108 protein-coding genes, 1 tRNA gene and 1 riboswitch (1 of these 110 running past the window's edge) are annotated in these 110,441 nt (G+C 70.7%); of the genes, 60 read left to right on the forward strand and 49 right to left on the reverse strand.

What is annotated here, in order from left to right; all coding sequences use genetic code 11:
- The 6 genes from AC1HIL_RS00005 to AC1HIL_RS00030 form a co-directional block, all read right to left on the reverse strand.
- The coding region (locus tag AC1HIL_RS00005) for an Hpt domain-containing protein (protein ID WP_479672740.1) at positions 1-5,383 on the reverse strand (5,383 nt) is incomplete at its 3' end.
- Between the two features lie 25 nt (positions 5,384-5,408).
- The gene (locus AC1HIL_RS00010) at positions 5,409-7,670 is read right to left on the reverse strand and encodes a methyl-accepting chemotaxis protein (protein ID WP_479672741.1); all 2,262 of its coding nucleotides are present in this window, start codon (positions 7,668-7,670) and stop codon (positions 5,409-5,411) included.
- Between the two features lie 113 nt (positions 7,671-7,783).
- A complete protein-coding gene (locus AC1HIL_RS00015; protein ID WP_057598084.1) occupies positions 7,784-8,317 on the reverse strand; it encodes a chemotaxis protein CheW in 534 nt (177 codons plus the stop codon).
- Between the two features lie 19 nt (positions 8,318-8,336).
- Positions 8,337-8,702 (reverse strand): response regulator, encoded by a 366-nt coding sequence (locus AC1HIL_RS00020; protein ID WP_057590818.1) that lies wholly within the window; start codon positions 8,700-8,702, stop codon positions 8,337-8,339.
- A complete protein-coding gene (locus AC1HIL_RS00025) occupies positions 8,703-9,101 on the reverse strand; it encodes a response regulator (protein WP_057590817.1) in 399 nt (132 codons plus the stop codon).
- 81 nt (positions 9,102-9,182) lie between these two features.
- Positions 9,183-9,353 (reverse strand): rubredoxin, encoded by a 171-nt coding sequence (locus AC1HIL_RS00030; RefSeq protein WP_007838397.1) that lies wholly within the window; start codon positions 9,351-9,353, stop codon positions 9,183-9,185.
- 111 nt (positions 9,354-9,464) lie between these two features.
- Between AC1HIL_RS00030 and thiD the strand changes: the two genes are divergently transcribed.
- Positions 9,465-10,430 carry a bifunctional hydroxymethylpyrimidine kinase/phosphomethylpyrimidine kinase gene (gene thiD / locus AC1HIL_RS00035; protein ID WP_057590816.1) on the forward strand — a complete coding sequence of 322 codons (966 nt, stop codon included), beginning with the start codon at positions 9,465-9,467 and terminating at the stop codon, positions 10,428-10,430.
- A 20-nt stretch (positions 10,431-10,450) separates the two neighbouring features.
- Positions 10,451-11,737 carry a glutamate-1-semialdehyde 2,1-aminomutase gene (gene hemL, locus AC1HIL_RS00040; protein WP_479670864.1) on the forward strand — a complete coding sequence of 429 codons (1,287 nt, stop codon included), beginning with the start codon at positions 10,451-10,453 and terminating at the stop codon, positions 11,735-11,737.
- Between the two features lie 9 nt (positions 11,738-11,746).
- On the opposite strand, the gene AC1HIL_RS00045 is transcribed toward hemL, so the two are convergent.
- Both AC1HIL_RS00045 and AC1HIL_RS00050 read right to left on the reverse strand, forming a co-directional pair.
- Entirely contained in the window at positions 11,747-13,147 is a 1,401-nt protein-coding gene (locus AC1HIL_RS00045) for an amidase family protein (protein ID WP_479670865.1), read from the reverse strand.
- A 29-nt stretch (positions 13,148-13,176) separates the two neighbouring features.
- Positions 13,177-14,163, reverse strand: coding sequence for a Bug family tripartite tricarboxylate transporter substrate binding protein (locus AC1HIL_RS00050; protein ID WP_261211518.1), 987 nt, complete (start codon positions 14,161-14,163; stop codon positions 13,177-13,179).
- Positions 14,164-14,323: 160 nt separating this feature from the next.
- Between AC1HIL_RS00050 and AC1HIL_RS00055 the strand changes: the two genes are divergently transcribed.
- A complete protein-coding gene (locus AC1HIL_RS00055; protein ID WP_093347924.1) occupies positions 14,324-15,220 on the forward strand; it encodes a LysR substrate-binding domain-containing protein in 897 nt (298 codons plus the stop codon).
- A 151-nt stretch (positions 15,221-15,371) separates the two neighbouring features.
- A complete protein-coding gene (locus tag AC1HIL_RS00060; protein ID WP_057590812.1) occupies positions 15,372-15,875 on the forward strand; it encodes a hypothetical protein in 504 nt (167 codons plus the stop codon).
- A gap of 67 nt (positions 15,876-15,942) precedes the next feature.
- Here AC1HIL_RS00060 and purH read toward each other — a convergent pair whose 3' ends face one another.
- Genes purH through dusB form a run of 3 tightly spaced genes read right to left on the reverse strand, consistent with a single transcriptional unit; the run spans position 15,943 to position 18,889 of the window.
- Complete coding sequence (gene purH / locus AC1HIL_RS00065; protein WP_261211521.1) at positions 15,943-17,550, reverse strand: bifunctional phosphoribosylaminoimidazolecarboxamide formyltransferase/IMP cyclohydrolase; 1,608 nt, start codon at positions 17,548-17,550, stop codon at positions 15,943-15,945.
- Between the two features lie 26 nt (positions 17,551-17,576).
- Positions 17,577-17,813 carry a Fis family transcriptional regulator gene (locus AC1HIL_RS00070; RefSeq protein WP_057590811.1) on the reverse strand — a complete coding sequence of 79 codons (237 nt, stop codon included), beginning with the start codon at positions 17,811-17,813 and terminating at the stop codon, positions 17,577-17,579.
- A 17-nt stretch (positions 17,814-17,830) separates the two neighbouring features.
- The gene (dusB, locus tag AC1HIL_RS00075; protein ID WP_093347929.1) at positions 17,831-18,889 is read right to left on the reverse strand and encodes a tRNA dihydrouridine synthase DusB; all 1,059 of its coding nucleotides are present in this window, start codon (positions 18,887-18,889) and stop codon (positions 17,831-17,833) included.
- Between the two features lie 194 nt (positions 18,890-19,083).
- Between dusB and AC1HIL_RS00080 the strand changes: the two genes are divergently transcribed.
- Positions 19,084-19,554, forward strand: a complete 471-nt coding sequence (locus AC1HIL_RS00080) for a YqaA family protein (RefSeq protein ID WP_057590809.1) — start codon at positions 19,084-19,086, stop codon at positions 19,552-19,554.
- Between the two features lie 9 nt (positions 19,555-19,563).
- Here the strand turns inward: AC1HIL_RS00080 and AC1HIL_RS00085 are convergent, their stop codons facing one another.
- Positions 19,564-20,238, reverse strand: a complete 675-nt coding sequence (locus AC1HIL_RS00085) for a glutathione S-transferase family protein (protein ID WP_057590808.1) — start codon at positions 20,236-20,238, stop codon at positions 19,564-19,566.
- 124 nt (positions 20,239-20,362) lie between these two features.
- Here AC1HIL_RS00085 and AC1HIL_RS00090 point away from each other — a divergent pair, with 124 nt between their 5' ends.
- Entirely contained in the window at positions 20,363-21,385 is a 1,023-nt protein-coding gene (locus tag AC1HIL_RS00090) for a trypsin-like peptidase domain-containing protein (protein WP_479670866.1), read from the forward strand.
- A gap of 2 nt (positions 21,386-21,387) precedes the next feature.
- On the opposite strand, the gene AC1HIL_RS00095 is transcribed toward AC1HIL_RS00090, so the two are convergent.
- From AC1HIL_RS00095 to ychF, 3 genes are all read right to left on the reverse strand, one after another.
- Complete coding sequence (locus AC1HIL_RS00095) at positions 21,388-21,816, reverse strand: hypothetical protein (protein ID WP_413762297.1); 429 nt, start codon at positions 21,814-21,816, stop codon at positions 21,388-21,390.
- Positions 21,817-21,833: 17 nt separating this feature from the next.
- On the reverse strand, positions 21,834-22,724 hold the full coding sequence (locus tag AC1HIL_RS00100; RefSeq protein ID WP_413762296.1) for a DUF4019 domain-containing protein: 891 nt from the start codon (positions 22,722-22,724) through the stop codon (positions 21,834-21,836).
- 448 nt (positions 22,725-23,172) lie between these two features.
- Positions 23,173-24,264, reverse strand: a complete 1,092-nt coding sequence (gene ychF / locus AC1HIL_RS00105; protein WP_479670867.1) for a redox-regulated ATPase YchF — start codon at positions 24,262-24,264, stop codon at positions 23,173-23,175.
- Positions 24,265-24,473: 209 nt separating this feature from the next.
- On the opposite strand from ychF, the gene AC1HIL_RS00110 reads away from it, so the two are divergent.
- The 6 genes from AC1HIL_RS00110 to rbsD are packed head-to-tail and all read left to right on the forward strand — an operon-like array spanning position 24,474 to position 30,547.
- On the forward strand, positions 24,474-25,430 hold the full coding sequence (locus AC1HIL_RS00110) for a sugar ABC transporter substrate-binding protein (RefSeq protein WP_057590804.1): 957 nt from the start codon (positions 24,474-24,476) through the stop codon (positions 25,428-25,430).
- A 57-nt stretch (positions 25,431-25,487) separates the two neighbouring features.
- A complete protein-coding gene (locus AC1HIL_RS00115) occupies positions 25,488-27,056 on the forward strand; it encodes a sugar ABC transporter ATP-binding protein (protein WP_413762295.1) in 1,569 nt (522 codons plus the stop codon).
- A 20-nt stretch (positions 27,057-27,076) separates the two neighbouring features.
- Positions 27,077-28,069, forward strand: coding sequence for an ABC transporter permease (locus AC1HIL_RS00120; protein WP_057590803.1), 993 nt, complete (start codon positions 27,077-27,079; stop codon positions 28,067-28,069).
- 47 nt (positions 28,070-28,116) lie between these two features.
- The gene (locus AC1HIL_RS00125) at positions 28,117-29,196 is read left to right on the forward strand and encodes a LacI family DNA-binding transcriptional regulator (RefSeq protein WP_057590802.1); all 1,080 of its coding nucleotides are present in this window, start codon (positions 28,117-28,119) and stop codon (positions 29,194-29,196) included.
- The gene (gene rbsK / locus AC1HIL_RS00130; RefSeq protein WP_261211528.1) at positions 29,193-30,152 is read left to right on the forward strand and encodes a ribokinase; all 960 of its coding nucleotides are present in this window, start codon (positions 29,193-29,195) and stop codon (positions 30,150-30,152) included. The genes AC1HIL_RS00125 and rbsK overlap by 4 nt, the downstream gene beginning before the upstream one ends.
- On the forward strand, positions 30,149-30,547 hold the full coding sequence (rbsD, locus tag AC1HIL_RS00135) for a D-ribose pyranase (RefSeq protein WP_209543692.1): 399 nt from the start codon (positions 30,149-30,151) through the stop codon (positions 30,545-30,547). Before rbsK ends, rbsD begins: the two co-directional genes overlap by 4 nt.
- Positions 30,548-30,551: 4 nt before the next feature.
- Here the strand turns inward: rbsD and AC1HIL_RS00140 are convergent, their stop codons facing one another.
- Complete coding sequence (locus AC1HIL_RS00140; protein ID WP_479670868.1) at positions 30,552-31,439, reverse strand: MOSC domain-containing protein; 888 nt, start codon at positions 31,437-31,439, stop codon at positions 30,552-30,554.
- A gap of 105 nt (positions 31,440-31,544) precedes the next feature.
- Between AC1HIL_RS00140 and AC1HIL_RS00145 the strand changes: the two genes are divergently transcribed.
- Genes AC1HIL_RS00145 through AC1HIL_RS00155 form a run of 3 tightly spaced genes read left to right on the forward strand, consistent with a single transcriptional unit; the run spans position 31,545 to position 35,346 of the window.
- Positions 31,545-32,702: an FAD-dependent monooxygenase gene (locus AC1HIL_RS00145; RefSeq protein WP_479670869.1), complete on the forward strand. Its 1,158-nt coding sequence runs from the start codon at positions 31,545-31,547 to the stop codon at positions 32,700-32,702.
- Positions 32,703-32,737: 35 nt separating this feature from the next.
- Entirely contained in the window at positions 32,738-33,472 is a 735-nt protein-coding gene (locus tag AC1HIL_RS00150) for a DsbC family protein (protein WP_261211534.1), read from the forward strand.
- Positions 33,472-35,346, forward strand: coding sequence for a M61 family metallopeptidase (locus AC1HIL_RS00155; protein WP_479670870.1), 1,875 nt, complete (start codon positions 33,472-33,474; stop codon positions 35,344-35,346). The genes AC1HIL_RS00150 and AC1HIL_RS00155 overlap by 1 nt, the downstream gene beginning before the upstream one ends.
- Here the strand turns inward: AC1HIL_RS00155 and AC1HIL_RS00160 are convergent.
- Positions 35,343-35,954: a DUF2325 domain-containing protein gene (locus AC1HIL_RS00160; RefSeq protein ID WP_479670871.1), complete on the reverse strand. Its 612-nt coding sequence runs from the start codon at positions 35,952-35,954 to the stop codon at positions 35,343-35,345. The two genes, AC1HIL_RS00155 and AC1HIL_RS00160, sit on opposite strands and share 4 nt — an antisense overlap.
- A 157-nt stretch (positions 35,955-36,111) precedes the next feature.
- Here AC1HIL_RS00160 and AC1HIL_RS00165 point away from each other — a divergent pair, with 157 nt between their 5' ends.
- Positions 36,112-36,891, forward strand: coding sequence for an enoyl-CoA hydratase (locus tag AC1HIL_RS00165; protein ID WP_019656299.1), 780 nt, complete (start codon positions 36,112-36,114; stop codon positions 36,889-36,891).
- A gap of 51 nt (positions 36,892-36,942) precedes the next feature.
- On the opposite strand, the gene AC1HIL_RS00170 is transcribed toward AC1HIL_RS00165, so the two are convergent.
- Positions 36,943-38,055, reverse strand: a complete 1,113-nt coding sequence (locus AC1HIL_RS00170; RefSeq protein WP_479670872.1) for a hypothetical protein — start codon at positions 38,053-38,055, stop codon at positions 36,943-36,945.
- On the reverse strand, positions 38,052-38,738 hold the full coding sequence (locus tag AC1HIL_RS00175) for a sigma-70 family RNA polymerase sigma factor (RefSeq protein WP_296735276.1): 687 nt from the start codon (positions 38,736-38,738) through the stop codon (positions 38,052-38,054). Before AC1HIL_RS00175 ends, AC1HIL_RS00170 begins: the two co-directional genes overlap by 4 nt.
- A 140-nt stretch (positions 38,739-38,878) precedes the next feature.
- Here AC1HIL_RS00175 and AC1HIL_RS00180 point away from each other — a divergent pair, with 140 nt between their 5' ends.
- Both AC1HIL_RS00180 and AC1HIL_RS00185 read left to right on the forward strand, forming a co-directional pair.
- The gene (locus tag AC1HIL_RS00180; protein ID WP_479670873.1) at positions 38,879-40,390 is read left to right on the forward strand and encodes a vWA domain-containing protein; all 1,512 of its coding nucleotides are present in this window, start codon (positions 38,879-38,881) and stop codon (positions 40,388-40,390) included.
- Between the two features lie 35 nt (positions 40,391-40,425).
- A tRNA-Met gene (locus tag AC1HIL_RS00185) sits at positions 40,426-40,502 on the forward strand.
- A gap of 89 nt (positions 40,503-40,591) precedes the next feature.
- On the opposite strand, the gene AC1HIL_RS00190 is transcribed toward AC1HIL_RS00185, so the two are convergent.
- A complete protein-coding gene (locus AC1HIL_RS00190) occupies positions 40,592-40,990 on the reverse strand; it encodes a hypothetical protein (RefSeq protein WP_261211542.1) in 399 nt (132 codons plus the stop codon).
- Positions 40,991-41,008: 18 nt separating this feature from the next.
- On the opposite strand from AC1HIL_RS00190, the gene AC1HIL_RS00195 reads away from it, so the two are divergent.
- Positions 41,009-41,224, forward strand: a complete 216-nt coding sequence (locus AC1HIL_RS00195; RefSeq protein ID WP_057596915.1) for a hypothetical protein — start codon at positions 41,009-41,011, stop codon at positions 41,222-41,224.
- 15 nt (positions 41,225-41,239) lie between these two features.
- On the opposite strand, the gene AC1HIL_RS00200 is transcribed toward AC1HIL_RS00195, so the two are convergent.
- A complete protein-coding gene (locus AC1HIL_RS00200; RefSeq protein WP_479670875.1) occupies positions 41,240-41,941 on the reverse strand; it encodes an SDR family NAD(P)-dependent oxidoreductase in 702 nt (233 codons plus the stop codon).
- 131 nt (positions 41,942-42,072) lie between these two features.
- Here AC1HIL_RS00200 and AC1HIL_RS00205 point away from each other — a divergent pair, with 131 nt between their 5' ends.
- Positions 42,073-42,996: a LysR family transcriptional regulator gene (locus AC1HIL_RS00205; RefSeq protein ID WP_479670876.1), complete on the forward strand. Its 924-nt coding sequence runs from the start codon at positions 42,073-42,075 to the stop codon at positions 42,994-42,996.
- A 12-nt stretch (positions 42,997-43,008) separates the two neighbouring features.
- On the opposite strand, the gene AC1HIL_RS00210 is transcribed toward AC1HIL_RS00205, so the two are convergent.
- Positions 43,009-43,878, reverse strand: a complete 870-nt coding sequence (locus tag AC1HIL_RS00210; RefSeq protein WP_057596912.1) for a UDP-2,3-diacylglucosamine diphosphatase — start codon at positions 43,876-43,878, stop codon at positions 43,009-43,011.
- A gap of 94 nt (positions 43,879-43,972) precedes the next feature.
- On the opposite strand from AC1HIL_RS00210, the gene AC1HIL_RS00215 reads away from it, so the two are divergent.
- On the forward strand, positions 43,973-45,703 hold the full coding sequence (locus AC1HIL_RS00215; RefSeq protein ID WP_479670877.1) for a lysoplasmalogenase family protein: 1,731 nt from the start codon (positions 43,973-43,975) through the stop codon (positions 45,701-45,703).
- Between the two features lie 21 nt (positions 45,704-45,724).
- Here AC1HIL_RS00215 and dmeF read toward each other — a convergent pair whose 3' ends face one another.
- The gene (gene dmeF / locus AC1HIL_RS00220) at positions 45,725-46,687 is read right to left on the reverse strand and encodes a CDF family Co(II)/Ni(II) efflux transporter DmeF (protein ID WP_057590786.1); all 963 of its coding nucleotides are present in this window, start codon (positions 46,685-46,687) and stop codon (positions 45,725-45,727) included.
- Between the two features lie 13 nt (positions 46,688-46,700).
- On the reverse strand, positions 46,701-47,765 hold the full coding sequence (gene ruvB, locus AC1HIL_RS00225) for a Holliday junction branch migration DNA helicase RuvB (RefSeq protein WP_479670878.1): 1,065 nt from the start codon (positions 47,763-47,765) through the stop codon (positions 46,701-46,703).
- A gap of 180 nt (positions 47,766-47,945) precedes the next feature.
- Between ruvB and AC1HIL_RS00230 the strand changes: the two genes are divergently transcribed.
- The 7 genes from AC1HIL_RS00230 to AC1HIL_RS00260 are packed head-to-tail and all read left to right on the forward strand — an operon-like array spanning position 47,946 to position 54,466.
- Positions 47,946-48,590 (forward strand): CDP-alcohol phosphatidyltransferase family protein, encoded by a 645-nt coding sequence (locus tag AC1HIL_RS00230; protein ID WP_479670879.1) that lies wholly within the window; start codon positions 47,946-47,948, stop codon positions 48,588-48,590.
- Positions 48,587-50,392 (forward strand): bifunctional alpha/beta hydrolase/class I SAM-dependent methyltransferase, encoded by a 1,806-nt coding sequence (locus tag AC1HIL_RS00235; RefSeq protein ID WP_261211549.1) that lies wholly within the window; start codon positions 48,587-48,589, stop codon positions 50,390-50,392. The genes AC1HIL_RS00230 and AC1HIL_RS00235 overlap by 4 nt, the downstream gene beginning before the upstream one ends.
- Positions 50,393-50,400: 8 nt before the next feature.
- Positions 50,401-51,747, forward strand: coding sequence for a phosphatase PAP2/dual specificity phosphatase family protein (locus AC1HIL_RS00240; protein WP_479670880.1), 1,347 nt, complete (start codon positions 50,401-50,403; stop codon positions 51,745-51,747).
- Positions 51,740-52,180 carry a hypothetical protein gene (locus tag AC1HIL_RS00245; RefSeq protein WP_413762284.1) on the forward strand — a complete coding sequence of 147 codons (441 nt, stop codon included), beginning with the start codon at positions 51,740-51,742 and terminating at the stop codon, positions 52,178-52,180. Before AC1HIL_RS00240 ends, AC1HIL_RS00245 begins: the two co-directional genes overlap by 8 nt.
- Positions 52,177-52,890, forward strand: a complete 714-nt coding sequence (locus AC1HIL_RS00250) for a lysophospholipid acyltransferase family protein (protein ID WP_413762283.1) — start codon at positions 52,177-52,179, stop codon at positions 52,888-52,890. Before AC1HIL_RS00245 ends, AC1HIL_RS00250 begins: the two co-directional genes overlap by 4 nt.
- On the forward strand, positions 52,887-53,843 hold the full coding sequence (locus AC1HIL_RS00255; RefSeq protein WP_057590780.1) for a phosphatidate cytidylyltransferase: 957 nt from the start codon (positions 52,887-52,889) through the stop codon (positions 53,841-53,843). The genes AC1HIL_RS00250 and AC1HIL_RS00255 overlap by 4 nt, the downstream gene beginning before the upstream one ends.
- Positions 53,840-54,466: a YdeI/OmpD-associated family protein gene (locus AC1HIL_RS00260; protein WP_479670881.1), complete on the forward strand. Its 627-nt coding sequence runs from the start codon at positions 53,840-53,842 to the stop codon at positions 54,464-54,466. Before AC1HIL_RS00255 ends, AC1HIL_RS00260 begins: the two co-directional genes overlap by 4 nt.
- A gap of 1 nt (position 54,467) precedes the next feature.
- Here AC1HIL_RS00260 and AC1HIL_RS00265 read toward each other — a convergent pair whose 3' ends face one another.
- Positions 54,468-55,082: a Crp/Fnr family transcriptional regulator gene (locus AC1HIL_RS00265; RefSeq protein WP_479670882.1), complete on the reverse strand. Its 615-nt coding sequence runs from the start codon at positions 55,080-55,082 to the stop codon at positions 54,468-54,470.
- Between the two features lie 269 nt (positions 55,083-55,351).
- On the opposite strand from AC1HIL_RS00265, the gene AC1HIL_RS00270 reads away from it, so the two are divergent.
- The 10 genes from AC1HIL_RS00270 to AC1HIL_RS00315 all read left to right on the forward strand — a co-directional run bounded on the left by AC1HIL_RS00270 (position 55,352) and on the right by AC1HIL_RS00315 (position 69,230).
- On the forward strand, positions 55,352-56,416 hold the full coding sequence (locus tag AC1HIL_RS00270; RefSeq protein ID WP_479670883.1) for a porin: 1,065 nt from the start codon (positions 55,352-55,354) through the stop codon (positions 56,414-56,416).
- A gap of 20 nt (positions 56,417-56,436) precedes the next feature.
- Positions 56,437-58,572 (forward strand): acetate--CoA ligase family protein, encoded by a 2,136-nt coding sequence (locus tag AC1HIL_RS00275; protein ID WP_479670884.1) that lies wholly within the window; start codon positions 56,437-56,439, stop codon positions 58,570-58,572.
- Positions 58,569-59,543, forward strand: coding sequence for a Bug family tripartite tricarboxylate transporter substrate binding protein (locus AC1HIL_RS00280; protein WP_261211557.1), 975 nt, complete (start codon positions 58,569-58,571; stop codon positions 59,541-59,543). Before AC1HIL_RS00275 ends, AC1HIL_RS00280 begins: the two co-directional genes overlap by 4 nt.
- Positions 59,544-59,590: 47 nt before the next feature.
- On the forward strand, positions 59,591-60,979 hold the full coding sequence (locus tag AC1HIL_RS00285; protein WP_479670885.1) for a DUF1254 domain-containing protein: 1,389 nt from the start codon (positions 59,591-59,593) through the stop codon (positions 60,977-60,979).
- Between the two features lie 4 nt (positions 60,980-60,983).
- Complete coding sequence (locus tag AC1HIL_RS00290) at positions 60,984-62,327, forward strand: DUF1254 domain-containing protein (protein WP_479670886.1); 1,344 nt, start codon at positions 60,984-60,986, stop codon at positions 62,325-62,327.
- Positions 62,324-63,580 carry an alkyl sulfatase dimerization domain-containing protein gene (locus AC1HIL_RS00295; RefSeq protein WP_479670887.1) on the forward strand — a complete coding sequence of 419 codons (1,257 nt, stop codon included), beginning with the start codon at positions 62,324-62,326 and terminating at the stop codon, positions 63,578-63,580. The genes AC1HIL_RS00290 and AC1HIL_RS00295 overlap by 4 nt, the downstream gene beginning before the upstream one ends.
- A 22-nt stretch (positions 63,581-63,602) precedes the next feature.
- Positions 63,603-64,586, forward strand: coding sequence for a Bug family tripartite tricarboxylate transporter substrate binding protein (locus AC1HIL_RS00300; RefSeq protein WP_057590772.1), 984 nt, complete (start codon positions 63,603-63,605; stop codon positions 64,584-64,586).
- A gap of 127 nt (positions 64,587-64,713) precedes the next feature.
- Positions 64,714-65,676 carry a helix-turn-helix domain-containing protein gene (locus AC1HIL_RS00305; RefSeq protein WP_479670888.1) on the forward strand — a complete coding sequence of 321 codons (963 nt, stop codon included), beginning with the start codon at positions 64,714-64,716 and terminating at the stop codon, positions 65,674-65,676.
- A gap of 72 nt (positions 65,677-65,748) precedes the next feature.
- Positions 65,749-68,052, forward strand: coding sequence for a primary-amine oxidase (gene tynA, locus AC1HIL_RS00310; protein ID WP_479670889.1), 2,304 nt, complete (start codon positions 65,749-65,751; stop codon positions 68,050-68,052).
- 11 nt (positions 68,053-68,063) lie between these two features.
- Positions 68,064-69,230 (forward strand): serine hydrolase domain-containing protein, encoded by a 1,167-nt coding sequence (locus AC1HIL_RS00315; RefSeq protein WP_479670890.1) that lies wholly within the window; start codon positions 68,064-68,066, stop codon positions 69,228-69,230.
- Positions 69,231-69,233: 3 nt separating this feature from the next.
- Here AC1HIL_RS00315 and ruvA read toward each other — a convergent pair whose 3' ends face one another.
- Positions 69,234-69,806 (reverse strand): Holliday junction branch migration protein RuvA, encoded by a 573-nt coding sequence (ruvA, locus tag AC1HIL_RS00320; protein WP_057590769.1) that lies wholly within the window; start codon positions 69,804-69,806, stop codon positions 69,234-69,236.
- Between the two features lie 103 nt (positions 69,807-69,909).
- On the opposite strand from ruvA, the gene AC1HIL_RS00325 reads away from it, so the two are divergent.
- The 3 genes from AC1HIL_RS00325 to AC1HIL_RS00335 are packed head-to-tail and all read left to right on the forward strand — an operon-like array spanning position 69,910 to position 71,937.
- Positions 69,910-70,869, forward strand: a complete 960-nt coding sequence (locus AC1HIL_RS00325) for a PhoH family protein (RefSeq protein ID WP_479670891.1) — start codon at positions 69,910-69,912, stop codon at positions 70,867-70,869.
- Between the two features lies 1 nt (position 70,870).
- Entirely contained in the window at positions 70,871-71,329 is a 459-nt protein-coding gene (gene ybeY, locus AC1HIL_RS00330) for an rRNA maturation RNase YbeY (RefSeq protein WP_479670892.1), read from the forward strand.
- Between the two features lie 14 nt (positions 71,330-71,343).
- The gene (locus tag AC1HIL_RS00335; protein ID WP_057590766.1) at positions 71,344-71,937 is read left to right on the forward strand and encodes a class I SAM-dependent methyltransferase; all 594 of its coding nucleotides are present in this window, start codon (positions 71,344-71,346) and stop codon (positions 71,935-71,937) included.
- A gap of 18 nt (positions 71,938-71,955) precedes the next feature.
- Here the strand turns inward: AC1HIL_RS00335 and dtd are convergent, their stop codons facing one another.
- On the reverse strand, positions 71,956-72,396 hold the full coding sequence (gene dtd, locus AC1HIL_RS00340; RefSeq protein WP_479670893.1) for a D-aminoacyl-tRNA deacylase: 441 nt from the start codon (positions 72,394-72,396) through the stop codon (positions 71,956-71,958).
- Positions 72,393-73,322 (reverse strand): cation diffusion facilitator family transporter, encoded by a 930-nt coding sequence (locus tag AC1HIL_RS00345; protein ID WP_296727648.1) that lies wholly within the window; start codon positions 73,320-73,322, stop codon positions 72,393-72,395. The genes dtd and AC1HIL_RS00345 overlap by 4 nt, the downstream gene beginning before the upstream one ends.
- A 147-nt stretch (positions 73,323-73,469) precedes the next feature.
- Between AC1HIL_RS00345 and AC1HIL_RS00350 the strand changes: the two genes are divergently transcribed.
- Both AC1HIL_RS00350 and AC1HIL_RS00355 read left to right on the forward strand, forming a co-directional pair.
- Positions 73,470-73,985, forward strand: coding sequence for a FecR family protein (locus AC1HIL_RS00350; protein ID WP_261211573.1), 516 nt, complete (start codon positions 73,470-73,472; stop codon positions 73,983-73,985).
- A complete protein-coding gene (locus AC1HIL_RS00355) occupies positions 73,982-74,614 on the forward strand; it encodes an OmpA family protein (RefSeq protein ID WP_479670894.1) in 633 nt (210 codons plus the stop codon). The genes AC1HIL_RS00350 and AC1HIL_RS00355 overlap by 4 nt, the downstream gene beginning before the upstream one ends.
- 63 nt (positions 74,615-74,677) lie before the next feature.
- On the opposite strand, the gene tyrS is transcribed toward AC1HIL_RS00355, so the two are convergent.
- A complete protein-coding gene (tyrS, locus tag AC1HIL_RS00360; RefSeq protein WP_057590763.1) occupies positions 74,678-75,910 on the reverse strand; it encodes a tyrosine--tRNA ligase in 1,233 nt (410 codons plus the stop codon).
- Positions 75,911-76,068: 158 nt separating this feature from the next.
- On the opposite strand from tyrS, the gene AC1HIL_RS00365 reads away from it, so the two are divergent.
- Together AC1HIL_RS00365 and AC1HIL_RS00370 are read left to right on the forward strand one after the other, a co-directional pair.
- Positions 76,069-77,418, forward strand: coding sequence for a M23 family metallopeptidase (locus AC1HIL_RS00365; protein ID WP_057590762.1), 1,350 nt, complete (start codon positions 76,069-76,071; stop codon positions 77,416-77,418).
- Between the two features lie 62 nt (positions 77,419-77,480).
- Positions 77,481-78,611 carry an anhydro-N-acetylmuramic acid kinase gene (locus tag AC1HIL_RS00370; RefSeq protein WP_261211576.1) on the forward strand — a complete coding sequence of 377 codons (1,131 nt, stop codon included), beginning with the start codon at positions 77,481-77,483 and terminating at the stop codon, positions 78,609-78,611.
- 1 nt (position 78,612) lies between these two features.
- Here AC1HIL_RS00370 and mdtD read toward each other — a convergent pair whose 3' ends face one another.
- From mdtD to AC1HIL_RS00400, 6 genes are all read right to left on the reverse strand, one after another.
- A complete protein-coding gene (mdtD, locus tag AC1HIL_RS00375; protein WP_296727629.1) occupies positions 78,613-80,055 on the reverse strand; it encodes a multidrug transporter subunit MdtD in 1,443 nt (480 codons plus the stop codon).
- Between the two features lie 87 nt (positions 80,056-80,142).
- On the reverse strand, positions 80,143-80,508 hold the full coding sequence (gene erpA, locus AC1HIL_RS00380; RefSeq protein ID WP_007827949.1) for an iron-sulfur cluster insertion protein ErpA: 366 nt from the start codon (positions 80,506-80,508) through the stop codon (positions 80,143-80,145).
- Between the two features lie 203 nt (positions 80,509-80,711).
- Positions 80,712-81,104 (reverse strand): 30S ribosomal protein S9, encoded by a 393-nt coding sequence (gene rpsI / locus AC1HIL_RS00385; RefSeq protein ID WP_057590759.1) that lies wholly within the window; start codon positions 81,102-81,104, stop codon positions 80,712-80,714.
- A 12-nt stretch (positions 81,105-81,116) separates the two neighbouring features.
- Positions 81,117-81,545 (reverse strand): 50S ribosomal protein L13, encoded by a 429-nt coding sequence (rplM, locus tag AC1HIL_RS00390; RefSeq protein ID WP_057590758.1) that lies wholly within the window; start codon positions 81,543-81,545, stop codon positions 81,117-81,119.
- A gap of 203 nt (positions 81,546-81,748) precedes the next feature.
- Positions 81,749-82,972 carry a S1C family serine protease gene (locus tag AC1HIL_RS00395; protein WP_261211584.1) on the reverse strand — a complete coding sequence of 408 codons (1,224 nt, stop codon included), beginning with the start codon at positions 82,970-82,972 and terminating at the stop codon, positions 81,749-81,751.
- Positions 82,969-83,559 carry a hypothetical protein gene (locus tag AC1HIL_RS00400; protein ID WP_261211585.1) on the reverse strand — a complete coding sequence of 197 codons (591 nt, stop codon included), beginning with the start codon at positions 83,557-83,559 and terminating at the stop codon, positions 82,969-82,971. Before AC1HIL_RS00400 ends, AC1HIL_RS00395 begins: the two co-directional genes overlap by 4 nt.
- A gap of 167 nt (positions 83,560-83,726) precedes the next feature.
- Between AC1HIL_RS00400 and AC1HIL_RS00405 the strand changes: the two genes are divergently transcribed.
- Positions 83,727-84,677, forward strand: coding sequence for a 23S rRNA (adenine(2030)-N(6))-methyltransferase RlmJ (locus AC1HIL_RS00405; RefSeq protein ID WP_479670895.1), 951 nt, complete (start codon positions 83,727-83,729; stop codon positions 84,675-84,677).
- A gap of 5 nt (positions 84,678-84,682) precedes the next feature.
- Here the strand turns inward: AC1HIL_RS00405 and AC1HIL_RS00410 are convergent, their stop codons facing one another.
- The 4 genes from AC1HIL_RS00410 to ahcY all read right to left on the reverse strand — a co-directional run bounded on the left by AC1HIL_RS00410 (position 84,683) and on the right by ahcY (position 88,477).
- Positions 84,683-85,318 carry a septal ring lytic transglycosylase RlpA family protein gene (locus AC1HIL_RS00410; protein WP_261211588.1) on the reverse strand — a complete coding sequence of 212 codons (636 nt, stop codon included), beginning with the start codon at positions 85,316-85,318 and terminating at the stop codon, positions 84,683-84,685.
- Positions 85,319-85,404: 86 nt separating this feature from the next.
- The gene (metF, locus tag AC1HIL_RS00415; protein WP_479670896.1) at positions 85,405-86,229 is read right to left on the reverse strand and encodes a methylenetetrahydrofolate reductase [NAD(P)H]; all 825 of its coding nucleotides are present in this window, start codon (positions 86,227-86,229) and stop codon (positions 85,405-85,407) included.
- A gap of 10 nt (positions 86,230-86,239) precedes the next feature.
- A complete protein-coding gene (locus tag AC1HIL_RS00420; protein WP_479670897.1) occupies positions 86,240-87,028 on the reverse strand; it encodes a TlyA family RNA methyltransferase in 789 nt (262 codons plus the stop codon).
- A gap of 9 nt (positions 87,029-87,037) precedes the next feature.
- Positions 87,038-88,477, reverse strand: a complete 1,440-nt coding sequence (ahcY, locus tag AC1HIL_RS00425) for an adenosylhomocysteinase (protein WP_057590754.1) — start codon at positions 88,475-88,477, stop codon at positions 87,038-87,040.
- 70 nt (positions 88,478-88,547) lie between these two features.
- A riboswitch (S-adenosyl-L-homocysteine riboswitch) is annotated at positions 88,548-88,615 on the reverse strand.
- Between the two features lie 155 nt (positions 88,616-88,770).
- Here ahcY and AC1HIL_RS00430 point away from each other — a divergent pair.
- The 5 genes from AC1HIL_RS00430 to AC1HIL_RS00450 all read left to right on the forward strand — a co-directional run bounded on the left by AC1HIL_RS00430 (position 88,771) and on the right by AC1HIL_RS00450 (position 92,304).
- Entirely contained in the window at positions 88,771-89,439 is a 669-nt protein-coding gene (locus AC1HIL_RS00430; RefSeq protein ID WP_261211591.1) for a hypothetical protein, read from the forward strand.
- 198 nt (positions 89,440-89,637) lie between these two features.
- On the forward strand, positions 89,638-90,132 hold the full coding sequence (gene phaP, locus AC1HIL_RS00435; RefSeq protein ID WP_057590752.1) for a TIGR01841 family phasin: 495 nt from the start codon (positions 89,638-89,640) through the stop codon (positions 90,130-90,132).
- Positions 90,133-90,197: 65 nt separating this feature from the next.
- Positions 90,198-90,617 (forward strand): hypothetical protein, encoded by a 420-nt coding sequence (locus AC1HIL_RS00440; RefSeq protein WP_057590751.1) that lies wholly within the window; start codon positions 90,198-90,200, stop codon positions 90,615-90,617.
- A complete protein-coding gene (locus tag AC1HIL_RS00445) occupies positions 90,614-91,690 on the forward strand; it encodes an alpha/beta fold hydrolase (protein ID WP_261211595.1) in 1,077 nt (358 codons plus the stop codon). Before AC1HIL_RS00440 ends, AC1HIL_RS00445 begins: the two co-directional genes overlap by 4 nt.
- Positions 91,687-92,304, forward strand: a complete 618-nt coding sequence (locus AC1HIL_RS00450; RefSeq protein WP_261211597.1) for a GNAT family N-acetyltransferase — start codon at positions 91,687-91,689, stop codon at positions 92,302-92,304. The genes AC1HIL_RS00445 and AC1HIL_RS00450 overlap by 4 nt, the downstream gene beginning before the upstream one ends.
- On the opposite strand, the gene AC1HIL_RS00455 is transcribed toward AC1HIL_RS00450, so the two are convergent.
- Positions 92,280-93,215, reverse strand: a complete 936-nt coding sequence (locus AC1HIL_RS00455; RefSeq protein ID WP_479670898.1) for an alpha/beta fold hydrolase — start codon at positions 93,213-93,215, stop codon at positions 92,280-92,282. The two genes, AC1HIL_RS00450 and AC1HIL_RS00455, sit on opposite strands and share 25 nt — an antisense overlap.
- On the opposite strand from AC1HIL_RS00455, the gene pqqA reads away from it, so the two are divergent.
- The 7 genes from pqqA (at position 93,201) to AC1HIL_RS00490 (ending at position 99,150) form a co-directional block, all read left to right on the forward strand.
- Complete coding sequence (pqqA, locus tag AC1HIL_RS00460; RefSeq protein ID WP_479670899.1) at positions 93,201-93,503, forward strand: pyrroloquinoline quinone precursor peptide PqqA; 303 nt, start codon at positions 93,201-93,203, stop codon at positions 93,501-93,503. The two genes, AC1HIL_RS00455 and pqqA, sit on opposite strands and share 15 nt — an antisense overlap.
- Positions 93,504-93,600: 97 nt before the next feature.
- Entirely contained in the window at positions 93,601-94,521 is a 921-nt protein-coding gene (pqqB, locus tag AC1HIL_RS00465; protein ID WP_261211601.1) for a pyrroloquinoline quinone biosynthesis protein PqqB, read from the forward strand.
- Positions 94,442-95,320: a pyrroloquinoline-quinone synthase PqqC gene (pqqC, locus tag AC1HIL_RS00470; protein WP_479670900.1), complete on the forward strand. Its 879-nt coding sequence runs from the start codon at positions 94,442-94,444 to the stop codon at positions 95,318-95,320. Before pqqB ends, pqqC begins: the two co-directional genes overlap by 80 nt.
- Positions 95,317-95,592, forward strand: coding sequence for a pyrroloquinoline quinone biosynthesis peptide chaperone PqqD (pqqD, locus tag AC1HIL_RS00475; RefSeq protein ID WP_057590745.1), 276 nt, complete (start codon positions 95,317-95,319; stop codon positions 95,590-95,592). The genes pqqC and pqqD overlap by 4 nt, the downstream gene beginning before the upstream one ends.
- A 5-nt stretch (positions 95,593-95,597) precedes the next feature.
- Positions 95,598-96,746, forward strand: coding sequence for a pyrroloquinoline quinone biosynthesis protein PqqE (gene pqqE / locus AC1HIL_RS00480; RefSeq protein WP_479670901.1), 1,149 nt, complete (start codon positions 95,598-95,600; stop codon positions 96,744-96,746).
- A gap of 78 nt (positions 96,747-96,824) precedes the next feature.
- The gene (locus AC1HIL_RS00485; protein ID WP_261211605.1) at positions 96,825-98,453 is read left to right on the forward strand and encodes a peptide chain release factor 3; all 1,629 of its coding nucleotides are present in this window, start codon (positions 96,825-96,827) and stop codon (positions 98,451-98,453) included.
- A 43-nt stretch (positions 98,454-98,496) separates the two neighbouring features.
- On the forward strand, positions 98,497-99,150 hold the full coding sequence (locus AC1HIL_RS00490; protein ID WP_479670902.1) for an SIMPL domain-containing protein: 654 nt from the start codon (positions 98,497-98,499) through the stop codon (positions 99,148-99,150).
- Here AC1HIL_RS00490 and AC1HIL_RS00495 read toward each other — a convergent pair.
- Genes AC1HIL_RS00495 through AC1HIL_RS00505 form a run of 3 tightly spaced genes read right to left on the reverse strand, consistent with a single transcriptional unit; the run spans position 99,147 to position 101,819 of the window.
- Positions 99,147-99,962 carry an ABC transporter permease gene (locus AC1HIL_RS00495; RefSeq protein ID WP_479670903.1) on the reverse strand — a complete coding sequence of 272 codons (816 nt, stop codon included), beginning with the start codon at positions 99,960-99,962 and terminating at the stop codon, positions 99,147-99,149. The two genes, AC1HIL_RS00490 and AC1HIL_RS00495, sit on opposite strands and share 4 nt — an antisense overlap.
- A 7-nt stretch (positions 99,963-99,969) precedes the next feature.
- Positions 99,970-100,815 carry an ABC transporter permease gene (locus AC1HIL_RS00500; protein WP_479670904.1) on the reverse strand — a complete coding sequence of 282 codons (846 nt, stop codon included), beginning with the start codon at positions 100,813-100,815 and terminating at the stop codon, positions 99,970-99,972.
- Positions 100,812-101,819 (reverse strand): ABC transporter ATP-binding protein, encoded by a 1,008-nt coding sequence (locus tag AC1HIL_RS00505; RefSeq protein ID WP_479670905.1) that lies wholly within the window; start codon positions 101,817-101,819, stop codon positions 100,812-100,814. Before AC1HIL_RS00505 ends, AC1HIL_RS00500 begins: the two co-directional genes overlap by 4 nt.
- Before the next feature lie 116 nt (positions 101,820-101,935).
- Between AC1HIL_RS00505 and AC1HIL_RS00510 the strand changes: the two genes are divergently transcribed.
- Entirely contained in the window at positions 101,936-102,778 is an 843-nt protein-coding gene (locus AC1HIL_RS00510; RefSeq protein ID WP_479670906.1) for an HAD-IIB family hydrolase, read from the forward strand.
- Here the strand turns inward: AC1HIL_RS00510 and AC1HIL_RS00515 are convergent.
- Entirely contained in the window at positions 102,775-104,028 is a 1,254-nt protein-coding gene (locus AC1HIL_RS00515) for an MFS transporter (RefSeq protein ID WP_057590737.1), read from the reverse strand. The two genes, AC1HIL_RS00510 and AC1HIL_RS00515, sit on opposite strands and share 4 nt — an antisense overlap.
- 109 nt (positions 104,029-104,137) lie before the next feature.
- Here AC1HIL_RS00515 and AC1HIL_RS00520 point away from each other — a divergent pair, with 109 nt between their 5' ends.
- Positions 104,138-104,731: a TetR/AcrR family transcriptional regulator gene (locus AC1HIL_RS00520; protein WP_479670907.1), complete on the forward strand. Its 594-nt coding sequence runs from the start codon at positions 104,138-104,140 to the stop codon at positions 104,729-104,731.
- Positions 104,732-104,738: 7 nt separating this feature from the next.
- On the opposite strand, the gene AC1HIL_RS00525 is transcribed toward AC1HIL_RS00520, so the two are convergent.
- From AC1HIL_RS00525 to uvrA, 5 genes are all read right to left on the reverse strand, one after another.
- Positions 104,739-105,818, reverse strand: a complete 1,080-nt coding sequence (locus tag AC1HIL_RS00525; protein WP_296727544.1) for a Fic family protein — start codon at positions 105,816-105,818, stop codon at positions 104,739-104,741.
- Between the two features lie 147 nt (positions 105,819-105,965).
- Positions 105,966-106,940 (reverse strand): tripartite tricarboxylate transporter substrate binding protein, encoded by a 975-nt coding sequence (locus tag AC1HIL_RS00530; RefSeq protein ID WP_057590734.1) that lies wholly within the window; start codon positions 106,938-106,940, stop codon positions 105,966-105,968.
- Between the two features lie 103 nt (positions 106,941-107,043).
- Positions 107,044-108,084, reverse strand: a complete 1,041-nt coding sequence (locus AC1HIL_RS00535) for a histone deacetylase family protein (RefSeq protein ID WP_479670908.1) — start codon at positions 108,082-108,084, stop codon at positions 107,044-107,046.
- 43 nt (positions 108,085-108,127) lie between these two features.
- Positions 108,128-109,177 (reverse strand): ornithine cyclodeaminase, encoded by a 1,050-nt coding sequence (locus tag AC1HIL_RS00540; RefSeq protein WP_479670909.1) that lies wholly within the window; start codon positions 109,175-109,177, stop codon positions 108,128-108,130.
- A gap of 218 nt (positions 109,178-109,395) precedes the next feature.
- Positions 109,396-110,441, reverse strand: the end of a protein-coding gene (gene uvrA / locus AC1HIL_RS00545) for an excinuclease ABC subunit UvrA (RefSeq protein ID WP_479670910.1). The gene runs 4,750 nt beyond the window's last position; the window shows 1,046 of its 5,796 coding nt (coding positions 4,751-5,796); its start codon lies beyond the right edge, outside the window; the stop codon is at positions 109,396-109,398.

Genomic DNA, 110,441 nt, shown 5'->3' on the forward strand with positions numbered 1-110,441 from the left:
GCAGCAGCGCGCCGCCCCAGTAGAACGGCACCTGTTCGCTGCCGAACGGATGGGTGTCGTGCAGGTAGGCCGACTCGAGGTCGGTGGCGTTCACGCGCTGCACCAGCTCGACCAGGTTCGACGGCACGCCGATCGACACCTCGCCGAAGCGCAGCATGACCACGTGCGTCACCGCGGTGGTCAGCGGCAGCACCAGCTTGAAGGTGGTGCCCTGGCCCGGCTGGCTGCGCGTCTCGATGCGGCCGCCGAGCGCGGCGACCTGCGCGCGCACCACGTCCATGCCGATGCCGCGGCCCGCGAGTTCCGACACCTGGCCGGCCGTCGAGAAGCCGGGCCGGAAGATCAGCTCGGTGGCTTCCTCGGGCGTGAGCGGCTGGTCGGCCGCGAGCAGGCCCAGCGAGCGGGCCCGCTCGGCGATGCGCTCGTGGTCGAGGCCGGCGCCGTCGTCGCGGAAGCTCACCGACACGTCGTTGCCCTCGTGCGCGAGGTCGATCACGATCAGGCCGCTGGCGTCCTTGCCCGCGGCCTCGCGCCGCGCGGCGTCCTCGATGCCGTGGGCCACGCAGTTGCGCAGCAGGTGCTCGAAGGCCGGCGTCATCCGGTCGAGCACGCCGCGGTCCATTTCGATCGAGCCGCCGGTGATGTCCAGGCGCACCTGCTTGCCGGTGTCCTTGGTGGCCTGGCGCACCACGCGGTAGAGGCGGTCGGAGATGCCCTCGAACTCCACCATGCGCGTGCGCAGCAGGCCGCGCTGCAGTTCGCGCGTCTGGCGCGCCTGCACGCTGAGGTCGTCTTCCGTCGCCTGCACCGTCTTCTGCAGGGTGCGCTGCACGGTCGCCACGTCGTTCACCGACTCGGCCATCATGCGCGTGAGCTCCTGCACGCGGGTGAAGCGGTCGAACTCCAGCGGGTCGAAGCCCTGCTGCGAATCCTTGGCCTGGGCCAGCCGCGACTGCATCTGGCTCTCGGCCTGCACCTCGATGTCGCGCAGCTGCTGGCGCAGGCGGTCGAGGTTGCCGGTGAGGTCGGCCAGCGAGCCGCGCAGCGAACCGAGTTCGGCCTCCAGGCGCGAGCGCGTGATGATGACCTCGCCGGTCTGCGCCATCAGGCGGTCGAGCAGCTGGGTGCGGATGCGCACGGCCTGGCCGACCGGCGCGCGCAGCGGCGCGAGCGAGGCGGGGGCCGGGCGCACCAGTGCGGGCGCAGCGGCCGCCGGTTCGGCGTCGGTGTCGGCATCGACCGCGGCGATGGCGTCGTTGGCGGGCTCGGGGTGCTCGGTGGGCACGGGCGCCGCGGTGGCCTCGGCCACGCGCTGCGCCAGTTCGACCTGGGTCGCGTCGTCGGCCGCGCGCAGCGCATCGAAGGTGGACTGCAGCGTGTCGAGCCGCACCAGCAGCTTCTCGATGTCGGAACGGTCGACGTGGCCCTGCGTGCCCAGCAGCTCGATCTCGGATTCCATGCGGTGCGCGCGCTCGCCCAGGCGCATCGCGCCGGCCAGCCGGGCACTGCCCTTGAGCGTGTGCAGCGTGCGCAGCACCGAGGTGCGCGGCGCGCCGTCGTCGGGATGGTGCGACCACTGGCGCAGCGCCTCGCCGAGCTGCGGCAGCAGTTCGGCCGCCTCTTCCTCGAAGATCGGGAACAGGTCGACGTCGACCGCGTCGGCCAGGTCGATGGCGTCCTCGGTGTCGTCGAGCGCGACGTCGGCGCCGCCCTGGGGCGACACCACCTGCAGCGGCGCGCGCGGCTCGTCGTGCGCGAGTTCCTCGGCGTAGGGCGAGGGCATCGGCGACGCCGCGATGTCGCGCAGCGCCTGCAGCGTCTGCTGCGAGGGGTCGCGCAGCAGGCCGACCGCGAACTGGTGCAGCAGGCGGCGCAGCTCGTCGGCCGCGGCGACCAGCACCATGCCCTGCTCGCGCGTGCCGCTGCCCTGCATCTGCAGGTGCTGCAGCGCGGCCTCGAAATAGCGCGCCATGCCCGACAGGCTGTGGAAGCCGACCGTGGCCGAGCTGCCGGCCAGCGAGTGGGCCAGCGCGATGGTCGAGTCGGACACGCGTTCGTAGGGCTGCAGCGCCCACTCGCCGACCTCGGTGGCGAGCTGGCGCGACCACTCGTCGGCCTCGTTGAGGTAGACGTTGTAGAGCGCGATGCCGATGCGCAACGGGCCGATCACCTTGACCTGGTCGTCGGCGCTGCCGCCCACGGCCACTTCCAGCGGTTGCACCGGTGCGGCCACGGGTTCGGGTTCGGATTCGGCGACGGGCGCAGCCTCGGCTTCGGCCTGCCCCGCTTCTTCGGGCTCGGCAGGCGCCTCCAGCGGCAGGGCCTCGGCCGCGACATCGACCAGCGCGGCGGTCTCGGGCGCGGCCGGCTCGGGCGCGACCGTGGCGGCCTGGGCGAACTCGGCCGATGCTTCCACGGGCTCGAGCCGGATCTCGGGGAAGTCCATCGGCACGGCCGTGCCGGCATCGCCGGCTTCGCGCAGCGGCAGCGGCTCGGGCGTCCAGTCGAGGTCGGGCAGCGCCGGCGCGGGGGCTTCGGCACTTTCGGCCGAGGCTTGCGCGGCGTCGATCGACAGCGCGGAGGACGGCAGCTCGGACAGGCCGGCGGCCTCGATCGCGGCCTCCTCGGCCGGCGCGCTCGCCTTGGCGGTGGCGCCGATCGGCGCCAGGAAGTCGAAGTCGATGCCGTCGCCGAGCGCGGTCGGCAGCGGTGCCGGCGCGGTGGACGAAGGCTCGCGGGTCTCGAAATCGAGGAAGTCGGTGGAGACGAAGTCGTCGTCTTCCGGGCCGGCGGTGCGCGCCTCGGCCTGCGGCACGTCGGAGACGTCGGTGGCGTCGGCCGGTTCGAGCGACAGGTCCGGCAGGTCCGGCAACTCGGGCAGCGCGAGCGCGGCGGCGGTCGACAGCGAAGGCTGCGGCGGCAACTCCTCGAGCGGCGCCGGCGAGGTCGGCACGGGATCGGCGGCAATCTGGCGCGCCGCGATCGCGAGTGCCTCGGCATCGGCCACGCGCGGCGGCGCGGTCGGCACCGGTTCGCCGGCCAGCAGGGCCTCGGCCAGGCGGCTGAACGGGGCCGACTGCCAGCCGTGCGGCGCCGAGGCCGCGATGTCCTCGACCCACAGGCCGAAGTCGCGCAGCGCCTGCTGCGTGCCGGCCAGCAGCTCGGGAGTGGCGGGGCGCTGGTCGGCGAGCCAGGTGTTGAGCACCTGCTCGAGCGACCAGGCGGCATCGCCGAAGTCGGTGAGGCCGACCATGCGCGAGCTGCCCTTGAGCGTGTGGAAGGCGCGGCGCAGGACCGTGAGCGCGTCGGTGTCGTCGGGGCGGCCGCCGAGCGCGACGATCGCGTTCTGGCCGTTGTGCACCACCTCGCGCGCCTCGTCGAGGAAGATGTTCTGCAGGTCGTCTTCCTCGAGCTCGGTGACCTCGGTATCGGGCAGCGCGGCCGGGCCGACGATCTTGGCGGTCCAGCTGTCGGCCTTGCTGCTGAATTCCTCGATCGGCGAGGGCTTGGTCTTGCGCGCCGGCGTGGCCAGCGCGGCCAGCCTGGAAGCGATCTGCGCGTCGACCTCCTCGATGCTCAGCAACGGCTCGGCGGCCGGCGCGGCCACGCTCTCGGCGTCCTCGGCGTCGGCGGCCTGGCGGCCCATCAGCGGCTTGAGTTCGCCGATCTCGGCGTCGAAGACGAACAGGCGCTTGGCCAGCGCCGGCTGATAGCCCAGCATGTCGATCAGGAAGCCGAGCGCGCCGAGGTTGTTGCCCAGCGCATCGAAGCCGGCCATCTCGTCGGCCGGCGAGGCGCTGCCCACCATGGCCTCGACCTCGTCGCGCATGCGCTGCACGGTGTGCGCGGCCTGGTCGAGGCCGAGCACCGAGAACACGCCGCGCATCTGCTGCAGCTGGCTCGGCACGGTGCGCAGCAGGCCCTTTTCGCCGGGGCGGCGGAAATACTGGTCGAGCGACTTCTCGAGCTCGCTCAGGTGGCTGCGCAGTTCGTCGACCACGGTGCCCATGGTCTGGCGGTCGCTGACGCGGCGGTACAGGTCCTCCATCCAGGGCTCGAGCGGCTCGGAGTGGCCGCCCGCGCGCACGCGCTCGATGCGCCCGGCGAGCTTGAGCATGCGCTGGGTGAGCTGCGGATCGCTGGGGTCGAGGTCTTCGAGCGCTGCCTCGAGGTAGAGCACGGAGGTCGCGACTTCCATCGCGAGCTCGGTGTCGGGCGGCTGGCCGCTGCGCACCGAGGCATCGACGGCATGCGCGAGCGCCTGCACCATCGGCTCGCTCGGCGGATGCAGCCGGTGCAGCGATTCGCCGAGCTGGGCGAAGGTGTCGGCCACCTGGCGGGTGCGCGAGATGTCGCCGCCCGAGAGGCCGGACCACATCTCCTTGGCGGTCTCGATGCGCTTGCGGGCCTGGGCCAGCACCAGCGGATCGAAGCGGCCGAACTGCTCGACCGTGTAGTCGACGCGCTGCTCGTGCGCGATGCCCCAGGCCGTGCGCACGCTGCGCAGGGTGGCGGCTTCGTCGCGCGCGGTGGGCATGGCCTGGGCGCAGAAGAACAGCAGGTCCTGGCCGAGCCGGTCGGACACCACGCTGTCGCCGCGCGCGAGCGTGGCGTACTGCAGCAGCACGCGCGAGGCGGCGCGCTTGACGTAGCTGTCGGCGGGCACGAGGCCCAGTGCCAGCGCCTCGAAGAAGCCGGCCGCCAGGGTCCAGAAGCTGGCCACGCGCGGCAGCAGCGCGCCGCGGCCGAGCCCCAGGCACAGCGCCTGCAGCCGGCGCGCGGCCTGCGGGTCGCCGGTCTTGACCAGCTGCAGCACCTCGCGGTCGAGCCGCGAGCGCACCGAGGGATCGTAGGCCAGCGAGGCCTGCGTGAGCGCGGGACGGATCTCGACCCAGCGCCAGCTGGCGCTCCAGAGATCGGCGGGATGCACGCGCTCGTTGCCGACCAGCTCGAGCACCTCGCGGTACTGCGGGAACAGCGCGATCGAGGACACGTTCTTGCCGGCCAGCAGGGCCTGCAGGAAATCGGTGACGGCGAAGCCGGCGCGCTCGATCTTCAGCGCGGCGCTGTCGGTGCAGCGCTGCGGTTCGGCCACGAAGCCCTGCACCGCGAATTCGATCGAGCCGAGCACCAGCGCGGGCGCGTTGTGGCCCACCATCTGCAGCGCGCCGACGGCCTGGTGCAGTTGCTGGCGCGCCATCTGCAGCGGGCCGCTCTCGATCTCGGCCGCATTGCCGACGTCGCGCGCAAAGCGGCGCAGCGACTTGCCGACGTTCTCGAGCGATTTCTGGATTTCTCCGAGCACCCAGGCCAGCGGCCCGAGGTCTTCGGTGGCCGGCGGATTGCCGGCGAGGGGGGCCGCGACGGGGGATTGGATAGCCACCTTGGATGCTCGCCGTTCTTCTGTGTCAGGCAATCTTGAAACGGGCCACCGAACGACGCAGTTCCTCGGCCATCTGCGACAGCTCGCGCACCTGCTGCGCGGTGGTCCGCGTGCCTTCGCCGGTCTGCTCGGTCACGGCGAAGATGTGCTGGATGTTGGCGGCCACCACGTTGGCCGAATCGGCCTCGCGAGACGCGGACTGCGAGATCTGCTCGATCAGCTCGGCGAGGCGGCGCGACACGCGGTCGATCTCGGACAGCGCGGTACCCGCGTTGTCGGACAGCTTGGCCCCCTCGACCACGCCCTGCGTGGAGCGCTCCATGGCGCCCACCGCGTCCTGCGTGTCGGTCTGAATCGCCTTCACCAGCGCCGAGATCTGGCGCGTGGCGTCCGCGGAGCGTTCGGCCAGCCGCTGCACTTCTTCCGCCACCACCGAGAAGCCGCGACCGGCTTCACCGGCCGACGCGGCCTGGATGGCGGCGTTCAGTGCCAGCACGTTGGTCTGCTCGGTAATGTCCGAGATCAGCTCGGTGATTTCGCCGATCTCCTGCGAGGATTCGCCCAGCCGCTTGATCCGCTTGGAGGTTTCCTGGATCTGGTCGCGGATGGCGTTCATGCCGCCGATGGCGTTCTGCACGGCCTGCAGGCCCGAGGACGCGGCCTGCAGCGACTGGCGCGCCACCGTGGCGGATTCCTGCGCCTGCGAGGACACGCCGTTGATTCGCTCCGCCATCGTCAGCACCGACTGGCCGGTTTCGCGGATCTCGCGCAGCTGTTCGGTCGAGGCCGCCAGCAGCTCGGTCGAGGTGCTTTCCACCTGCGAGGTGGTCAGCGCCACGCGCGTGGCCGTGTTCTGCACGTTGCCCACCAGCAGCCGCAGTTCTTCCACCGTGTAGTTCACCGAGTCGGCGATGGCGCCCGTGATGTCCTCGGTCACGGTGGCTTCCTGCGTCAGGTCGCCCTCGGCCACCGTCTGCAGTTCGTTCATCAGCCGAAGAATGGCGGCCTGGTTGGCGTTGTTGATGCGGCTGGCCTCCTCGGAAGCCTGCTCGGCCGAGAGACGTTCGCGCTCGGCGTTGGCGGCGCGTTCGCGGCCTTCGCGCACCTGCACGAAGCCGATGGCGCCGGCCAGTGCGAGGGCGGCCAGCGAGAGCACGAACAGCAGCACGATGGTGCCGGCGCCCAGGCCGGTGCGCGCCGACAGCTTGTCCTGCAGCTCGCCCAGCGATTTGCGCAGCGGTTCGCTGTCGGTCAGGATCGACGCCTGCGCTTCGCGCGCCGCCACCAGGCCCTGCAGGTTGCCCAGGATGGCCGAGGCCTGCGTGCGCATCTGCTCGTAGGTCTTCAGGATGGCTTCGAGCTGCTGGCGCGTCTGCGGGTCCTTCGAGCCGGGGAAGCGCTGCTGCGCATTGCCGTCGAGCAGGCCGCGCGTGGTTTCCTGGAAGGTGTTCAGGTCCTTGCCGAGCAGGAACACGGCGTCGGGGTTCACGCCCTCGACCGTGAAGAACTCGTTGGTCGACTTGCCGATGCGCTGCGTCAGCATCACGAGCTGGCCGGCGGCCGAGATCTCGGGCAGCGTGGCGTTCTGCTGCATCTTGAGCGAGGCGACGGTCTCGGTCATCTCGAGCAGCGTGGACGACTGCTGGTTGATGTCGCGCAGGGCGGCGCCCACCTGGGTCAGGATCTGGCGCTGGGCCAGCACGGCCTTGGCGCTCGCGTCGGCGCGCGCGACCAGCGGGTTGATCTTGCCCATGTCCTCGCCGTAGGCCTCGCCCACGGCCTCGAGGCGCAGCGCCTCGTCGCCGTTGGTCAGGCCGTTGACGCGGCGCGTGAGGTCGTCGGCGCTGTCCTTCACCTCGGTGAAGGCCGGCGCGCTGCCCACCAGGGCCTGCGAGATCGACTTGGCGAGGCGCTGCGACTGCATCAGCGACTGGCCGGTGGCCGCCACCTGCTGCGCGAGCCGTTCGGCGCGCAGGATGGCGAGGCCGGCGACCAGCAGCAGCGCGAGCACCACCACCGCCAGCAGGATCGCGAGCACGCGCTGCTGGCGCGCGGGGCTCTGGCCGGCGCGGCCGTCGTCCGCGAGCAGGTCGGCGCTGGCATCGGGCCGGCCGGGCTCGTTGGCGGCCTCGCCGCCGTCGACCAGGGCACCGCCCTCGCTGAACGAGCTGGCCGCCGGCGCGCCGCCGAACGAGCGTGTCGCCCGGCGCGCGCGCGATGCGCACGGTTTTTTCGTCGGGGACCTGCACCGTGTCGACGTTGTCGATCGCGAGCGAACCCGAACCATCGACGCGGGCCTTGTCGTTGCCGCTGGCGGGCAGTAATTTCTTGAACTTGTCGGCGATCGAGCTCACGGTCGGTCCTTCAGGTGGTGGTCGGGTGCACAGGCGCCTGTGACAGCTAGGCGCCGATACTCAGAAACTGGGGCTGCTGCGACAGCGCCTGCAGGTTGACTTCCTGCCAGCGTTCGCCGGCGGCGTCGGTGTAGAGATGCCCGGCCCAGGGCGGCGCATCGGCGCCCGGGGGCTCGGAGGCCGCGAAGGCCTCGACGCCGCGCAAGCCCGCCAGCCGGTCGACCAGCAGCGCGCAGTTGACGTCGAGCAGCTCGTTGAGCGCGACCAGCCGCGACTGGATGCGGGCCGCTTCGCTGGCGGCCGGACCGCTGGGCGCGCCGCCCGCGAAGGCCGACAGCTGCACCACGCCGTAGAGGCCGCCGCGCAGGTTGGCCACGCCGAGGAACCACGGCGCCGTGTAGGGCACGGGCTGCGGCGGCGTCCAGGGAAAGATTTCGCCGGCATGGCCGAGCGGGAACAGGTACTTGCCCTCGCCCGCCTCGACCGCGAGCCAGGTCGCGGCCACGCCGGTGGTGCGCGCGGCCTGCAGGCGGCTCGCCAGCCGGGACTGGAAGGCTCTCAGTGCGTCGCGATTCGCCATGGGCTCGGCAGATCCGCGCTCAGTTCAGCGCGCTGATCTTCGACATCAGCTCCTGCGCGTTCACGGGCTTCACGATGTAGTCGCGCGCGCCCTGGCGCATGCCCCAGACACGGTCGGTTTCCTGGTTCTTGCTCGTGCACAGGATGATCGGGATCGCGGCGTACTGCGGATCGCGGGCGATCGCGCGCGTGAGCTGGAAGCCGTTCTGGCCGGGCATGACCACGTCCATGAGGATCAGGTCGGGCTGGTCTTCCTCGAGGCGGCGCATGGCGTCCTCGGCGTTCTCGGCGGTCTTCACGGCGAAGCCGTTCTTGTGGAGCAGGTCGGACAGGAACACCAATTCAGTCTTGGAGTCGTCGACGACGAGGATTTTTCGAATGGGCATTTACTGCACTTCCTGTGAAACGTTGCCGAACTGCTGCACGGCCTGCAGCAGCTGGTCTTTGGTGAAAGGCTTGGTCAGGTAGTCTTGCGATCCGACCATGCGGCCGCGCGCCTTGTCGAACACGCCGTCCTTCGACGACAGCATCACGACCGGGACCTTGGAGAAATGGGCGTTGCGCTTGATGATGGCGCAGGTCTGGTAGCCGTCCAGCCGCGGCATCAGGATGTCGCAGAAAATCAGGTGCGGCTTGTGGTCGTTAACCTTGGAGAGCGCGTCGAAGCCGTCTTCGGCGAGGAGAACCTCGTGACCACCCTGCTTCAAAAAAATCTCGGCACTGCGCCGGATGGTGTTGCTGTCGTCGATGACGAGCACCTTGTAACCTGATCCATTCGGGCCCATTGCAAAAGCTCCTGCTCATGAGACTTGGATGCCCGCCGCGCCGTACACCGGCGCAGATCGCGTAGCTCTATGCCATGCTTTTCAGATTTCAACCATTTCGAAGTCTTCCTTGCGCGCACCGCACTCGGGACAGGTCCAGTTCATCGGAACGTCGGCCCAGGCCGTGCCTGCCGCAATCCCGTCCTCCGGTACACCTACCGCTTCGTCATAGATCCACCCACAAATCAGGCACATCCAAGTTTTCGTATTCATCGGAGCTTAAAGTCCTTGTTCATTAAATGCAACGAGTGTATCTATGCGTATCTCACTGGCGCCCTGTAAACGTCGCGCCCATGCCACCATCCAGCGGATTCCGCCCGGCGTATGACCTTCCACTTACATCCAGCAGACAGCGTTGACAAACCGGGCGATCTTAACGATCCCCTGCCCGACGACGGCGCATTGGCGGATCAGGACCTGAATCCCCCTTGCGTCCTGGTGTTCAATGCCAGCGACCCGAGCGGCGCCGGCGGCCTGGCCGGCGACGGGCTGGCCATGGGATCGGTGGGCGCCCACATGCTGCCGGTGGTGACCGGTGCCTACGCCCGCGACACGGCCGAGATCTTCGACCACTTCGCCTTCGACGAGGAGGCCATCGCCGAGCAGACCCGCTCCATCCTCGAGGACGTCGAGGTGCAGCTGATCAAGGTCGGCTTCGCCGGCACGCCCGAGGCGCTGAGCACCATCGCCGAGACCGCCGCCGACTACCCCGAGGTGCCGGTGGTGGCGTACATGCCCAACCTCTCGTGGTGGGACGAGAACGAGATCGATGCCTACCTCGACGCCTTCCGCGACCTGGTGCTGCCCCAGACCACGGTGCTGGTCGGCAACCACAGCACGCTGTGGCGCTGGCTGCTGCCCGACTGGAGCGGCGAGCGCCCGCCCGGCGCGCGCGACATCGCGATGGCGGCCGGCGAGTTCGGCGTGCCCTACACCCTGGTCACCGGCCTGGTGCTGCCCGACCAGTTCATCGACAACGTGCTGGCCTCGCCGCAGTCGGTGCTGACCAGCGAGAAGTACGAGCGCCTCGAGGCCGTGTTCTCGGGCGCCGGCGACACCCTGTCGGCCGCGCTGGCCGCGCTGCTGGCCAGCGGCACCGACCTGGTGGCCGCCACCACCGAAGCGCTGGCCTACATGGACCGCTGCCTCGACGCGGGCTTTCGCCCCGGCATGGGCCACGTGCTGCCCGACCGCCTGTTCTGGGCCGAACCCGAGCCCGAGGAGGACGATGGCGAGCCCGGCGACGACGTGCCCGACTTCGCCCTGCCGCCCCACGACACCCGCCACTGATTCCACTTCCCCCGTTCCAGATGCCCAATTCCGATCGCAACAACATCCTCTTCGAGCGCGCCCGCGCCGTGATTCCCGGCGGCGTGAACTCGCCCGTGCGCGCCTTCAAGGCCGTCGGCGGCACGCCCCGCTTCATCCAGCGCGCCCAGGGCGCCTATTTCTGGGATGCCAACGACAAGCGCTACATCGACTACATCGGCTCCTGGGGCCCGATGATCCTGGGCCACGGCCATCCGGCGGTGGTCGAGGCGGTGCAGAAGGCCGTGCTCGAGGGCTTCTCTTACGGCGCGCCGACCGAGCGCGAGATCGAACTGGCCGAGGCCATCCTCGCGCTGGTGCCGTCGATGGAGATGGTGCGCCTCGTGAGCTCGGGCACCGAGGCCGCGATGAGCGCGTTGCGGCTGGCGCGCGGCGCCACCGGCCGCAAGACCATCATCAAGTTCGAGGGCTGCTACCACGGCCACGCCGACGCGCTGCTGGTCAAGGCCGGCTCGGGCCTCGCCACCTTCGGCAACCCGACCTCGGCCGGCGTGCCGAGCGAGGTGGTGCAGCACACGCTGGTGCTCGAGTACAACAACCTGGAGCAGCTCGAGGAGGCCTTCGCGCTGCACGGCAACGACATCGCCTGCCTGATGATCGAGGCCATCGCCGGCAACATGAACTTCGTGCGCGCCACGCCCGAGTTCGCCCAGCGCTGCCGTGCGCTGTGCACGCAGCACGGCGCCCTGCTGATCTTCGACGAGGTGATGACGGGCTTTCGCGTCGGCCTGCACGGCGCGCAAGGCGTGTTGGGCATCAAGCCCGACCTCACGGTGCTCGGCAAGGTCATCGGCGGCGGCATGCCGCTGGCGGCCTTCGGCGGCCCGCGCGCCATCATGGAACAGCTCGCGCCGCTGGGCCCGGTCTACCAGGCCGGCACGCTCTCGGGCAACCCGGTGGCCACGGCCTGCGGCCTGGCCACGCTCAAGGAGATCGCCAGGCCCGGCTTCTACGAAGCACTGGGCCGCAAGACCCGCGCGCTGGTCGACGGCCTGAAGGCCGCGGCCGCCGCCGAGGGTCAGCCCTTCAGCGCCGACAGCGAGGGCGGCATGTTCGGCTTCTTCCTGATGAACGAGCTGCCGCAGAACTACGCCAAGGTGATGACCACCGACAACGCGCGGTTCAACGCGCTGTTCCACGGCCTGCTGGAGCGCGGCGTGTACATCGCGCCCGCGCTCTACGAAGCCGGCTTCGTGAGCGCCGCGCACAGCGACGCGGACATCGCGGCCACCGTCGAGGCGGCGCGCGAGATCTTCAGCAAGCGCTGAGCGGGAGGCTCAAGCCGGGTCGATGGCCGCTATGGGCCCGGCCTCGGCCTCGAGCACCTCGGCCGCCGCCAGGCACAGGTCTTCGCGGAAGCGATCGCTCACGAGCTGCACGCCCGTGGGCAGGCCCTGACGCAATCCCATCGGCACCGACAACCCCGGCAGCCCCAGGATCGCTGTCGCCAGCAGCGGGCTCTGCGCGTCGAGCAGCTCGCGCATCGCGGCCGCGCCGCGCTGGTCGGCATCGACCGGGAACGGGCGGCGCCACGACACCGGCATCAGCAGCAGCGGATGGCGCTGCAGGAACAGCGCCCAGTCGCGCATCAGCCCCGTGCGCGCGGCCAGCGCGCGCATGTAGGCCTCGGTGTCGAACGACGGCGCATGCGCGTCCATCGCGCGGTAGGCCTCGCGGATGGTCTGGTCGCCATCGCGCAGCAGCGCCGGTTCCACCAGCAGCCGGCTGTCGGCCATGGTCAGCGCGAGCCACAGCTCGGCCGCCTCGCGCAGCCGAGGCGGCTCCACCGGCTCGACGCGGTAGCCCGCGCCCTCGAGCCGGCGCGCGGCGCGCTGCAGGGCATCGGCCACCTCGGGATCGCAGGCGTAGCCGGGCAGCGCGGTGCACAGCGCCACGCGCAGCGGACCGGCCGGCGGCGTGCCCTCGAGCGGCGCGGGCACCCACCACGGGTCGCGCACGTCGCGCGCGGCCATCGCGGCGAAGGCCAGCCGCAGGTCGCGCACGCTGCGCGCCAGCGGCCCCTGGACCGAGCTGAGCTGCACCACCGGCGGCCGCTCGCCGCTGCCCGACGGGTTGAAGGCCGGCACGCGGCCGAAGCTCGGGCGCAGGCCGTAGACGCCGCAGGCATAGGCCGGGTAGCGGATCGAGCCGCCCTGGTCGTTGCCGTGCGCGATCGCGCCGATGCCGACCGCGACCGCGGCCGCCGCGCCGCCGCTCGAACCGCCGGGCGTCAGCGCCGCGTCGTGCGGATTGAGGGTGCGCCCGTGGGCCGCGTTGTCGGTGAACCAGCGCATCGAGAACGCGGGCGTGTTGGTGCGGCCGATCGGAATCGCGCCCGCGCGCCGCAGGTTCGCGACCACCGGGCTGTCCTCGGCGGCCACGACCTTGCGATAGGCCTCCACGCCGTTGGTGGTGGCATGCCCGCGCTGGTCGACGTTGACCTTGATGGTGACCGGCACGCCATGCAGCGGCCCGGTGGCCTCGCCGCCGGCCAGCGCGGCGTCGGCCTGCCGCGCGGCCTGCAGCGCTTCCTCGGCGCCGCCGTCGACCACGGCATTGATGCGCGGATTGACGGCCTCGAGCCGTTCCAGGCTGCTGCGTACCGCCTCCACGCACGAGAGTTCGCGTGCCGCGATGCGCCGCGCGAGTTCGGCGGCCTCCAGTTGCCAGGGATTCATGGCTTGTCTCCTCGAAAAAGATGGATGGATCAGTCGCCCTTGACGCCCGCGCGCCGCACCGCCTCGGCCCAGCGCGGCTTCTCGCGCTTCATCAGCGCGCTGAGCTCCTCGGGGCTCGATGGCAATGCCTCGATCGACAGCGCGGCATTGGCACGCACCACGGCCGGGTCGGCCAGCGCGGCGCGCAGCGCGGTGTTGAGCCGGTCGACCGTCTTGCGCGAGGTGCCCGCGGGCGCCATCAGCGCACCCCAGGCCACCACCTCGAAGCCCGGCACACCGCTCTCGGCCACGGTCGGCACCTCGGGCAGCACCGCGGCGCGCTTCGCGCTGGTCACGGCGATCGCCTTGACCCGGCCCTGCTGCACGAAGGGCAGCACCGCCGAGATGTTCTCGATGGTCACGTCGAGCTGGCCGTTGACCATGTCGGCCACCGCCTGGGTGCCGGTCTTGTAGGGCACCTGCACCATCGTGAGCCCGGTCTCGGTCTTCAGCAGTTCGCCGGTCAGGTGGCCCGCGCTGCCGATGCCGGGCGTGCCGACCGACAGCTTGCCCGGGTGTTCGCGGCCGTAGGCGACCAGTTCCTGCAGGCTGCGCACCGGCAGGTCCTTGCGCACGATCAGCACGTAGGCGTTGCTCGAGATCAGGCCGACCGGCACCAGGTCCTTCTCGGGCACGTACGACAGCTTCGAGAAGAAGGCCGGGTTGATGCTCAGGGTCACGAGGTTGCCGTAGCCGACCGTGTAGCCGTCGTTCGCCGAGCTCACCAGGGCCTGCGTGCCGACGATGCCGCCCGCGCTGGGCCGGTTGTCCACGATCATGGCCTGCCCCAGTTCGCGCGCCATCGCGTCGGCCACCGGGCGCATCGCGACGTCGACGCCGGAACCGGCGGCATAGGGCACGATGAATTTCACCGGGCGCTCGGGGTACTGGGCCGAGGCGGCCAGCGCGGCCGTGGCCAGGGCGGCCAGGACGGCCACAGCGGCACGGCGGGTCCATGCGAATGACAGGGCAGGCACGAAGCATCTCCTCTTGGGGAATCCCGCCGTTCACCACGAGCCGGCTGGTGGCCGAAGTCTAGGAACCGGGCCCGCGCCGCAAAAGACAATCGCTTGTCGCGATGACAACCTGCGTTTGTCGGTAGATTCCCGCGCCGGGCCGCGCGGCAGAATCGGCCGCATGAAGGATCACCAGCTCAAGGCCTGGCTGCGGCTGGCCGACACCGGCAGCATCCGCGCCGCCGCGCGCAGCCTGCACCTGAGCCAGGCGGCGGTGACCAAGGCGATCCGCGAGCTCGAGGCCGAGGTCGATGCGCAGCTGGTGCTGCGCAGCTCGCGCGGCATCGAGTTCACCGAGTCGGGCCGCCAGCTCACGGTGCGCGCGCGGCTCGCGCACCAGCAGCTCGAGCTCGCGCGCCAGGACATCCGCATCCTGCAGGGCAGCCAGCACGGCCGCGTGGCGGTGGCGGTGACGCCGATGGTGTTCCTCGGCGTGCTGCCCGAGGTGGTGCGCGCCTTCCGCAAGGCCATGCCGCAGGCGCAGCTCAAGCTGTTCGACGGCCTGATCCCGCAGGTGCTGCCGCTGCTGCGCGAGGGCGCGGTCGACTTCGCGGTGGCGGGGCCGGTGGCCTCGGCCCTCGATGCCGACTTCGCGTTCGAGCGGCTCGACATGATCGAGATGGCCGTGCTGTGCCGGCGCGGCCATCCGCTGCGCCATGCCACGCGCTGGGAGGAGATCGCGGGCGCCGAATGGCTGATGCACCTGGCGCCGGGCAGCCAGCACAGCTTCCTGCTCGAGCAGTACGCCGCGCAGGGCCTGCCGCTGCCCGAGCACCGCATCGAGGTCGCCTCCTTCGGCGTGAGCTGGGGCCTCTTGACGCGCAGCGACGCGCTGATGGTGGGGCCGGCCGGCATGCTCACGATGCCGCCCTATGACGCGCTGGTGGAGCGCGTGCCGCTCGCGATGCCGGTGCCGCCGCTGGAACTGGGCATCGTCTCGCCGCGCGGCAAGCCGCTGTCGCTGGCCGCGCTGCGGCTGGCCGAGCTGTTTCGCAAGTACCTGGCGCGGCCGGCCTGAGCGGCGGCCCGCCTGCATGCGCACGGGCATGTGCCACGGCGATGACAGCGGCGGCGTGTATATTGCGCCCGCGCTTCGCGGAGCGCGACACCAGGGAAGAAGCCATCGCGGCCAGCCTCGAGCCGCACGAGATCTCCAGAACGTCCAAGCCATGAAATTCCTGCGCCAGTTGCCGGTCCTGAGTGCCGCTCTCCTTCTCTGTGGCCCGGCGCTCGCGCAGTCGGTGGACTTCACGCTGCCGACCTTCGACCAGCCCTTCGAGATCCAGAAGACCTGGATCAACGTCGGCTTCTACTCGGCCCACTTCGACCGCGACAAGGGCCTCGAGAACAAGAATCCCGGCCTGGGCTTCGAGTACCCGCTCAACGACGTCTACCGCGTCACGCTGGGCACCTTCCACAACAGCGACCGGCGCCAGTCGCACTACCTCGGCCTCTACGTGCTGCCTTTCGAATTCCACGGCGTGCGCTTCGGCGCCGTGGTCGGCGGCTTCGACGGCTACCCCAACTACCGCAACGGCAACTGGTTCCCGGCACTGATCCCCACCGCGGCGATCGAGGGCAAGAACTGGGGCCTCAACATCGCCTACGTGCCGACGATCAAGAACCGGCTCTATGGCGCGCTGAGCTTCCAGCTCAAGTACCGCTTCGAATGAGCAGTCGCCCGGGCCCATGAAAAAAGGCGGCCATCGGCCGCCTTTGTCTTTTGGACCGTGCCCCGGCTCAGTGCCGGAAGTGACGCACGCCCGACAGCACCATCACCACGCCGCGCTCGTCGGCCGCGTCGATCACTTCCTGGTCGCGCATCGAGCCGCCCGGCTGGATCACGCAGCCCGCGCCCGCGTCGACCACCACGTCGAGGCCGTCGCGGAACGGGAAGAAGGCATCGCTGGCCACGGCCGTGCCCTGCAGCGACAGGCCCGCATGCTCGGCCTTGATGCTCGCGATGCGCGCCGAATCGAGGCGGCTCATCTGGCCCGCGCCCACGCCCATGGTCATGCCGTCGGCGCAGAACACGATCGCGTTGCTCTTCACGTACTTGGCGACCTTCCAGGCGAACAGCAGGTCCTGCAGCTGCTGCGGCGTGGGCTGCTTCCTGCTCACGACCTTGAGGTCGGACAGCGCGAGCTCGTGGTTGTCGGCGGTCTGGATCAGCAGGCCCGAGCCGACGCGCTTCACGTCCATCGCGTTGCGGCCGTTGTCCCAGTCGGTGGCGCCGCCCGGCGGCAGCGCGATCTCGAGCACGCGCACGTTGAGCTTGGCCTTGCTGGCCTGGAACACCTCGAGCGCCTCGTGGGTGTAGCCCGGGGCCATCAGCACCTCGACGAACTGCTTGGCCACGGCCTGCGCGGTGGCGGCGTCGACGGTGCGGTTGAAGGCGATGATGCCGCCGAAGGCCGAGGTCGGGTCGGTCTTGAAGGCCTTGGCATAGGCCTCGGCCGCGTCCTTGCCGACCGCCACGCCGCAGGGGTTGGCGTGCTTGACGATCACGCAGGCAGGCACGTCGAAGCTCTTGACGCATTCCCATGCCGCATCGGCGTCGGCGATGTTGTTGTAGCTGAGCTCCTTGCCCTGCAGCTGCCTGGCCGACACCAGCGAACCGGGCGCCGGATGCAGGTCGCGGTAGAACGCGGCCTGCTGGTGCGGGTTCTCGCCGTAGCGCAGGTCCTGCACCTTCACGAAGCGGCCGTTGCTCTGCGCCGGGAACAGCGAGCGCGTGGGCGTCGATTGCCCCTGGCTGGTCTCGAAGTCGATCGCCGAGAGGTAGTCGCTGATCGCGCCGTCGTAGTCGGCGATGCGGTTGAAGGCGGCCACCGAGAACGCGAACTTGGTCTTGTCGCTGAGCTTGCCGTCGGCCTTGAGCTCGGCCAGTGCCACGGCGTACTGCGAGGCGTCGGTCAGCACGCCCACGTCCTTCCAGTTCTTGGCGGCGCTGCGCACCATGGCCGGGCCGCCGATGTCGATGTTCTCGATCGCGTCCTCGAGCGTGCAGCCGGGCTTGGCCACGGTGGCCTCGAACGGATAGAGGTTGACGATCAGCAGGTCGATGGTGTCGATGCCGTGCTGCTCGATGGCGGCCACGTGCGCCGGCAGGTCGCGCCGCGCGAGCAGGCCGCCGTGGATCTTGGGATGCAGCGTCTTCACGCGGCCGTCGAGCATCTCGGGAAAGCCGGTGTGGTCGGCCACCTCGGTCACCGGCAGGCCGGCATCGGCCAGCAGCTTGGCGGTGCCGCCGGTGGACAGCAGCTTGATGCCCAGCGCATGCAGCGCCTGCGCGAATTCGAGGATGCCGGTCTTGTCGGAGACGGAAATCAGTGCGGTCTTGGCCATGGTGTCGTTACGCCGTGCGTTCTCGTTCATTTCAAAAGTTTGTGTTCGACCAGCTTCTTGCGCAGCGTGTTGCGGTTCAGGCCCAGCCACTGGGCGGCCTTCGACTGGTTGCCCTCGGCGCGCGTCATCACGACATCGAGCAGGGGTTTCTCGACCACGCGCACGAGCATCTCGTACATGCCGTCGGGTTCGGTGCCGCGCAGGTCGCGGAAGTAGCTCTCCAGACTGGTGCGCACGCAGTCCTCGATGTGTTTCTTGCTCATGCTTTTCTTCTCTTCTCTCAATCGGCGGCGCAGGCCGCCTCCTCTTCGCCGGACAGCTCTTCGGCCGCCTGGTGCTGCGGGATGCGGTCCATCTGGTCCGCGAGCCCGTCGAAATACTCGCCGACCGCGCGCAGCTGCGCCTCGCAGTCCTCGATGGCGTTCATGCGCGAACGGAATTCCTCGCCGCCGGGCAGCGCGCGCACGTACCAGCCGATGTGCTTGCGCGCGGTGCGCACGCCGCTGTAGTCGCCGTACAGCGCGTAGTGCTCCACCAGGTGGTCGAGCAGCAGCCGGCGCACCTCGGCCACCAGCGGCGGCGCGCGATGCGTGCCGGTGTCGAGGAAGTGGGCGATCTCGCGGAAGATCCACGGCCGGCCCTGGGCCGCGCGGCCGATCATCACCGCGTCGGCGCCGGTGGCCGCGAGCACCTCGCGCGCCTTCTCGGGCGAACGCACGTCGCCGTTGGCCACCACCGGCACGCGCACCGCGGCCTTCACGGCGGCGATGGTGTCGTACTCGGCCTGGCCCTTGTAACCCTGCTCGCGCGTGCGGCCGTGCACCGTGAGCATCTGCACGCCGGCCGATTCGAAATCGCGCGCGAGCTTCACCGCGTTGCGGTGCTCCATGCTCCAGCCGGTGCGCATCTTGAGCGTGACCGGCACGCCATGCGGCTGCGCGGCATCGACCACCGCGCTCACGATCTCGAGCGCCAGCGGCTCGTCGCGCATCAGCGCCGAACCGGCCCACTTGTTGCAGACCTTCTTGGCCGGACAACCCATGTTGATGTCGATGATCTGCGCGCCGCGCTCGATGTTGTAGACCGCGGCCTCGGCCATCATGGCCGCGTCGGTGCCCGCGATCTGCACCGCGATGGGGCCTGGCTCGCCGTCGTGGTTGGCACGGCGCGAGGTCTTGAGCGAATTCCAGAGGTCCTTGCGCGAGGTCACCATCTCGCTGACCGCGTAGCCCGCGCCGAGCGCGCGGCACAGCATGCGGAAGGGCCGGTCCGTCACGCCGGCCATGGGCGCGACGAACAGGCGGTTCTCCAGCGTGTGGTTGCCGATCTGCAAGGTCATGACGGAGGAAGGCTGTGCGCGTCGGCTGCTGAAAAATGAGGCACGATTGTAGCCACCTGCCATTTCAGTGACTGAAACGATTTGCGCCGATTCGCGCCGCTGGTACGGGTGTAAACACGGGTGGAAATCCCATGCGCGGCGGCGCCTTTTCCGACCCGGCCTCGCGAACGCGCTGCCTATACTGCGCCGACCTTATGCAAGCCTGGCTCGACGCACTCCTCGCGCTTCTCGCGCTGCCGCAATACGGCCTCTCCACGCTGTTCATCGCCGCCTTCATCTCGGCGACGCTGCTGCCCGTGGGCTCGGAACCCGTGCTGTTCGGCCTGCTCAAGCTCAACCCCGAGCTGTTCTGGCCCGCGATCGCGGTCGCGACCGTGGGCAACACGCTCGGCGGCGCGGTCGACTGGTGGATGGGCTACGGCGCGCACAAGGTGGCCGACAAGTACTCGCACTCGAAGCACCACGTGCGCGTGCTCGGCTGGCTCGAGCGGCTCGGCCCGAAGGCCTGCCTGCTGAGCTGGCTGCCGCTGGTCGGCGATCCGCTGTGCGCGGTCGCGGGCTGGCTGCGGCTGCCGTTCTGGCCCTGCCTGGCCTACATGGCGATCGGCAAGTTCCTGCGCTACGTCTGCATGACGGTGGCGCTGCTCTACATCTTCCCGTCCTGAGCGAGGGACTCAGTTCAGCAGTTCGTACGGGCCGCCGCGCTCGAGCGCCTGCCGGTAGGCGGGGCGTGCATGGATGCGCGCGAGCCAGGCCATGAGCTTCGGCCGTTTCGCATCGAGCCCGCCGCGCGCATGCGCGGCCTCGACCACGAAGCTCATCTGGATGTCGGCGCCGCTGAAGGCATCGCCCGCGAACCATTCGCTCTTGCCGAGTTCGGCCTCCATGTAGTTGAGGTGGCTCGCGATGTTCGGCAGGATGAACGCCGACTTGGCCTTGGCGGCGATGGCCTTGGCCACCGGCTTGGCGAAGAAGGGCATCTTGCTGCTCTCGATGCGGTCGAACACCAGCTTGAGCAAGAGCGGCGACATCGCCGTGCCCTCGGCGAAGTGCAGCCAGTAGCGGTAGCGCAGCGCCTCGGGCGTGAGCGGCGCGGGCGCGAGGCGACCCTGGCCATAGCGCTCGATCACGGTCTCGATGATCGCGCCCGACTCCGCGAGCACGAGCCCGTCCTCGGTCGTCACCACCGGCGACTTGCCCAGCGGATGCACCGCGCGCAGCGAAGCGGGCGCCAACATGGTGTTCGGATCGCGCTGGTAGTGGACGATCTCGTAGGGCAGGCCCAGTTCTTCGAGCAGCCAGAGCACGCGCTGCGAACGCGAGTTGTTGAGGTGGTGGACGGTGAGCATGGCGAGGGTTGGAATGAAGCGAGGGCGACGGGGCGCGGCAGTCTAGCGTGACGCGCGGCAAAGCGCAGCCCTGTCAGCGCGGTCGCCTACAGGCGCGGGCGAAGCCGCTTCCTACACTGGCCGCATGACACCGACCACCACGCCTCCCCCGCCGCGCCGCATGCACGGGGGCTGGCGCGGCGCGATGTTCGCGCTGCTCTTCGCGGCGGCCGCCGTTGCCCACCGCCCGGCGCAGGCCGCGCTCGATCCCGAGGCGCTCTACCAGCATGCCTCGCCCGCGGTCTGGACCGTCAAGGGCGACCGCGGCGACAACCAGGTGACCGTGGGCAGTGCCGTGGCGGTCACGCCCACCGCGCTGGCCACCGCCTGCCACGTGGTCGACGGTGCCGCGGCCGTGACCGTGATGCAGGGACAGACCACGATCAAGATCGGCAGCATCCTGCGCCACCCCGATGCGACGCGCGACCTCTGCGTGCTGATGACCGAGACACCGTTGCAATTGCATGCCGTCGAGATCGCGCCGGCCGACAGCCTGCGCGTGGGCCAGCGCGTGTTCGCCATCGGCAGCCCGCACGGCCTCGAGCGCACGCTCAGCGAGGGCCTGATCTCGGCGCTGCGGCCGCGCGCACCGGGGCAGTTGCCGATCGTCCAGACCTCGGCGCCCGTGTCCTCGGGCTCGAGCGGCGGCGGCCTCTTCGACACCGACGGCCGGCTGATCGGCGTCACCGACCGCGTCTCGCCCGGCGGCTCGAACCTGGGCTTCGCCTATCCGGCGCAATGGGTGATGGAACTGCCGCAGCGCGTGATGGCCGAGCGCGAGACCTGGCGCGAGTTGCTCAAGACCGTGGGCGTGGTGCTGCAATCGAACGGCGAGCCCGTGCCCTCGGGCCACGCCGACATCGCCGACGAAGCCGCGCTGCCGGTGGTCGGCGCCGATCCGCGGCAGATCCGCGTCGCCTACCGCCAGTTCCTGCTGCAGGCGCGGCCGCGCGCCTTCCTGATCACCAGCGACAGCCGCTTCGGCACTGCCACCAGCTCGGCCGCGCTGACCGAGCATCTCAAGGGCTGCACGCAACGCAAGGTGGTGTGCGCGGCCTACGCGGTGGACAACACGGTGGTGTGGGGCAAGCAGCAGGCGGCGCGCTGAGATCAGCGCGCAAGGACGGACGCCGCGATGCGGTGAGGGAACGGCTCCCAGCTGTCCGAGACGGTCCACACGCCATTCACCCTCGCCACGGGAAAGGCCAGCGGCTGCAGCATCGCGCCGGGAAACTCGACCTGGACATGGACCCGTCCCCGGTCCCGCCGGTACAGGAGGGTCGAGACGGCGACGACATCGTCGCGCCGGCCGGCGATGGCGCAAAGACGCCGATGCACGCGCTCCCGCAGCCGCTCGCCATCGAGATCTTGCGCCCCCTCCTCTTCGAGCGGATTGACCACCTGGCCGTCGACGGCCTCGCCGAGGAACGCGATGCCCAGTGGCGGGAGCACGCCGTCCCTGCGCATGATCCGTTCGCTCGCCTGGATCGAGGCAAGCACGACCCGGGCGAAGAGCTCGTCGTTGAAGTTCGAGGCCATGGCCGTGCGCGCCGATGTCAGCCGCCGGTGCTTTCCTTGCGGATCAGCCACTGGTTGCCCGAGCGTTGCAGCTCCAGCACCTTGCGGCTCACTTCCTTGAGCTTGTCCGCGCGGTAGTTCTGCCGGAACCGGGCCGTCGCGGTCCGGTCGTTGATGCTGATCACCAGGTCTTCGAGGGTGACGCCGATGCTCGACTTGCCGGTGATGCGGACACGGCGCTCTTCTTCCCATTTGCCGCGGCTCTGGCCGCGGGCCGGCGTGAACTCCGGCGCATAGGCCGCCAGGTAGCGATCCATGTCCTGGGCCGACCAGGCCGAGGCCCAGCCGCGCACGGCGGCTTCGACCTCGGCAACGGCGGCACTTGGCGCCGAAGGCATGGAAGGCGCCGAAGGCACGGAGGGCACTGGTGGCTGCGATGGCCGGATCGCGGGCTTGGCCGGCATCGTGTACATGTCCGGCGCCTCGCGCGCGATCGCATACCCCGTGAAGATCCAGTGGTTGTTCTCCATCGCGAAGCTGATTCTTTCGGAGGCCTTCCTGCCGCTGTCCAGCTCGGTGGAGAACACGACATTGGCATAGAGACCCGCGGGAAAGCCGTCCTCGTTGTCCTTGCGGTACTTGAGACGCGTCACGCTCGACCAGTCGCGGCTGGCCACCGGTCCCATCGACTGCCGCGCCTTTCTCGTGGCCTGCATGAAGGCGGTCTTGTTCATGCGGGCCTTCAGCACGTTGGAGCCCGAATCCCAGAGTTCGCTCACCCGGTCGGTGTCGGTTTTCCGAAGCACTTCGGCCGCGACGCCGAGCAATTCGTCGGACACCGCATCCGACGCCGCCGGCGCCGCGGCGGCCATTTGAAAACCCGCGGCCATGAGACATGCGGCCAGCCACCGCACGGCGATTCGATTCATTGAATTCCCCCTTTTTTATTCCCGGATGCTTGTTCGACCGGCTTGCCAAGCGGGAAATCTCGCAGCCACGCTGGCTGGAGCCCCGCGAATTTCAAATCAATCCAATTTAAAACCAATTGGATAATTTGATTTCGATTTCAATCAGAAATCGACGGATTTCAAAGGAAATCCATCCGGCAAGACGAAAAATCGCCCGGAATAATACACAAGCGGAATTTCATGATTTCCCGATCAATTCGGAGACATCCAAATTTCCGAGAAACAAATCACGCTCGCCGGTCGAACCGGTTTTGCAACAAGAAGGGAATCGGCCCGATGCGCTGGCAGGCGCGAAGCGGGAGAGGCATCGACGGGGTCGGACCCGCGACGCGGCGGCCCGGCATCCCGGCCCGCGGGCACCGGGGCCGGCCGGCCCCGATGCCGAAGCTGCCGCTGCTGCGGCTTCTTCTCAGGAACTGAAGAGGAAGTTCATCACGTCGCCATCCTTGACGACGTATTCCTTGCCTTCCGAGCGCATCTTGCCCGCGTCCTTCGCGCCCTGCTCGCCCTTGAAGGCGATGTAGTCGTCGAAGCCGATGGTCTGGGCGCGGATGTAGCCCTTCTCGAAGTCGGTGTGGATCACGCCGGCCGCCTGCGGGCCGGTGTCGCCGACATGGATGGTCCAGGCGCGCACTTCCTTCACGCCGGCGGTGAAGTAGGTCTGCAGGCCCAGCAGCTTGAAGGCGGCGCGGATCAGGCGGTTGAGGCCCGGCTCGTCCTGGCCGATCTCGGCCAGGAACATCTTCTTGTCCTCGTCGTCCATCTCGGACAGGTCGGCCTCGATCTTGGCGCAGATCGCCACCACGGGCGCGTTCTGCTTGGCGGCGTACTCGCGCAGGCGGTCGAGGTAGGGGTTGTTCTCGAAGCCGTCCTCCGCCACGTTGCCCACGAACATCGCGGGCTTGGCGGTGATCAGCGTGAAGCTCTTGACCAGCGGCAGCTCTTCCTTGGTGAACTCGAGCGCGCGCACGGGCTTGTTCTCGTTGAGCGCGGCCTGGCAGCGCTCGAGCAGGCCGACCAGCTTCTGCGCGTCCTTGTCGCCCGAGCGGGCCACCTTGGTGTGGCGCTGCAGCGCCTTCTCGACCGTCGACAGGTCGGCCAGGCACAGCTCGGTCTGGATCACCTCGATGTCGGAGATCGGGTCGACCTTGCCGGCCACGTGCACCACGTTGTCGTCGTCGAAGCAGCGCACCACGTTCACCGTGGCGTCGGTCTCGCGGATGTGGGCCAGGAACTTGTTGCCCAGGCCTTCGCCGGTGCTGGCGCCGGCCACGAGGCCCGCGATGTCCACGAACTCGACGATCGCGGGCACCACGCGCTCGGGCTTGACGATGTCGGCGAGCTGGGCGAGCCGCGGATCGGGCACCTCGACGATGCCCACGTTGGGCTCGATGGTGCAGAAGGGATAGTTTTCCGCTGCGATGCCGGCCTTGGTCAGCGCATTGAAAAGGGTGGATTTACCGACGTTGGGCAGGCCGACGATGCCGCACTTCAAGCTCATGGGGGGTCCTCAGGTGAACCGGCGATTTTAGGCGAGGCGCCCCGCCCGGCGGTTCGGGCAGGCGGCTAAACAGGGCCGGCGGGTCAGGGTAAAACCCGATGAAAACCCCATAAGCAAACGTTTGCGCAAACGTTTTCGTCCAGTACCATCGGCGCCGGGCCGCCAGATCGGTCATCGTTCGTTCCAACACACCTCAGGAGACACGCACCATGAAGTTCACCCGCCGCACCGTGCAGACCGCCGCCGCCCTCGCCCTGCTGGGCACCTTCGCCGCCTCGCCGGCGCTCGCGCAGGACAAGCCCAAGGTCGCGCTGGTGATGAAGTCGCTGGCCAACGAGTTCTTCCGCACCATGGAAGACGGGGCCAAGGCGCACCAGAAGGCGAATTCGGGCAAGTACACGCTGGTGACCAACGGCATCAAGGACGAGACCGACACCGCAGCCCAGATCAAGATGGTCGAGCAGATGGTGGCGCAGAAGGTCAATGCGCTGGTGATCGCGCCGGCCGATTCGAAGGCGCTGGTGCCGGTGGTCAAGGCCGCCATCGACAAGGGCATCCTGGTGGTCAACATCGACAACCGCCTCGACGCGGCCGCGCTGAAGGAAAAGAACATCCAGGTGCCCTTCGTCGGCCCCGACAACCGCGCCGGTGCCAAGCTGGTGGGTGACTACCTGGCCAAGAGCCTGAAGTCGGGCGACAAGGTCGGGATCATCGAAGGCGTGTCGACCACCTTCAATGCGCAGCAACGCACGCTCGGCTACCAGGACGCGATGAAGGCCGCCGGCATGACCGTGACCGGCGTGCAGTCGGGCCAGTGGGAAATCGACAAGGGCAACACGGTGGCCGCCGGCATGATGCGCGAGAACCCCGACCTCAAGGCCCTGCTGGCCGGCAACGACAGCATGGCGCTGGGCGCGGTGGCGGCGGTGAAGGCCGCGGGCAAGACCGGCAAGGTGCAGGTGGTGGGCTACGACAACATCGGTGCCATCAAGCCGATGCTGGCCGACGGCCGCGTGCTCGCCACGGCCGACCAGTTCGCCGACAAGCAGGCCGTGTTCGGCATCGAGACCGCGCTGAAGGCGATCGCCGACAAGAAGAGCCAGGCCGACATGCCGGCCGAGATCAAGACCGACGTGGTGCTGGTGACCAAGGACTCGAAGAAGTAAGCACCGCGCCTCTTTCACCGCTGTCACACACCTCGAGACCCCCCCTTGCCGGCGCCCATGTCCGCAACCCCCGCCACGCCGCTCTTCGCGCTCCACGACATCGGCAAGGACTACGCCGCGCCGGTGCTCGACGGCGTGACCCTCACGCTGGAGGCCGGCGAGGTGCTCGCGCTGACCGGAGAGAACGGTGCCGGCAAGAGCACCCTCTCCAAGATCGTCTGCGGCCTCGTCACGCCGACGCGCGGCACGATGCTGCTGGGCGGCGCGCCGTTCCAGCCGGGCTCGCGCCGCGACGCCGAGGCGCACGGCGTGCGCATGGTGATGCAGGAACTCGGGCTGGTGCCCACGCTCACGGTGGCCGAGAACCTGCTGCTCGACCGGCTGCCGCAGCGCATGGGCTGGCTGCAGCGCGCCGAGCTGCACGCGGCCGCGCGGCTGCAACTGGCCAAGATCGGCCTCTCGCACATCGATCCGGCCGTGCCGGTCTCGCGCCTGGGCATCGGCCAGCAGCAGATGGTGGAGATCGCGCGCAACCTGCTCGACGACACCCGCGTGCTGATCCTCGACGAGCCGACCGCGATGTTGACGCCGCGCGAGACCGAGCATCTGTTCGAGCAGATCGCGCTGCTGAAGGCGCGCGGCGTGGGCATCGTCTACGTCTCGCACCGGCTCGAGGAGCTGCAGCGCATCGCCGACCGCGTGGCGGTGCTGCGCGACGGCCGGCTGGTCGACGTGCGGCCGATGGCCGGCGTGCGCGAATCCGAACTGGTCGAGCGCATGGTCGGCCGCGCGGTGCACGAGCACGACGGCCGCCCGCGCCGCGTGGCCGGCGCGCCGATGCTGAGCGCGCACGGCATCGGCCGCGGCAGCGCGGTGCGCGATGTCGACCTGCAGCTGCGCGCGGGCGAGGTGATGGGCATCGCCGGGCTCGTGGGCTCGGGCCGCACCGAGCTCGTGCGGCTGCTGTTCGGCGCCGACAAGGCCGAGCGCGGCACGATCGAACTCCACTGGCCCGGAGCGCAGCAACCGGCCGCGGGCCGCTGGCGCTCGCCGATGCAGGCGATCCGTGCCGGCATCGGCCTGGTCACCGAGGACCGCAAGTCGCAGGGCCTGCTGATGACGCAATCGATCCGCGTCAACGCCACGCTCAGCGACCTCGGCGCGGTCTCGCGCCTGGGCTGGCTGCGCGCGGCCGCCGAGCGCGGCATCGCGCGCCGGCTGGTGCAGACGCTGCGCATCCGCTCGCGCAGCGAGGAGCAGAGCGTGGCCACGCTCAGCGGCGGCAACCAGCAGAAGGTGGTGTTCGCGCGCTGGCTGCACCGCGAATGCAAGGTGCTGCTGCTCGACGAGCCGACGCGCGGCGTCGACGTGGGCGCGCGCGCCGACCTCTATGCCGAGCTCGACCGCATGGCCGAGGCCGGCAAGGCGCTGCTGATGGTGTCGAGCGACCTGCGCGAACTCATGGCCATGTGCGACCGCATCGGCGTGATGCACGCCGGCCGCCTGGTGGCGGTGTTCGAGCGCGGCGCCTGGGACCAGCAGTCGATCCTGGCCGCGGCCTTCGGCGACACCGGCCGCGCCACCTCCGCAGCCCCCACCGCCCACGCTCTCGCGGCCGCCGCCTGAGCCTCATCCTCCTTCGCCCCATGACGACCACCACCGCTTCCGCTCCCCCCGCCGCCGGCGCCGGCTCCCTCAAGGGCCAGCTCGGCACCTACATCGGCCTGGCCGTGGTGCTGCTCGGCATGATCGGGCTGTTCGGCAGCCTCAGCGAATACTTCCTCACGGTGGAGACCTTCGTCACCATCGCCAACGAGATCCCCGCGCTGGCCGTGATGGCCGTGGGCATGACCTTCGTGCTGATCATCGCGGGCATCGACCTCTCGGTGGGCTCGGTGCTGGCGCTCAGCGCGGCGGTGGCCGCCGCCGCCATCCTGCAATGGCACCTGCCGGTGCCGCTGGCCGCGCTGCTGGGCCTGGCCACGGGCCTGATCTGCGGCGCGATCACCGGCGCCGTGTCGGTGGCCTGGCGGCTGCCGAGCTTCATCGTCTCGCTCGGCATGCTCGAGGCCGTGCGCGGCGGCGCCTACCTCGTGACCGACTCGCGCACCCAATATGTGGGCGATGCCATCTCGGGCCTGGCGGCGCCGTGGATCGGCGGCATCTCGGCGGCCTTCGTGCTCGCGGTGGTGCTGGTGATCGTGGGCCAGCTGGTGCTGTCGCGTACCGTGTTCGGCCGCTACGTGGTGGGCATCGGCACCAACGAGGAGGCGATGCGCCTCGCGGGCATCGACCCGCGGCCGATCCGTATCGTGGTGTTCGCGGTCACCGGCCTCTTGGCCGGCCTGGCGGGGCTGATGCAGTCGGCGCGCCTCGAGGCGGCCGATCCGAACTCGGGCGTGGGCATCGAGCTGCAGGTGATCGCCGCGGTGGTGATCGGCGGCACCAGCCTGATGGGCGGGCGCGGCTCGGTGGTCAACACCTTCTTCGGCGTGCTGATCATCGCGGTGCTCGAGGCCGGCCTGGCGCAGGTCGGCGCCAGCGAGCCGAGCAAGCGCATCATCACCGGCGCGGTGATCGTGGTTGCGGTGATCATCGACACCCTGCGCCAGCGTCGCGCCGACCGCCGGCTGGCCTGACGCTCCCCTCCCCACGAAGCAGCACCCGCAACAGGAACACCCAGGCCATGGCCACCATCAAGGACGTCGCACTGCGCGCGGGCGTGTCGGTCACCACCGTCTCGCACGTGGTCAACGACACGCGCCACGTCAGCGCCAAGGGCCGCGAGCGCGTCGAGCTCGCGATCCGCGAACTCGGCTACGTGCCCAACGCGATGGCGCGCAGCCTCAAGAGCAACACCACCTCGACGCTCGGAATGCTGATCCCGAACAGCTCGAACCCCTACTTCGCCGAGATCGTGCGCATCATCGAGGACCGCTGCTTCGGCGCCGGCTACACGCTGGTGCTGTGCAACACCGACGACGAGCCGCACCGCCAGAGCGTGTACCTGCAGGTGCTGGCCGAGCGCCGCATCGACGGGCTGATCGTGGTGTCGACCGGCGACGACGACACGCTGGCCCGGCAGCTCAACGGCCTCAAGGTGCCGACCGTGCTGCTCGACCGCGAGATCGCCGATCCGCACTGCGACCTGGTCGAGACCGCCCACATGCAGGGCGGCCTGCTCGCGGTGCGCCACCTGCTGTCGCTGGGCCACCGCCGCATCGCCTGCATCGGCGGGCCGCAGGGCGTGTCGCCGAGCGAACAGCGCATCGCGGGCTGGCGCATGGCGCTGGCCGAGAGCGGCCACGGCACCGGCGACGCCGACGCGCTGCTGTGGCGCGGCGGCTTCACCAGCCAGGGCGGCTACGAGGCGATGCACGCCATCCTGCGCGCCGGCACCAACGACATTCCCTCGGCGGTCTTCGTCTGCAACGACCTGATGGCGATCGGCGCGCTGCGCGCTGCGCACGAGAGCGGCGTGCGGGTGCCCGACGAGCTCTCGATCGTCGGCTTCGACGACATCGAACTCTCGGCCTACACCAGCCCGCCGCTCACCACCGTGGCCCAGCCCAAGGAGCGCATCGGCGCGCTGGCGGTCGACATGCTGCTCGAGCGCGTGGGCGGCCGCCGCCGCGATGCGCGCAAGGTGGTGCTGCAGCCCGAGCTGCACGTGCGGGCCTCGACCGCGCGCTATTCCGGAGCGCCCGCGGCCGCACCGGTATCCGTCCCCTCTTCCGCCGACACCCGAAAGTCCCGCACCCCGTGAGCCCGACGTCTTCCTCCCGCCCCGCGGCACCGCGCATCGTGGTGCTCGGCAGCCTCAACATGGACCTGGTGCTGCGCGTGCCGCATGCGCCCGCCGCGGGCGAGACCCTGCTGGGCCGCTCCTTCGCCACCATCCCCGGCGGCAAGGGCGCCAACCAGGCCGTGAGCTGCGCGCGCGAGGGCGCGCAGGTGCGCATGATCGGCTGCGTGGGCGACGACGACCACGGCCGCGCGCTGCGCCAGGCGCTCGAACGCGACGGCATCGACACCGAGGCCCTGCGCACCGATGCCGCCGAGCCGACAGGCACCGCGCTGATCATGGTCGAGGACAGCGGCCAGAACCGCATCGTGATGATCGCGGGCGCGAATGCCGGCGTCGACCTCGACGCGGCGGACCTGCGCACCCGGCTCGCGGGCGCGGCCTTCCTCGTGACCCAGTTCGAGACCCCGATGGCGCAGGTCGAGCGCGCGATCGCGGTGGCGCACGAGGCCGGCTGCAAGGTGCTGCTCAATCCCTCGCCGGTGCAGGCCATCGCCGAGCCCCTGTGGCCGAAGATCGACACGCTGGTGGTCAACGAGATCGAGGCGCGCACGCTCAGCGGCCTGGGCGCCGACAGCCCGCAGGAGGCCGCGGCCGCCGGGCAGGCGATGCGCGCGCGCGGCATCGCGCGCGTGGTGGTCACGCTCGGCGCGCGCGGCGCGGTGGCGGTCGATGCCGACGGCGCGCGCCACCATCCGGCGCTGGTGGTGCAGGCGGTCGACACCACGGCCGCCGGCGACACCTTCCTCGGCGCGCTCGCCACCGCGCTCGGCGAGGGCCAGTCCTTCGACGAGGCCGTGCGCCTGGGCATCCGCGCCGCCGCGCTGTGCATCCAGCAGCCCGGCGCCCAGCCTTCCATCCCGCAGCGCGAGGCCGTGCTGCGCAGCCCCCTGCCCCCCGACTGGATTCCGCTGTGAAACGTACCGCCCTGCTGCACTCCGAACTGTCCCAGGTCATCGCCACCATGGGCCATGGCGACATGCTCGTGATCGGCGACGCCGGCCTGCCCATTCCCGACGGCCCGCGCCGCATCGACCTCGCGCTCACGCCCGGCGTGCCGCGCGTGGCCGAGGTGCTGAAGGCGGTGCTGAGCGAACTGCAGGTCGAGCGCGCGCTGCTCGCGCGCGAGGCGGTCGAGGGCCGCGCCACGGGCGAACTGCCCGAATGGTGCGCGGGGCAGCTCGCGGTCGTGCCCGAGACGGTGTCGCACGAGGAGCTGAAACGCCTGAGCGCGCGTGCCAAGGCAGTCGTACGCACGGGCGAATGCACGCCCTACGCGAACATCATCCTGTGCGCGGGCGTGACGTTCTGATCGCTCACTCGAATTTGTAGTTCGCCCCGACTGCCTGCCCGACCTTGAGCATCTGCTCCACACCCTGGATCACGATGCAATTCATGCCGAAGGTGATGGCGCCGTCGACGCGCGGGTCGGCGCGGTAGGTGCGCAGCGTGTCGTTGACCTCGGGGCTGCTGAGCGCGGTGGCCGGGTCGATGTCGGGAATGGGGCAGCGGGAGCAGGGCTTGACCGGCTGCAGCTGCGCGCCGTCCGCCGAACCGTCGGCGCCGCTGGCCACGTGCAGCATCTCGACGCGGTCCTCGTCGTGCGACTCGATGCCGGCCAGCACGATGTTGGGCCGGAAGCGCTCGATGCCCACCGGGCCATGGCCGTCGCGCGCCAGCCGCTCGTTGAGCTCGGCCAGCGAGCCCTCGCTGGCCACCAGCAGCGCATAGCCGTCGGCGAACTGGGTCTGGGCCTCGATGCCGCCGGTCCACTTGAGGCTCGACAACCGCTTCACCTCGGGATCGAAGCGCACCAGCCGCAGCTTCCGCGGCTTGCCGGGCTCGGAGAGGAAGTCGCTGAACCACTGGGCCGCGATGTCGCCCATGTCGTAGGCATCGACCTCGTCCTTCCAGACCCGCACCCGCATCGGCTGCTCGACCCGGTCGAAGGCCAGGTGCAGCGCCAGCATGCCGGGCGCGCGCAGCACCACCTCGGTGTGCTTCATCTGCGGCTTGATCAGCGCCATGCGCGGCAGCTGCCGCTGCGTGACGAACTCGCCCTCTTCGTCGACCACCATCCAGGCCCGGTCGAATTCGAGGCCGGTCTCGGTCAGCAGCGCTTCGGGCAGCTCGACGCCGGCGCACGACTTGACGGGGTACACGAACAGGCGCGCGATGGTGGCCTGGAGATCGAAATCTGTCACGGGGGCTCCTCGGATGGGGGCTCGATTGTCCTCGCTCCGGGCATACCCCCAATGGCCGGTTTCCCCACGGGGTCGGCCGCGGGAGCCTCCTCCTACAATGCCGCGATGGCCCTCCCCCCCGAAGTCTGTATCCGCGGCGCCGGCATCGTCGGCCGCACGCTGGCCCTGCTGCTCGCGCGCGAACGCGTGCGCGTGGCGCTGGTGGCGCCGCCCGCCGCCGCCGAGCGGGAAGACGTCCGCGCCTATGCGCTCAATGCCGCCTCGCGCGAGCTGCTGGTCTCGCTGCGCGCCTGGCCCGAGGGCATCAGCGCCACGCCGGTGCGCGAGATGGTGGTCGACGGCGACGAGGGTGGCCGCGTGCAGTTCAGCGCCGCGCGCCAGAAGGTCGAGGCGCTGGCCTGGATCGTCGACGTGCCGGCGCTCGAGAAGCAGCTGGCCGACGCGGTGCGCTTCCAGCCCCAGATCGAGGTGGTGAGCGAACCGGTCGCCGCGCCGCTCACCGTGGTCTGCGAAGGCAAGGCCAGCGCCACGCGCGAGGCGCTCGGCGTGAGCTACGCGGTCACGCGCTATCCGCAGCATGCGATCGCGGCACGGCTCGAGGCCGAGCAGTCGCACGAGGGCACGGCGCGCCAGTGGTTCAACGACAAGGGCGAGGTGTTCGCGCTGCTGCCGCTCGACGGCGTGCACGGCCGCCGGCTGGCGCTGGTGTGGTCGGTCGACCAGCTGCGCGCGCCGGCGCTGCTCGCGCAATCGGCCGAGGAATTCAACGCCGCCGTGACCGAGGCCAGCCACCAGGCCTTCGGCGCGCTGCGGCTGGCGAGCGAGCGCGGCGCCTGGCCGCTCGCTCGCGCCATCGCCGACCGCTGGACCGGCACCCTGCCTGCCTCCGCACAGACTGCGGCGCAAACCAGCGGCCAGCCGCCGCGCACCTGGGCATTGGCCGGCGACGCAGCCCACACCGTGCATCCGCTCGCGGGCCAGGGCCTGAACCTCGGCCTGGCCGACGCGGCCGCGCTGGCCGCCGTCATCAAGGAACGCGACTACTGGCGCAGCGTGGGCGATCCGCGCCTGCTGCGCCGCTACGAACGCGCGCGCCGCACCGAGGTGCTGCAGATGAGCCTGGCCACCGACGGGCTGCAGCAACTCTTCTCGCACGGCCTGGGCCCGCTGCCCGCGCTGCGCAACTGGGGCATGCGCGGTTTCGACCGCACGCGCCTGGTCAAGCACTGGGTCACGCGGCAGGCCATGGGCCTGAAAGCCTGACGCCGCACGATCCGAACAACGACTCCCTCGAACCCATGAAGACACTCGCACGCCACCTGCTTCCCGCCGCCTTCGCGTCGCTCGCGATCCTCGCGGCCTTCGGCGCCCATGCCGGCGAAGCCGAGATCCGCAAGAACCTCAAGGAACGCATCCCGCAGTTCCCGGCCATCGAGGAAATCACCAAGACGCCGATGCCCGGCCTCTACGAGGTGCGCGTCAACGGCGCGCAGATCTACTACACCGACGAGCAGGGCAACTACCTGCTCGAGGGCAACATGATCGACGTGAACGCGCGCCGCAACCTCACCGAGGAGCGCGTGGCGAAGCTGTCGGAGGTGGCCTTCGACAAGCTGCCCGTGAAGGACGCGATCAAGATCGTGCGCGGCAACGGCAAGCGCAAGCTCGCGGTCTTCGAGGATCCGAACTGCGGCTACTGCAAGCGCTTCGAGAAGGACATGAAGTCGGTCGACAACGTCACCGTCTACCTGTTCCTCTATCCGGTGCTGGGTCCCGATTCGACCGTCAAGTCGCGCGACATCTGGTGCAGCAAGGACAAGGGCAAGGCCTGGAGCGACTGGATGGAATCGGGCACCCGGCCGGCCACCGCCCCCGGCAGCTGCGACGTGACCGCGCTGCAGCGCAACGTCGAATTCGGCCGCCGCTACAACATCACCGGCACGCCGACCCTGATCTACAGCAACGGCACCCGCACCCCGGGCGCCGTGCCCGCCGAGCAGGTCGAGAAGCAACTCGCCGCCTCCGCCAGCTGATGGCGACGAAGTCCCCCTCGCGGCGCGCGGCCGCGGCGCCCGCGGCCGTGGCCGCGCCCGGCGTGCACTACCGCGTGGAATGCGCCGACCTGCATGCGCGCCTGTTCGAGGTCACGCTCACCATCGATCGCCCGGCGGCCGAGCAGCAGCTGACCTTGCCGGTGTGGATCCCGGGCAGCTACCTCGTGCGCGAGTTCGCCAAGAACCTGCAGGGCCTGCAGGCCTCGCAGGGCCGGCGCAAGGCACCGGTGCTGACGCAGCTCGACAAGTGCAGCTGGCGCGTCGAATGCGCGGCCGGCCAGCCGCTGGTGCTGCGCTACAAGGTCTGCGCCTACGACAACTCGGTGCGCACCGCCTGGCTCGATGCCGAGCGCGGCTTCTTCAACGGCACCAGCCTGTGCCTGCGGGTCGAGGGCCAGACCGATGCGCCGCATGCGCTCGAGATCGTCGCACCCGCCGCCTCGGCGCTGCCCGAGGGCGCCGCGCCCTGGTCCTGCGCCACCGCGCTGCCGCCGCTGAAGACCGACCGCCACGGCTTCGGCCGCTACCTCGCGGCCGACTACGACGAGCTGGCCGACAGCCCGGTCGAGCTCGGCGCCTTCTGGAGCGGCGAGTTCGAGGCCGGCGGCGTGCCGCACCGCTTCGTGGTCGCGGGCGCCGCGGCCTCGTTCGACGGCGAGCGGCTGCTGGCCGACACGAAGGCCATCTGCGAAGCCGAGATGCGCTTCTGGCACGGCGACAAGGTCGGCAAGCGCGGCGGAGCGAAGCCGCCGATCGACCGCTATGTGTTCATGCTCAACGCGGTCGACGACGGCTACGGCGGCCTCGAGCATCGCCATTCGACGGCGCTGATCTGCAACCGCCGCGACCTGCCGCAGCTCGGCATGAAGAAGGCCGCAGACGGCTACGTCACGCTGCTGGGCCTGATCAGCCACGAGTACTTCCACACCTGGAACGTGAAGCGGCTGCGGCCCGCCGAGTTCGCGCGCTACGACTACGGCCGCGAGAACTACACGAAGCTGCTGTGGTTCTTCGAGGGCTTCACCAGCTACTACGACGACCTGCTGCTGCGCCGCGCCGGACTGATCGACGACGCGGCCTACCTGCGGCTGGTCAACAAGACCATCAACCAGGTGCAGCAGACGCCGGGGCGCCAGGTGCAGTCGGTGGCCGACGCGAGCTTCGACGCCTGGGTCAAGTACTACCGCCAGGACGAGCAGACGCCCAACGGCACCGTCAGCTACTACACCAAGGGCGCGCTGGTCGCGCTGTGCCTCGACCTCAAGCTGCGCGCCGAGGGCCGCGGTTCGCTCGACGACGCGATGCGCCACCTGTGGAACGCGAGCGGCGGCGGGCCGGTGAGCGAAGCCGATATCGCGGCCGCGCTCGAGGCCGCGGGCGGCCGCTCGTACGCGGCCGAGCTCGCGGCCTGGGTGCACTCGACCGCCGAGCTGCCGCTCTCCGAGCTGCTGCGCCTGCACGGCGTGGCCACGCTCGACGACCCCTCGCAGCCCGCGCAGACGCTGGGCCTGCGCGTGGCGGAAAGCGGTGGCAGCGTGCAGGTCAAGGTGGTGCTGCGCGGCGGCGCGGCCGAGAAGGCCGGCTTCGCGGCCGGCGACGAATGGATCGGCATCGAACTGCCGGCCGCGGGACGCAAGAGCGCGCAGGGCTGGCGCATCGGCCGGCTCGACGATCTCGCGCTCTACCTCGGCGCGGGCAAGCGCTGCACCGCGCTGGTCGCGCGCGACCGCAAGCTGGTGAAGCTGCCGCTGGTGCTGCCCACGGGCGTCACGACCTGGCGCCTGCTCGCGCAGGACACGGGCCGGGTCTCGAAGTGGCTGGCGCCGGTGGCGATCGCGGCGACCAAGGCTTAGCCCGCGGGCAAGGCCCGTTCGGCCGCGGCCTCCTCGGCCGTCTCGCGGCGCACGAAATGGATGGGCTGCGGCTCGCCCACCATCACGCAGGGCTTGCCGGTGCGGCGGCAATGGTCCTGCACGCGCCAGCAGGCATCGTGGCTCAGGCAGCCGGTCTGGCAGATGACGAGGTCGGCCACGCGCAGGCTGGCCTCGAACGCGGGATCGTCGGTGCCGTCCGCGCCTTCGAGGTGCAGGAAGCGGCCGCCGGCGATCTCGACCAATTGGCGCGCGAGCGAGGGCGTGCGCTCGTCGCCGCCCACGCAGAGCACGGACTTCTCGCGCAGGTCGGCGGGCACCGGCGCCTGCACCGGAACGGCCAGGCGGCGCGCGGCGCCCGGTGCGAGCAGCGCATGCAGCCGCTTCGGCAGCGCCGCGCCGACGGCCGCGCGCGCGGCCAGCTCCTCGCGCACCATCGCCATCGCCGAATCGCGCGCCACCAGCGCGCCACGCAGGCGCACGATCTGCGCCTCCAGCCGCTCCACCAGCGCGGCCTGCTCGGCCAGCAGCTGCGAGCAGCGCTCCTGCACGCGGGCATAGGCCCGCAGCAACACGGCATGTTCTTGCATCGGGAACTCCATGGCCGCGGATTCTAGTTGAGAACAATTCTCAACAAAGCCATGCAGCAGGAAGGGCGAAGGCACCGGCCAGCAGCCCCGTGCCACGGTGGCGCACGGCACCGTGGGTATAGTGAAGCGCGTTTTTCTTCCCTTCCCCGGAGACACCATGAGCTACGAGAACATCGAAGTGCGGACCGAAGCTGGCAAGGTCGGCATCATCACCCTCAACCGCCCGAAGGCGCTCAACGCGCTCAACGACGCGCTGATGACCGAGCTGGGCCAGGCCCTGAAGGCCTTCGACGCCGACGACGCCATCGGCTGCATCATCCTCACCGGCAGCGAGCGCGCCTTCGCGGCCGGCGCCGACATCGCGGCGATGGCCAAGTACAGCTTCATCGACACCTACAAGGGCGACTACATCACGCGCAACTGGGAGACCATCCGCTCGATCCGCAAGCCGGTGATCGGCGCCGTGGCCGGCTTCGCGCTCGGCGGCGGCTGCGAGCTCGCGATGATGTGCGACTTCATCATCGCGGCCGACAACGCCAAGTTCGGCCAGCCCGAGATCAAGATCGGCGTGATCCCCGGCGCCGGCGGCACGCAGCGCCTGCCGCGCGCGGTGGGCAAGAGCAAGGCCATGGACATGGTGCTGACCGCCCGCATGATGGACGCCGCCGAAGCCGAGCGCGCGGGCCTCGTGAGCCGCGTGGTGCCGTTCGAGAAGCTGGCCGACGAGGCGCTGGGCGCCGCGCTGGTGATCTGCGGCTTCTCGCAGATCTCGGTGATCGCGGCCAAGGAGTCGGTCAACCGCGCCTTCGAGAGCGGCCTGAGCGACGGCGTGATGTTCGAGCGCCGGCTGTTCCATGCGCTGTTCGCGACGCAGGACCAGAAGGAAGGCATGGACGCCTTCCTGACCAAGCGCCAGCCGGACTTCAAGAACGCCTGAGGGCGGGCGGGCCGGACGGCCCGCTTTTTTTTGCCCCGAAGCCCGACGCCTTCAACGCCGCGGCGTCGAAGCCGTTTCGCGTGCGCGCTCGAGCGCGGCGCGCAGCGATGCGAGCGCCTGCGCGGGCGGCGTGCCGACGAAGGCCGCGCCGCCGGGCTGCGGCGACCAGCGCACCTGGTCGCCCGCGATCTCGAGCACCGCGACCAGGCTGCGGCCGCGATGGAGCGCGATGCGCGTCTCGACCGGCGCGGCCAGCGGCACATCGGGCGCGGTGGCCGAACGCGCGACCGCGCCCAGCAGCGCGGGGAAGGCCTCGATGGCATCGCGGGCGTGGCCGCCGGCGGGGTCGTCCGTCGTGGACCAGGTGGTCCAGCGCTCCAGCACGGCAAAAGGCGTGGCGCTCGACGCGGCGTTCGGCGCGGCCGCCAGGCGTGCTCGCGGCGCCGCCGAAGGCGCAGCGAGTTCGGCCTGCGGCGCCGGCGCGTACGCCAGGGGCGGCGGAGGCGCGGGCCGCGCGAGGGCGCCGGCCGCGTCATCGGCATCGCGACGGACGGCGGCGCGTTCGCTCTCGCTCTTGCGGAACGACTCGGCCGCCAGCGGAGCGGTCTCGGCAGCCGGTTCGCGCGGCTTGGCCGCCGGCTCGTCCGGTGCGCGCCGCTTCTCGGGCAAGGGCGTCGGCGCACGCCGAGGCGCCACGGCCGATTCGGCCTGCTTGCGCACCGCGTCGGCGGTCGGCGCCTCGGGCGCCGGGCTCGGGGCGGCGACGGAAGCGGCAGGCTCGGCGGGCGCGGGGGCATGCGCGGGAGGGGGCGCCGGCGGCGCTTCCACCGCCGCGCCACCCACGCGCGCCTCGCCATCGAGCCGCGCATCGGGCACCGGCTCCTGCCGCCACAGCACGGTGACGAAGCCGACCACCAGCAAGGTCGCGAAGGCCGCGTTCCATGGCATGCGACCGCGCGGGCCGCCGCCGCCGAAGAGCCGCCGCCACCAGGGCTGTGCCGTGGGCGCGGCAGCCGGCGGCGTCGCTGCCGCGAGGTTGTGCGCCATCTTGCGGATCGCCTCGCGCGTGCGCGGATCGGGCAGCGCCCCGGCGTCCGGCGCATGCTCGAGCGCGCGGCGCAGGCGCGCGTCGCGCAGCTCGTCGTCGTCGAATCCCGTGCTCATCGCGCGCCCTCCAGCACCGCGAGGTAGCGTTCCATGCAGCCACGCAGCTTCTGCAGCCCGTAGCGCAGCCGGCTGCGCACCGTCTCGAACCCGATCTGCAGGCTGGCGGACAGCGCCTCCACCGTCAGGCCGTCCTCGTGGTGCAGCAGGAAGGCCGCGCGCTGCTCGGCGGGCAGCTCGTCGAGGCAGGCCAGCAGGCGCCGGCCCGCGGCGCGCCAGAACGCGAGCTCCTCGGCCGAGGGATGGGTGGCCACGTCGTCCGAAGCACCGTGCACGCCGCGCTCGAGCGCCGGAATGGCCTCGTCGTCCTCGCCCGCGTGGCCGTCGAGCGCGACTTCGCGCCCGCTCACGCGCAGCCGGTCCATCGCGAGGTTGTGCGCGATCGTGAAGGCCCAGGTGCGCCAGGCCGCGCCCTGCGGCGAGAAGCTCTCGCGCGCCGTGATGATCCGCACCCAGGTGTCCTGGAACACCTCGTCGGCCTGCGACGCGAGCCGCGCGCCCAGCAGCCGCCGCACGAAGCGGAACAGTCCGCCCTCGTGGCGCGCATAGAGCACGTCGAAGGCGGCGGCGTCGCCGCGCGCGTAGGCCAGCATCAGCTGATCGTCGGGCATGGCGTCGCGGCCGGTCGCATCGGACGCGGCCGGGCTGGCAGTGGCGGAACGGGCGCGGGGCAGCGCGGACATCGGTGGATTCTCACCTCGACTTGTACGCATGGCTGCGCGGCGCGGGGTTGGCGCGGCCCGAAAAAAGATGCAACGGCTTAACCCCGCTGGCGGCGGCGGGCCGTAACAGCCTGCACCGATCACTCCACGGAGCCGCTTTCATGATCCCGATCCGAGCCTCTCGCCTTCGCCGTCCCCTCGTCGCGCTGTTGTGCGCGTCGCTGTTCCTGGGCGCCTGTGGCGCCACCGAAGCGCCCATCCGCCGCGACGACGGCGCCACCGCCGCGCGCTGGCCGGCCCCGGCCGTGCCGGCGACCGAAGCGGCGACCCCGGCGCGCCGCATCGAACCGGCGATGCCGAACTTCGAGGCGCCATCGGCGAAGCATTGCGCGCGGCCGATCCAGACCAGCGAGACGCCGGGCACCGGCCGGATCGCGCAGCACCGGCCCGTCGTGGGAGCTGTCGCCAAGCCGGCGCGGCGGTCCGCGCCCGCCATGGAAGCCCTCGCGTCCAGGGCGGCGCCCATGGCCGACGCCAGCGCCGGGCTGGCAAGCCCGTCGACCATGGAGGCCCCGCCGCCGCCCGCCCCGGCCCCGATCGCCGTCGCCCCACGCCCCGCGAACGAGCCCGTCACGGCTGGCATGGTCGACGACAACGCCGACTTCGGCGAGTACCTGGCCTTCCGCCAGCGCACCCGGGTCGCGCACCGCGAGCGCGACGTCGGCGAGCGCTACCTGCTGCAGGTGCGCGATGCGCAGGGCAACGTGGTGCCCGATGCCGAGGTCGCCGTGCAGGCCGCGAACGGCGCCGCGATGTGGGCCCGCACCGATGCGGGCGGACGCGCCTGGCTGCATCCCAGGGCCTTCGATGCCGAGCCGAGCGCGGTCTACGAAGTGACCGTGCGCAAGAACGGCCGCCAGGCGAGCTCGTTCCTGCGTCGCGGCCAGAAGAACGCGGTCGACGTGGTGCTCGAGCGCCCCGGCACCCGTCCCGCGCGCGCGCAGCTCGACCTGGTGTTCCTGATCGACGCCACCGGCTCGATGGGCGACGAGATCGCCCGCCTGCGCAGCACGCTGCGCGACATCGCCGGCCAGGTCGCGCGCCTGCCGAGCCGGCCCGACACCTGCTTCGGCCTCGTCGCCTACCGCGACATCCACGACGAGTTCGTGGTGCGCCGGCACGACTTCACCAACGACCTCGATGCCTTCCAGGGCGTGCTCGACGCGCTGCAGGCCGCGGGCGGCGGCGACTATCCCGAGGCGATGAACGAGGCCCTGCACGAGACGGTGCAGCGCATGAGCTGGCGCGGCGACGACACCACGCGGCTCGTGATACTGCTGGCCGACGCGCCGCCGCACCTGGACTACCCCGGCCCGCAGTACGACGACAGCATGGTCGCCGCGCTCGGCAAGGGCATCAAGGTGCTGAGCGTGGGCGCCTCGGGCCTCGACAGGCAGGGCGAATACATCCAGCGCCAGATCGCGCAATACACCGGCGGGCGCTTCGTGTTCCTGACCTACCGGAACGCCGCCGATCCCGCGAGCGGCCCGGGCACGCAGACCGTGCACGACGTGGGCAACTATTCGGTGCAGACGCTCGACAAGCTGGTGGTGCGGCTGGTGTCCGAGGAGCTCGGCAAGCTGCCGGGCGCACAAGCTTCGCGCGGTGGTTGAACTGTGCGAAAAGCCTGGGCTATAATCGCAGGCTCGGCTCTTTAGCTCAGTCGGTTAGAGCGATGGAATCATAATCCACAGGTCCGCGGTTCGAGTCCGTGAAGAGCCACCACACAAAGCAAAGCCCGCTGTCCATTGGACAAGCGGGCTTTTTCTTTGAGGGGTTCTTTGGGGGCTTTTTCCTCGGCGCCTGCCGGCGCGTCAACTCATGTCGGGACTGCGCTTCGACGCATCGCCAAGGCCCTGGGATTTTCGATCGGCGGGGCGTCCCCCCGAATGGCGCGCAACCCTCGAGGTATGCGCCGCCAACGCTTCGTCGACCGCCCGCTTCGACAGCAGCTGAACCTTGCCGCAGCGGCTGCACTGGTAGGCGCGTAGCCAGGGAAAGAAACGCATCCAGGTGCTGCGCTGGATCCGGTTCAGGTGGGTCACACTGCATTGGCAGCAGGTAAAAACCGACATTTGTTGATACCTGCGTATTAATGGTGAACCCGTATTATTGCGCCACCATGTGACAAAAGTCACGGCATGAATGCCATCCAGACGTAAAGTCTGTTTCGCGACGCTCGAGTCACTTTTCGTGCATTCGGTCTGTGTCACAGCCTTGGAGACCTGAAAATGCCCATGGAGCTTCTTCGCCGCATCGAAGACGCCTCGTTCCCGCTGGTCATCGCCGACGAGAAGGACGTCCGCAGCGCCATCGTCCTGGAGGCCGCCGGGATGATCAAGGCGCAGTTGCCGAGTCCGGAACGGCCGGATGGCCGCCCCGCGGTGATCTTTGCCATCACGCCGCTGGGACGTCGCAGGCTCAACGAAGGCAGCGCGCAACCCTAGCGCGGCGCACCCGCCTCACCACGCCACCGTGCGCCCCCGGTAGTCCAGGTACTCGAGCCCGGGCCGCCCACGCTTCGCGAGCATCACTTCGACCAGGCTCGGCACGCTCTGCTCGATCGTCAGCCGGCCCTCGGGCCCGCCCAGCTCGGTGCGCACCCAGCCGGGCGCCATCGCCAGCAGGGCACGCGGCGTTCCGGCCTGCCGCGCGGCGAAGCTGCGCAGCAACTGGTTCAGCGCCGCCTTGCTGCCGCGATAGACCTCGCGCTGGCCCGTCTCGTTGTCGGCGATGCTGCCCTGCCCCGACGACATGACGCCGATCAGGCCGTCCGGCGGGACGTTGCCCGCGAGGCTTTCCACCACTCGCATCGGGCTCAGCGCATTGGCGACCATGAGGTTCACGAAGTCCTCGGTCGAGACCTCGCCGATGGTCTGGGTCGGATCGGGATTGGTGGTGCCGGCATTGACGAACAGGATGTCGAACCGGCGGCCGGCCAGCCGCTCGCGCAGGGCCTGGATCTGCCCGGGGTCCGTGATGTCGAGCGACTCGATCTCGACGCGGCCGGGATGCGCATCGGCCAGATCGTGCAGCAGGGTGCGGGCCGTTCCGCGGACCGTGCCCATGACCTTCCAGTCCTTCTTGAGGAATTCGGCCGCGATGGCATGACCGAGGCCGCGCGAGGCGCCGACGACGAGGATGCTGTGTGGTGGGTGGGACATGAGGCGTGCTCCTTGTTGGCTGCGATGCCTCGAATTCTGGGAACGCCCTGTCATTTGCACCAGACGCCTGGACTGCAACCAATGATTGCGCCAAACGCCACGCATGGCCGCTCCTGCCCTATGCTGGCGCCATGCCCCGCGTCGACCTCAACCTGCTGCCCGCCCTCGATGCTCTGCTGACCGAGGGCAGCGTGACCGGCGCCGCGCGGCGGCTCGAGCTCAGCGTGTCCGCCATGAGCCGCACGCTCACGCGCCTGCGCGAGGCCACGGGCGACCGGCTCTTGCTGCAGGCCGGCCGCGGCCTGGTGCTCACGCCCTATGCGATGCAGCTGCGCGAACGCATCCCGGCGCTGGCGCGCGAGGCGCAGGCCGCGCTGGCACCGGCCGACCATGCGCTGCAGATCGCCACGCTCGACCAGTGCTTCACGCTGCGCGCCGGCGAGGGCTTCATCGACCTGCTCGCCGCGCCCTTGCTGGCGCGGATCCGGCAGGCCGCGCCGCGGGTGCGGCTTCGCTTCGCGCCCAAGCCCGACTGGGACGCCCGGCCGCTGCGCGAGGGCGGAATCGACCTGGAGCTCGGCACGGTGAAAACCACGGCGCCCGAACTGCGCACGCGCCGGCTGTTCCGCGACCGCTACGTGGGCGTGTGCCGCAGCGGCCATCCGCTGCTCGACGAGACGGAGATCGCCGCCGAACGCTATGCGGCCTGCGGCCACGTGGTGGCCTCGCGCGCCGGCGAGATGGGCCATCCGGTCGACGACGCGCTGGCCGCGCGCGGCCTGTCGCGGCAGGTGGCGATGGTGGTGCCGGCCTACACCCACGCGATGCAGGTCGCGCGGCAGTCCGACCTGCTGGCCGTTGTCCCGCACTCCTGCCTCGGCAATCCGTTCACGCCCGGCCATGCCGCGGCCCTGGGCCTGCGGCACTTTGAGCTGCCCGTGCCGACACCGCCCTTCAACGTCTCGGCGATCTGGCATCCGCGGCTCGACCAGGATGCCTCGCATCGCTGGCTGCGCGGCGAGGTGCTGGCGCTGTGCGAAGCGGCCTATCCCTGAACGGGACGGGTCTCAGGCCGCCACGGCCTCGCGCGCCGGCGCGACCTTCGACGGCACCGGCATGTGCGCCGACCATTCGATGATCTCGAGCTGTCCATCGGCATGCTCGGCCAGCGCCGTGAGGCTCTCGACCCAGTCGCCGTCGTTGCAGTAGAGGATGCCGTCGATGTCGCGCATCTCGGCATGGTGGATGTGGCCGCAGACCACGCCCTGCGCGCCGCGGTTGCGGGCCTCGCGCGCCACGGCGTTCTCGAAGTCGCCGACGTAGCTCACGGCGCGCTTGACCTTGCCCTTGAGGTACTTCGACAGCGACCAGTACGGCAGCCCCAGGCGCGCGCGCAGCGAGTTGAGGTGGCGGTTGAGCTTGAGCGTGAATTCGTAGAGCGAGTCGCCCACGTAGGCCAGCCACTTGGCGCACTGGATCACGCCGTCGAACAGGTCGCCGTGGATGATCCAGAGCTTGCGGCCGTCGGCGGTCTCGTGGATCCATTCCTCGGCCACGTCGATGCCGCCGAAGTTGTGATTGAGGTACTTGCGCGCGAACTCGTCGTGGTTGCCCGGGATGAAGATCACGCGCGTGCCCTTGCGCGCCTTGCGCAGCAGCTTCTGGATCACGTCGTTGTGCGCCTGCGGCCAGTACCAGTGCCGCTTGAGCTGCCAGCCGTCGATGATGTCGCCGACCAGGAACAGGGTCTCGCACTCGGTGTGCTTGAGGAAGTCCAGCAACGCCCGCGCCTGGCAGCCTGGCGTTCCGAGGTGCAGGTCGGAGATCCACAGCGTCCTGAAACGCTGAACCGGACGCGAAACGTCCTCGTCCTCCGCCTCGGGGGGCTGGACCGCGGTGTCGCGCCATGCGCGCAGAAAAGCATCGTCGCGTTGCATGGACCGATAGATTGGCGGTCCCGCATGACCCGGCCATGGCAAGTGCGTGACATCCCGATGACGTCCCCACGCAGGCGCGGCCCACAATCGCGCGATGCGCCCTGGCCAGATCATCGTCCTCGCGACCCCCGTCTTCTTCCTGCTGATCGCGATCGAGTTCGCGGTCGGCCGCGTGCGCGCGCGCCGCGGCACGGGGCAGGACACCTACCGCCTCGCCGACGCGGTCAACAGCATCGGCCTGGGCATGCTGAGCCAGATCAGCGCGGTGCTCACCGGCCTGCTGCGCATCGGCATCTACACGGCGGTGTACTCGGCCGTGGCGCTGTTCCCCGACACCGACTTCTGGACCACCTGGTACGGCTGGCTGCTGGCGCTGGTGTTCTACGACTTCTGCTACTACTGGCTGCACCGCATGGGCCACGAGTCGGCCGTGCTGTGGGCCGCGCACGTGGTGCACCACCAGAGCCAGCACTACAACCTCTCGACCGCGCTGCGCCAGACCTCGAGCGGCGCGCTGCTGGGCTGGATCTTCTACCTGCCGATGGCGGCCGCGGGCGTGCCGCCGCTGGTGTTCGCCGTGGTCTCGCTGGTCGACCTGCTCTACCAGTTCTGGGTCCACACCGAGCAGGTCGGCAAGCTCGGCTGGTTCGACCGCTGGTTCTGCTCGCCCTCGAACCACCGGGTGCACCACGCGGTCAACGACCGCTACCTCGACCGCAACTACGGCGGCATCCTGATCGTGTGGGACCGGCTGTTCGGCAGCTTCAAGGAAGAGGACGAGCGCTGCGTCTACGGCACGCGCAGCCCGCTCGCGAGCTGGGACCCGCTGTGGGCCAACGCCGAGGTCTACTGGGGCCTGGCCAGGGATTCATGGCATGCGCGCAGCTGGGCCGACAAGCTGCGCGTGTGGCTCAAGCCGCCGGGCTGGCGGCCGGCCGACGTGGCGGCGCGCTTTCCCAAGCCGGCCTTCGACATCGCGCAGGTGCGGCGCTACGAGCCCGAAGTGGGCCGCGGCGCGCAGTGGTTCGCGGGCGTGCAGTTCCTGCTGCTGCTCGCGGCCGTGGCGGTGTTCCTGTGGTTCTCCGACGGCATGCCGCTCTCGCGCTCGAGCGTGTGGCTGGCCGCGCTCACCGCAGCGCTGTGGGCCATCGGCGGCGTGCTGCAGGGGCGGCTCTCGATCGCCGAGGCGCTGCTGGTGGAAGCCGCCGCGCTGGCCACCGCGAGCGCCGCGCTCGGCCTGCCCTGGCTGCACCACGCGACCAAGCCGCTGGCGCTCGCGATCGCGGTCTTCATCGCCGCGCGGCGCGCGCTGGCGCGGCCCGGCGGCATGACGCGCTTCGACGCGCTGCTGGTCGCGGGCCTGGTCGGCTCGCTCGCGGGCGACGTGCTGCTGATGGGCCCGGCCTCGCTGTTCGTGCCCGGCCTCGTGTGCTTCCTGCTCGCGCACCTGGCCTACATCGGCGTGTTCCGCCTCGGCGTGGGCTTCTTCCCGCGGCCGGCGGCGCTGGCGGTCACGCTGGCGATCGGCGCGGCGATGTACGCCTTCCTGTGGCAGGGCGGATTGCCGGCCGCGCTGCGCATCCCGGTCGCGCTCTACGTGCTGGTGATCGCCTGCATGGCGGCCCAGGCGCTGGGCCGGGCCTTCGTGCTGCGCGACGCCGCGGCGGGCTGGGTGGCGGCGGGCGCCTGCTTCTTCATGCTGAGCGACTCGCTGCTCGCGACCAACCGCTTCGTGGCGCCGCTGCCGCTGGCGCAGCTGTGGGTGCTCGCGACCTACTACGTGGCGCAGACGCTGATCGTGCGGCACGCGCGGCCGCCGGACTGACGCCGTGCGCCGGCGGTCGCGTCAGTCGTGGCAGCGCTGGATCTCGACCGTCGAGTGCCGGATCTCCTCGTGCATCGAGAAGCAGGCCCGCACCTGGTCGGCCGTGAGCGTGGCCGAATGGGTCACCACCGTGAGCGCGCAGGCATAGGCCTCGCGGCCCACGCGCCACACGTGCAGGTCGGCCACGCGCGTGAGCGAATCGGCCAGGCCGGTCTCGATGCCCTCGCGGATCTCCTCGGCCACCGGGTGATCCATCTCGCGGTCGAGCAGCACGCGTCCGGTTTCCTTCAGCAGGTTCTTGGCCCAGACCGCGACCAGCACGGCGCCCACGATGCCCATCGCGGGATCGAGCCAGGCCCAGCCGTAGAACCAGCCGCCGAGCAGCGCCGCGATCGCGAGCACCGAGGTGGCGGCATCGGCCACCACGTGGATGTAGGCCGAGCGCAGGTTCAGGTCGTGGCCATGCTCGCCGTGCGCGTGGTGATGATCATGGTCGTGCGCATGCCCGTGGTCATGCCCATGGTGGTGATGCGCCCCGCCCAGCAGCCGCGCGCAGACCAGGTTGACCAGCAACCCGAGCACCGCCACCGAGATCGCCTCGGGATAGTGGATCGCCGCCGGCGACCACAGCCGCTCGAGCGAGCCCACCACCATCAGCGCCGCCACGCCCAGCAGCATCAGCGCGCTCGCGAAGCCGCCGAGCACCTCGATCTTCCAGGTGCCGAAGGCGAAGCGCGGGTCGCGCGCATAGCGCCGCGCGGCCGCATAGGCGAAGGCGCTCAGGCCGATGGCCAGCGCGTGCGAGCTCATGTGCCAGCCGTCGGCCAGCAGCGCCATCGAGTTGAACCACCAGCCGGCGCCGATCTCGACCGCCATCATCGCGGCGGTGATCCACATCACGAGCCGGGTGCTGCGCTCCGCGCGTTCGTTGTCGGTGCCGAAGTGGTGCTCGTGCTGCCACGCGCTCAGGTCATGGGTGTGCATGCTGAAAAGTCTCTCAAGTTCCGAAAAGGTCCTGGCCCTCGGCGCGGCCCGAGGGCGGCGCCACGCCGAGGTGGCGGTAGGCGGCCAGGGTGGCGATGCGCCCGCGCGGCGTGCGCTGCAGGTAGCCCTGCTGGATCAGGTAGGGCTCGATCACGTCCTCGATGGTGTCGCGCTCCTCGCCGATGCTGGCCGCGACGTTGTCGAGCCCCACCGGGCCGCCGTCGAAGCGGTGCACCACGGCCTCGAGCAGCTTGCGGTCCATCAGGTCGAAGCCCTGCGGGTCGACGTCGAGCATGGCCAGCGCCTTGTGCGCGATCTCCGCGGTGATGCGGCCGTCGCCCTTGACCTCGGCATAGTCGCGCACGCGGCGCAGCAGCCGGTTGGCGATGCGCGGCGTGCCGCGCGAGCGGCGCGCGATCTCGAAGCCGCCGGCCTCGTCGGTCTCGACCTTGAGCAGGCCGGCGCTGCGGCGCACGATCAGGGCGAGCTCCTCGGGCGTGTAGAACTCCAGCCGCGCGACGATGCCGAAGCGGTCGCGCAGCGGATTGGTGAGCATGCCCGCGCGCGTGGTGGCGCCCACCAGCGTGAAGGGCTGCAGGTCGAGCTTGATGCTGCGCGCGGCCGGGCCCTCGCCGATCATGATGTCGATCTGGTAGTCCTCGAGCGCCGGGTAGAGGATTTCCTCGACGACCGGGCTCAGCCGGTGGATCTCGTCGATGAACAGCACGTCGTTGGGCTCGAGGTTGGTCAAGAGCGCCGCCAGGTCCTTGGGCTTCTCGAGAACCGGGCCCGAGGTCTGGCGCAGGTTCACGCCGAGCTCGGCCGCGACGATGTGCGACAGCGTGGTCTTGCCCAGGCCCGGCGGGCCGAACAGCAGCACGTGGTCGAGCGCCTCGCGGCGCTTGCGCGCGGCGCCGATGAAGATCTCGAGCTGCTCGCGCACCTTGGCCTGGCCGACGTACTCGTCGAGCAGCTTGGGGCGCAGGGCCCGCTCGATCGCCTCCTCGTTGGGCGAGGCGGGCGCGGCGGACACCACGCGTTGCGGGGCGGGGGCGAAGTCGTCGGTCTGGATGGTCATGGGCGCGGGGGGTGCGGCGAGTTTAGTGGCTGCCCCGCCGCCGCGGACGGCCCGCGGCCACGGCGCCACGAGGGCCTTTCGCGGGTTTTCGCGGGCTTTTGCAGGCGGGACCTGCGCCTACAGGAGCGCTCGCCTGCGCTGGCAGAATGCCCCGACCAGAATGAAGAGGGGATCACGACGGTGTCGATCTACGAACTGAAGCCGCGTTTCCAGGCCCTGCTTCGGCCGCTCGTGGTCGGCCTGCATGCACGGGGCGTCACCGCCAACCAGGTCACGCTGAGCGCCTGCGCGGTCTCGCTGGTCCTCGGGCTGTGGCTCTACCTGGCCGCGCCCTCGCTCGCGGCCTTCGGGCTGATCCCGGCCTGGATGTTCGTGCGCATGGCCTTCAATGCCATCGACGGCATGCTGGCGCGCGAGCACCACCAGCAAAGCCGGCTCGGCGCCTTCCTCAACGAACTCACCGACGTGGTCTCCGACGCCGCGCTGTACCTGCCCTTCGTGCTGGTGCAGCCCTTCAGCCCGTTCTGGGTCGGCACCGTGATCGTGCTGGCCGGGCTCAGCGAATTCGCCGGCGCGCTCGGCCCCACGGTCGGTGCCTCGCGCCGCTACGATGGGCCGCTCGGCAAGAGCGACCGTGCCTTCGTGTTCGGCGCGCTCGGCCTCTACGTGGCGCTCGGCGGCCCGCTGCCGGGCTGGACCGCCTGGCTGATGCCGCTGGTGGCGCTGCTCGTGGCCTGGACCGTGGTCAACCGCGTGCGCCGCGCGCTCGCCGAAGCCGAAGGCGCGACCGCCGCCACGCTAAAAGAAACAACAGGGATTCAATGAACGACAACACCACCGATTTCGACACCGGCGCCTCGCCGTCTTCCATCACCCGGCGACCGCTCGCGGAACGCCAGTTCCGCACCCACGACGGCGAGTCGCTGTTCTACCGCCACTGGCCGGCCACCGGCCCCGCGCGGCGCGGCGCCATCGTGCTGTTCCACCGCGGCCACGAGCACGGCGCGCGCATGGCGCACCTGGTCGACGAGCTCGACCTGCCCGACTTCGACTTCTTCGCCTGGGACGCGCGCGGCCACGGCCGCTCGCCGGGCCAGCGCGGCTACAGCCCCAGCTTCGGCACCTCGGTGCGCGACGTGCAGACCTTCGTGCAGCACATCGTCGGCGCGCACGGCGTGGCCGAGCACGACATCCACGTGATCGCGCAGAGCGTGGGCGCGGTGCTGGCCGCGACCTGGGCCCACGACTACGCGCCCAAGGTGCGCGGCCTCACGCTGGCCTCGCCGGCCTTCAAGGTCAAGCTCTACGTGCCCTTCGCGCGGCCGGGCCTGGCGCTGATGCACAAGCTGCGCGGCCTGTTCTTCGTCAACAGCTACGTCAAGGCCAGGTTCCTCACGCACGACCCCGCGCGCATCGCGAGCTACGAGAGCGACCCGCTGATCACGCGGCCGATCGCGGTCAACATCCTGCTGGGCCTGTACGAGGCGGCCGAGCGCGTGGTGGCCGACGCCAACGCGATCACGCTGCCGGTGCAGCTGCTGATCTCGGGCGCCGACTGGGTGGTGCACCACAAGCCGCAGCACCAGTTCTTCGAACGGCTGGGCAGCGCGGTCAAGACCAAGACGGTGCTGCCGGGCTTCTTCCACGACACGCTGGGCGAGAAGGACCGCGCACCCGCGGTGCAGGCCATCCGCGAATTCGTGCTGCGCCTGTTCGACGAGGCGCCCGCGCCGGTCGACCGCCGCGGCGCCCACCTCGAGGGCGAGACCGCCGAGGAATCGCGCGCGCTGGCCGCGCCGCTGCCCGCGCTGTCGCCGCGCGGCCTCTACTGGTCGCTCACGCGCGCCGGGCTGCGCTTCGGCGGCGGCCTGTCCGAGGGCGTGAAGCTGGGCCACGACACCGGCTTCGACTCGGGCAGCACGCTCGACTACGTCTACCGCAACGTCGCGCAGGGCAAGGGCGCCATGGGCCGCGCCATCGACCGCAACTACCTCGATGCCATCGGCTGGCGCGGCATCCGGCAGCGCAAGATCCATGTCGAGGAGCTGCTGCGCATCGCGATGGAGCGGCTGGCCGAGATGCACCGCGAGGTGCGGCTGATGGACATCGCCGCCGGCCATGGCCGCTACGTGCTCGACGCGGTGCTCGCGAGCCCGGTCAAGGCCAGCTCGATCCTGCTGCGCGACTACAGCGAGATCAACGTGCGCGACGGCCGCGCGCTGATCGCCGAGAAGGGCCTGGAGGACGTCGCCCAGTTCGTGCAGGCCGACGCCTTCGACCGCATGAGCCTCGCGAGCGTCACGCCGCGGCCCACGCTGGCGGTGGTGTCGGGGCTGTACGAGCTGTTCCCCGACAACGAGATGGTGCGGCGCTCGCTCGCGGGCGTGGGCGACGCGGTGGAGGACGGCGGCTACCTGGTCTACACCGGCCAGCCCTGGCATCCGCAGCTCGAGATGATCGCGCGCGCGCTCACCAGCCACCGCCAGGGCGAGGCCTGGGTGATGCGCCGCCGCACGCAGGTCGAGATGGACCAGCTGGTGGAGGAGGCGGGCTTCCGCAAGATCGACCAGCGCAGCGACGAGTGGGGCATCTTCACCGTCTCGCTGGCCCGGCGCACCGAGCACTGAGCGACGCCATGCGCGCCTGGTTCGCGGCGAGACCCTGGAAGCGCGCCGCCGGCTGGCTGGTGCTGCTGGGGCCGCTGTTCTACCTGACCTACGGCCTCGCCAACTGGTGGGCCACCACGCGCGCGCAGGTGCCCTCGATGGCCTTCGCGTGGGAACGCCAGGTGCCGTTCTGGCCCTGGACCATCTTTCCCTACTGGACCATCAACGTCTTCTACGCGCTGTCGCTGTTCCTCGCGCGCGACCGCCACACGCTCGACCGCCACGGCGCGCGGCTTGTCAGCGCCACGCTGATCGCCTGCAGCTGCTTCGTGATCTGGCCGCTGCACTTCAGCTTCGGCCAGCCCGCGGTCGAGGGCCCGCCGGCCTTCCTGTTCGCGGCGCTGCGCGGCTTCGACCAGCCCTACAACCAGGCGCCCTCGCTGCACATCGCGCTGGCGGTGATCCTGTGGGACTGGTATCGGCAGTTCATCCGGCCGCGCTGGGCGCGCGCGGTGCTGCACCTGTGGGCCTTCGCGATCTGCGCCTCGGTGCTGACCACCTGGCAACACCATTTCATCGACATCCCGACCGGCGCGCTGCTGGGCCTTTTCTGCATCTGGCTGTGGCCGCTGCGGCGCACGGTCTCGATGCCGCGCGCCTGGCGGCTCGCGCGCGATCCGCAACGCTGGAAGCTCGCGGCCTGCTATGCGCTGGGCGCGCTGGCCTGCCTCGCGCTCGCGCTGTGGGGCGGCGGCTGGGCGCTGTGGCTGGCCTGGCCCGCGGCCTCGCTGACGCTGGTGGCGCTCAACTACGCGGGCTTCGGCGCGCGCGGCTTCCAGATGGACGGCCAGGGCCGCATCGGCTGGGCCGCGCGCTGGCTGTTCGCGCCCTACCGGCTCGGCGCGGCGCTCAACGCACGGCTGTGGACGCGCGGCCTGCCGCCCGCGGCCGAGGTGGTGCCCGGGCTCTGGCTCGGTCGCCTGCCCACGCCGGCCGAATGGCAGGCCGCGGGCCGGCCGCGGCTGGTGAGCCTCAGCGCCGAGTTGCAGGTGCCGCGCGATGCCGCCGGCGCGCGCTGCGTGCCGCTGCTCGACCTCGTGGTGCCGCCCTCGCAGCGGCTGCGGCGCGCGGCCGCGGCGATCGAGGGCCAGCGGCGCGCCGCGCGTGGCGGCCCGGTCTGGGTCTGCTGCGCGCTCGGCTTCTCGCGCAGCGCGGCCGCGACCATCGCCTGGCTCGGCGCCACGGGCGGCCTGGCGCAGGCCGAGGCCGCGGTGCGCCGCGCGCGGCCGCAGATCGTGCTGCGGCCGGCCTGGTTCGCCGCGCTCGCGCCGCTCGGCGCTCCCACCGCCACCGCCGGAGCAGCGCCCCATGAATGACACCGACCGCGCCACCTGCGCCGCGCTCGCCGGCCTGCTGCGCGCGGCCGGCGTGCTGGCCCTCTGGGGCTTCGCGCTCAGCGCGATCGCGGCACTCGTGCTCGCGCTCACCTTGCGCTCGCTGCCCACCACGCCGAGCATGGCCTTCGGCGCCGTCGCCATCCTCGGCGTGCTCGAGCGCTACTTCGCGTTCCGGCTGCGACTCGACCAGGCACTGTTCGACGACCTCGCGCGCGGCACCATCGCCACGCTCGAGGCGCTCGACCAGGCGCTGGCGCGGCTCGGGCTGCGCGCCGACGACGCTTCTTCCGCCGCGCGGCCGCTGGCCGACCGCGCGCAGGGCACCCGCCAGCTGCTGCAGCGCCACGCCATCGTGGTCGCCTGCCAGAGCGCGATGTTCCTGCTCGCCCTCATGACACAGGACCTCACTTGAACGACGCTCCCTCCCCCGAACCTTCGTCCGGCATCGTGCGCCGCGCGCTCGCCGTGGTCGCGGGCAAGCTGATCATCGGCGCCGCGGGCCTCCTGACCGGCGTGCGCGCCATCTGGTCGGGCACCAGCCCCAAGGCCGAGCAGACGCTCTACTTCGCCAACCACACCAGCCATGGCGACTTCGTGCTGCTGTGGGCCACGCTGCCCCCCGACCTGCGCGCGCTCACGCGGCCGGTGGCGGGGCTGGATTACTGGATGGCCTCGAAGCTGCGCCAGTTCATCGGCGCCGACGTGTTCAACGCGCTGATGATCCGGCGCGACGGCTCGGGCCAGGGCGACAACCCGGTCGAGCAGATGAAGGCCGCGCTCGAGGCCGGCGACTCGCTGATCATGTTCCCCGAGGGCACGCGCAACACCGGCGACGAGATCCTGCTGCCGCTCAAGAGCGGGCTGTTCCACCTCGCGCGCGCCTGCCCCAACGTGCGGCTGGTGCCGGTGTGGATCGAGAACCTCAAGCGCGTGCTGCCCAAGGGCACGCTGGTGCCGATCCCGCTGGCCTGCACGGTGCGCTTCGGCACGCCGATCGTGCTGGCCGAGGGCGAGGACAAGCTGAGCTTCCTGGCGCGTGCGCGCACCGCCATGCTCGACCTGCGACCCGAGTACGACCGCCTCGACGAGACGCCGCAGCCGACCCCGGGGAGCGCCGCATGATCGAGCTCTCGCCCTTCGCGCAGACCACCCTGCAATTGTTCGGCGGCGTGCTCGGCGTGCTGCTGCTGGCCTCGGGCATCGGCGCCGTGCTCAAGTGGCGCGTGGCGCACGGCCAGCCGCATTCGGTGATCGACAACCTCAATGCGCGCGTCAATGCCTGGTGGGTGATGGTGGCGGCGATCGGCCTGGCCTTCGCCTTCGGCAAGGGCGGCGTGATCGTGCTGTTCTACCTGATCTCGTTCTACGCGCTGCGCGAGTTCATCAGCCTGGCCTACACCCGGCGCGGCGACCACCACGCGATCGCGGCCGCCTTCTACATCGGCCTGCCGGTGCAGTACTTCCTGGTCTGGATCGACTGGTACGGCCTCTATTCGATCTTCATCCCGGTCTATGCCTTCCTGGTGCTGCCGATCCTCGCGGCCGTGGGCGGCGACACGCGGCGCTTCCTCGAGCGCACCTCGAAGATCCAGTGGGGCCTGATGGTCTGCGTGTTCTGCATCAGCCACGTGCCGGCGCTGCTCACCCTGCAGATCCCGGGCTTCGAGGGCCGCAACCTGCTCTTGATCGCCTTCCTCGTGATCGTGGTGCAGGGCAGCGACGTGCTGCAGTACATCTGGGGCAAGCTGTTCGGCAAGCGCAAGGTGGCGCCCGAGCTCTCGCCCTCGAAGACCTGGGAGGGCCTGATCGGCGGCATCGCGAGCGCCACCGCGCTCGGCGCCGCGCTGTCGTGGGCCACGCCCTTCAACCCCTGGCAGGCCGCGCTGATGTCGCTGACCATCTGCCTGATGGGCTTCTTCGGCGGCCTCGTGATGTCGGCCATCAAGCGCGACCGCGGCGTGAAGGACTGGGGTTCGATGATCGAGGGCCACGGCGGCATGCTCGACCGGCTCGACTCGGTGATCTTCGCGGCGCCGATCTTCTTCCACGCGCTGCGCTACTGGTGGGTGCCGTGACGGCGGCGAAGAAGGCCCCGGCGAAGAAGGCGGCCGCCGCGGCCGAGCGCATCGTCGACGACACGCCGGTCGAATGCGCCGACGCCGCCGCGCTCGCGCGCTGGTACGAGCGCCACCACGCGAGCCATGCCGGCGTCTGGCTGCGGCTCGCGAAGAAGGCCAGCGGCATCGCCTCGGTCGACACCGCGCAGGCGCTCGATCTCGCGCTGTGCCATGGCTGGATCGACGGCCAGCGCAAGAGCGACAGCGACACGCATTTCCTGCAGCGCTACACGCCGCGCACCAAGCGCAGCACCTGGTCGCAGATCAACCGCGCCAAGGCGCTGCGGCTGATCGAGGAAGGCCGCATGCAGCCGGGCGGCCTGGCCGAGGTGGAACGCGCCAAGGCCGACGGCCGCTGGGAGGCCGCCTACGAGGCCTCGAGCGTGGCGACCGTGCCGCCCGACCTGCGGGCCGCGCTCGACGCCAACAGGAAGGCCGCGAAGTTCTTCGCCGCGCTCGACGCGCGCAACCGCTTCGCGGTGCTGTTCCGCACCCAGGGCGCGAAGAAGCCCGAGACCCGCGCGCGGCGCATCGCGCAGTTCGTCGAGATGCTCGCCAGGGGCGAGAAGATCCACCCCTGATTCAGGTCCCGGCCGCGATGCGCGCGAGCCGCTCGGCGTCGACGACGCGGATGCGCTTGTAGCGCATGTCGATCGCGCCCTCCTCCACCAGCCGGCCCAGCTCCTTGTTGACGGTCTGGCGCGACAGCCCGAGCATGGCCGCGAGGTCGGTCTGCGACAGCCGCACCAGCGGCGGCGCGCCGTCCTCGCCCTGGCCGTTGTAGAAGTGGACCAGGTTCATCAGCGCCGCGGCCACCCGGCCATGGATCGAGTTGAGCATCTGGTTCTGCAGCAGCACGATGCTCAGGCGCTGGCGCTGCAGGCCCAGCCGCGCCACGTCGCGCCACAGCAGCGGCTCGGCATCGAGCACCGCCAGCACCGCGTCGCTCGGCAGGTGCACGATCACCGAATCCTCGTGCGCGTGATAGTCGTAGGCCAGCGGCACCTCGTCGAGCAGCCGCACCAGCGGCGCCACCTGGCCCGGGCCCAGCAGCGCGTTCACGTACTTGCGGCCGTTGGGGCTCATGCTGCTGATCTCGAGGCAGCCCGACACCACCACCAACAACTCGCGCCGATGGCGGTCGTGCGCGAGCACCTGCGTGCGGCGACCGTAGCGCTCCAGGCGCGCCGACTTCATGAGCTCGGCGCGCCGCGCGTCGGGCCAGCGCGAGAACAGCTCGTTCCAGCGCAGCGCGCGCTCGAGCAGCGCCGCGTTCTCCTCGGCATCTCGTTCGGTGGTCTTGCGCGGTCGGGTCAGCGGGTTCTCCCTGCGGCGATGTTCGGGAATCTGTCAACGCGTTGACAGATTCGGGGGGCGGTCGTTTCTATCGTAAGCACCGGACACCCACAAGCACACAAGCGGCAGCCGCCCCCACGGGCGGCGAGCCCCACCGGAGACAAGACGACATGAAGAAGACAGCCGCCGCGGGCCTCGCGCTCGCGGCCTCCTCCTCGCTCGCGCTCGCACAGGGCAGCGTGACCATCTTCGGCACCGCCGACCTCTACCTGGCCCACGCGAAATCGGGCCCGAGCTCGTCGACGCGGCTCGAGGACGGCGGCCAGACCGCGTCGCGCCTCGGCTTTCGCGGCGCGGAGGACCTGGGCGGCGGGTTCGATGCGCACTTCATGCTCGAGGCCGGTTTCGCGCCCGACACCGGCAAGGGCACGCTGGCCGGTCCCGAGATCGCGTTCACGCGCCAGTCCTTCGTCGGCCTGTCGACGCCCTGGGGCCAGGTCGACGCGGGCCGCATGTACACGCCGATGTTCTACACGCTGTTCAAGGCCGATCCCTACGGCGTGAACTCGGTGTTCTCGCCGATCAACCTGGTCGCCGCCACCGACGCGCAGCCCGGCCTGCTGCCCTTCGCGGCACGCGCCAGCAACATGGTGCGCTACCGCACGCCGGCCATCGCCGGCTTCTACGCCGACCTCGCCTATGCCCCCGGCGAGGCCAGCGCCGCGAGCCACGACAGCGGCACGCTCTACGGCGGCAGCCTGAGCTGGGCGCGCAAGCCCTACTACGTGGGCTATGCCTTCCAGCGCGCGCGCTCGGGCTCGGCCGCCGCGCCCGTGGCCGAGCCGAGCACCAGCACCTACCAGGCGCTGAGCGCGGCCTACGACTGGGAGGCGATCGGGCTGCAGCTCTACGCCAACTACGTGCGCAACAGCTCGAGCCTGCCCGGCGTGCCGAGCGCGAAGCTCGCGAGCCTCGGCCTCACCTACAACATCACGCCGGCCTCGAACCTGATGTTCGAGGCCATGCAGCGCAAGGTGGACGCGAGCGAGCGTTCGCAGCTGGCCTGGACCCTGGGCTACGACTACTACCTGAGCAAGCGCACCGTGCTCTACGCGCGCTGGCTGCGGCTGCTCAACCGGCATGGCGCCTCGGCCACGCTCGCCACGGTCGCGGTCGCGCCCGACAGCGGCAACGGCGTGCGCGTGCTCGCGACCGGCATCCGCCACAACTTCTGAAACCCCTCGTCGACTCTTCCATGGATTTCTTCAGCTCCCAGACCGAATCCCTGTCGGCCCTGTTCGCGCCGCGTTCCATCGCGGTGGTCGGCGCCTCCTCCAACCCGCAGAAGATCGGCGGCATCCCGGTCGACTACCAGCGCCGCTTCGGCTTCGACGGCGCGCTCTACCCGGTCAACCCGAACGCCGAACGCATCCAGGAGCTGCGGGCCTGGCCCAGCCTGCGCGCCATCGGCGAGCCGGTGGATCTCGCGATCCTCTCGGTGCCGGCCGCGCTGGTCGATGCGGCGCTCGACGACGCGATCGAAGCGAAGGTCAAGGGCGTGGTGCTGTTCTCCTCGGGCTTCGCCGAGACCGGCGCCGAAGGCACGGCCGCGCAGGCACGGCTCGGCGCCAAGGCCCGCGCGGCCGGCCTGCGGCTCATCGGGCCCAACTGCCTGGGCTTCATGAACATCGCGCACAAGGTCTACGCCACCTTCTCGCCCGCGCCCGGCGTGGGCCGCGTGGCGCCGGGGCGCATCGGGCTGGTGAGCCAGTCGGGCGCCTTCGGTGCCTACGCCTACGCGATGGCGCGCGAGCGCGGCGTCGGCCTGTCGCTGTGGGCCACCACCGGCAACGAGGCCGACCTGCAGTTCGCCGACTGCCTGGCCTGGCTCGCGCAGGACCCGGCCACCGACGTGATCATGGGCTACATGGAAGGCTGCCGCGACGGCCCCCGGCTGCGCGCCGCGCTGGCGCTCGCGCAGGCCGCGGGCAAGCCGGTGGTGATGGTCAAGGTCGGCCGCACCGCGCTGGGCGCGCAGGCGGCGGCCTCGCACACCGCGGCGCTCGCGGGCGACGACGCGGTGTACGACGCGGTGTTCCGTCGCTACGGCGTGCTGCGCGCGCGCAGCCTCGGCGAGTTCTTCGACCTGGCGCACAGCGCCGCCGTGGCCGGCCGGCCGCGCGACCGCTCGATCGGGCTGTTCACGCTGTCGGGCGGCGTGGGCGCGCTGATGGCCGACGACGCCTCGGCGCAGGGCCTCGACGTGCAGCCGCTCGGCGAGGCCGCGCAGGCCACGCTGCGCGAGTGGGTGCCGTTCGCGGCGCCGCGCAACCCGGTCGACATCACGGGCCAGGTGACCAACGACATGAGCCTGCTCGAGCGCAGCGCGCGCCTGATGCTCGACGACCGCGGCTTCGCCTCGTGGATGGGCTTCCTCGCGGCCGCGGGCGCGTCGGATGCGTTCTGGCCCACGCTGCGCGCGCTGGTGGCGTCGCTGCGCGCGGCCTATCCCGACACGCTGCTCGCGATCAGCACGCTGCTCTCGCCCGAACGCCGCGCCGAGCTCGAAGGCCTGCGCTGCCTGGTGTTCGCCGATCCGTCGGACGGCATCCGCACCATCGCCGCGCTCGCGGGATTGAAGACGGATGCGCCGCATGCCACCGACACGCGCCCGGCCGGCGATCCGATCGCGCTCGCGCCCGGCGCGATGGCCGAGCCCGCGGCGCTCGCGCTGCTCGCCGCGGCCGGCGTGCCGGTGGTCGCGCACCGCGTGGCGCACAGCGCCGACGAGGCCGCGGCGGCGGCCGAAGCCTTCGGCGGTGCGGTGGCGCTGAAGATCGTGAGCGCGGACATCCCGCACAAGTCGGACGTCGGCGGCGTGGCGCTCGGCCTGCGCGGCGCGGCGCAGGCGCGCGCGGCCTTCGAGCGCACGCGCGACCATGCGCTGAGCGCGCGGCCCGAGGCACGGCTCGAGGGCGCGCTGGTGGCGCGCATGGCGAGCGGCGGCGTCGAATGCATCGCGGGCGTGCACCGCGACCCGGTGTTCGGGCCGGTGCTGATGTTCGGCCTCGGCGGCATCCACGTCGAGACCCTGCGCGACGTGGCGCTGCGCGTGCTGCCGGTCACGCGCGAGGACACGCTGGCGATGGTGCGCGAGCTGCGCGCCTTCGCGATCCTCGACGGCGCGCGCGGCAAGGCGCCGGTCGACCTCGCGTCGATCGCCGATGCGCTGTGCGCGCTCGCCGACTTCGCGCTGCGCGCCGGCGACTCGCTGGCGAGCGCCGAGATCAATCCGCTGATCGCGCGGCCGCAGGCCGAGTGCGGCTGCGTGGCGGTCGATGCGCTGATCGTGGGCCGCGACCCGTCGCCGGCGGAAGGAGGCATCGCATGACGCTTTCGAAACGACGCCTGCTGCTGTGCGCGCTCGCGGCCTTCGCGGCCGCCGGCGCCCGCGCCGAATTCCCGTCGAAGCCGCTGCGCATCGTCGTGCAGTACCAGGCCGGCGGCTCCTCCGACATCCTCGCGCGGCTGGTCGCCGAGGGCCTGTCGAAGCGGCTGGGCCAGCCCGTGGTGGTCGAGAACCGCAGCGGCGCGGGCGGGATCATCGGCACCGACTACGTCGCCAAGAGCGCGCCCGACGGCCACACGCTGCTGCTGACGGTGCCGGGCCCGGTCACGGCCAACATCGTGCTCTACGGCAAGCTGCCCTACGACCCGCGCACCGACCTGCGCATGGTCTCGGACATCGCCACCACGCGCACCGTGCTCGCGGTGCATCCCTCGGTGCCGGCCAAGGATGTCGCCGGCCTGATCGCGGTGCTGAAGGCCGCGCCCGGCAAGTACGCGATGGGCTCCTGGGGCCCAGGCACGCAGCCGCACCAGATCCAGGTCTACATGGACCGCGCCTACGGCCTGCGCACGCTGCACGTGCCCTACAAGGGCGAGAGCCCGATGGCGATCGACCTGATCGGCGGCGTGATCCAGCTGACCGTGGGCTCGATCGCCACGCTGCAGCCCTACATCGCGGCCGGCAAGCTGCGCGCGCTCGCGGTCGCCGGGCCGCGCCGCGCCAAGGCGCTGCCCGAGGTGCCGACCTTCGCCGAGCAGGGCTTCGCCGACGAGGTCTACGCGCTGACCGGGCCGACCTCGCTGATGGCGCCCGCGAAGACGCCCGACGCGGTGGTCGAGCGGCTCGGACGCGAGGTCGCCGCGGTGGTGCACCAGCCCGAGGTCGCGCGCCGCATCGAGGAACTCGGCGCCGAGCCCGTGGGCAACCTGCCAGCCGAGGCCAGCGCCGCCTACCGCGCCTTCCTGCCCGTGACGCTGCGGCTCACGCAGGCCACGGGCGTGAAGCTCGATTGATTTCTTTCCCCTTCCTTCATCGCCACCAGCCAAGAGGTTTCGTCCCCATGAATGCTCCCGCCTCCCAGGCCACCGTCGACGCCGCGCGCCAGGCGCTCGCGCGCTCGATCGGCCTCGCCGCCTTCGTCTACGGCTATCCGCTGACCGAGACCTATCGCACCTGCGCGCTGCAGACCGCGCCGCGCGCCGAACGCCGCATCGGCACCTCGGCCGGCTCGGACGTGCGCGCGCCGATCAACACGCTGCACCATGCGCCGCGCCCCTCGACCCACGAGGACCGCGACGTGGTGACGCCGGCCAACGACCTGCTCTACACCATCGCCTGGATCCACCTGGCCGACGGCCCGATGCTGCTGAGCGTGCCCGCGGCCGCGCGCCATCCGGGGCGCTATTTCGTGCTGCCGCTGTACGACGCCTACACCGAGAACTTCGAGAACCTCGGGCCGCGCAACTGCGATCCCGCGGGCGAGACCGTGGTGCTCGTGGGCCCGGGCGGCACGGTGCCCGAGGCGCTGGCCGCGCACCGCGTGGTGCGCTGCCCGACCGACCTGGTGTGGCTGATCGGCCGCATCCTGGTCGGCGACGAGGCCGACTGGCCCGCGGCGCGCGCGCTGCAGTCCGAGATCCGGCTCGCGCCCGCGCCCGGCACGGTGCCGCGCGGCCGCCCGGCGGCGATCGAGCGCTGGGTCGGCGAACCGGTCGACGCCATGGCGGCCGCGTTTGAGAACGGCGAGCCGGCCGCGCAGGTCGCGCCGCGCTTCTTCGCCAACCTCTGCCAGGCGCTCGCCGAGGCGCCGGGCCGCGTCGAGGACCGCGCCCTGGTGGCCTGGTTCGGCCAGGCCGGGCTGCGGCCCGACGCGGCCTTCGCGTGGGACGCGCTCGACGCGCCGCTGCGCGAGGGCCTGGTCGAAGGTTTCGCCGAGGGCGTGCGCGCGGTCGGCGCGGTGGGCCGGCACCACCGGCCCAAGGCCTGGGCCATGACGCCCGCCACCGGCCGCTACGGCAGCGAGTTCCTCGGCCGCGCGCGCACCGCCTACCTGGGCCTGGGCGCGCTGGCCACCAGCGAGGCGGTGTACGCCGCCTCGCACCACGACGCGAAGCTGGAGCCGCTCGACGGCCGGCGCCGCTACGCGATGCGCTTCGAGGCCGACGACATGCCGCCGGCCGACGCCTTCTGGTCGGTGACGCTCTACGACAGCGACCGCTTCCTCTATCCCAACGCGATCGGCCGCCATGCGATCGGTGACCGCACGCAGGGCCTCGCGCGCGGCGCCGACGGCAGCCTGGAACTGGTGCTGGGCCATGCACGGCCCGCCGATGCCGCCAACTGGCTGCCCGCGCCGGCCGGGCGCTTCTACCTGATCCTGCGCATGTACCACCCGCGCGAAGGCGTGCGCGCCTGGCGCATCCCGGCCCTGCAGCCGCGGGAGGACTGACGCCATGGCCGCAACGATCGACGCCGACATCGACATCGACACCCTGGCCGAGGAGGCCGTGGTCTACGCCTGGCCGCTGTACGAGATGTGCCGCATGCGTGCGGCCACCTCGCCGCAACGCTGCGAAACCGCCGGCGAGGCACCGGCGCCGCAACGCTGGTGCAACGTGTTCACCCATGCGCGCAAGCTGCTGGGGCCGGGAAAGAGCCGCGTCGTGACGCCGAACAACGACACGCTCTACACCAACGCCTGGCTCGACCTCGGCGCGGGCCCGCTGGTGATCGACGTCCCCGACACCGCGGGGCGCTACTACGTGCTGGGCCTGCTCGACTTCTACACCAACCCCTTCGCCCACATCGGCCAGCGGCTCACGGGCACGGCGGCGCGTTCCTTCGTGCTCGTGCCGCCGGGCTGGCGCGGCGAGCTGCCGCCCGCCTTCGACACGCCCGGCGCGCGCATCGAGGCGCCCACGCGCTGGCTCTGGGTCATCGGCCGCATCCTGGTCGACGGGCCGCACGACCTGCCCGCGGTGCATGCGCTGCAGGACGGCTTCGTGGTGCGCACGCTGGCCGACTGGCAGGCCGGCGCGGCGCCCCGGCCCATGGCCTTCGACCCGGCCTGCGACCCGAAGGCGGCACCGGATGCCGGGCATTTCGCGGCGCAGGTGCAGCGCGCGCTGCGCGAGAACCCGCCGCCCGCGCGCGATGCCGACCGGCTCGCGCGCTACGCCGCGCTCGGCCTGCACCCCGAGGCCGGCGCGCTCGACGGCACGCAGCGCGACCTGCTGCAGGATGCGATCGCCCGCGTGCTGCCGCGGCTGCGCGCCACGGAAGCGGGCCGCGCGGCCGCCAGCGGCTGGGTGGCCATGCCGCTGGTGGAGGCCAGCTTCGGCGACGACCACCGGATGCGCGCGCTGGTCGCGCTCAAGTACATCGGCATGCTCGAGAGCCGCGAGGCCACCTACCCGCTCGCCTGGCACGACGCCGCGGGCCGCGCGCTGCACGGCAGCCACTGCTACACGCTGCGCTTCGGGCCCGGCGAGCTGCCGCCGGTCGAGGCCTTCTGGTCGCTCACCATGTACGACAGCCGCGACTGCATGCTGGTCGACAACCCGATCGACCGCTACGCCATCGGCGACCGCACGCCGGCGCTGCGCCGCGATGCCGACGGTGGCCTCACGCTGCGCATCCAGCATGCGGCGCCCGCGGACGAGGCCGCGCGTGCGAACTGGCTGCCCGCGCCCGCGGGCGCCTTCTACCTCTGCCTGCGCGCCTACGTGCCGCGCGCGGAGATGCTCGACGGCCGCTATGCGCTGCCGCCGCTGGTCCGCATCGGAGACACCGTATGAACAACACACAGGAACAAGAGAAACCCTTCCTCATCGTCGGCAGCGGCACCGAGACGGTGGCGCCGGGCCTGCACATCCTGCGCGGGCAGGGACAGTCCTTCGTGGCCGAGACCGATGTCGGCCTGGTGGTGATCGACGCCGGCCCGGGCGGCTCGGTGACGCAGGGCATGATCGACGCGGTGCGCGAACTCAGCGACGCGCCGCTGCATGCGCTGTGCTACAGCCACGGTCATGTGGGCTACAACGCCGGCGTGCCGATGTGGCTCGCCCATGCGGCGCGGCGCGGCGACGCGCCGCCGCGCGTGATCGCGCACCGCAACGTGCCGCGGCGCCTCGCGCGCTACCGCGAGACCGAGGCGCTGCAGCACCGCATGGCCGAGATCCAGTTCAACCGGCCCGCGGGCTTCTTCGCGCAGCGGCTGTCGATGCATGCGCCGACCGAGACCTTCGACGAGCGGCTGGTCATCGGCCACGGCGAGCGCGCCATCGAGCTGCGCTGGGCGCCCTCGGAGACCGACGACGCGATCGCGCTGTGGAGCCCCGCGCAGCGCGTGCTCTACGGCGGCGCGGCGCTGATCGACTCGATCCCCAACATCGGCACGCCCTTTCGCACCCTGCGCGACACGGTGCGCTGGGCCGACACGCTCGAGGCGCTGGCCGCGCTCGGCGCGCGCAAGGCGGTGCGCGAGTTCGGCGCCACGCTCGAGGGCGAGGACCAGGTGCGGCACGTGCTCACCCACACGGCGCGCGCGCTGCGCTGGCTGCGCGCCGAGGTGGTGCGGCTGATGAACGAGGGCCTCAACGAGCGCGAGCTGCTGGCGCGCATCCGCTGCCCCGACGAACTGTTCGCGGTCGACTGGATGAAGCCCACCTACGGCGACCCGGCCTACATCGTGCGCGACATCTACCGCTCGGAGAACGGCTGGTGGGACCGCAACCCGACCAGCCTGCATCCCGAGCCGCCCGAGGCCATCGGCCAGGCCGTGGCCGAGGCCATCACCGACAAGGCCGGCCTGATCGCGCGGGCGCGCGCGCTCGCGCAGCAAGGGCAATGGCAGCTCGCGCTGCACGTGATCGACCTGCTGGCCACCGCGCGCGGCGACGCGCCCGAGCTGGCCGAGGCGCGCGCGCTCAAGGCCGAATGGCTGCGCGAGCGCGCGCGCCAGGTGCCCAGCTACGTGTCGCGCAACCTCTACCGCGTGAGCGCCGACATGCTCGAGCAGGGCACGCAGGCGCGCTTCGGTATCCAATGACTTCCCGAGGACCCGCATACCCATGACCGCATCCCTTCTCCGCACCGGCCTGCGCGGCCTGTTCCTCGCCGGCCTGCTGGCCACGGCCGCCGCGCAGGGCGCCGAGGCCTATCCCGACAAGCCCGTCACACTGGTCGTGCCCACGGCCGCCGCGGGCGGCACCGACACCATCGCGCGGCTGGTCGCCGACGCGCTGGGCAAGTCGCTCAAGCAGCCCTTCGTGGTCGACAACCGGCCCGGCGCCAACGGCATCCTCGGCACCGAGCAGGTGGCGCGCGCGGCGCCCGACGGCTACCGGCTGCTGTTCACCTACGCCGCCGCGATGGTGGTGAACCCCAGCCTCTACCGCAAGCTGCCCTACGACCCGGTGAAGGACTTCGCGCCGGTGGCGCAGATCGGCCGCGGCGGCAACCTGCTGCTGGTGCGCAACGACCTGCCGGTGAAGACGCTGGCCGACTTCGTCGCCTATGCCAAGGCACGGCCCGACAAGCTCAGCTACTGCTCCTGGGGCAACGGCTCGGGCGGCCACCTGGCGATGGAAAGCCTCAAGAAGCAGGCCGGCCTGGTGATCGAGCACGTGCCCTACAAGGGCAGCGGCCCCTGCGTGCAGGACCTGATGGGCGGCCAGGTCGAGGCGGCCTTCGCCGACATGTCCTCGACGGTGGAACTGGTGCGCGCCGGCCGGCTCCGGGCGCTGGCCAACAGCGGGCCCTCGCGCATCCCGATGCTGCCCGAGGTGCCGACGATGACCGAGTCCGGCTACCCGTTCACCACCTATGCCTGGTACGGCGTGCTGGCGCCCGCGAAGACGCCGCCGGCGATCGTGAAGAAGCTCAACGAGGCGGTGAACCGCGCGCTGCGGGACCCGGCCGTGGTGCAGCGCCTGCGCGAGCTCAACTTCACCGACCTGCCGCAGAACACGCCCGAGCAGTTCGCCGCGACCCTGCGCCAGGACCTGCGCGACTGGGGCGCGCTGGTCAAGGACATCGGGCTCCAGCCCGAATGAGGCGCCAGCCGGACCGAGGGTAAGCAAGATGGTCAAGCGCTCGCGCTTCTTGCAGACTGCGCGCTGATCGGCACGGTTCCTGCTCGTCGGCTCGACGACGGCCGCCGTGCCAGCGTCCGCGCCGACCATGACCGAGCTTCACTTCTCCCGCCACCTGAACGCCGAGGCCCAGGCACAGGCCTCGAGCCTGGACCACTGGGACCAGCACTACGAACAGCTGTCGAACGGCCGCTTCGAGGGCCTGTCCGAGGACCTGCACCTGGGCTTCGTCCAGGTCTTCCACGAGCATGCGAACCAGACCCTGCTGCAGAACGGCCAGGGCCGCCCGGGCACGGTCTCGTTCGCCGTCACCGAGGTCGCGGGCAGCGGCAGCTGGTACTGCGGCCACGAGATCGAGGGCCGGCGCCTGATCGCGCTGTCGCCGCAGCGCGAATTCGAACTGCTGGCCGGCGCCGGCATGGACCTGATGGCGGTGTGCATCGACACCGCGCCGCTGGCCGAGCTCGCGACCACGCTGTTCGGCGCCGACTTCGAGCTGCGCCTGCCCGAGCCGGCGCCGGTGCGCCAGCCGGGCTTCGACGAGAGCGAGCTGTCGAAGCTGCTGGGCGCGGCGCTGTCGCTGGCGCGCGGCAACCTCGCGCAGCTCGAGCAGCCGGCGGCGCGCCACATGCTGTCGCTGTCGCTGGCCGACGCGGTGCTGCACTGCATCGGCTGCGACGCCTTCGAAACCCGGCTGCCGCCCGGCACGGTGGCGCGGCGCCACATCGTGGCGCTGGCGCGCGAGTACATGCGCGCCCATGCCGACGAGGCCATCAGCGTGCCCGACCTCTGCGCGGCCACCGGCGTGTCGCGCCGCGCGCTGCAGTACGCCTTCGAGGACGTGGTGCACCTGAGCCCCGTGACCTACCTGCGCGTGATGCGGCTGAACCGGGTGCGGTGCGAACTGCAGACGCACCGGCGCGACAGCATCGGCGACGTGGCGGCGCGCTGGGGCTTCTGGCACCTGTCGCGCTTCGCGGCCGACTACAGCCGGCTGTTCGGCGAGCTGCCTTCCGCCACGCGTGCGCGCTGGCTTGCCGAATCCGGCTAACCGCCGTATGGGCCGCGCCCTTAACTTCGTCGTCGTTTCAGACAACACGCGAAGAAAAGGGAAAAGCAGGCCATGCGCAGCAGCCACCATCGAACGCCGGTCCGCGGCACTACCCGCACCCTTCTTGCCACCGCGCTCGCGCTGGCCCTCGGCCCGCTCGCGACCGGCGGCGCCCAGGCCCATGGCGGCGCGGCCCACATGGTGCCGCTCAAGAAGACGGTCGAGGATTTCGGCGCCACCGTGCGCTTCGACAGCTTCGCCAACGTCTACACGGTGGCGCGCAACGGCACGCTGGTGCGCATCAAGCCCGGCTCGAAGACCGCGCTGATCAACGGACAGCCGCTGCAGCTCGACGTGCCGGTGGTGCTGCGCAAGGGCGCGGCCTGGGTGCCGCACGACTTCATCAACCAGGTGTTCCAGTCCAGCCTGGACCGCACCTTCGTGGTCGAGCGCACGCCGAATCCGCTCAATCCGCTGTCGGCCGAGGAGATCCAGGCCGCGCTCGAGACGATCAAGGCCTCGGGCAACTACAAGCCCGGCCTGCGCTTCACCGAGATCACCCTGAAGCGCCCGCCCAAGGACCAGGTCTGGGCCTTCGCGCTCTCGGGCCAGCCGGTGCGCGCCGCGCGGCAGGCGAGCTTCGTCGCGCTCGACGGCAAGAAGGTGATCGAGGGCAGCATCGACCTCGCGGCACGCAGGCTGCTCGAGTGGAAGCCGGTGGAAGGCGCGCACGGCATGGTGCTGCTCGACGACTTCGCCACCGTGCAGAGCGCGATCGAGGCCAGCGCCGACTACGCGAAGGCGCTCGCCACGCGCGGCATCGACGACGTGAAGAAGGTGGTGGCCACGCCGCTGACCGTGGGCTACTTCGACGGCAAGGATTCGCTGCGCCAGGAGGACCGCCTGCTCAAGGTGGTGAGCTACCTCGACGTGGGCGACGGCAACTACTGGGCGCACCCGATCGAAGGCCTGGTGGCGGTGGTCGACCTCGAGCAGAAGAAGGTGCTGAAGATCGAGGACGGCGGCCTGGTGCCGGTGCCGCTCAAGCCCACGCCCTACGACGGCCGCGACCGCGCCGGCACGCCCGCGCCCAAGCCGCTGGAGATCACTGAACCCGAGGGCAAGAACTACACCATCGCCGGCAACATGCTGCACTGGCGCAACTGGGACTTCCACCTGCGGCTCGACTCGCGCGTGGGCCTGGTGCTCTCGACCGTGACCTACAACGACAAGGGCACCAAGCGCAAGGTGATGTACGAGGGCTCGCTGGGCGGAATGATCGTGCCCTACGGCGACCCCGACACCGGCTGGTACTTCAAGGCCTACCTCGACTCGGGCGAGTACGGCATGGGCACGCTGACCTCGCCGATCGAACCCGAGAAGGACGCGCCGCAGAACGCCGTGCTGCTCGACGCCACGCTGGCCGACTACACCGGCGCGCCCGTGAAGGTGCCGCGCGCGATCGCGGTCTTCGAGCGCTATGCCGATCCCGAGTTCAAGCACCAGGAGATGGGCAAGCCCAACGTGAGCACCGAGCGGCGCGAACTGGTGGTGCGCTGGATCAGCACGGTGGGCAACTACGACTACCTGTTCGACTGGGTGTTCGCCGAGAACGGCACCATCGGCATCAACGCGGGCGCCACCGGCATCGAGGCCGTGAAGGGCGTGAAGTCGCGCACCATGCAGGACGCGACCGCCGCCGAGGACACGCGCTACGGCACGCTGCTCGACCACCACATCGTCGGCACCACGCACCAGCACATCTACAACTTCCGGCTCGACCTCGACGTGGACGGCGAGAACAACTCGCTGACCGAGGTCGACCCGGTGGTGCTGCCCAACACCCGCGGCGGCCCGCGCACCAGCACCATGCAGACGGTGCAGCGCACGGTGGCGACCGAGCGGCAGGCGGCGCAGAAGTTCGATCCCTCGACGATCCGGCTGCTGAGCAACCCGTCGAAGAGCAACAAGGTCGGCAACCCGGTCTCGTACCAGCTGATTCCCTACGCGGGCGGCACGCACCCGATCGCCAAGGGCGCCAACTTCGCGCAGGACGAGTGGATCAACCACCGCCTGAGCTTCATGGACCGCCAGCTCTGGGTGACGCGCTACGACCCCGAGGAGCAGTTCCCCGAGGGCAAGTACCCGAACCGCTCGAACAAGGACACCGGCCTGGGCCAGTTCACCGCCGACGACCAGGCGATCGTGAACACCGACAACGTGGTCTGGCTCACCACCGGCACCACCCACGTCGCGCGCGCCGAGGAATGGCCGATCATGCCCACCGAGTGGGTGCATGCGCTGCTCAAGCCCTGGAACTTCTTCGACGAGACGCCGACGCTGGGGCTGAACCGGCCGGCGAAGCCGGCCAAGTAAGGAGCTGCTGCATGGCGGACACCGAGGCCATCGGCCGGCTCGAGGACCTGATGACGCTGGCGCCCGAACTGCAGGCGCCCACCTACCGCCACATGGACCGGCTCTATGCGACGCGCACGATCCAGCGCGGCGCGCAGGTCCATCCATTGCCCGCGGGCCCCGCGGTCGACGTGCGCTACCGCGCTGGCGACGGGCAGTTCGGCATCGACGCGTTCATGGCGCGCAACCGCACGGCGGGCCTGCTGGCGATCAAGGACGGCCAGGTGGTGCTCGAGCGCTACGCGATGGGCAACGACGCGGCCACGCGCTGGATGTCGTTCTCGGTTGCGAAGTCGATCGCCTCCACGCTGGTGGGCGCGGCGCTGCACGACGGCCTGATCGCGAGCCTGGACGAGCCGGTCGTGCGCTACGTGCCCGTGCTGGCCGGCTCGGCCTACGAGGGCGTGACGCTGCGGCAGGTGCTGCAGATGAGCTCGGGCGTGGCCTGGAACGAGGACTACCTCGACCCGGCCTCCGACCGCCGCCGCATGCTGCGCGCGCAACTCGACCAGGACGCGGGCGCGGTGCTGGCCTTCATGGCGACGCTGCCGCGCGCGGCACCGGCCGGCACGCGCTTCAACTACAGCACCGGCGAGACCTACCTGGTCGGCAGGATCCTGGCCAGCGCGCTGCGCGAGCCGATCGGCGACTACCTGTCGCGCAAGATCTGGGCGCCCTTCGGCATGGAGGCCGATGCCTACTGGCAGCTCGACGCGCCGGGCGGCCAGGCCTTCGCGGGCAGCGGCGTCAACGCGACCCTGCGCGACTTCGGCCGCTTCGGCCTGTTCATCCTCGGCGGCGGCATGGCCGGCGGACAGCGCGTGCTGCCCGAGGACTGGCTGGGCGAGGCCACGCGCGCCGACCCCGCGCAGCGGCTCGCGCCCGGCACGCTCGAGGGCTACGAGCCGATGGGATACGGCTACCAGTGGTGGACTTTCCCGAGCGGCGCGCAGGCGCTGCCCGAACTCGATGGCGGCCTGTTCGCCGCGCTCGGCATCTTCGGGCAGCAGCTCTACATCCATCCGAAGGAACGGCTCGTGGTCGCGATCCACAGCGCCTGGCCGCAGCCGGTGCACGGGCCGAGCCTGGTCGAGACGCACGCCCTGCTGGGCGCGCTGGTGGCAGCGCTGCGCGCCTAGGCCTTACTTCGCCAGCGCCTTCAGCGCCAGCTTGATGCCGTCGCTCACGCTCGCGTCCTTCGGCAGGGCCTTGAGCGCGGCGGCCGCTTCCTTGTCGCTGTAGCCCAGCGCCACCAGCGCCTGCAGGATGTCGGCCTGGGCATCGGAGGCCGCGTGCGCGGGCAGGCCGATGTCGGCGCCGAGCTTGCCCTTGAGCTCGAGCAGGAGGCGCTCGGCGATCTTCTTGCCGATGCCGGGCACCTTCACCAGCCGGCCGGCCTCCTGCAGGGTGACGGCCTGCGAGAGCTCGCCCACGCTCATGCCCGAGAGCACGCCCAGCGCGGTGCGCGGGCCCACGCCCGAGATCTTGATGAGCTGGCGGAAGGCCGCGCGCTCCTCGGCGCTGCCGAAGCCGTAGAGGATCTGCGCGTCCTCGCGCACGATGAAGTGCGTGAGCAGCGAGATCCTGGCGCCCACGTTGGGCAGGTTGTAGAAGGTGCTCATCGGCACGTCGACCTCGTAGCCGACGCCGTTGCAGTCGATCACGACCTGCGGCGGATTGCGTTCGGCAAGAATCCCGGTGAGTTTGCCTATCATTGGCGCCCCCCCGACGCTTGCGGCGCTTCCCGCCTTGGGTTGCATTTTCTGGAGCAGGGCCGGTCTTGCATGGGCTACCAATAAAGATGGAAATGGAAACCGCGTGATTCTGCGACACACCTTCGCCCCGCCCAACAACACGCGCCTGGGTCACCTGTGCGGCCCGCTCGACGCCCACCTGCGCCGCATCGAGGAGGCGCTCTCGGTGAAGATCGCGCACCGCCACGAGCAGTTCAAGATCGACGGCCCCAAGGTCAACGCCCAGCGCGCGATGGACGTGCTGCAGGCGCTCTACGAGATCGCCCAGCGACCGATCGACGCGGCGGTGGTGCAGCTCACGCTGGCCGGCGACGGCTCGATGGACGAGGACGAGGACGGCGACGGCGCGATCGCGCTCGCCACCCGGCGCGCCGACCTGCGCGCGCGCACGCCCACCCAGGCCATCTACCTCGACAACATCGCCAAGCACGACATCACCTTCGGCATCGGCCCGGCCGGCACCGGCAAGACCTACCTCGCGGTGGCCTGCGCGGTCGATGCGCTCGAGCGCAGCGCGGTGCAGCGCATCGTGCTCACGCGCCCGGCGGTCGAGGCCGGCGAACGGCTGGGCTTCCTGCCCGGCGACCTGACGCAGAAGGTCGACCCCTACCTGCGGCCGCTGTACGACGCGCTCTACGACCTGATGGGCTTCGAGAAGGTGCAGAAGGCCTTCGAGCGCAACGCGCTGGAGATCGCGCCGCTGGCCTTCATGCGCGGGCGCACGCTCAACAACGCCTTCGTGATCCTCGACGAGGCGCAGAACACCACCCCCGAGCAGATGAAGATGTTCCTCACGCGCATCGGCTTCGGCGCCAAGGCGGTGGTGACGGGCGACGTGAGCCAGATCGACCTGCCCAAGCAACAGTTGAGCGGCCTGATCGACGCCGAGCGCGTGCTGCGGCGCGTGAACGGCATCGCGATCACGCACTTCACGAGCGCCGACGTGGTGCGCCATCCGCTGGTGGCGCGCATCGTCGACGCCTACGACGGCCAGCGCAAGCGCACGGCCGCGGGCGGGCGCTGAGATGGCGCTCCATGCACTCGCCCTGTCGCTGCAGTTCGGCCGCTTCAAGGGCGTGGAACGGCACCGCGTCGCGCTGCCGCGCCACGGCGTGACGCGCTGGATCCGCCATGCGCTCGACGCCGACGCCGAGATCACGGTACGCATCGTCGATGCCGACGAGGGCCAGCAGCTCAACCGCGAGTTCCGCGGCAAGGACTACGCGACCAACGTGCTGACCTTCGACTATGCGCAGGCGCCGCTCGTCATGGCCGACCTGGTGCTGTGCGCGCCGGTGGTGGCGCGCGAAGCGAAGGAGCAGCGCAAGACGCTGGCCGCGCACTACGCGCACCTGCTGGTGCACGGCACGCTGCATGCGCAGGGCTGGGACCACGAGACCGGCGAGGCAGACGCCGAGGCGATGGAGGCGCGCGAGATCGAGATCCTCGCGGGGCTGGGCATCCGCGATCCCTACAACCGCTGAGGGAACGCGCACCGATGACCGGCGCCGATACCGATCCGTGGCTCAGGCCCTGGCTGCCGCTGCTGGCCGAATGCGCGGGCGCCGACCCGGTGCTCGAGCTGGGCTGCGGCGACGGCCGCGACAGCGCCACGCTGGCGGCCGCGGGGCTGCGCGTGGAGGCGATCGAGTTGTCGCCACGGGCGGCGGACGCGGCGCGCGAGCGGCGCCTGGCGGGCGTGCGCGTGCACAACCAGGATTTCCGCGCGCCCTTTCCGCTGGCCGAGGGGCAGCGCATCGGCGTTGTGCTCGCGAGCCTGTCGCTGCACTACTTCGAATGGGAGCAGACGCTGGAGCTGGTCGCGCGCATCCACGCGACGCTGCGGCCCGGCGGCGTGCTGCTGTGCCGGCTCAACTCGGTCAACGACCGGCACTACGGCGGGCGCGGCCCGGGTCGCTCGGACGAGGACAACCTCTACCTCGTCGATGGCGCGCCGAAGCGCTTCTTCGAGCGCGCCACCGTGCAGCGGCTGTTCGCGCGCGGCTGGCGCATCGCGCAGCTCGAGGAACTGACCATCGACCGCTACGAGCACCCGAAGGTGGCGTGGGAAGCGCTGCTGCGGCGCGACTGAACGAGGCCCGCGCCGCCCTCAGCTCATCTGCAGCGGAATCGTGACCGGCCCGTCGTTGAGCAGGTGCACCTGCATGTCGGCGCCGAACTCGCCCGTGGCCACCACGGGGTGCGCGGAGCGCGCCTGGGCGACGAAGTGGTCGTAGAGCCGGCGGCCCTCGTCGGGCGGCGCCGCGAGCGTGAAGCTCGGGCGGTTGCCGCCGCTCACGTCGGCCGCGAGCGTGAACTGGCTCACCACCAGCAGGCCGCCGCCGATGTCCTGCACGCTGCGGTTCATCTTGCCGGCCGCGTCGGAAAAGATGCGCAGCTTGAGCATCTTGGCGAGCATGCGGTCGGCCGCGGCATCGGTGTCGCCGCGCTCGGCGCACAGCAGCACGAGCAGCCCGGCGCCGATCTCGCCGACGGTGCGGCCCGCGATGTCGACGCGTGCCTGCGCCACGCGCTGGAGCACTGCTTTCATGGATGGGATTCCTCGAGGGTGTCTGACGGAAGCCGGGTGGCGCGGGCTTCCATGCCCAGCGGCAGCAGCTGGATGGTCACGCGCAGGCCGGGCACGGCGTCCATCAGGGCCTGCTCGAGCGCATCGCGCAGGGCGGCGGCGCGCTCCAGGGTCCAGTCGCCGGGCACGTGCATGTGCAGGTCGGCGAAGCGGCGCTGGCCAGCGCTGCGCGTGAAGATGTCGTCGAAGCGCAGCCGGTCGCCCTCGGGCACGCCGGCGGCGAAACGCTCGAGCGTGGCGCGCAGCAGTGCCTGGGTCTCGGGCTCGAGCGCCTGGTCCATCAGGCCCTGCGAGGAGCGCCAGACCAGCCTGGCGCCCTCGCGCGCGATGTTCAGCGCCACGCCGATGGCCAGGAGCGGATCGAGCCAGAGCCAGCCGGTGAAATGCACCGCGACGATGCCCACCAGCACCGCGGCCGAGGTCCAGACGTCGGCCATCAGGTGGCGCGCGTCGGCCTCCAGCGCGATCGAACGGCGGGCCTGGGCGGCGCGGAACAGCAGCCACGCGAGCCCGGCGTTCAGGCCCGAGCTGACGATCGACAGCGCGAGGCCCCAGCCGAGCTGCTCGAGCGGCTGCGGCGCCAGCAGCCGCTGCACCGAGACCCAGAAGATGGCGACGGCCGCGCCCACGATCAGGATGCCCTCGAAGCCCGAGGAGAAGTACTCGGCCTTGTGGTGGCCATAGGGATGGCCCTCGTCGGCCGGGCGCTCCGCGATCGTCACCATGGCCAGCGCGAAGGTGGCGCTCGCCAGGTTGACGAAGGACTCCATCGCGTCCGAGATCAAGCCCATCGAATGGGTGATGTAGCCCGCGAGGCTCTTGAGCACGATCGTGACCAGCGCCACCGCGATGGAGGCCCGCAACAAGGTCTTGGGTGTGAGATTCATGCGAACGCGCAGGGTGATGACGGCGACAGGCGACAGGAAAAACGGTAAAAGGCCGCAGTTAGCCGCCGAATTATCATGTTCGTGTCCAGGTGTAACGCCTTCGCATTAATAATTGTGTCCGCCCCGAAACAGTTCGCGGAAAACCCGATGATGCACAAGAAATTCCTCCTGCCCCTGCTGGGCTGCGCGCTGCTCGGCGCCGCGGCGATTTCGCAGGCGCAGACCGCCCCGTCCACGCCCGCGGCCCCCGCCGCCGCTCCCGCCACGGCGGCCCCCGAGCGCCAGGCCGGCTTCGTGAAGTCGGTGCGCGGCGACGTCAAGCTGCTGAGCGCCGCCGCCGCCGCGCGCAATGCCGTGCCCGGCGACGCCCTGGCCTCGGTCGACCGGATCGTGACCGGCCCCGACTCCTCGGCCGCGGTCGTGCTGCGCGACGACACCACGCTGGTGGTCGGCCCCTCCTCGCGGCTCGACCTCAAGCAGTTCCACTTCGACGCCACCACCCATGAAGGCGGGCTGCTGGTTTCGCTGCTGCGCGGCTCGATGCGCATGATCACCGGCCTGATCGGCAAGACCAACCCCGACGCGGTGCGCGTCGAGACGCAGACGGCGACCATCGGCATCCGCGGCACCGACTTCATCGTCCAGACCGACGGCCAGCCATGATGCGTTCCGGTTCCAGCCCCCTCTTTTTCTCCCGCCTGCGCTTCCTCGGCGCCGCGCTGCTGGTTGCACTGCTCGCGGCCTGTTCCTCGCCCGCCACCCGCGTGGTGCTGCTGCCGCAGGCCGACGGCACCGCCTCGGCGGTGGTGGTGCGCGCCAAGGACGGCGAGGAGGTGCTCTCGCGGCCCTACCAGCGCGCCACGGCCAAACAGGGCGCCTCGGGCGCGCCGGTGGTCGACGCCGCCGATCCGGCCAAGGTGCAGGCCGAGAACAAGCCGCTGTTCGAGATGCGCCCGCCGCCGTCGCAGCGCTACACCGTGTACTTCGAGCTCGGCACCATCACGCTGACGGCTGCCTCGCAGAAGATCATGGAAGAGGCGCTGGCGGCCGCCCAGGCGCGCCCCGGCGGCGACATCGTCGTGGTCGGCCACACCGACACCAAGGGCACGCTGCAGAACAACGACGCGCTCTCGCTGCGCCGCGCGCAGGAAGTGGCCCAGCTCTTCATCGAGCGCCGCTTCCCGGCCAACCGCATCGAGGCCGCGGGCCGCGGCGAACGCGAACTGGCGGTGCCGACGGCCGACGAGGTCGACGAGCCGCGCAACCGGCGCGTGACGATCGAAGTGCGCTGAGGCACGCCCCTCGAGCAAAAAAGGCCGGGATCGACCCGGCCTTTTTCTTTGGGAGCGCCCGGCTCAGGACAAGGTCACGCGCGCGAACTTGCGCTTGCCGACCTGCACCACGTAGCTGCCGGCCGGCAGCTTGAGACCCTTGTCGCTGACCACCGCGCCATCGATGCGCACGCCGCCGCCGTCGATCAGGCGGTTGCCCTCGCCGGACGACGCCGCGAGGTTGGCCTGCTTGAGCAGCTGGCCGATGCCCAGCGGGGCGCCCGCCAGCGCCACTTCGGCGATCTCGTCGGGCACGCCGCCCTTGCTGCGGTTGATGAAGTCCTGCTCGGCCGTGTCGGCCGCCGCCGGACTGTGGAAGCGCGCCGTGATCTCCTTGGCGAGCGCGACCTTGGCGTCCTTCGGGTTGCGCCCGGCCTCGATCTCGGCCTTGAGCGCGGCGATCTCCTCGAGCGAGCGGAAGCTCAGCAGGGTGTACCAGCGCCACATCAGGTCGTCGGAGATCGACAGCACCTTGGCGTACATGGTGTTGGCGTCTTCGCTGATGCCGATGTAGTTGTTCTTGCTCTTGGACATCTTCTCGACGCCATCGAGCCCTTCCAGCAGCGGCATAGTGAGTATGCACTGCGGTTCCTGGCCGTATTCCTGCTGCAGGTGCCGGCCCACGAGCAGGTTGAACTTCTGGTCGGTGCCGCCGAGCTCGAGGTCGCTCTTGAGCGCCACCGAGTCGTAGCCCTGCATCAGCGGGTAGAGGAACTCGTGCACCGAGATCGACTGGCCGGCCTTGAAGCGCTTGTTGAAGTCGTCGCGCTCCATCATGCGGGCCACCGTGTACTTGGCGGCCAGCTGGATCATGCCGCGCGCGCCCAGCGGGTCGCTCCACTCGGAGTTGTAGCGGATCTCGGTCTTCTCGGGATCGAGCACCAGGCTGGCCTGCTTGTAGTAGGTCTGGGCGTTGGCCTCGATCTGCTCGCGCGTGAGCGGCGGGCGCGTGCTGTTGCGGCCCGAGGGGTCGCCGATGGTGGTGGTGAAGTCGCCGATCAGGAAGATCACGCGGTGCCCCAGGTCCTGGAGCTGGCGCATCTTGTTGAGCACCACCGTGTGGCCGATGTGGATGTCGGGCGCCGTCGGATCCAGGCCCAGCTTGATGCGCAGCGGCGTTCCGGTGGCTTCGGAGCGCTGCAGCTTGCGCACCCACTCGTCCTGGGGGAGCAGCTCGTCAGCCCCGCGGAGGGAAATTTCAAGCGCGCGTCCTACACTATTTGAAAGGGCCACGGATGTAACAGATTCGGCGTTCATGGGCTTTTTTTGGCTGACTTTTGGAGTGCGGAAGCTATACTCGCCCGACTTTTTCAAGCGCCGGATTCTAAGCGGCGCTTTTTCCGCACCGTCCCGCCGCCCTGACCGCTCTGGGCTTTGCAGACGGATCTGCAGAAACCTGAGCTGGAATTCATAGTTTGATCAACGGCATTCTTGCCGCCGAGGAGCTTCTCGCTTCTCGCGTGGCCTATACGTTCCGGACCTACCCCAAGCAGATCACCGCGGTCATCGCGGCGGCGCTGCTGAGCGCCGGAACCCTCGCCGTGGCTTCGCTCGGACCCGATGCCTCGGACCTCCCGGTCCACCAGGTGCTCGAAGCCACCTCCGCCCCCCTGTCGTTCGCCGAACAGGCGACGTCGCTCGAGGATTTCAGCTTCACGCTGTTCCGCACCGACGTCACCCGCTCGAGCGACACCGCCGAGGCGCTGCTCAAGCGCCTGGGCATCTCCGATCCGGCCGCCAGCGCCTTCGTGCGCGGCAGCGGCGAGGCCCGCACCGCGCTGTTCGCGCGCGCCGGCCGCACCGTGACCGCCGAGGCCACGCAGGACAACCAGCTCAAGAAGCTCAGCGCGCGCTGGATTCCCGACGGCGACGGCGGCTTCAAGCGCTTCGTGGTCGAACGCACGCCCGTGGGCTTCGTGGCCCTGACCGAGCGCGACACCCTCACGCCGGGCGCCCGCCTGGCCAGCGGCACCATCCGCAGCTCGCTGTTCGCCGCCACCGACGAGGCGCGCATCCCCGATGCCGTCGCCAGCCAGCTGGCCGACATCTTCGCGGGCGACGTCGACGTGCGCCAGCTGCGCAAGGGCGACCGCTTCGCCGTGGTCTACGAGACCTTCGAGGCCGACGGCCAGGCGCTGCGCAGCGGCCGCGTGCTCTCGGCCGAGTTCGAGAACAACGGCAAGGTGCACCAGGCCGTGTGGTTCCAGCCGCCGGGCGCGGGCCAGAAGGGCAGCTACTACCGCCCGAACGGCGACAGCCTGCGCAAGGCCTACCTGGCGACGCCGGTGGAATTCACGCGCGTGTCGAGCGGCTTCGCGATGCGCATGCATCCGATCCTCAACAGCTGGCGCCAGCACAACGGCATCGACTACGCGGCGCCCACCGGAACCGCCGTGCGCACGGTCGGCGACGGCACGGTCGACTTCGCCGGCACGCAGAACGGCTACGGCAACATCGTCATCATCAACCACCGCAACAACCAGCAGACGGCCTATGCGCACCTGAGCCGCATCGACGTCAAGGCCGGCCAGAGCGTGAGCCAGGGCCAGACCGTCGGCGCCGTGGGCTCCACGGGCTGGGCCACCGGTCCGCACCTGCACTTCGAATTCCGGGTCAACGGCGTCTACCAGAACCCGACCTCGATCGCGCAGGAAGGCGGCGCCCCGATCACCGCGGCGATGCGCCCGGCCTTCGAACGCATCGCCGTCGGCGCGCGCACCGAGCTGGCCGCCGCGTTCTCGGTGGTCCAGGCCAGCGCGGACTGAGCGCCGCGCTTCCAGATAGACAGATGAAGCGCCGGAGCCATTCCGGCGGTTTCCCCAGCCCCATGGCCACCGGCGACCTCTACATCGGACTGATGTCGGGCACCTCGCTCGATGGCGTGGACGGCGTGCTCGCCGACTTCTCCGACGGCGGGATCGCGGTCACCGGCTACGCCAGCGCCACCTTCCCGGTCGGCCTGCGCGGCGAGCTGATGGCCCTCAACACCCCGGGCGACAACGAACTGCATCGCGCGGCGCTCGCCGGCAACGGGCTGGCTCGCGTCTACGCGGGCGTGGTCCGGCAACTGCTGGCCGATGCCGGCCTCGAGCCCGGCGCGGTGCGCGCCGTCGGCGTGCATGGCCAGACCGTGCGCCACCGGCCCGGCGAATTCGACGAGGTCGGCTACACGCTGCAGCTCAACAACCCTTCGCTGCTGGCCGAGCTCTGCGGCATCGACGTGGTGGCCGACTTCCGAAGCCGCGACCTCGCGGCCGGCGGCCAGGGCGCCCCGCTGGTGCCGGCCTTCCACCGGGCGCTGTTCGCCGGACCCGGCGAGCCGATCGCGGTGCTGAACCTCGGCGGCATCTCGAACCTGAGCCTGCTGCCGGCCAGCGATGCACCCGAGGGCGCGGTGGTGCTGGGCTTCGACTGCGGCCCGGGCAACGCGCTGATGGACCACTGGTGCCAGCGCTACCACGGCCAGCCCTTCGACCTCGACGGCCAGTGGGCCGCGAGCGGCCAGGTGCTGCCCGAGCTGCTCGCGCGGCTGCAGGGCGAGCCCTTCTTCGCCAAGGCCCCGCCCAAGAGCACCGGGCGCGACCTGTTCAATCCCGAATGGCTGGCCGCCCACGTGGGCACCGGCGCGGCCGATGCGCCGGTCGACGTGCAGGCCACGCTCGCAGAGCTGACCGCCAGCACCTGCGCCGCCGACCTGCTGCGCTACGGAAAAGAGAGCAAGCTGCTGATCGTCTGCGGCGGCGGTGCGCTCAACGGCCACCTGCTGTCGCGGCTGCGCGCCCTGCTGCCGGGCATCGCCGTGGTGGCCTCGAACGAACGCGGCCTGCCGCCGCAGCAGGTGGAGGCGGCCGCCTTCGCCTGGCTGGCGCGCGCCACGGTGCGGCGCGAGAGCGGCAACCTCGCCAGCGTGACCGGCGCCCGCGGCGCCCGCGTGCTGGGCGCGATCTACCCGGCCTGACTCAGCCCTGGCCCGAGACCTCGGGCTGCGCGGGCCGCGATGCCCGCACTTCCGCCGGCAGATGCCAGAAGATGAGCGCCGAAGCCACCGTGATCAGGCCCATGCTGGCGAAGGTCGCCTGGAAGGCATCGAGCGTGCGCACCGCGGTGTCGGTGCCGAACACGCCGTTGTAGCCCGCGAGCACCGCGCCCGCGGCGGCCACGCCCATGCTCATCGCGAGCATCTGCACCATCGACAGCAGGCTGTTGCCGCTGCTGGCCATGCTGCCGTCGAGGTCCTTGAGCGTGATGGTGTTCATCGCGGTGAACTGCAGCGAATTGACCGCGCCGAAGAACAGCAGCTGCAGCACATGCAGCGCGAAGGGCTGGCCCGGCGCCGTGAGGCCGAAGCTGGCCATCGCGAGCCCCACCAGCACCGTGTTGACCACCAGCACCTTGCGGTAGCCGTGGCGCGTGATCAACGGCGTGGCGAAGCGCTTCATCGCCATGCCGGCCAGCGCCACCGGCAGCATCATCAGGCCCGCGCGCAGCGGCGAATAGCCCATCGACACCTGCAGCAGCAGCGGCACCAGGAAGGGCATGCAGCTGCTGCCCAGGCGCGAGAACAGGTTGCCGAGCAGGCCGATGCTCAGGGTCGGCACCTTGAACAGCGAGGGCGCGAACAGCGGCTCGGGCGTGCGCGCCGCGCGCAGCCAGTAGGCCACCACGCTCGCGAAGCCGAAGACCAGCACCACCATCACCCCGCCCTGGCGCAGGCCCAGCTCGGCCACGCCGTCGAGCGAGAGCGAGATCGTCACCATGCCGAAGGCCAGCAGGCCGTAGCCCACGGCGTCGAAGCGCCGCAGCGCGGCGCCGCGCAGGTCGGGCATGAAGCGCAGGGTGGCGATGCAGCCGGCCAGGCCCACCGGCACGTTGATCAGGAAGATCCAGTGCCACGAGGCGTACTGCACCAGCCAGCCGCCCAGCGTGGGCCCGAGCAGCGGGCCGATCAGGCCCGGAATCGCCACGAAGCTCATCGCCTGCAGGAATTCGCCGCGCGGCACGGTGCGCAGCAGCGCCAGCCGTCCCACCGGCAGCAGCAGAGCGCCGCCGAGCCCCTGCACCACGCGCGCGGCCACCAGTTGCCCCAGCCCGTGCGAGAGCGCGCACAGCACCGAGCCCAGCGCGAACAGCACGATGGCCGCGAAGAACACGCGCCGCGTGCCGAAGCGGTCGGCGATCCAGCCCGAGGCGGGAATCAGCATCGCCATGGTCAGCGCATAGGCCACCACCACCGACTGCATGCGCAGCGGGCTCTCGCCGAGGCTGGCCGCCATCGCCGGCAGCGCCGTGTTGATGATGGTGGCGTCCAGCGTCTGCATGAAGAAGCCCACCGCCACGAGCCACAGCAGGCTCTTGCGGGCGGGGGCGACGGCGGTGTTGGCTACGGCGGTGTCGGGCGGCATGGGCGGGAATGGAGGCGCAAAGCAAAAAGCCGCCCGGAGGCGGCTTCGTGGGGGACGGTGCGCTGCGGGCAGGCACCATCGGTAGGATCAGGCCGAGAAGCTGGAGCCGCAGCCGCAGGTGCTGGTGGCGTTCGGGTTCTTGATCACGAACTGGGCGCCCTGCAGGTCTTCCTTATAGTCGATCTCGGCGCCGACCAGGTACTGGTAGCTCATGGCATCGATCAGCAGCGACACGCCGTTCTTGGTCATGGTCGTGTCGTCTTCGTTGGTGATCTCGTCGAAGGTGAAGCCGTACTGGAAGCCCGAGCAGCCGCCGCCCTGGACGAACACGCGCAGCTTGAGGTCGGGATTGCCTTCTTCGGCGATCAGGTCGGCCACCTTGGCGGCCGCACTGTCGGTGAAGACGATCGGTTCGGGCATCTGGGTCTGGATGTTTTCGGCAACGGCGCTCATGAGGGAATACTCCTGGAGAGGGGGCCGGAACATGCGGCCAAGGGAAGGAATGCTACTGCAATGCGGGCCTCGGGGCCGGGACCGCGGGCGGTGCACCCAATGCAAGTGGGGTCGCAGCCACGCGAGGGCAAGGCCGGGCCGGGAAGCAGGCCCCATGAAAAAACCGCCCGAAGGCGGTTTTCTCGGCAGGCGAAGGCTGGAGATCAGCGCTTCGAGAACTGCTTGCGGCGGCGTGCGGAGTGCAGACCGACCTTCTTACGCTCGACTTCGCGCGCGTCGCGGGTGACGAAGCCAGCCTGGCTCAGCACCGGCTTCAGGGCCGCGTCGTAGTCGATCAGCGCACGGGTGATGCCGTGGCGGGTCGCGCCGGCCTGGCCCGATTCGCCGCCGCCGTGCACGTTCACCATGACGTCGAAGGTTTCGAGGTTGTTCGTCAGCGCCAGCGGCTGCTTGGCGATCATGATCGAGGTTTCGCGGCCGAAGAACGCTTGGATGTCCTTGCCGTTGACCGTGATCTTGCCGGTGCCCTTCTTCAGGAACACGCGAGCGACGCTGGATTTGCGACGGCCGGTGCCGTTGTTCCATTCACCAATCATTCTCAAGGCTCCTTACAGTTCCAGCACTTTGGGCTGTTGGGCGGTGTGCGGATGCTCTGCACCGCCGTACACCTTGAGTTTCTTGATCATGGCGTAGCCGAGCGGACCCTTGGGCAGCATGCCCTTGACGGCCTTCTCCAGCGCGCGGCCGGGGTGCTTCGACTGCATGTCGCGGAAGTTCGTCGCCGTGATGCCGCCCGGGTAGCCCGAGTGACGGTAGTACACCTTGTCGATGGACTTGGCGCCGGTGACGCGCAGCTGGGCTGCATTGATGATGACGATGAAGTCACCGGTATCGACGTGAGGCGTATAAATGGCCTTGTGCTTGCCGCGCAGACGGAGGGCAACTTCGCTGGCTACCCGTCCGAGGACCTTGTCGGTCGCGTCAATCACAAACCACTCGTGCTTCACGTCAGCGGGTTTTGCGCTGAACGTGGTCATGAGATTTCTCTTTTCGAAAGAGGGTTTGGCGGGCCCTTTTCCACGGTCGGTTTTCCTCTGGTGGGAATCTCTTAGGTGGTGAAATGTCTTCGCCGCGGGGCCACAAAAACGCTGCGAAGCCCGCGATTATACGAAGAATCGAGGTTGGCGGGCAATTTTCCGGATCGCCGCGGCCTCGAGCCCCCGAAACGCCCGCTCCGGGCTCAGCGCCAGACCCGCACCAGCTCCAGCGTCTCGCGCGTCATGCCGAGGTAGGCGCGGCGGTATTCGGCCTCGAAACGGACCACCCGGCCCATGTCGGGCGCATAGGAGGCCGTCGCCTTGAAGGGCAGCGCCTGCGCGGGTCCGGTGCCCACCAGCGCGAACATCCAGCCCTCGTAGGCGATCTGCTGCACATTCAGCGCCTCGCCGTCGACGGTCATGCGGCTCGTGCCGATCACCGTGGCATCGAGCTCGTAGCGTGCCTTCTCCCCGCTGGAGGCCGAGGTGTACTCGCTGCGCCAGCGCATGCCCGGCGTCATCGCGGGACGAGTCCAGCCTCCGGGCGGCGAGGCGGCGTCGAACAGCCCGCCGGCCGGCGAGGTCGCCGACACCAGTTGGCCATCGGCCTTCTCGACCCGCCCGCCCTGGTTGAAATAGACGTTCTCGCCCTCGATCCGGTCGACCCGATAGCGCACCGGCGTCCGCACGCCCGTGAGGCCGTCGATCAGCACGTATTCGAACACCTCGCCGAGCCGTGGCGCCCCCGGACGGCCGGCTGCGGGCGCGCCGCGGCCGTTGCCGTCGGCGCCGCTGGTGCGTGCTTCCAGCGCGGTCTTCGCGCGCGCCGGCAGCTCGGCCAGCCATTCCGCCGGCACTGCGAAATTCAGGCTGCCGCCGTCCTTGGCGGCAAAGGTCGTGATACCCAGCAGCCGGCCTTCGCTGTCGAACAGCCCGCCGCCGCTCGAGCCCGGTGCGATGGCCGCGGTGGTCTGCAGCAGGCGCTCGCCCTCTTCGCCGCGCAGGCCCGACAGGATGCCGTCGCTGAGCGTGTTCTCAAGGCCGCGCGGATTGCCGATGGCATAGACGCGCTGGCCCACGCGCGCGCTGCCCGCGGGCGCCAGCGCCACCGGCGGCGCGGTGAAGTTCGCCACCTTGACCTGGCACAGGTCGCGCTGCGGATCGGGGTACTCGAGAGTGGCGCCGTAGGCCACGTTCTCCTGGCGCACGACGAAGCTGCTGGCCTTGGCCAGCACGTGGCAGTTGGTCACGAGCCGGCCGGGCGCGATCACGACCGCGCTGCCGGCGCTGAGCGGCCGGGACTGGGCGTCGAAGGTGCGGATGGCCCAGACGCTGCCCGACACCTTGGCGAACAGCACGTCGGGCTCGAGCGCCGCGGCGGGGCCGGCGGCCAGCAGTGCCGCCAGGCAGAGAACGCGAGTCCTCATGGCTTGGCGGGAAGCAGCGCGCCGAGATCGTCCATCGAAACGCGCGCGCCGACGGCGCGCGGCGCCGGTGGCGGCACGGCGGCCACCGGCGGTGTCGGTGCAGGCGCGGGTGCGGGCGCGACCTGGGGCGGTGGCGTCACCGCGATGGCCGTGGGCGGCGGCGGCACGACGGAGGGCGCCGCCAGCTTGGTCTCGCCGATGCGGGTGCCCGCCAGCGCCTGGTCGCCGGTCTGGCCGCTGCGGTCGAAGCTGCGCACCTCGCCGAACACCAGCTGCATCCAGCTCGGGTAGTTGAAACCGGCGCCGGTGCCCGAATCGATGGCCGCGCCCAGCACGCCGCCGATCAGGATGTTGCCCACCATGCCCGTGTTGACGCGCGAAATCGCCTGCCCCGTGGCCGGCGCCAGGCCCGGCTGCGTGCATTCGATGTTCAGCAGCGCGCCCGAACGGCGCACCGAGACGCTTTCGCCCGAGCGCATCACGATACCGTTGCGGTCGTTCGTGAGCGTGCATTTGGCACCCTCGACGGTCTTTCCGGCCTCCGTCAGCGTCTCGATCTTCACGCTCTGCTGGGTGCCGTGCGTCACCGACGCACACCCCGTCAAAATGGACAAAACGCCCGCACCCACGCACAGGCCCCAGAATCTCCACCCTGCTCCACGCATTGGCGTCCCTCTTGTTAATTAATGTTTCCGGCGCGCGAGTCTAGCGATCCCGCCGGATGCATGCCTCCACCTTTTAGGTATTTCTTCTCATGTTCAGCTACCGCCACGCCTTCCATGCCGGCAATCACGCCGACGTGCTCAAGCACCTGGTGCTGATCGCCACGCTCGATCACATGCTCGAAAAGGAGACCGCCCTGACGGTGGTCGACACCCACGCGGGCGCGGGCCTGTACCGGCTCGATGGCGATTACGCGGGCACCAGCGGCGAGGCCGCCGAGGGCGTGCTGCGCCTGGTCGCCGACCCCAAGGCCACGCCCGCGCCGACTCCCGCGGCGGGCGCCCCCGCCAGGAAGGCCGCCCAGGAAGCCGAGGCCCCGCTGGCCGACGCGCTCGCGCGCTACCTCGAGGTGATCCACGACTTCAATGCCAAGGGCGGCGCCCGCGTCTACCCCGGCTCGCCGTTCATCGTGCAGCACCTGCTGCGCGACCACGACCGGCTCAAGCTGTTCGAGCTGCATCCCACCGACAGCCGCACGCTCACGGCCAACATCGCGCAGCTCGAGGCCGGCCGCCAGATCGCCGTGCTGCACGAGGACGGCTTCGGCAGCGCCACCAAGTTCCTGCCGCCGCCCTCGCGGCGCGCGCTGGTGCTGATGGACCCGAGCTACGAGCTCAAGACCGACTACGGCCGGGTGCTCGACTTCATGGCCGAGGCGCTCAAGCGCTTCGCCACCGGCACCTACGCGGTCTGGTATCCGATCATTCCGCGGCCCGAGGCGCACGACCTGCCGCGCCGGCTCAAGACCATGGCCACCAAGGCCGGCAAGTCCTCGCTCAACGTCACGCTGACGGTCAAGTCGAGCAAGATCACGACCGCGCCCAGCGGCGAAACGCGCCGCCCGGGCCTGCCGGCCAGCGGCATGTTCCTGATCAATCCACCCTACACGCTCAAGCCGCTGCTCGAAGCGGCGCTGCCGCAGCTGGTGCAGAAGCTGGGGCAGGACCGCAACGCGGGCTTCACGATCGACGCCGCGGGCTGATCCGCTCAGCGCCGCCGTGCCGGCGCGCGGCGTACCGGCGCCTTGCGCGTTGCCGCGGGCCGGGCCTGCGGCGGCCGCACCGGCGCCACCTCGAGCGACGGCGCGTCGGCCTCGCCCGGCTCCGCGAGCTCGCCGTCGCAACGCATGCCCTCGCGGTCGATGACGGTCAGCGCCACCTGCTTGATGCCCAGGCTCGCGAGCCCGATGCGGTCGGCCGCGGCGCGGCTCAGGTCGATCACGCGGCCCTGGGTGTAGGGGCCGCGGTCGTTCACGCGCACCAGCACTTCCTTGCCGTTGACGAGGCTGCGCACGCACACGCGCGTGTTGAAGGGCAGGGTCTTGTGCGCGGCCGTCAGGGCGCCCATGTCGAAGCGCTCGCCGCTGGCGGTGCGGCGCTGGTGGAACTGGATGCCGTACCAGGAGGCGCCGCCGCGCTCGAACACCTCCCCGCGCGGCTCGTCGCCCGGCAGGCCGTCGGCGGGAAGTTCATCGGGGCCGGTCACCGCGAGGTCGTAGCGCACCGAGGGCACGTTCGAACGCGGCTCGGCGCCGGGTGGCACGGTCATCTGGCGCGGGATCGGCGACAGGCTCTCCTGCGCCACGGTGTCCGGCGCCGCGCCGCCCTCGGTCGCCGGCGGCATGGCGCAGCCAGCGAGCGCGCAGGTGCAGGCCACGAGCGCGGCGCGAAGCGCCCCGCGCAGCGAGCCAGGCGCCCGCGCCGCCCCTCTCAATCCAGGCGCTCCAGGACAGCCAGCGTGGCCGCCGACTGGTTCATCGTGTAGAAGTGCAGCGCCGGCACGCCGCCCTCGCGCAGCCGCGCGCACAGGTCGGTCACGACATCGAGGCCGAAGGCCTTGATCGAGGCCGTGTCGTCGCCGAAGGCCTGCAGCCGCAGCCGGATCCAGCGCGGGATCTCGGCACCGCAGGCGTCCGAGAAACGCATCAGCTGCGTCGAGCTGGTGATCGGCATGATGCCGGGCACGATCGGCGTGTCGATGCCGAGCGCGCGCGCCTCGTCGACGAAGCGGAAGTAGGCGTCGGCGCTGAAGAAGTACTGCGTGATCGCCGAATCGGCGCCGGCCTTCACCTTGGCCGCGAAGGCCTGCAGGTCGGCCTCGGGCGAACGCGCCTGCGGATGCACCTCGGGATAGCAGGCCACCTCGATGTGGAAGTCGCGGCCGGTCTCCGCGCGGATGAAGGCCACGAGGTCGCTCGCGTACTGGAACTCGCCGCCCGCGCCGTAGCCGCTGGGCAGGTCGCCGCGCAGCGCCACCAGGCGCTTCACGCCCATGGCCTTGAGCTCGGCGAGCTGCGCGCGCACCGTCTTGCGCGTGGCGCCGATGCACGAGAAATGGCTGGCCGCGTCCACGCCCTCGGACAGGATCTCCTGCACCGCGCCGAAGGTGCCCTGGTGGGTGGAGCCGCCCGCACCGTAGGTGACCGAGCAGAACTCGGGCTTGCGCGCATAGAGCTGCTGGCGCGCCGCGCGCAGCTTGACCGCGCCTTCGGGCGTCTTGGTCGGGAAGAATTCGAAACTCAGCGGAAGGCGCACCTGCGTCTCCTTAGGAACCGCCCGCGCCCGTCGCGCGCACGGCGTGAATGAAAAACTCGCGGTTGCCGTCGCCGCCGGCGATCGGGCTGTCGAACCAGCGCAGCACGCGCAGCTCGAGCGCGGCGCAGGCATCGCGCAGGCGCTTCTCGACGATCTCGTACATCGCCGCGTCGCGCACGATGCCGCCCTTGCCGACCTGGCCCGGCTGCAGTTCGAACTGCGGCTTGACCAGCATCAGCAGTTGCCCGTCGTCCGCGAGGAACTGCACCACGGCCGGCAACACCAGCGTGAGCGAGATGAAGGACAGGTCGCCGACGATCAGGTCGAAGCGCTCGGCGAAGGGCTCCTCGCCCTCTTCCCGCAGGTCGTCGGCCGAGAGCGCGCGCGCATTGACGCCTTCGATGGCGACCACGCGCTCGTCCTCGCGCAGCTTCGCATGCAGCTGCCCGTGGCCGACGTCGACGCCCACCACCCGGGCGGCGCCGCGCTGCAGCAGGCAGTCGGTGAAGCCGCCGGTCGACTGGCCCACGTCGAGGCACAGCTTGCCGGCGGCATCGACGCCGCTGGCCTCGAGCGCGCCTTCGAGCTTGAGCCCGCCGCGCGAGACATAGCGCGCCTCGGCCGCGTCGTCGAGCTCGAGCTCGGCCGACTCGGGCACCTCGTCGCGGTTCTTCGCGACCGAACGCCACGCATCGGTCGAGCCCGCATCGCGCCAGCGCATGCCGCCGGCGATGAGCCGCACGGCCTGCGAGCGCGAGGCGGCGAGGCCGCGTTCCACCAGCAACTGGTCGGCTCGCATGCGCCGCGATCAGTAGCGGTAGGTGTCCGGCTTGTAGGGGCCGTTCTTGCTCACGCCGATGTAGGCGGCCTGGGCGTCGGTCAGCTCGGTGAGCATGGCGCCGACCTTCTTCAGGTGCAGGCGCGCGACCTTCTCGTCGAGGTGCTTGGGCAGCACGTAGACCTTGCCGGCCTGGTAGGCGTCGGGCTTGGTGAACAGCTCGATCTGCGCGATGGTCTGGTTCGCGAACGACGAGGACATCACGAAGCTCGGGTGGCCCGTGCCGCAGCCCAGGTTCACCAGGCGGCCCTTGGCCAGCAGGATGATCTTCTTGCCGTCGGGGAAGGTGATGTGGTCGACCTGCGGCTTGATCTCTTCCCATTCGTACTTCTCGATCGACGCGACGTCGATCTCGTTGTCGAAGTGGCCGATGTTGCAGACGATGGCCTGGTCCTTCATGGCGGCCATGTGCTCGTGGCGGATCACGTCCTTGTTGCCGGTGGTCGTCACGAAGATGTCGGCCTTGTCGGCCGCGTACTCCATCGTCACGACCTTGTAGCCTTCCATCGCGGCCTGCAGCGCGTTGATCGGGTCGATCTCGGTGACCCACACCTGCGCCGACAGCGCGCGCAGCGCCTGGGCCGAGCCCTTGCCCACGTCGCCGTAGCCGGCCACGCAGGCCACCTTGCCGGCGATCATCACGTCGGTCGCGCGCTTGATGCCGTCGACCAGCGATTCGCGGCAACCGTAGAGGTTGTCGAACTTGCTCTTGGTGACCGAGTCGTTGACGTTGATGGCGCGGAACAGCAGCGTGCCCTTGGCGCTCATCTCGTTGAGGCGGTGCACCCCGGTGGTCGTCTCTTCGGTCACGCCGATGATCTCGGCCGACTTGCGCGTGTACCAGGTGGCATCGACGGCCAGCTTGGCCTTGATCGCGGCGAAGAGAATGCGCTCCTCCTCGCTGCCCGGGTTGGCGATCACGCCCAGGTCCTTCTCGGCGCGCTGGCCCAGGTGCATCAGCAGCGTGGCATCGCCGCCGTCGTCGAGGATCATGTTGGGGCCTTCGCCCTTCGAGTCCTTGGGACCGAAATCGAAGATGGCGTGGGTGTAGTCCCAGTAGTCCTTGAGCGACTCGCCCTTGATCGCGAACACCGGCGTGCCCGACGCGGCGATCGCGGCGGCCGCGTGGTCCTGCGTCGAGAAGATGTTGCACGAGGCCCAGCGCACCTGCGCGCCGAGGGCCTGCAGCGTCTCGATCAGCACCGCGGTCTGGATCGTCATGTGCAGCGAGCCGGTGATGCGCGCGCCCTTGAGCGGCTGGCTCTTGGCGAATTCCTCGCGGATGGCCATCAGGCCGGGCATCTCGGTTTCGGCGATGCGGATTTCCTTGCGGCCCCAGGCGGCGAGCGAAAGGTCGGCGATCGCCTGGTCGGCGGACGAAACAGGGGTGGGCTTGAGAACAGCGCTCATGTGAAGTGAACTCCAGAACTGTGTTTGAACGAGGCCACTGCGATCGGGGGAAAAGACTCACCGCGAGAACAGCGGATGAGCGTGGTTGCGATGGGTCCGAGCCTCACGCCTGGCGGCGCTGCAACGCTCCTCGGAAGCGGCGGATTGTAGACGTGCCGGACACGGGCGCCAACGGCCGGGGCTTCCCACATCACGGAACGCGCGGAGGCGCCGGCACCCCGCGTCATGCAGGGCTCAGAGTCGGGGCGTACAACGCGGCTTGCCTTCTTTTCCTTTTCAGCGAAAGCCCTCCGATGCCCTCATCCCGCCTGTCCGCGCCCCCGTCCCCCACCGCGCGCCGTGCGCTCTGCACGGCGGCCCTGCTCGGCCTCGCCACCTTGCCGGGCCTGTCCCTCGCACAGCAGGCTTCGGCCACGCAACCGGTGGTGCGCGTGCGCGGCACGCTGGTCTACGCCGATGCGAAGAAGCTCGTCGTCAAGGACCGCGACGGCGAGGTCGTGAGCCTCGCGCGGCCCGCGGACATGCCGCTGTCGGAGGTCTACCGCATCAAGCTGTCCGACATCAGGAAGGGCAGCTTCGTCGGCACCGCCGCGATGCCGCAGCCCGACGGCACCCAGAAGGCGCTCGAGGTGCTGGTGTTCCCCGAGGCCGCGCGCGGCAGCGGCGAGGGCCACTATCCGTGGGACCTGCAGCCGCGGAGCACCATGACCAACGCGACCGTGGCCGACCTCGCGGCCGCGCCGCGCTCGGTGCGCGGCGGACAGCAGCTGCGCCTGACCTACAAGGGCGGCGAGAAGACCGTGATCGTGCCGCGCGACGTGCCGGTCGTGACCTTCCGCCCCGGCACCGAGGCGCTGCTGGTGCCGGGCGCCAAGGTGCTGGTCAATGCGCAGGAGCGCAACGGCACGCCGACCGCGCTGCGCGTGGTGGCCGGGCGCGACGGCTTCACGCCGCCGATGTAAGCCGTTGCCGCTACCCGGCGACACCGCATCGATCGCCGGCGCCGCGGCGCACACCATCCCTTCGGGAAATCCCCCAGGCAAATCCGCGGCCGCGACCGCCGCGGCAGGGTCGCCGCGGCGTATCGTGGCGGCGGACCGCGCGCGTGCGCGGCCGGTCCCGCCACCATCTTGTCCAACGTCCTCAGGAGATTCCGCACCATGGCCACTGCCAAGAAAGCCGCCGCCAAGAAGACCACTGCCAGCAGCAGCGGAAGCGCCGCGAAAAAGGCGACTCCGAGCGCGGCCGACATGCTCAACCCGCTCAAGGGCATGGCCGAGCGGCTGCAGAACCTCAACATGACCGACGGCGCGAGCAAGCTGCTCGACAGCGGCCGCAAGGACCTGCAGGCGCTGATGCAGGCCAACGAGAAGTCGTTCCAGGGCCTGCAGACCGTGGTGCAGCGCCAGACCGAGATGATCAAGAGCGCGATCACCGACTGGCAGGCCGCCGCCAAGGACATCCCCGGCAAGGACCCGAAGGAAAGCCTCGCCAAGCTTGACGCGCTCGGCCGCCAGTCGTTCCAGCGCGCGGTCGACGACATCAAGGAGCTCGCCAACCTCGCGGCCAAGTCGCAGGCCGATGCCTTCGAGGTGGTGCGCCAGCGCATCCAGTCGAACGTCGACGAGGTCACGAAGATGCTGCAGCGCAAGTAGCGCGCGGCCCAGGCACCGCGCCGGCGCACGGCGCGGCCTCCCGACGACGAACCCGGTGTGCGGCCATGACCCAGTCCTCCTCTCCCCTCGACCCCATGGCGATCTGGCGCGAGCTCAGCGCGCAATGGGAAAAGAGCACCAACGCGTTCGCCAACGAGGCCATGGCCTCCGATCCGTTCCGGCAGGGCATGCACGGCGGCATGAATGCCTCGCTGGGCGCGCAGAAGGCGCTGGCCGACCTGATGGCGCGGCTGCTCACGATGCTGAACCTGCCCACGCGCGCCGACCTGCAGGCGCTGTCCGAGCAGCTGCAGCACATCGACGACCATCTGGCGCGGATCGCGCGACAGCTCGAGGAGGGCGGTACGGCGCCGCAACCGCGGCCCGCGGCACCGCGGCGCACGAAACAGCCACCCTCGATGGCGGCCGCGCCGCCAGCACCCGCGAAGAAGGCCCCGGCCCGCACCCGCCGCCCGCGCCCATGAGCACGCCCGCCGCCGAGCTGCCGGTGCTGCCCGACCTGCGCGCCGAGATCGAGCGCACCATCCAGCGCAACATCAAGGGCCTGGAGTTCCTGACCAGCGCCACGCCCGCGGTCGGGCTCACGCCCAAGGACGAGATCCACCGCCGCGGCACGCTGAGCCTCTACCACTACCGGCCGATGGTCGACGAGATCTACCGCGTGCCGGTGCTGATCGTGATGGCCACCACCAACAAGGGCTACATCCTCGACCTCGCGCCGGGCCAGAGCATGGTCGAGCACCTGCTCAAGCAGGGCTACGACGTCTACATGATGGACTGGAATGCGCCGCGGCCGCAGGAGAAGCGGCTGCGCATCGAGGACTACGTGCTCGACTTCATCCCCGACTCGATCCGCCGCGTGCAGCAGCGCTCGGGCGAGGAGGACGTGAGCATCGTCGGCTACTGCATGGGCGGCGTGCTCTCCACGCTCTATGCCGCGCTGCATCCCGGCGGGCCGCTGAAGAACCTCGCGCTGTTCACCACGCCGATCGACTTCAGCCGCATGACGATGTTCCATGCCTGGTCCGACCAGCGCTACTTCGACGTCGACCGGCTGGTCGACAGCGTGGGAAACGTGCCGCCCGAGATGCTGTTCGCCTCCTTCGACATGCTGCGCCCCGCGGGCCGCGGCGCGGGCCTGGTGCAGCTGTGGGACAACATGGCGAACGACGAGTTCGTCAAGTCCTACCGCATGTTCGACCGCTGGGGCGCCGAGATGCTGCCGCTGGCGGGAGAGTACTTCCGCCAGACCGTGAAGGAGCTGATGTGGGGCAACAAGCTGCTGAAAGGCGAGCTCTCGATCGGCGGGCGGCCGGTACGCCTCGCCGACATCGAGGTGCCGGTGCTGCATGCGCTCGCGCAGCACGACCACATCGTTCCCTATGAGGCGGGCGCGCCGCTGATCGCGGGCATCGGATCGGCGGACAAGGAGGAGGTGGTGCTCAAGGGCGGCCATGTGAGCCTGGCCGCGGGACCGAACGCGGTGCGCCGGCTGTGGCCGAAGCTCGACGAATGGCTGGGAGTGCGATCCACATGACGAATGCCGCAGACACCTCGACGAACCCGGGTTCGACCCGGCTCTATCCGCGCACGCTGCCGCATGCCGACGGCGAGATCGCGCTGCGCCGCATGGACGCCGCCGATGCCGGCGCGGTGCTGGCCTTCGCGCAGGCGCTGCCCGCGCACGACCTGCTGTTCCTGCCGCGCGACATCACGCAGCCCAAGGTGATGGACGCCTGGGTGCGGGCCATCGCGCGCGGCGACATCGACAGCGTGCTCGCGGTGCGCGACGACAAGGTGCTGGGCTGCGCAGCGGTGATCCGCGATCCGCATTCGTGGTCGCGCCACGTGGCCGAGCTGCGCGTGCTGGTCGAGCCTGCGCTGCGCGGCAGCGGCCTGGGCCAGCAGCTCGCGCAGGAGGGCTGCGCGCTCGCGATGGAACAGGGCCATGAGAAAGTGGTGGCGCAGATGACCGTGGACCAGCGCGGCGCGATCGCGGTGTTCCAGGCGCTGGGCTTCCGGCCCGAGGCGCTGCTGAGCAAGCACGTGAAGGACCGCGAGGGCCGCGCGCACGATCTCGTCGTGCTGTGCCAGGACGTCGCGCAGGTCGAGGCGCAGATGCGGGCCTACGGGGTGACCGAGGCGTTCTGAACGGGTGGGTCGAAGCGGCCTCGTGCCGCGAAGGCATCGAGCGCGCGCGCCATGCGTTGCGCCATCGCGGGATGGAAGGGATCGTGACCCGCGCCGGGCACGGTTTCGAAGCGGCTCGCGGGCAGCAGGCGCTGTACGGCTCGAGCGGCGGCCGGGCGACAGGTCCGGTCGAGTTCACCGTGCAGGAACAGCACCGGGTGGTCGCGCAGCGCGTCGAGCGCGCCCCACCTCACCGCGTCGCCGTCCGCGAGCCAGCAGCGGTGCGCGAGGTAGTGCGCCATCACCTTGTAGCGATCGATCGCGCGTTGCAGCGCATCGCCTTGCGGCTCGGGCGCGGCGCCGGACTGGCCGCCCTGCGCATGCTCCCAGGCCAGCCAGGCGAGCGTCGCGCGCGATTGCCTTGCGATGTCATCGCCCGCGAACACGCGACACAACGCGGGCAGCAACGGCGCGCCCCCGGCCAGCGAGACCGCGCCGGCCAGCCGCGACCCTGCTTCGGCATGGGTCGCGCGCGCGCCCTCGAAGCTCCAATGCAACTCCGATGCGCTCGGCACGAACAGTCCGCGCAGCAGCAGCCCGTCGACCGCTTCGGGATGGCGCGCCGCATAGGCCAGCGCCAGCGTCGCGCCCCACGAACCGCCGACCACCAGCCAGCGCTCGATGCCCAGGTGGTGCCGCAGTGCCTCGATGTCGGCGATCAGCAGCTCGGTGCGGTTGTGGCGCGTCTCGCCGCGCGGCGTGCTGCGTCCCGCGCCGCGCTGGTCGAAGGCGACCACGCGATAGCGCTGTGGATCGAAGCCGCGCGCGAGCGCCGGCGAGCCGCCCGAACCGGGCCCGCCATGCAGCACGAGCGCAGCGCGTCCGTCGGCTGCACCGGCGCTCTCCCAGTGCAGCCGATGGCCATCGCCCACGTCGAGTCGCCCCGCGCCATCGCATGTAGAACCAAGTACCTCCAGCATGCAGGCGATGCTACGCCGTCGGACCGCGCCCACGCCGCGACGGGTACTGCAACCACGCTGCGCACCCCCCTCAAACTGGGTATGCTGTCCGCGGAGCGCGCTTTCGCCGCTTCCGAAGGCGCCCATCGGCCTTCGCCTGCGAATGGAATTCCTCAAGGAGACTTCATGACCTGGACCACCCCTCAAGCCACCGACTTCCGCTTCGGCTTCGAGATCACGATGTACGTGGCGGCGCGCTGAGCGCCACGCCCTTTCCGGCACGGCCCGCTTCGGCGGTCCGTGCCGGTTTCGCTTTCCCCTCCCCCTTCTCTCTCGCCGCCGCGCGGCGCCGCACCGCATGCACATCCGCGTCCTGGGCGCCGCCGCCGGTGGCGGCTTTCCGCAGTGGAACTGCAATTGCGCGAACTGCGCCGGCCTGCGCGCGGGCACCGTGCGCGCCCGCGCGCGCACGCAGTCCTCGATCTGCGCCAAGGGCGACACGGGCGACGACTGGGTGCTGGTCAACGCCTCGCCCGACATCCTCGAACAGATCAAGGCCACGCCCGCGCTGCAGCCCGGACGCGGCCCGCGCGACACCGGCATCGCGGGCGTGGTGCTGGTCGACGGGCAGGTCGACCATTCGACCGGCCTCTACATGCTGCGCGAGCGCGGCGCGCCGCTGCCGCTGTGGTGCACCGGGCCGGTGTACGAAGACCTCACGCAGGGCAACCCGATCCTGCGCGTGCTCTCGCATTTCTGCGGCGTCGCGCACCACGAGCTGCCGCTCGACGGCCGCGGCTTCGAGGTGCCGGGCGTGAGCGGCCTGGCGCTGCGCGCGCTCGCGCTGGTCGGCAAGGCCGCGCCCTACTCGCCGCACCGCGAGCATCCCGTGCCCGGCGACAACATCGGCCTCACGCTGACCGACACCGCGAGCGGCCGCAGCGCCTTCTATGCGCCGGGCCTCGGCGCGCACAGCCCCGAGGTCGATGCCGCGATGCGCGCGGCCGACTGCGTGATGGTCGACGGCACCTTCTGGCGCGACGACGAGATGATCGCGCTGGGCTTCAGCCGCAAGACCGGCCGCAGCATCGGCCACCTGCCGCAGTCGGGACCGGGCGGCATGCTCGAATGGCTGGCCGACCTGCCCGCGCGCACGCGCAAGGTGCTGATCCACATCAACAACACCAACCCGATCCTCGATGAGGACTCGCCCGAGCGCGCCGAGCTCGACCGGCGCGGCATCGAGGTCGCCTTCGACGGCATGGAGGTCGTGCTCTGAGCACGACGAACGGACAGCCAGGACCCAGGAGCCCATCATCGCCCTCATCGACATCTCCCTCGCGCCGCCGCGCACGCCCAGCGGCGAGCCGGCCTGGAGCCACGCCGAGTTCGAGGCGCAGCTGCGCGCCAGGGGCAAGGCCTATCACATCCACCATCCGTTCAACCGCATGCTCAACGAGGGCCGCGCCACGCCCGCGCAGGTGCGCGGCTGGGCCGCGAACCGCTTCTACTACCAGATCGCGATTCCGGTGAAAGACGCGGCGATCCTCTCCAACTGCCCCGAGCGCGAGGTGCGGCGCGGCTGGGTGCAGCGCATCGTCGACCACGACGGCAGCGGCGACGATCCCGGCGGCATCGAGGCCTGGATCGGCCTCGGCGTCGCGACCGGCCTCGCGCGCGAGGAGATCGTCGACCTGCGCCACGTGACGCCCGCGATGCGCTTCGCGGTCGATGCCTACGTGAACTTCGCACGCCGCGCGCCCTGGCAGGAGGCCGTGTGCTCCTCGCTGACCGAGCTGTTCGCGCCCGAGATCCACAAGCAGCGGCTGGCCGGCTGGCCCGAGCACTATCCGTGGATCGAGCCCGGCGGCCTGGCCTACTTCCGCAACCGCGTGAGCCAGGCGCGACGCGACGTCGAGCAGGGCCTGGCGCTCACGCTCGAGCACTTCGCCACGCGCGCGCAGCAGGAGCGCGCGCTCGACATCCTGCAGTTCAAGCTCGACATCCTCTGGGCCATGAACGATGCGATGGCGCTGGCCTACGGCGTGACGCCGGCCGCCGAGGGAGGTGCCGCATGAGCGCGCCCACGCTCGACAGCCGGCCCGGCATCGCCGAGGGCTTTAGGCTGCAGTGGGAGCCCGCGCAGGACTGCCACGTGCTGCTCTACCCCGAGGGCATGGTCAAGCTCAACCAGAGCGCGGGCGAGATCCTCAAGCGCTGCGACGGCCAAAGCGACGTGCGCGCGATCGTGCTCGACCTCGAGGAATGCTTCGACACCACCGGCCTCGGCAAGGAGGTGCTGGCCTTCCTCGAGATCGCGCTCGCGCAGCGCTGGGTGGTGCTGAAGTGAACGCGATGGCGGCGCTGCCGGGTCCGCCGCTGTGGCTGCTGGCCGAGCTCACCTACCGCTGCCCGCTGCACTGCGCCTTCTGCTACAACCCGGTCGACTTCGCCGGCCATGCCGACGAGCTGCCCACCGAGGACTGGCTGCGCGTGCTGCGCGAGGCACGCGAACTGGGCGCGGTGCAGTGCGGCTTCTCGGGCGGCGAGCCGCTGCTGCGCGACGACCTCGAGGTGCTGGTGGCCGAGGCCCGGCGCCTGGGCTACTACACCAACCTGCTGACCTCGGGCGTGGGCCTGAGCGAGGCGCGCGCGGCGGCGCTCAAGGCCGCGGGCCTGGACCACGTGCAGCTCTCGTTCCAGGACTCCACGCGCGAGATGAACGACTTCCTCTCGCACACGAAGACCTTCGACCTCAAGCGGAAGGTGGCCGGCCTGATCAAGGCCAACGGCTGGCCGATGGTGCTCAACGTGGTGATCCACCGGCTCAACATCGACCACATCGACCGCATCGTGGAGATGGCCGAGGCCATGGGCGCCGAGTACCTCGAGCTCGCCAACACCCAGTACTACGCCTGGGCGCGCGAGAACCGCGCCCACCTGCTGCCCACGCGCGAGCAGATGCGCAAGGCCGAGGCCGCCACCGAAGCCTGGCGCCGCAAGCTCGACGGCCGCATGCGGATCTTCTTCGTGGCGCCCGACTACCACGAGGCCGCGCCCAAGAAATGCGTGAACGGCTGGGGCAGCATGTTCATGACCGTCGCGCCCGACGGCACCGCCCTGCCCTGCCACACGGCGCGCATGCTGCCGGGCCTCGCGTTCCCGAACCTGCGCGAGACCAGCGTGCGCAGCGCCTGGCGCGACTCGGAAGGCTTCAACCGCTACCGCGGCACCGGCTGGATGAAGGAACCCTGCAGCAGCTGCGAGCACAAGGAGCGCGACCTCGGCGGCTGCCGCTGCCAGGCCTACATGCTGGCGCACGACGCCGCGGCGGCCGACCCGGTGTGCGCCAAGAGCCCCGCGCACGGCGAGGTGCTGGAGGCCGTGCGCCGCGCCGACGCGGGCGAGCCGCCGGCGCAGCCGCTGGTGTTTCGCGATCCGAAGGCCTCGCGGCGCTTCGTCGCGGCCGACGACGCGCTGTCGCTGCCCCACGGGCACAACTGAAAGGCAGGGGTGCGGTCCGCGGGGTGACCTGCGACAATCGCCGGTTCGCCCGACCGACCCCTTCTACCTGGCCCTACCGTGTCTTTCGCCTCCGAAACCCGCCGCCGCCGCACCTTCGCGATCATTTCCCACCCCGACGCCGGCAAGACCACGCTGACCGAGAAGCTGCTGCTGTTCTCCGGCGCGATCCAGATCGCCGGCTCGGTGAAGGCGCGCAAGGCCTCGCGCCATGCGACCTCCGACTGGATGGAGATCGAGAAGCAGCGCGGCATCTCGGTGGCCTCGTCGGTGATGCAGATGCTGTACCGCGACCACGTGATCAACCTGCTCGACACGCCCGGCCACAAGGACTTCTCGGAAGACACCTACCGAGTGCTCACGGCGGTCGACTCGGCGCTGATGGTGATCGACGCGGCCAACGGCGTGGAAGCCCAGACGCGGCGCCTGATCGAGGTCTGCCGCCAGCGCGACACGCCGATCATCACCTTCGTCAACAAGATGGACCGCGAGGTGCGCGAGCCGCTCGACATCCTCGACGAGGTGGAGCGCGAGCTCGGCATGCCCTGCGTGCCGATGACCTGGCCCGTGGGCCAGGGCAAGAGCTTCCGCGGGATCATGAACCTGCGCACGCAGGCCATGACGGTGTTCGAGTCGGGCAGCGAACGCCTGCCGCAGGACTTCGAGACCATCCCCTTGAGCGAGCGCGACACCCTCGCCAAGCGCTTCGGCGCCGACTTCGAGACCGCGATGGAGAGCATGGAGCTCGCCACCGGCGCCTCGCCCACCTGGGACCGCGAGGCCTTCCTCGCGGGCAAGCAGACGCCGGTGTTCTTCGGCTCGGGCGTGAACAACTTCGGCGTGATGGAAGTGCTCGACGCGCTGGTCGACCTCGCGCCCTCGCCGCAGTCGCGCACCAGCACCACGCTGGTCAACCGCCAGCCGGTGACCAAGGAGATCCAGCCCGAGGACAAGGACTTCGCGGGCGTGGTCTTCAAGGTGCAGGCCAACATGGACGCCAACCACCGCGACCGCATCGCCTTCGTGCGCATGGCCTCGGGCAAGTACACGCCGGGCATGAAGCTCAAGGTGCAGCGCACCGCCAAGGAACTGCGCCCCACCAGCGTCGTGACCTTCATGAGCCAGCGCCGCGAGGCGGTCGAGGAAGCCTACGCGGGCGACATCGTGGGCTTCACCACCCATGGCGGCGTGCAGCTCGGCGACACCATCACCGACGGCGCGAGCCTGCAGTTCACCGGCCTGCCCTTCTTCGCGCCCGAGCTGTTCATGACCGTGATCCTCAAGAACCCGCTGCGCACCAAGCAGCTGCAGCAGGGCCTGGCGCAGCTCGGCGAGGAGGGCGCGATCCAGGTGTTCCGCCCCGAGATCGGCGGCCCGATGCTGCTGGGCGCGGTCGGCCAGCTGCAGTTCGAAGTGGTGCAGCACCGGCTGAAGGCCGAGTACGACGCCGACGTGCGGCTCGAGGGCTGCCAGTACACCGGCGCGCGCTGGATCACGGCCGACACGCCGGCCGAGCTGCGCGAGTTCGTCAACGCCTATCCGCAGCGCATGGCCAAGGACGCGGCCGACACGCTGGCCTTCCTGTGCACCTCGCCGTACGACGTGCGGCTGGCGCAGGAACGCTTCCCGAAGATCCATTTCCACCCGCTGCGCGAACACGCGGGGCTGGCGCTGCAGAGCGCGGGCTGAGCAGGCAGGCTGCCGGGGTTCGCGCGCCAACCAGGAGAACCCGATGGACACCTACATCGAAGTCGCCGGCCAGGGCGACATCGCCGAGACCGTGGTCGAGCAGCGCGCCGCGCTCACGCTCACCGTGAAGGCCTCGAAGGCGGAAGCGGCCTTCGAGGAGGCGACCCGGCTGCGCAACGACACCATCCGCGCGCTCAAGGCCGCGGGCCTCGGCTCCGACGAGATCAGCGAGGGCGGCCGCGACACCTGGCAGCCGTGGTACCGCCGCAAGAGCGCGGGGCAGGAGGTCTCGCACCGCGTGCTGCTGCGCTGCCGCGACACGCAACGCCTGTACCTCGCGATCGATGCGCTGCAGCCGCTGTTCGAGAACGCGCGCCATTCGCTCTCGGTCGACATGCTGCAGCCGCGCTTCGACGCCTCGGCCGAGGCCGAATCGGCGGCGCGCGCGGCCGCGATCCAGCAGGCGCGCGCCCGGGCGCAGGTGATCGCGCGCGAGGCCGGCGTGTCGCTCGGCTCGGTGGCGCAGGTCGAGGAACTCGGCGCCGATGCCGAACGCACGGGTTCCTATGGCGACTACGGCTTCGCGATGGCCGCGGCCGCGCCGCTGTCCGCCTCCGCGGCCGACGACTTCGAAGCGATCGACGGTGCCTCGCGCGTGCGCCGGCTGCGCTTTCGCGTGCGTTTCCTGATCAGCTAGCTGCCCGTCGAGGCGTAGTGCCTCAAGCCGAGCCCCCAGACGCGGAACGCCAGCGCGAGGAACACGAAGCCCGCCAGCGGCGACACCCAGCCCACCCAGTGCGGAGCGCCGAGCGGATCGGGCCGCCCGAGGATCAGCAGCGCGGGGTAATAGGCCACGCAGGCCAGCGGCACCGCGAAGGTGAGGAGGCGCCGGAACCAGCGCGCGTAGAGCGCGAGCGGGTACTGCGCCGCCTGCACGCCGCCGTAGGTCAGCACGTTGGCGATCTCCAGGCTCTCGACGGTCCAGAAGGCCAGCGTGCCCTGCAGCACCAGGATGCCGAGGAACAGCGCCACGCCGCCGGCCAGCGCGAACAGCGCGACGGCCACGGCCTCGGGCGTCCAGGCGATGCCGGCCTGCGCGGTCGCGAAGCCGATCACCGCCAGCCCCTGCAGCAGCCGGCCCATGCGGCTGATGCGGAAGTCGTGGCCCATGAGCTGCAGCGCGAGCGGACGCGGGCGCAGCAGCAGGCGGTCGAAGGCGCCGCTGCGCAGGAACTCGGTGCCCAGCACGTCGAAGCCGCGGCCCAGGGCATCGGCCAGCGCGAACATGCAGTTGACCAGGCCATAGAACAGCGCGACCTCGCCGAGGGTCCAGCCGCGCACCTCGCCGAAGCGGTGGAACATGGCCCAGACCGCGACCACCTCGATGCCGGTGACGAGGAACTGGCCCACCGTGAGCATCAGCGCCGAGGCCGGGTAGCGCGCCTGCGCGCCGACCGAGGCCCTCACCAGCCGCAGGAACAGCGCGATCGATCCCGGGGACCTGCTCATGTCGCGCTCACCCGCCCTGCACCTGCAGCCGGCGCATGGTGCGCACCAGCAGCCAGCGGCCGGTGACCACCAGCAGCGCGATCCAGAAGCATTGCAGCGCCAGCCCGAGCAGCGCGTCGGCGCCACGCAGCTGGCCGAAGTACAGGCGCGCGGGAATGTCCATCAGCCCGGCCAGCGGCTGCACCAGCAGCGCGGTCTGCCAGGCATCGGGCAGCAGCGCGAGCGGCAGCAGGTTGCCCGACAGCACGATCACCAGCGGCGCCGACAGCGCGTTGATGCCGCGCTCGTTGAGCGCCGACAAGGTCGCGACGTTGAGCAGCATCACCATCGCGGTCGACAGCGCCAGGCCCAGCCCCATCGACAGCGCGAAGGCCAGCGCGGCCGCCACGCCCACCGGCGGCTGCCAGGCCCAGGCGCCGAGCCCCAGCAGCGGCAGCGCGACGGCGGCGAAGCCCAGCATCAGCGCCGCGCGCGGCAGCAGGCGCGCGGCGATCCAGCCCGCGCTGCGCGCATACCAGAGCGCATAGGCATCGACCGGCCGCAGCCGGTCGTAGGCCACCGAACCTGTGCGCACCGACTGCGCCACCTCGGGATCGACCAGCCAGGGCATCAGCACCAGCAGGCCCTGCGCGAGCCAGGTGTAGGTGATGGCGTGCTCGAGCGTCATCGGCGCCTGCGCGGCGGCCGAGGCACCGCCGTAGAAGGCCGCGAACACCATCACCTTGATGCCGCCCCACCAGCACTGCGTGCCGAAGCCCGCGAGCGCGGCGGTGCGGTACTGCAGCATCTGCAGAAAGCGCGAGGCGAAGGCCGCGGTGTAGGGGCGCGCGACCTCGCGCCATCCTTCCTTCATGCGTCGGCCGCTCCATGCATCGCATAGAAGCGCGCGATCACGGCCTCGATCGCCAGCCCCTCGAGCCGGATGTCCTCCACCGCATGCTCGGCCGCGATGCGCGCGATCAAGGCCGGCGCGGAGACGGCCGCGGGATCGAAGTCGAGCACCAGCGTGCGGCCGTCGCGCGCGTTCACGCGCACGCCGGGCCAGTGGGTGCCGAGGTCGTCGGGCAATTGCGCTTCCTGCGCGAAATCGACCACCAGCCGGCGCTCGGCCAGCACCTGCGCGCGCAGCGCCTCGACCGGGCTGTCGGCCAGCACGCGGCCATGGCCGATCACGATCACGCGCCGCGCGAGCGCCTCGATGTCGTGCATGTCGTGCGTGGTCAGGAGCACCGTGGTGCCGCGCTCGCGGTTGGCGCGGCGCACGAAGTCGCGCACCGCGAGCTTCGAGGGCGCGTCGAGGCCGATGGTGGGCTCGTCGAGGAACAGGATCTCGGGTTCGTGCAGCAGCGCGGCCGCAATCTCGGCGCGCATGCGCTGGCCCAGCGAGAGCTGGCGCACCGGCTGGTCGAGCACGCCCGCGAGGCTCAGCAGCGCGACCAGCTCGTCGCGCGTGCGGCGGTAGCGCTCGCGGTCGACGCGGTAGATGTCGCGCAGCAGGTCGAAGCCCTCGCCCACCGGCAGGTCCCACCACAGCTGGGTGCGCTGGCCGAACACCACGCCGATGCGGCCCACGTGGCGCTCGCGGTCGGCGAAGGGATCGCGCCCGTCGATGCGCACGCTGCCGCCATCGGGCCGCAGGATGCCCGAGAGGATCTTGATGGTGGTGGACTTGCCCGCGCCGTTGGGACCGATGAAGCCCAGCAGCTCGCCGCGCTCGAGCGCGAAGGACACGCCCGCGAGCGCCTCGACCGTGCGATGGCGGCGATGCAGCAGGCCGCGCACGGCACCGAGCACGCCGGGGTCGCGCTCGGCGATGCGGTAGGTCTTGAGGAGGCGGTCGACGACGATCTGGGACATGGGCGGGCCGCGCCGGGGCGGTCTGCGCGACCGGCCGGCGGGGGCGGGATGCTACACGAAAGCGCGGCGCGCGCGGCCACCGGTACGATCCGCGCTCCTGCCGTGCCTCGTCCGCCATGTCCTCCTCCACCGCGTCTTCTTCCCTCCCCGCCTCGCCCGACCGCCTGCTGCCGCTGGGCCAGTGGCCCGCCACCGCGCGCGCCACGCTCGCGGGCGTGTTCACCGACATCGACGACACGCTGACCACCGAGGGCGCGATCACCGCCGATGCACTCGCCGCGCTCGGCGCGCTGCGCGCGGCCGGGCTGCACGTGGTGGCGATCAGCGGCCGGCCCGTGGGCTGGAGCGAGCCCTTCGTCAACGCCTGGCCGGTCGATGCGATCGTGGCCGAGAACGGCGCGGTGGCGCTGCTGCCGCTGTCCGGCGGCGGCATCGCCAAGCGCTACCAGCAGGACGCGCCCACGCGTGCCGCCAACTACCGGCGCATGCAGGCGGTGCTCGCGCGCATCGAGGCGGAAATTCCAGGCGCCGGCCGCGCCACCGACTCGCCGGGCCGCGAGACCGACATCGCGATCGACCACAGCGAGTTCGCACGGCTCGACGAGGCCACCATCGCGCGCGTGGTGGCGCTGATGCGCGGCGAGGGCATGCATGCCACCGTGAGCAGCATCCACGTCAACGGCTGGTACGGCGGCAACGACAAGCTCGAGGGCGCGCGCTGGATCGTGCGCGAACTCTGGGGCCGCCGGCTCGACGACGAGATGGCGCGCTGGGCCTACGTGGGCGACTCGACCAACGACCAGCTGATGTTCCGCCGCTTCGCGCACAGCATCGGCGTGGCGAACGTCGCGCGCTTCGTGCCGCAGCTCGAGTTCCTGCCGCACTACGTGACGCGCGGCGAGCGTGGCGCGGGTTTCAGCGAGGCGGTGGCAGCAATCCTCGCGGCGCGACCGAACTAAGGCGCGGCACGCCGGCGCAGCGGCGCCCATTGGTTCCAGGTGCCCACGGCCGCGACCAGCAGCAGCACGCCCGCGTAGCCCTCGACCGTCGCGAGCAGCCCCAGCGGCGCGACCAGGAAGCCCGCGAGCATCGCCGGCAGGCTGAAGGCCAGGTAGCTCACCACGAAGATCGCCGCGAACAGTTCGCCGCGCTCGTGCGACTGGGCCAGCGGCGCGAGCGTCTGCACCAGCGCCGAGAAGGCGCCGCCGAAGCCGATGCCGGCCACCGCCGTGCCGACGAAGAACAGCGCCAGCGAACGCGTGGCGAGCGCCGCCAGCAGCAGCACCAGCCCGAGCGCCAGGCTGGCCATGCCGAGGATCGCCGGGCGCGGCGCCGCGAAGCGGCCCAGCAGCGTGGGCGCCGCGGCACCCACGCCCGACAGCACCGCGATCGTGAGGCCGTTGACCACACCGCTGTCGATGCCGAACACGTGGTGCATCAGCGAAGGCGCGAGCGACAGGAACAAGCCGCCGAGCGCCCACACCGCGACGAACACCGGCAGCCCGCGCGCGAACTCGGCGCGTGCCCGCACCGGTATCGACACCCGCGGCACCAGCGAGGCCAGCGCGCCGGCACGCGGCGTCACCGTCTCGGGCATCCACAGCACCAGCGCCGCGCCGAACGCGAACACCAGCGCCAGCACGCCGAACACCCACGTCACCGGCTGCCCGGTCCAGCGCACCGCCATGCCCGTGAGCAGCGCGCCCAGCGCCAGCCCCGCGAGCGGCGACACGCTGGTGATCAACGCCCCCAGCCGCTTCTTCGCGGCCGGCGCCGCCTCGACCACGGCCGCGCTCAGCGCGCCGCTCGCGATGCCGGTCGCCACGCCCTGTACCACGCGCGCGAGGATCAGCCCGCCGATATCGCCCGCCAGCAGGAACAACCCCATCGCCACCGCCTGCAGCACCAGCGCCGCGAGCACCACCGGGCGGCGGCCGATGTGGTCGGACAGCGAGCCGGCCACCAGCAGCGAGATCAGCAGCGCGATGGCGTAGATCGCGAACGCCACCGTCAGCATCGAGGACGAGAAGCCCCAGGCGTGCTGGAACACCACGAACAGCGGCGAGGGTGCGGCCGCCGCGAAGAAGAAGGCGAACAGCACCGCCGCCAGCAGCGGGAAGGCCAGGGCCGCGGGCATGCGCCGCGGCGCCGCGCGGACAGGGGCGGCGGCGGTACCGGGGCGGCTTGCGAGGTCGGGGCATTGGGACACGGTGAACTCCTTGGCGCGAAACGGCTCTTAACGCACAAATCTTTGCGTTTGCGATTCTAGGCCTCCTCCGCTGTTAAAGCAAATATCTTTGCGTTAAAGTCGATTCACTATGAACACCGCCGTCACGCCCGCCGTTCCTTCTTCTTCCGCCAGGCGCCCGGGCGGGCGCAGCGCGCAGGTGCAGGCGCAGGTGCGGGCCGCGCTCGAGGCACTGGTCGCCGAACAGGGCCGGGAGCGCGTCACCGTACCGGCCGTGGCCGAACGCGCGGGCGTCAGCGCCTCCAGCATCTACCGCCGCTGGGGCGATCTTTCCGGCCTGCTGGCCGAGACCGCCACCCACCGCCTCGACCCCGACCGCCCGCTGCCGGACACCGGCACGCTGCGCGCCGACCTCGAGGCCTGGGCGCGCGAACTCATCGAGCACCTGGCCAAGCCGTGCAACACCTCGCTCTTGAAGGCCGCGGCCGCGCTGGCCAACGGCGACGAGGACACCGACTGCCTGCGCAACCGCCGCCGCGAGGCCCTGGCCCTGGTCGAGCAGGCGCGCGCGCGCGGCGAGGCCACGCCGACGGCCGAACAGGTGATCGATCACCTGATCGCGCCGATCGTGTTCCGGCTGGTGTTCGGGGGGGAGCCGGTGCGCGTGGAACTGGCGCAGCGGCTGGTGGGGGAATTGTTCGCGCTGGGCACACCCAAGGAGTGAACACCGCTCAGGGAGCTCCGTCCGCGGCCCCCAGAAGGATCGACGTGAGCGCCAAGTTCACGTAGTAGTTGCTTCGCCCCATCTTCTGCTTCGCCACGAAGCCTCCTTCGACCAGGGAATCGAGGTACTTGGTCGCCGTCAGGCGCGACACCTGCAGATCGCGTTGCACGAAATCGATCTTCGTGTAGGGATGGGTGAACAGGTTGTTGATGAGGTCCTGGCTGTAGAACTTGTAGCCGGCACGAATGCGGTGCTTGTAGTCGCCCAGGGCAGCCTTGATCGCATTGACCGTCACGATCGCCTGCCCCGCGGTCTGTTCCACGGCTTCGAGCAGGTACAGCACCCATGCTTCCCAAGTGTCCTGGTCGCGCACGGTTTGCAGCAACCGGTAGTAGTCCGGCTTGGTCCGCACAATGTGGCTGCTCAGGTACAGCACGGGAATATCGAGCAGTCCTTCCTTCACGAGATAGAGCACGTTGAGGATCCGACCGGTGCGTCCGTTGCCGTCGTAGAACGGATGGATGCTCTCGAACTGGTGGTGGATCAAGGCCATCTTGATCAACGGATCGGCGTCGAACGCATCGGGATCGTTGATGAACCGCTCTAGACCGCGCATCAGGTCGACGATCTCCGCGGGATCTTGGGGCGGCATGTAGACGACGCGACCCGCGCCATCCTTCAATGCGGTGCCTGGCAACTTCCGAAACCCCGCGCTGTTGCGCTCCAGCTCGGACTGGATCGCAACGACGTGATTGGCCGTGATGAGACCGGTGGTGCGCACCTGCTCGAAACCCACGCGCAACGCCTGCCGGTAACGCAACACCTCCTTGGCCGCCGGGTTGGCGAAAGCCTCGGGCAGCACGTCGTCCTTGAAGAGCTCGTCGTGCGTGGTGATGATGTTCTCGATCTCCGAACTGTCCTTGGCTTCCTGCAGGCCCAGGGTGTTGATCAAGATGCCCTGGTCGGGGATCGCCGCGGCGATTCCCTTGAGTTCGGCCAGCTTTCGACTGCTGGCGGCGAGTTGCCTGAGGATGGCGGGCGTTTCGAAGCGCCTGGCATCGAGCCGATCGAGCGAAGGAAGTGGCACGGAGGGGCCTCCTTGAACATGCATAGAAATCGCCGCTTTCTAGACATGTTAGGCGAGACATGTATAGAAAATGTCAATTTTCTATACACGTCTGCTCCTCATGCCAAGAAATGCGCCATTTCCTTTGCATGAGGCGCCGAGCCCGCCTCACTTCTCCTTCGCCAACCCCAGCTTCTCGATCAGCACCTTCTCCCGCGCCACCGTGTCCTGCGCAAACTTCGTGTACTGCGCCGAGCTCATGTAGTCGGGCAGCATGTCGTAGCGACCCAGCGCGGCGACATAGCTCGGCTCCTCCATCGCCTGCTTGAAGGCGTCGTGCAGCTTCTTCACCACCTCGGGCGGCGTGCCCTTGGGCGCGCCGATGCCGAAGGGCGAGTTCTGCACGATGTCGTAGCCCAGCTCCTTGAGCGTGGGCGCGTCGGGGAACTTGGCCAGGCGCTTCTCGCCCCAGGTGTTGAGCACGCGCAGCTTGCCGGCCTCGACCTGCGGCGCGAAGCCAGTGCTGTCGGCCGCCGCCATGAGCTGGCCGCTCACCACGGCGAGCATCAGGTCGGCGCTGCCCTTGTAGGGCACGTGCTGCAGCTCGATGCCGGCCTTCTGCGCGACCAGTTCGGTGGTCAGGTGCGGGCTGGTCAGGGTGCCGGTGGAGCCGTAGGTCAGCTTGCCGGGATTGGCCTTGGCATAGGCGACGAAGTCGGCCCAGGTCTTGAACGGGCTGTTCGCGGGCACGACGATGCCGAAGGCATAGCCGGTCACGTTGATGACGTAGTTGATGTCCTTGAGCGGATCCCAGTTGATCTTGGTGGTGTAGCCGAGGCGGAACACGCCGAGCGGGATCTGGGCGATGGTGTAGCCGTCGGCCTGCGAGGTCTGCAGCGCCTGCGCGGGCAGGGTGCCGCCGGCGCCGGGCTTGTTGTCGACGATCACGGGCTGGCCGAGGATGCGGCTCGCGTTGTCGGCGAGCTGGCGCATGGTGATGTCGGTGGGGCCGCCCGCGGGGAAGGCGATCACCAGCTTGACCGGCTTGGCGGGAAAGGCCTGCTGCGCGAAGGCGGCCAGGGGCGCGGCGAAACCGCAGGCGGCGAGCGCGGCGGCGCGAAGGAAGGTGTGGCGGCGGAGCATGGCGGCAGGGGTCTCGGCTGAATTTGAAAGAGCGCGATTGGGCCCCGACGATCGGCACGAGACAACCGGGGCAGCCCTGATTTCCTCAAGGCCGCAAGGACATTCAGGCCTGCTCGAAGCCCTCGAGCACGTTCACCGCGTTGACACCCACCTCGGCCACCGCATAGCCGCCCTCGAACACGAACACCGTCGGCAGGCCCGCGCGCGCGAGGTCCTCGCCCATGCGCAGGTAGTCGTCGCTGCGCAGCCTGAAGCCCGAGATCGGATCGCCCTCGAAGGTGTCGACGCCGAGCGAGACCACGAGCGCGCCGGCCTTCACCTCGGCGATGCGCGCGAGCGCGCTCGTCAGCGCCGCGCGCCAGCCCACGAACTCGGTGCCGCGCGGCAGCGGCAGGTTGTGGTTGAAGCCCAGCCCCGCGCCGGTGCCGCGCTCGTCGGCATGACCGAGGTAGTAGGGATAGTCAGTGACGGGATCGGCATGCAGGCTCGCGAAATGCACGTCGTCGCGCGCATAGAAGATGGCCTGGGTGCCGTTGCCGTGGTGGTAGTCGACGTCGAGCACGGCCACGCGTTCGATGCCCGCGTCGCGCAGCGCCTGCGCGGCCACGGCGGCGTTGTTGAGGAAGCAGTAGCCACCGAAGAAGTCGGCGCCCGCATGGTGGCCCGGCGGCCGGGTCAGCGCGAAGGCGGCGCGCTCGCCGCCGAGCACGCGCTGCGCGGCCGTGAAGGCGCAGGCCGCGCCATGGCGCGCGGCGGCCCAGCTGCCGGCCGTCAGCGGCGTGCCGGCATCGAAGCCGAAGAGGCCCAGGCGCGCGGGAAAGCTCGCGGGCAGCACGTCGGTGCGCATGCCGCGCGTGGGCCAGTATGAGGGCAGCGCGTCGCGCCCGGCATTGGCGGGATCGAGCGCCACCCATTCGTCCCAGGCGCCGGCGATGAAGTCGAGGTAGCGCGGCGCATGCACCTTGGCGAGCAGTGCGTCGGGCAACGCATCGGGTGCGAGCAGCGGGCCGAGCGCGCGGCGCTCGACCTCGGCCTTCACGTGGTCGGCGCGTGCCGGCACCTCGAAGCACGGCACGAGCTCGCCGCGGAACATCTCGACTTTGCCCTGGTGCAGTGCGTGCCGGTCGTTGTAGATGGTGAGCATGGAACGGGGTCGGCGGCGGGCGCCGTGGCTGGACAGCCGCCCATCATGCCGCACGCCGCAGCACGGCCCGGCGCCGGCCCGCGGCCGTGAGCCCGAACAGGTCCTTGGGATCGTCGAGCTCGGGCACCAGCGCGATCTGCCGGCCCACGCCGCGCTCGATGGCGAGCTGGTGGATGTAGCGCAGCGCGGTGTAGTCCTCGAGCGCGAAGCCGACCGAATCGAACACCGTGACCTGGTCCGGCCGCTCGCGGCCCGGCACCTCGCCGAGCAGCACCTTCCAGAGCTCGTGCACCGGGAAGTCGGCCGCCAGCTGCTGGATCTCGCCCTCGACGCGGGTCTGCGGCTCGTACTCCACGAACACGCGCGCGCCGCGCAGCACCTCGGGGTCGAGCTCGGTCTTGCCGGGCGAATCGCCGCCCACCGCGTTGATGTGCATGCCGGGCTCGATCATCCCGGGCTCGAACACCGTCGCATGGCCCTGGTAGGCGGTGACGGTGGTCACGATGTCGGCGCCGCGCACCGCCTCGGCCACCGAATGCGCGCGCACGATCGCCATCGGCGAGCAGGCCGAGAGATGGCGCACCAGCTTGTCGGTGGCATGCGGGTCGATGTCGAACACGCGCACCTCCTCGATGCCCAGCAGCGCATGGAAGGCCAGCGCCTGGAACTCGCTCTGCGAGCCGTTGCCGATCAGCGCCAGGCTGCGCGAGCCGGGCCGCGCGAGCACGCGCGCGGCCATGGCGGAGGTGGCGGCGGTACGCAATGCGGTGGTGAGGGTGAGCTCGGACAGCAGCACCGGGTAGCCGGTGTCGACCTCGGCGAGCACGCCGAAGGCCATGACGGTGGGCAGCCCGACCGCGGTGTTGTGCGGATGGCCATTGACGTACTTGAAGGCATAGGCGCCGTCGTCGGCCACCGGCATCAGCTCGATCACGCCGAGGTGCGAATGGCTGGCCACGCGGGCCTTCTTGTCGAACTCGCGCCAGCGCAGGAAGTCGTCGCGCAGCGCGTCGGCCAGGGCCGTGAGGAACTGCGGCACGCCGGTCTCATCGACCAGGCGGACCAGGCTGTGGACATCGATGAAGCGGGTCATGGCATGGCTCCTTGCGAGCCCCGGCCGGCGCCGCACCCGATCCGTTCCACCATGGCGGGTCCAGGATGTGCGCCTGCGCCAAGGGTTCGAGGCCATTCTGCGCCGCACGCGCGGCCGCGGCGAGGCCTGGGGCCCCGACCGCGTCGAGCGCAGGGGCAAGCCCCCGCGCCCGACGGTTCGGGGCTACCGTCCGGCGTTGGTGCCGGCCGAAGAAAACCTCAGCGCGCCAGCACCGGCGCCAGCGCCACGCCCGTGTGCGTGCCCAGCCGCACCACTTCCTCGGGCGCAGCAGCCGCCACCACGCGGCCGCCGCCGTTGCCGCCCTCGGGCCCGAGGTCGACGATCCAGTCGGCCTCGGCGATCAGGTCGAGGTCGTGCTCGATCACCACCACGCTGTGGCCGCCGTTCACCAGCCGGTGCAGCACGTGGATCAGCTTCTCGACGTCGGCCATGTGCAGGCCCACGGTCGGCTCGTCGAGCACGTAGAGCGTGTGCGGCGCCTTCTGGCCGCGGCGCGTGATGTCGTCGCGCACCTTGCTCAGTTCGGTCACCAGCTTGATGCGCTGCGCCTCGCCGCCCGACAGCGTGGGAGAGGGCTGGCCCAGCGTCAGGTAGCCGAGCCCCACGTCCTTGAGCAGCTGCAGCGGATGGCTGATGTTGGGCATGCTCGCGAAGAACTCGACCGCCTCGTCGACCTCCATCTGCAGTACGTCGCCGATGCTCTTGCCGCGCCAGCTCACGGCCAGCGTCTCGGGGTTGAAGCGCGCGCCGTGGCAGACCTCGCAGGGCACCTTCACGTCGGGCAGGAAGCTCATCTCGATGGTGCGCACGCCCGCGCCGTCGCAGGCCGGGCAGCGGCCCTCGCCGGTGTTGAAGCTGAAGCGCGCCGGGCCGTAGCCGCGCGCCTTGGCCTCGAGGGTGTCGGCGAACAGCTTGCGGATGGTGTCCCAGAAGCCGATGTAGGTCGCGGGGCAGCTGCGCGGGGTCTTGCCGATCGGGGTCTGGTCGACCTCGAGCACGCGGTCCACGCTCTGGTAGCCCTCGACGCCCTTGCAGCCAGCCCAGGCCGGGCGCTTGCCCGCGGCATCGGCGTCGCGGCCGGCCTTGGTGCTGCGCTGCTGCACCACCGCCTGCACGTTGGCCAGCAGCACGTCGCGCGCGAGCGTGGACTTGCCCGAGCCGCTCACGCCCGTGACCACCACCAGCCGCTGCAGCGGCACGGTGACCGTCACGTCCTGCAGGTTGTGCATGTCGGCGCCGCGCA

Source organism: Variovorax sp. ISS6 (assembly GCF_056523145.1).

Bases quoted from the DNA above. Each gene is read 5' to 3' on its own strand.
- AC1HIL_RS00010 (WP_479672741.1), bottom strand. From the start codon at position 7,670: ATGGTTCGGGTTCGCTCGCGATCGACAACGTCGACACGGTGCAGGTCC.
- AC1HIL_RS00015 (WP_057598084.1), bottom strand. From the start codon at position 8,317: ATGGCGAATCGCGACGCACTGAGAGCCTTCCAGTCCCGGCTGGCGAGC.
- AC1HIL_RS00020 (WP_057590818.1), bottom strand. From the start codon at position 8,702: ATGCCCATTCGAAAAATCCTCGTCGTCGACGACTCCAAGACTGAATTG.
- AC1HIL_RS00025 (WP_057590817.1), bottom strand. From the start codon at position 9,101: ATGGGCCCGAATGGATCAGGTTACAAGGTGCTCGTCATCGACGACAGC.
- AC1HIL_RS00030 (WP_007838397.1), bottom strand. From the start codon at position 9,353: ATGAATACGAAAACTTGGATGTGCCTGATTTGTGGGTGGATCTATGAC.
- thiD (WP_057590816.1), top strand. From the start codon at position 9,465: ATGACCTTCCACTTACATCCAGCAGACAGCGTTGACAAACCGGGCGAT.
- hemL (WP_479670864.1), top strand. From the start codon at position 10,451: ATGCCCAATTCCGATCGCAACAACATCCTCTTCGAGCGCGCCCGCGCC.
- AC1HIL_RS00045 (WP_479670865.1), bottom strand. From the start codon at position 13,147: ATGAATCCCTGGCAACTGGAGGCCGCCGAACTCGCGCGGCGCATCGCG.
- AC1HIL_RS00055 (WP_093347924.1), top strand. From the start codon at position 14,324: ATGAAGGATCACCAGCTCAAGGCCTGGCTGCGGCTGGCCGACACCGGC.
- AC1HIL_RS00060 (WP_057590812.1), top strand. From the start codon at position 15,372: ATGAAATTCCTGCGCCAGTTGCCGGTCCTGAGTGCCGCTCTCCTTCTC.
- purH (WP_261211521.1), bottom strand. From the start codon at position 17,550: ATGGCCAAGACCGCACTGATTTCCGTCTCCGACAAGACCGGCATCCTC.
- AC1HIL_RS00070 (WP_057590811.1), bottom strand. From the start codon at position 17,813: ATGAGCAAGAAACACATCGAGGACTGCGTGCGCACCAGTCTGGAGAGC.
- dusB (WP_093347929.1), bottom strand. From the start codon at position 18,889: ATGACCTTGCAGATCGGCAACCACACGCTGGAGAACCGCCTGTTCGTC.
- AC1HIL_RS00080 (WP_057590809.1), top strand. From the start codon at position 19,084: ATGCAAGCCTGGCTCGACGCACTCCTCGCGCTTCTCGCGCTGCCGCAA.
- AC1HIL_RS00085 (WP_057590808.1), bottom strand. From the start codon at position 20,238: ATGCTCACCGTCCACCACCTCAACAACTCGCGTTCGCAGCGCGTGCTC.
- AC1HIL_RS00090 (WP_479670866.1), top strand. From the start codon at position 20,363: ATGACACCGACCACCACGCCTCCCCCGCCGCGCCGCATGCACGGGGGC.
- AC1HIL_RS00095 (WP_413762297.1), bottom strand. From the start codon at position 21,816: ATGGCCTCGAACTTCAACGACGAGCTCTTCGCCCGGGTCGTGCTTGCC.
- AC1HIL_RS00100 (WP_413762296.1), bottom strand. From the start codon at position 22,724: ATGAATCGAATCGCCGTGCGGTGGCTGGCCGCATGTCTCATGGCCGCG.
- ychF (WP_479670867.1), bottom strand. From the start codon at position 24,264: ATGAGCTTGAAGTGCGGCATCGTCGGCCTGCCCAACGTCGGTAAATCC.
- AC1HIL_RS00110 (WP_057590804.1), top strand. From the start codon at position 24,474: ATGAAGTTCACCCGCCGCACCGTGCAGACCGCCGCCGCCCTCGCCCTG.
- AC1HIL_RS00115 (WP_413762295.1), top strand. From the start codon at position 25,488: ATGTCCGCAACCCCCGCCACGCCGCTCTTCGCGCTCCACGACATCGGC.
- AC1HIL_RS00120 (WP_057590803.1), top strand. From the start codon at position 27,077: ATGACGACCACCACCGCTTCCGCTCCCCCCGCCGCCGGCGCCGGCTCC.
- AC1HIL_RS00125 (WP_057590802.1), top strand. From the start codon at position 28,117: ATGGCCACCATCAAGGACGTCGCACTGCGCGCGGGCGTGTCGGTCACC.
- AC1HIL_RS00145 (WP_479670869.1), top strand. From the start codon at position 31,545: ATGGCCCTCCCCCCCGAAGTCTGTATCCGCGGCGCCGGCATCGTCGGC.
- AC1HIL_RS00150 (WP_261211534.1), top strand. From the start codon at position 32,738: ATGAAGACACTCGCACGCCACCTGCTTCCCGCCGCCTTCGCGTCGCTC.
- AC1HIL_RS00155 (WP_479670870.1), top strand. From the start codon at position 33,472: ATGGCGACGAAGTCCCCCTCGCGGCGCGCGGCCGCGGCGCCCGCGGCC.
- AC1HIL_RS00160 (WP_479670871.1), bottom strand. From the start codon at position 35,954: ATGCAAGAACATGCCGTGTTGCTGCGGGCCTATGCCCGCGTGCAGGAG.
- AC1HIL_RS00165 (WP_019656299.1), top strand. From the start codon at position 36,112: ATGAGCTACGAGAACATCGAAGTGCGGACCGAAGCTGGCAAGGTCGGC.
- AC1HIL_RS00170 (WP_479670872.1), bottom strand. From the start codon at position 38,055: ATGAGCACGGGATTCGACGACGACGAGCTGCGCGACGCGCGCCTGCGC.
- AC1HIL_RS00175 (WP_296735276.1), bottom strand. From the start codon at position 38,738: ATGTCCGCGCTGCCCCGCGCCCGTTCCGCCACTGCCAGCCCGGCCGCG.
- AC1HIL_RS00180 (WP_479670873.1), top strand. From the start codon at position 38,879: ATGATCCCGATCCGAGCCTCTCGCCTTCGCCGTCCCCTCGTCGCGCTG.
- AC1HIL_RS00195 (WP_057596915.1), top strand. From the start codon at position 41,009: ATGCCCATGGAGCTTCTTCGCCGCATCGAAGACGCCTCGTTCCCGCTG.
- AC1HIL_RS00200 (WP_479670875.1), bottom strand. From the start codon at position 41,941: ATGTCCCACCCACCACACAGCATCCTCGTCGTCGGCGCCTCGCGCGGC.
- AC1HIL_RS00205 (WP_479670876.1), top strand. From the start codon at position 42,073: ATGCCCCGCGTCGACCTCAACCTGCTGCCCGCCCTCGATGCTCTGCTG.
- AC1HIL_RS00210 (WP_057596912.1), bottom strand. From the start codon at position 43,878: ATGCAACGCGACGATGCTTTTCTGCGCGCATGGCGCGACACCGCGGTC.
- AC1HIL_RS00215 (WP_479670877.1), top strand. From the start codon at position 43,973: ATGCGCCCTGGCCAGATCATCGTCCTCGCGACCCCCGTCTTCTTCCTG.
- dmeF (WP_057590786.1), bottom strand. From the start codon at position 46,687: ATGCACACCCATGACCTGAGCGCGTGGCAGCACGAGCACCACTTCGGC.
- ruvB (WP_479670878.1), bottom strand. From the start codon at position 47,765: ATGACCATCCAGACCGACGACTTCGCCCCCGCCCCGCAACGCGTGGTG.
- AC1HIL_RS00235 (WP_261211549.1), top strand. From the start codon at position 48,587: ATGAACGACAACACCACCGATTTCGACACCGGCGCCTCGCCGTCTTCC.
- AC1HIL_RS00240 (WP_479670880.1), top strand. From the start codon at position 50,401: ATGCGCGCCTGGTTCGCGGCGAGACCCTGGAAGCGCGCCGCCGGCTGG.
- AC1HIL_RS00245 (WP_413762284.1), top strand. From the start codon at position 51,740: ATGAATGACACCGACCGCGCCACCTGCGCCGCGCTCGCCGGCCTGCTG.
- AC1HIL_RS00255 (WP_057590780.1), top strand. From the start codon at position 52,887: ATGATCGAGCTCTCGCCCTTCGCGCAGACCACCCTGCAATTGTTCGGC.
- AC1HIL_RS00265 (WP_479670882.1), bottom strand. From the start codon at position 55,082: ATGAAGTCGGCGCGCCTGGAGCGCTACGGTCGCCGCACGCAGGTGCTC.
- AC1HIL_RS00270 (WP_479670883.1), top strand. From the start codon at position 55,352: ATGAAGAAGACAGCCGCCGCGGGCCTCGCGCTCGCGGCCTCCTCCTCG.
- AC1HIL_RS00275 (WP_479670884.1), top strand. From the start codon at position 56,437: ATGGATTTCTTCAGCTCCCAGACCGAATCCCTGTCGGCCCTGTTCGCG.
- AC1HIL_RS00280 (WP_261211557.1), top strand. From the start codon at position 58,569: ATGACGCTTTCGAAACGACGCCTGCTGCTGTGCGCGCTCGCGGCCTTC.
- AC1HIL_RS00285 (WP_479670885.1), top strand. From the start codon at position 59,591: ATGAATGCTCCCGCCTCCCAGGCCACCGTCGACGCCGCGCGCCAGGCG.
- AC1HIL_RS00290 (WP_479670886.1), top strand. From the start codon at position 60,984: ATGGCCGCAACGATCGACGCCGACATCGACATCGACACCCTGGCCGAG.
- AC1HIL_RS00295 (WP_479670887.1), top strand. From the start codon at position 62,324: ATGAACAACACACAGGAACAAGAGAAACCCTTCCTCATCGTCGGCAGC.
- AC1HIL_RS00300 (WP_057590772.1), top strand. From the start codon at position 63,603: ATGACCGCATCCCTTCTCCGCACCGGCCTGCGCGGCCTGTTCCTCGCC.
- AC1HIL_RS00305 (WP_479670888.1), top strand. From the start codon at position 64,714: ATGACCGAGCTTCACTTCTCCCGCCACCTGAACGCCGAGGCCCAGGCA.
- tynA (WP_479670889.1), top strand. From the start codon at position 65,749: ATGCGCAGCAGCCACCATCGAACGCCGGTCCGCGGCACTACCCGCACC.
- AC1HIL_RS00315 (WP_479670890.1), top strand. From the start codon at position 68,064: ATGGCGGACACCGAGGCCATCGGCCGGCTCGAGGACCTGATGACGCTG.
- ruvA (WP_057590769.1), bottom strand. From the start codon at position 69,806: ATGATAGGCAAACTCACCGGGATTCTTGCCGAACGCAATCCGCCGCAG.
- ybeY (WP_479670892.1), top strand. From the start codon at position 70,871: ATGGCGCTCCATGCACTCGCCCTGTCGCTGCAGTTCGGCCGCTTCAAG.
- AC1HIL_RS00335 (WP_057590766.1), top strand. From the start codon at position 71,344: ATGACCGGCGCCGATACCGATCCGTGGCTCAGGCCCTGGCTGCCGCTG.
- dtd (WP_479670893.1), bottom strand. From the start codon at position 72,396: ATGAAAGCAGTGCTCCAGCGCGTGGCGCAGGCACGCGTCGACATCGCG.
- AC1HIL_RS00345 (WP_296727648.1), bottom strand. From the start codon at position 73,322: ATGAATCTCACACCCAAGACCTTGTTGCGGGCCTCCATCGCGGTGGCG.
- AC1HIL_RS00350 (WP_261211573.1), top strand. From the start codon at position 73,470: ATGATGCACAAGAAATTCCTCCTGCCCCTGCTGGGCTGCGCGCTGCTC.
- AC1HIL_RS00355 (WP_479670894.1), top strand. From the start codon at position 73,982: ATGATGCGTTCCGGTTCCAGCCCCCTCTTTTTCTCCCGCCTGCGCTTC.
- tyrS (WP_057590763.1), bottom strand. From the start codon at position 75,910: ATGAACGCCGAATCTGTTACATCCGTGGCCCTTTCAAATAGTGTAGGA.
- AC1HIL_RS00370 (WP_261211576.1), top strand. From the start codon at position 77,481: ATGGCCACCGGCGACCTCTACATCGGACTGATGTCGGGCACCTCGCTC.
- mdtD (WP_296727629.1), bottom strand. From the start codon at position 80,055: ATGCCGCCCGACACCGCCGTAGCCAACACCGCCGTCGCCCCCGCCCGC.
- erpA (WP_007827949.1), bottom strand. From the start codon at position 80,508: ATGAGCGCCGTTGCCGAAAACATCCAGACCCAGATGCCCGAACCGATC.
- rpsI (WP_057590759.1), bottom strand. From the start codon at position 81,104: ATGATTGGTGAATGGAACAACGGCACCGGCCGTCGCAAATCCAGCGTC.
- rplM (WP_057590758.1), bottom strand. From the start codon at position 81,545: ATGACCACGTTCAGCGCAAAACCCGCTGACGTGAAGCACGAGTGGTTT.
- AC1HIL_RS00395 (WP_261211584.1), bottom strand. From the start codon at position 82,972: ATGAGGACTCGCGTTCTCTGCCTGGCGGCACTGCTGGCCGCCGGCCCC.
- AC1HIL_RS00405 (WP_479670895.1), top strand. From the start codon at position 83,727: ATGTTCAGCTACCGCCACGCCTTCCATGCCGGCAATCACGCCGACGTG.
- AC1HIL_RS00410 (WP_261211588.1), bottom strand. From the start codon at position 85,318: ATGCCGCCGGCGACCGAGGGCGGCGCGGCGCCGGACACCGTGGCGCAG.
- AC1HIL_RS00420 (WP_479670897.1), bottom strand. From the start codon at position 87,028: ATGCGAGCCGACCAGTTGCTGGTGGAACGCGGCCTCGCCGCCTCGCGC.
- ahcY (WP_057590754.1), bottom strand. From the start codon at position 88,477: ATGAGCGCTGTTCTCAAGCCCACCCCTGTTTCGTCCGCCGACCAGGCG.
- AC1HIL_RS00430 (WP_261211591.1), top strand. From the start codon at position 88,771: ATGCCCTCATCCCGCCTGTCCGCGCCCCCGTCCCCCACCGCGCGCCGT.
- phaP (WP_057590752.1), top strand. From the start codon at position 89,638: ATGGCCACTGCCAAGAAAGCCGCCGCCAAGAAGACCACTGCCAGCAGC.
- AC1HIL_RS00440 (WP_057590751.1), top strand. From the start codon at position 90,198: ATGACCCAGTCCTCCTCTCCCCTCGACCCCATGGCGATCTGGCGCGAG.
- AC1HIL_RS00445 (WP_261211595.1), top strand. From the start codon at position 90,614: ATGAGCACGCCCGCCGCCGAGCTGCCGGTGCTGCCCGACCTGCGCGCC.
- AC1HIL_RS00450 (WP_261211597.1), top strand. From the start codon at position 91,687: ATGACGAATGCCGCAGACACCTCGACGAACCCGGGTTCGACCCGGCTC.
- pqqA (WP_479670899.1), top strand. From the start codon at position 93,201: ATGGCCATCGCCCACGTCGAGTCGCCCCGCGCCATCGCATGTAGAACC.
- pqqB (WP_261211601.1), top strand. From the start codon at position 93,601: ATGCACATCCGCGTCCTGGGCGCCGCCGCCGGTGGCGGCTTTCCGCAG.
- pqqC (WP_479670900.1), top strand. From the start codon at position 94,442: ATGAGGACTCGCCCGAGCGCGCCGAGCTCGACCGGCGCGGCATCGAGG.
- pqqD (WP_057590745.1), top strand. From the start codon at position 95,317: ATGAGCGCGCCCACGCTCGACAGCCGGCCCGGCATCGCCGAGGGCTTT.
- pqqE (WP_479670901.1), top strand. From the start codon at position 95,598: ATGGCGGCGCTGCCGGGTCCGCCGCTGTGGCTGCTGGCCGAGCTCACC.
- AC1HIL_RS00490 (WP_479670902.1), top strand. From the start codon at position 98,497: ATGGACACCTACATCGAAGTCGCCGGCCAGGGCGACATCGCCGAGACC.
- AC1HIL_RS00495 (WP_479670903.1), bottom strand. From the start codon at position 99,962: ATGAGCAGGTCCCCGGGATCGATCGCGCTGTTCCTGCGGCTGGTGAGG.
- AC1HIL_RS00500 (WP_479670904.1), bottom strand. From the start codon at position 100,815: ATGAAGGAAGGATGGCGCGAGGTCGCGCGCCCCTACACCGCGGCCTTC.
- AC1HIL_RS00505 (WP_479670905.1), bottom strand. From the start codon at position 101,819: ATGTCCCAGATCGTCGTCGACCGCCTCCTCAAGACCTACCGCATCGCC.
- AC1HIL_RS00510 (WP_479670906.1), top strand. From the start codon at position 101,936: ATGTCCTCCTCCACCGCGTCTTCTTCCCTCCCCGCCTCGCCCGACCGC.
- AC1HIL_RS00520 (WP_479670907.1), top strand. From the start codon at position 104,138: ATGAACACCGCCGTCACGCCCGCCGTTCCTTCTTCTTCCGCCAGGCGC.
- AC1HIL_RS00530 (WP_057590734.1), bottom strand. From the start codon at position 106,940: ATGCTCCGCCGCCACACCTTCCTTCGCGCCGCCGCGCTCGCCGCCTGC.
- AC1HIL_RS00535 (WP_479670908.1), bottom strand. From the start codon at position 108,084: ATGCTCACCATCTACAACGACCGGCACGCACTGCACCAGGGCAAAGTC.
- AC1HIL_RS00540 (WP_479670909.1), bottom strand. From the start codon at position 109,177: ATGACCCGCTTCATCGATGTCCACAGCCTGGTCCGCCTGGTCGATGAG.